The 115,343-nt window shown below is 34.1% G+C and carries 120 protein-coding genes, 3 pseudogenes and 4 other annotated features (1 of these 127 running past the window's edge); of the genes and pseudogenes, 37 read left to right on the top strand and 86 right to left on the bottom strand.

Translation table 11 applies throughout. The annotated features are described in order from the left end of the window. On the top strand, positions 1 to 221 hold the 3' portion of the coding sequence (locus VF726_RS20520) for a hypothetical protein (RefSeq protein ID WP_001062733.1). 100 nt of this gene lie to the left of the window's left edge; 221 of the gene's 321 nt are visible here — the last part of the coding sequence; the start codon falls outside the window, past its left edge; the stop codon is at positions 219 to 221. A 54-nt stretch (positions 222 to 275) separates the two neighbouring features. Here the strand turns inward: VF726_RS20520 and VF726_RS20515 are convergent, their stop codons facing one another. The 5 genes from VF726_RS20515 to VF726_RS20495 form a co-directional block, all read right to left on the bottom strand. Further along, a complete protein-coding gene (locus VF726_RS20515) occupies positions 276 to 1,811 on the bottom strand; it encodes an MDR family MFS transporter (protein WP_440171633.1) in 1,536 nt (511 codons plus the stop codon). A 23-nt stretch (positions 1,812 to 1,834) separates the two neighbouring features. Continuing rightward, positions 1,835 to 2,542 carry a cytoplasmic protein gene (locus VF726_RS20510; protein ID WP_440171631.1) on the bottom strand — a complete coding sequence of 236 codons (708 nt, stop codon included), beginning with the start codon at positions 2,540 to 2,542 and terminating at the stop codon, positions 1,835 to 1,837. An 18-nt stretch (positions 2,543 to 2,560) separates the two neighbouring features. After that, entirely contained in the window at positions 2,561 to 3,271 is a 711-nt protein-coding gene (locus VF726_RS20505; protein WP_440171629.1) for a bactofilin family protein, read from the bottom strand. 13 nt (positions 3,272 to 3,284) lie between these two features. Continuing rightward, a complete protein-coding gene (locus tag VF726_RS20500) occupies positions 3,285 to 3,908 on the bottom strand; it encodes a YhbD family protein (protein ID WP_440171625.1) in 624 nt (207 codons plus the stop codon). Between the two features lie 159 nt (positions 3,909 to 4,067). Next, entirely contained in the window at positions 4,068 to 5,804 is a 1,737-nt protein-coding gene (locus tag VF726_RS20495; RefSeq protein WP_440171623.1) for an ABC transporter substrate-binding protein, read from the bottom strand. A 101-nt stretch (positions 5,805 to 5,905) separates the two neighbouring features. On the opposite strand from VF726_RS20495, the gene VF726_RS20490 reads away from it, so the two are divergent. Beyond that, complete coding sequence (locus tag VF726_RS20490; RefSeq protein ID WP_440171621.1) at positions 5,906 to 7,132, top strand: MDR family MFS transporter; 1,227 nt, start codon at positions 5,906 to 5,908, stop codon at positions 7,130 to 7,132. A 79-nt stretch (positions 7,133 to 7,211) separates the two neighbouring features. On the opposite strand, the gene VF726_RS20485 is transcribed toward VF726_RS20490, so the two are convergent. The 7 genes from VF726_RS20485 to VF726_RS20455 form a co-directional block, all read right to left on the bottom strand. Then, complete coding sequence (locus VF726_RS20485) at positions 7,212 to 7,880, bottom strand: YjgB family protein (RefSeq protein WP_440171619.1); 669 nt, start codon at positions 7,878 to 7,880, stop codon at positions 7,212 to 7,214. 28 nt (positions 7,881 to 7,908) lie between these two features. Next, a complete protein-coding gene (locus tag VF726_RS20480; RefSeq protein WP_440171617.1) occupies positions 7,909 to 8,754 on the bottom strand; it encodes an aminopeptidase in 846 nt (281 codons plus the stop codon). A gap of 221 nt (positions 8,755 to 8,975) precedes the next feature. Further along, complete coding sequence (locus tag VF726_RS20475; RefSeq protein ID WP_440171615.1) at positions 8,976 to 9,371, bottom strand: cytosolic protein; 396 nt, start codon at positions 9,369 to 9,371, stop codon at positions 8,976 to 8,978. A gap of 77 nt (positions 9,372 to 9,448) precedes the next feature. After that, positions 9,449 to 9,691, bottom strand: a complete 243-nt coding sequence (locus VF726_RS20470) for a GlsB/YeaQ/YmgE family stress response membrane protein (protein WP_088096705.1) — start codon at positions 9,689 to 9,691, stop codon at positions 9,449 to 9,451. Positions 9,692 to 9,864: 173 nt separating this feature from the next. Then, the gene (locus tag VF726_RS20465; protein WP_440171613.1) at positions 9,865 to 10,830 is read right to left on the bottom strand and encodes a nucleoside hydrolase; all 966 of its coding nucleotides are present in this window, start codon (positions 10,828 to 10,830) and stop codon (positions 9,865 to 9,867) included. Positions 10,831 to 10,907: 77 nt separating this feature from the next. Then, entirely contained in the window at positions 10,908 to 11,096 is a 189-nt protein-coding gene (locus tag VF726_RS20460; RefSeq protein ID WP_440171611.1) for a DUF3970 family protein, read from the bottom strand. 69 nt (positions 11,097 to 11,165) lie between these two features. Continuing rightward, positions 11,166 to 11,951 (bottom strand): class I SAM-dependent methyltransferase, encoded by a 786-nt coding sequence (locus VF726_RS20455; RefSeq protein WP_440171609.1) that lies wholly within the window; start codon positions 11,949 to 11,951, stop codon positions 11,166 to 11,168. A 478-nt stretch (positions 11,952 to 12,429) separates the two neighbouring features. Here VF726_RS20455 and VF726_RS20450 point away from each other — a divergent pair, with 478 nt between their 5' ends. Next, positions 12,430 to 12,582, top strand: coding sequence for a YqbF domain-containing protein (locus tag VF726_RS20450; RefSeq protein WP_071712142.1), 153 nt, complete (start codon positions 12,430 to 12,432; stop codon positions 12,580 to 12,582). 25 nt (positions 12,583 to 12,607) lie between these two features. Here VF726_RS20450 and VF726_RS20445 read toward each other — a convergent pair whose 3' ends face one another. Next, complete coding sequence (locus VF726_RS20445; RefSeq protein WP_440171607.1) at positions 12,608 to 12,925, bottom strand: hypothetical protein; 318 nt, start codon at positions 12,923 to 12,925, stop codon at positions 12,608 to 12,610. Between the two features lie 319 nt (positions 12,926 to 13,244). Between VF726_RS20445 and VF726_RS20440 the strand changes: the two genes are divergently transcribed. The 6 genes from VF726_RS20440 to coaW all read left to right on the top strand — a co-directional run bounded on the left by VF726_RS20440 (position 13,245) and on the right by coaW (position 18,173). Continuing rightward, positions 13,245 to 14,447, top strand: a complete 1,203-nt coding sequence (locus VF726_RS20440; RefSeq protein WP_440171605.1) for an MFS transporter — start codon at positions 13,245 to 13,247, stop codon at positions 14,445 to 14,447. Between the two features lie 153 nt (positions 14,448 to 14,600). Beyond that, positions 14,601 to 14,900, top strand: a complete 300-nt coding sequence (locus VF726_RS20435) for a hypothetical protein (RefSeq protein ID WP_440171603.1) — start codon at positions 14,601 to 14,603, stop codon at positions 14,898 to 14,900. Positions 14,901 to 15,070: 170 nt separating this feature from the next. Further along, the gene (locus VF726_RS20430; RefSeq protein ID WP_440171601.1) at positions 15,071 to 15,433 is read left to right on the top strand and encodes a hypothetical protein; all 363 of its coding nucleotides are present in this window, start codon (positions 15,071 to 15,073) and stop codon (positions 15,431 to 15,433) included. A gap of 165 nt (positions 15,434 to 15,598) precedes the next feature. Next, positions 15,599 to 16,798, top strand: a complete 1,200-nt coding sequence (locus VF726_RS20425) for an LL-diaminopimelate aminotransferase (protein ID WP_440171599.1) — start codon at positions 15,599 to 15,601, stop codon at positions 16,796 to 16,798. Between the two features lie 54 nt (positions 16,799 to 16,852). Continuing rightward, complete coding sequence (locus VF726_RS20420) at positions 16,853 to 17,251, top strand: 3-hydroxyacyl-ACP dehydratase FabZ family protein (protein WP_440171597.1); 399 nt, start codon at positions 16,853 to 16,855, stop codon at positions 17,249 to 17,251. A 91-nt stretch (positions 17,252 to 17,342) separates the two neighbouring features. Continuing rightward, positions 17,343 to 18,173: a type II pantothenate kinase gene (coaW, locus tag VF726_RS20415; RefSeq protein WP_440171595.1), complete on the top strand. Its 831-nt coding sequence runs from the start codon at positions 17,343 to 17,345 to the stop codon at positions 18,171 to 18,173. 153 nt (positions 18,174 to 18,326) lie between these two features. Here the strand turns inward: coaW and VF726_RS20410 are convergent, their stop codons facing one another. The 6 genes and pseudogenes from VF726_RS20410 to VF726_RS20385 all read right to left on the bottom strand — a co-directional run bounded on the left by VF726_RS20410 (position 18,327) and on the right by VF726_RS20385 (position 22,242). Continuing rightward, on the bottom strand, positions 18,327 to 18,956 hold the full coding sequence (locus VF726_RS20410; protein WP_440171593.1) for a lysostaphin resistance A-like protein: 630 nt from the start codon (positions 18,954 to 18,956) through the stop codon (positions 18,327 to 18,329). Between the two features lie 191 nt (positions 18,957 to 19,147). Then, entirely contained in the window at positions 19,148 to 19,621 is a 474-nt protein-coding gene (locus VF726_RS20405) for a CcdC family protein (RefSeq protein WP_440171591.1), read from the bottom strand. Between the two features lie 45 nt (positions 19,622 to 19,666). Beyond that, on the bottom strand, positions 19,667 to 20,329 hold the full coding sequence (locus tag VF726_RS20400; RefSeq protein ID WP_440171589.1) for a DUF4052 family protein: 663 nt from the start codon (positions 20,327 to 20,329) through the stop codon (positions 19,667 to 19,669). Then, positions 20,326 to 21,198, bottom strand: coding sequence for an ABC transporter ATP-binding protein (locus VF726_RS20395; RefSeq protein ID WP_440171587.1), 873 nt, complete (start codon positions 21,196 to 21,198; stop codon positions 20,326 to 20,328). The genes VF726_RS20400 and VF726_RS20395 overlap by 4 nt, the downstream gene beginning before the upstream one ends. Continuing rightward, positions 21,185 to 21,574 (bottom strand): GntR family transcriptional regulator, encoded by a 390-nt coding sequence (locus tag VF726_RS20390; protein WP_440171585.1) that lies wholly within the window; start codon positions 21,572 to 21,574, stop codon positions 21,185 to 21,187. The genes VF726_RS20395 and VF726_RS20390 overlap by 14 nt, the downstream gene beginning before the upstream one ends. A 170-nt stretch (positions 21,575 to 21,744) precedes the next feature. Continuing rightward, positions 21,745 to 22,242, bottom strand: a pseudogene (locus VF726_RS20385) (DUF4825 domain-containing protein). A 438-nt stretch (positions 22,243 to 22,680) separates the two neighbouring features. Here VF726_RS20385 and VF726_RS20380 point away from each other — a divergent pair. The 7 genes from VF726_RS20380 to VF726_RS20350 are packed head-to-tail and all read left to right on the top strand — an operon-like array spanning position 22,681 to position 23,837. After that, a complete protein-coding gene (locus tag VF726_RS20380; protein WP_098577103.1) occupies positions 22,681 to 22,821 on the top strand; it encodes a YrzI family small protein in 141 nt (46 codons plus the stop codon). A gap of 27 nt (positions 22,822 to 22,848) precedes the next feature. Next, positions 22,849 to 22,992, top strand: a complete 144-nt coding sequence (locus VF726_RS20375) for a YrzI family small protein (RefSeq protein WP_440171583.1) — start codon at positions 22,849 to 22,851, stop codon at positions 22,990 to 22,992. A 28-nt stretch (positions 22,993 to 23,020) separates the two neighbouring features. Next, on the top strand, positions 23,021 to 23,164 hold the full coding sequence (locus VF726_RS20370) for a YrzI family small protein (RefSeq protein WP_000668966.1): 144 nt from the start codon (positions 23,021 to 23,023) through the stop codon (positions 23,162 to 23,164). Positions 23,165 to 23,190: 26 nt separating this feature from the next. After that, positions 23,191 to 23,334, top strand: coding sequence for a YrzI family small protein (locus tag VF726_RS20365; RefSeq protein WP_073515397.1), 144 nt, complete (start codon positions 23,191 to 23,193; stop codon positions 23,332 to 23,334). A 26-nt stretch (positions 23,335 to 23,360) separates the two neighbouring features. Then, positions 23,361 to 23,504, top strand: a complete 144-nt coding sequence (locus VF726_RS20360; RefSeq protein ID WP_440171580.1) for a YrzI family small protein — start codon at positions 23,361 to 23,363, stop codon at positions 23,502 to 23,504. Positions 23,505 to 23,530: 26 nt separating this feature from the next. Further along, positions 23,531 to 23,671, top strand: coding sequence for a YrzI family small protein (locus VF726_RS20355; protein ID WP_440171578.1), 141 nt, complete (start codon positions 23,531 to 23,533; stop codon positions 23,669 to 23,671). Between the two features lie 25 nt (positions 23,672 to 23,696). After that, a complete protein-coding gene (locus VF726_RS20350) occupies positions 23,697 to 23,837 on the top strand; it encodes a YrzI family small protein (protein ID WP_048525997.1) in 141 nt (46 codons plus the stop codon). A gap of 239 nt (positions 23,838 to 24,076) precedes the next feature. Here VF726_RS20350 and VF726_RS20345 read toward each other — a convergent pair whose 3' ends face one another. Next, positions 24,077 to 25,162 carry an AI-2E family transporter gene (locus VF726_RS20345; protein ID WP_000837880.1) on the bottom strand — a complete coding sequence of 362 codons (1,086 nt, stop codon included), beginning with the start codon at positions 25,160 to 25,162 and terminating at the stop codon, positions 24,077 to 24,079. A 148-nt stretch (positions 25,163 to 25,310) separates the two neighbouring features. Here VF726_RS20345 and VF726_RS20340 point away from each other — a divergent pair, with 148 nt between their 5' ends. Continuing rightward, positions 25,311 to 26,132, top strand: a complete 822-nt coding sequence (locus VF726_RS20340) for an HNH endonuclease (protein WP_087956019.1) — start codon at positions 25,311 to 25,313, stop codon at positions 26,130 to 26,132. Positions 26,133 to 26,360: 228 nt separating this feature from the next. Here the strand turns inward: VF726_RS20340 and VF726_RS20335 are convergent, their stop codons facing one another. From VF726_RS20335 to VF726_RS20255, 17 genes are all read right to left on the bottom strand, one after another. Beyond that, positions 26,361 to 26,453 carry a putative holin-like toxin gene (locus VF726_RS20335; RefSeq protein WP_001289320.1) on the bottom strand — a complete coding sequence of 31 codons (93 nt, stop codon included), beginning with the start codon at positions 26,451 to 26,453 and terminating at the stop codon, positions 26,361 to 26,363. A gap of 222 nt (positions 26,454 to 26,675) precedes the next feature. After that, positions 26,676 to 27,788, bottom strand: coding sequence for an FMNH2-dependent alkanesulfonate monooxygenase (gene ssuD, locus VF726_RS20330; RefSeq protein WP_440171573.1), 1,113 nt, complete (start codon positions 27,786 to 27,788; stop codon positions 26,676 to 26,678). Between the two features lie 229 nt (positions 27,789 to 28,017). Next, complete coding sequence (locus tag VF726_RS20325) at positions 28,018 to 28,866, bottom strand: ABC transporter permease (RefSeq protein WP_440171571.1); 849 nt, start codon at positions 28,864 to 28,866, stop codon at positions 28,018 to 28,020. A gap of 16 nt (positions 28,867 to 28,882) precedes the next feature. After that, the gene (locus VF726_RS20320) at positions 28,883 to 29,869 is read right to left on the bottom strand and encodes an aliphatic sulfonate ABC transporter substrate-binding protein (RefSeq protein ID WP_440171569.1); all 987 of its coding nucleotides are present in this window, start codon (positions 29,867 to 29,869) and stop codon (positions 28,883 to 28,885) included. A gap of 18 nt (positions 29,870 to 29,887) precedes the next feature. Beyond that, a complete protein-coding gene (locus tag VF726_RS20315) occupies positions 29,888 to 30,643 on the bottom strand; it encodes an ABC transporter ATP-binding protein (protein WP_440171567.1) in 756 nt (251 codons plus the stop codon). A gap of 227 nt (positions 30,644 to 30,870) precedes the next feature. Continuing rightward, a complete protein-coding gene (locus VF726_RS20310) occupies positions 30,871 to 31,599 on the bottom strand; it encodes a hypothetical protein (protein WP_440171565.1) in 729 nt (242 codons plus the stop codon). Beyond that, positions 31,596 to 32,186: a TetR/AcrR family transcriptional regulator gene (locus VF726_RS20305; protein ID WP_063221543.1), complete on the bottom strand. Its 591-nt coding sequence runs from the start codon at positions 32,184 to 32,186 to the stop codon at positions 31,596 to 31,598. The genes VF726_RS20310 and VF726_RS20305 overlap by 4 nt, the downstream gene beginning before the upstream one ends. A gap of 208 nt (positions 32,187 to 32,394) precedes the next feature. Further along, entirely contained in the window at positions 32,395 to 32,904 is a 510-nt protein-coding gene (locus tag VF726_RS20300; RefSeq protein ID WP_242252896.1) for a DUF402 domain-containing protein, read from the bottom strand. A 103-nt stretch (positions 32,905 to 33,007) separates the two neighbouring features. Continuing rightward, complete coding sequence (locus VF726_RS20295) at positions 33,008 to 33,502, bottom strand: NUDIX hydrolase (RefSeq protein ID WP_440171562.1); 495 nt, start codon at positions 33,500 to 33,502, stop codon at positions 33,008 to 33,010. Beyond that, a complete protein-coding gene (locus VF726_RS20290; protein WP_440171560.1) occupies positions 33,495 to 34,544 on the bottom strand; it encodes a hypothetical protein in 1,050 nt (349 codons plus the stop codon). Before VF726_RS20290 ends, VF726_RS20295 begins: the two co-directional genes overlap by 8 nt. A 12-nt stretch (positions 34,545 to 34,556) precedes the next feature. Then, positions 34,557 to 35,030, bottom strand: coding sequence for a tetratricopeptide repeat protein (locus VF726_RS20285; protein WP_440023806.1), 474 nt, complete (start codon positions 35,028 to 35,030; stop codon positions 34,557 to 34,559). Positions 35,031 to 35,167: 137 nt separating this feature from the next. Next, positions 35,168 to 35,857 (bottom strand): phosphopantothenoylcysteine decarboxylase domain-containing protein, encoded by a 690-nt coding sequence (locus VF726_RS20280; protein WP_440171558.1) that lies wholly within the window; start codon positions 35,855 to 35,857, stop codon positions 35,168 to 35,170. A 12-nt stretch (positions 35,858 to 35,869) separates the two neighbouring features. After that, positions 35,870 to 36,670, bottom strand: coding sequence for a BA2930 family N-acetyltransferase (gene aacC / locus VF726_RS20275; RefSeq protein ID WP_440172061.1), 801 nt, complete (start codon positions 36,668 to 36,670; stop codon positions 35,870 to 35,872). Between the two features lie 214 nt (positions 36,671 to 36,884). Continuing rightward, the gene (locus VF726_RS20270; protein ID WP_440171556.1) at positions 36,885 to 38,132 is read right to left on the bottom strand and encodes a glutathionylspermidine synthase family protein; all 1,248 of its coding nucleotides are present in this window, start codon (positions 38,130 to 38,132) and stop codon (positions 36,885 to 36,887) included. Positions 38,133 to 38,152: 20 nt separating this feature from the next. Then, entirely contained in the window at positions 38,153 to 38,764 is a 612-nt protein-coding gene (locus VF726_RS20265) for a hypothetical protein (protein ID WP_440171554.1), read from the bottom strand. A gap of 73 nt (positions 38,765 to 38,837) precedes the next feature. Further along, positions 38,838 to 39,245 carry a GNAT family N-acetyltransferase gene (locus tag VF726_RS20260; protein ID WP_440171552.1) on the bottom strand — a complete coding sequence of 136 codons (408 nt, stop codon included), beginning with the start codon at positions 39,243 to 39,245 and terminating at the stop codon, positions 38,838 to 38,840. A gap of 55 nt (positions 39,246 to 39,300) precedes the next feature. Beyond that, positions 39,301 to 40,239, bottom strand: a complete 939-nt coding sequence (locus VF726_RS20255; RefSeq protein ID WP_440171550.1) for a DMT family transporter — start codon at positions 40,237 to 40,239, stop codon at positions 39,301 to 39,303. A 274-nt stretch (positions 40,240 to 40,513) separates the two neighbouring features. Here VF726_RS20255 and VF726_RS20250 point away from each other — a divergent pair, with 274 nt between their 5' ends. Next, entirely contained in the window at positions 40,514 to 40,984 is a 471-nt protein-coding gene (locus tag VF726_RS20250; protein ID WP_440172059.1) for a hypothetical protein, read from the top strand. A gap of 59 nt (positions 40,985 to 41,043) precedes the next feature. On the opposite strand, the gene VF726_RS20245 is transcribed toward VF726_RS20250, so the two are convergent. The 9 genes from VF726_RS20245 to VF726_RS20205 all read right to left on the bottom strand — a co-directional run bounded on the left by VF726_RS20245 (position 41,044) and on the right by VF726_RS20205 (position 47,766). Beyond that, entirely contained in the window at positions 41,044 to 41,553 is a 510-nt protein-coding gene (locus tag VF726_RS20245) for a DinB family protein (protein WP_440171548.1), read from the bottom strand. A gap of 15 nt (positions 41,554 to 41,568) precedes the next feature. Then, on the bottom strand, positions 41,569 to 42,069 hold the full coding sequence (locus VF726_RS20240; RefSeq protein ID WP_440171546.1) for an N-acetyltransferase family protein: 501 nt from the start codon (positions 42,067 to 42,069) through the stop codon (positions 41,569 to 41,571). Between the two features lie 34 nt (positions 42,070 to 42,103). Continuing rightward, entirely contained in the window at positions 42,104 to 42,649 is a 546-nt protein-coding gene (locus tag VF726_RS20235; RefSeq protein WP_440171544.1) for a GNAT family N-acetyltransferase, read from the bottom strand. A 15-nt stretch (positions 42,650 to 42,664) separates the two neighbouring features. After that, a complete protein-coding gene (locus tag VF726_RS20230; protein ID WP_440171542.1) occupies positions 42,665 to 43,366 on the bottom strand; it encodes a nucleotidyltransferase domain-containing protein in 702 nt (233 codons plus the stop codon). Positions 43,367 to 43,382: 16 nt separating this feature from the next. Next, positions 43,383 to 44,066: a DNA alkylation repair protein gene (locus VF726_RS20225; protein WP_440171540.1), complete on the bottom strand. Its 684-nt coding sequence runs from the start codon at positions 44,064 to 44,066 to the stop codon at positions 43,383 to 43,385. 239 nt (positions 44,067 to 44,305) lie between these two features. After that, the gene (locus VF726_RS20220) at positions 44,306 to 45,253 is read right to left on the bottom strand and encodes a PLP-dependent cysteine synthase family protein (RefSeq protein WP_440171538.1); all 948 of its coding nucleotides are present in this window, start codon (positions 45,251 to 45,253) and stop codon (positions 44,306 to 44,308) included. A gap of 150 nt (positions 45,254 to 45,403) precedes the next feature. Continuing rightward, on the bottom strand, positions 45,404 to 45,793 hold the full coding sequence (locus VF726_RS20215) for a VOC family protein (protein ID WP_440171536.1): 390 nt from the start codon (positions 45,791 to 45,793) through the stop codon (positions 45,404 to 45,406). A gap of 205 nt (positions 45,794 to 45,998) precedes the next feature. Next, entirely contained in the window at positions 45,999 to 46,820 is an 822-nt protein-coding gene (locus tag VF726_RS20210) for a hypothetical protein (RefSeq protein WP_440171534.1), read from the bottom strand. A gap of 685 nt (positions 46,821 to 47,505) precedes the next feature. After that, positions 47,506 to 47,766 (bottom strand): hypothetical protein, encoded by a 261-nt coding sequence (locus VF726_RS20205; RefSeq protein ID WP_440171532.1) that lies wholly within the window; start codon positions 47,764 to 47,766, stop codon positions 47,506 to 47,508. 216 nt (positions 47,767 to 47,982) lie between these two features. On the opposite strand from VF726_RS20205, the gene VF726_RS20200 reads away from it, so the two are divergent. The 3 genes from VF726_RS20200 (at position 47,983) to VF726_RS20190 (ending at position 50,413) form a co-directional block, all read left to right on the top strand. Next, a complete protein-coding gene (locus tag VF726_RS20200) occupies positions 47,983 to 48,810 on the top strand; it encodes a peptidoglycan-N-acetylglucosamine deacetylase (protein WP_440171530.1) in 828 nt (275 codons plus the stop codon). A 158-nt stretch (positions 48,811 to 48,968) separates the two neighbouring features. Continuing rightward, the gene (locus VF726_RS20195; RefSeq protein WP_440171528.1) at positions 48,969 to 49,631 is read left to right on the top strand and encodes a DUF3841 domain-containing protein; all 663 of its coding nucleotides are present in this window, start codon (positions 48,969 to 48,971) and stop codon (positions 49,629 to 49,631) included. 110 nt (positions 49,632 to 49,741) lie between these two features. Next, positions 49,742 to 50,413: a TerC family protein gene (locus tag VF726_RS20190; protein WP_440171526.1), complete on the top strand. Its 672-nt coding sequence runs from the start codon at positions 49,742 to 49,744 to the stop codon at positions 50,411 to 50,413. Positions 50,414 to 50,471: 58 nt separating this feature from the next. On the opposite strand, the gene VF726_RS20185 is transcribed toward VF726_RS20190, so the two are convergent. Both VF726_RS20185 and VF726_RS20180 read right to left on the bottom strand, forming a co-directional pair. Next, positions 50,472 to 52,445, bottom strand: a complete 1,974-nt coding sequence (locus VF726_RS20185; RefSeq protein WP_440171524.1) for an LTA synthase family protein — start codon at positions 52,443 to 52,445, stop codon at positions 50,472 to 50,474. Positions 52,446 to 52,962: 517 nt separating this feature from the next. After that, entirely contained in the window at positions 52,963 to 54,588 is a 1,626-nt protein-coding gene (locus tag VF726_RS20180; RefSeq protein ID WP_144611710.1) for an ABC-F family ATP-binding cassette domain-containing protein, read from the bottom strand. A gap of 218 nt (positions 54,589 to 54,806) precedes the next feature. On the opposite strand from VF726_RS20180, the gene VF726_RS20175 reads away from it, so the two are divergent. Continuing rightward, the gene (locus VF726_RS20175; RefSeq protein ID WP_440171522.1) at positions 54,807 to 55,262 is read left to right on the top strand and encodes a stress protein; all 456 of its coding nucleotides are present in this window, start codon (positions 54,807 to 54,809) and stop codon (positions 55,260 to 55,262) included. A gap of 29 nt (positions 55,263 to 55,291) precedes the next feature. Here the strand turns inward: VF726_RS20175 and VF726_RS20170 are convergent, their stop codons facing one another. The 9 genes from VF726_RS20170 to VF726_RS20130 form a co-directional block, all read right to left on the bottom strand. After that, positions 55,292 to 58,408 carry an MMPL family transporter gene (locus VF726_RS20170; protein WP_440171520.1) on the bottom strand — a complete coding sequence of 1,039 codons (3,117 nt, stop codon included), beginning with the start codon at positions 58,406 to 58,408 and terminating at the stop codon, positions 55,292 to 55,294. A 254-nt stretch (positions 58,409 to 58,662) separates the two neighbouring features. Further along, positions 58,663 to 59,229: a TetR/AcrR family transcriptional regulator gene (locus tag VF726_RS20165; RefSeq protein ID WP_427230149.1), complete on the bottom strand. Its 567-nt coding sequence runs from the start codon at positions 59,227 to 59,229 to the stop codon at positions 58,663 to 58,665. 228 nt (positions 59,230 to 59,457) lie between these two features. Further along, positions 59,458 to 60,615 (bottom strand): GNAT family N-acetyltransferase, encoded by a 1,158-nt coding sequence (locus VF726_RS20160; protein ID WP_440171517.1) that lies wholly within the window; start codon positions 60,613 to 60,615, stop codon positions 59,458 to 59,460. A 135-nt stretch (positions 60,616 to 60,750) separates the two neighbouring features. Continuing rightward, the gene (gene aroA / locus VF726_RS20155; RefSeq protein ID WP_440171515.1) at positions 60,751 to 62,040 is read right to left on the bottom strand and encodes a 3-phosphoshikimate 1-carboxyvinyltransferase; all 1,290 of its coding nucleotides are present in this window, start codon (positions 62,038 to 62,040) and stop codon (positions 60,751 to 60,753) included. 16 nt (positions 62,041 to 62,056) lie between these two features. Beyond that, positions 62,057 to 63,157, bottom strand: coding sequence for a prephenate dehydrogenase (tyrA, locus tag VF726_RS20150; RefSeq protein ID WP_440171513.1), 1,101 nt, complete (start codon positions 63,155 to 63,157; stop codon positions 62,057 to 62,059). After that, on the bottom strand, positions 63,150 to 64,250 hold the full coding sequence (gene hisC, locus VF726_RS20145; RefSeq protein ID WP_427230154.1) for a histidinol-phosphate transaminase: 1,101 nt from the start codon (positions 64,248 to 64,250) through the stop codon (positions 63,150 to 63,152). Before hisC ends, tyrA begins: the two co-directional genes overlap by 8 nt. A gap of 18 nt (positions 64,251 to 64,268) precedes the next feature. Continuing rightward, on the bottom strand, positions 64,269 to 65,441 hold the full coding sequence (gene aroC / locus VF726_RS20140; protein WP_440171511.1) for a chorismate synthase: 1,173 nt from the start codon (positions 65,439 to 65,441) through the stop codon (positions 64,269 to 64,271). Between the two features lie 53 nt (positions 65,442 to 65,494). Further along, positions 65,495 to 65,714, bottom strand: a binding site (T-box leader). Between the two features lie 9 nt (positions 65,715 to 65,723). Beyond that, entirely contained in the window at positions 65,724 to 66,800 is a 1,077-nt protein-coding gene (locus VF726_RS20135) for a bifunctional 3-deoxy-7-phosphoheptulonate synthase/chorismate mutase (protein ID WP_440171509.1), read from the bottom strand. Between the two features lie 194 nt (positions 66,801 to 66,994). Further along, positions 66,995 to 67,230, bottom strand: a binding site (T-box leader). A gap of 54 nt (positions 67,231 to 67,284) precedes the next feature. Further along, positions 67,285 to 67,521: a binding site (T-box leader), on the bottom strand. Positions 67,522 to 67,628: 107 nt separating this feature from the next. Beyond that, on the bottom strand, positions 67,629 to 71,141 hold the full coding sequence (locus VF726_RS20130; protein ID WP_440171507.1) for a DUF4020 domain-containing protein: 3,513 nt from the start codon (positions 71,139 to 71,141) through the stop codon (positions 67,629 to 67,631). 150 nt (positions 71,142 to 71,291) lie between these two features. On the opposite strand from VF726_RS20130, the gene VF726_RS20125 reads away from it, so the two are divergent. Next, positions 71,292 to 71,729: a YndM family protein gene (locus tag VF726_RS20125; protein WP_097843557.1), complete on the top strand. Its 438-nt coding sequence runs from the start codon at positions 71,292 to 71,294 to the stop codon at positions 71,727 to 71,729. Positions 71,730 to 71,852: 123 nt separating this feature from the next. On the opposite strand, the gene VF726_RS20120 is transcribed toward VF726_RS20125, so the two are convergent. The 3 genes and pseudogenes from VF726_RS20120 to VF726_RS20110 form a co-directional block, all read right to left on the bottom strand. After that, positions 71,853 to 72,383: a cysteine hydrolase family protein gene (locus VF726_RS20120; RefSeq protein ID WP_440172057.1), complete on the bottom strand. Its 531-nt coding sequence runs from the start codon at positions 72,381 to 72,383 to the stop codon at positions 71,853 to 71,855. A gap of 15 nt (positions 72,384 to 72,398) precedes the next feature. Next, positions 72,399 to 72,932 (bottom strand): annotated as a pseudogene (locus VF726_RS20115) (GNAT family N-acetyltransferase); the annotation flags it as partial. A 13-nt stretch (positions 72,933 to 72,945) separates the two neighbouring features. After that, positions 72,946 to 73,251, bottom strand: a complete 306-nt coding sequence (locus VF726_RS20110; RefSeq protein ID WP_063260555.1) for a YfzA family protein — start codon at positions 73,249 to 73,251, stop codon at positions 72,946 to 72,948. 100 nt (positions 73,252 to 73,351) lie between these two features. On the opposite strand from VF726_RS20110, the gene VF726_RS20105 reads away from it, so the two are divergent. After that, positions 73,352 to 73,870 (top strand): kinase, encoded by a 519-nt coding sequence (locus VF726_RS20105; RefSeq protein ID WP_440171505.1) that lies wholly within the window; start codon positions 73,352 to 73,354, stop codon positions 73,868 to 73,870. A 50-nt stretch (positions 73,871 to 73,920) separates the two neighbouring features. Here the strand turns inward: VF726_RS20105 and entB are convergent, their stop codons facing one another. The 3 genes from entB to VF726_RS20090 form a co-directional block, all read right to left on the bottom strand. Further along, positions 73,921 to 75,453, bottom strand: a complete 1,533-nt coding sequence (gene entB, locus VF726_RS20100) for a cell wall-binding protein EntB (protein ID WP_440171503.1) — start codon at positions 75,451 to 75,453, stop codon at positions 73,921 to 73,923. A gap of 243 nt (positions 75,454 to 75,696) precedes the next feature. Continuing rightward, positions 75,697 to 76,458, bottom strand: coding sequence for a glycosyltransferase (locus VF726_RS20095; RefSeq protein ID WP_440171501.1), 762 nt, complete (start codon positions 76,456 to 76,458; stop codon positions 75,697 to 75,699). A gap of 156 nt (positions 76,459 to 76,614) precedes the next feature. Further along, positions 76,615 to 77,106 carry a nitroreductase gene (locus tag VF726_RS20090; RefSeq protein ID WP_440171500.1) on the bottom strand — a complete coding sequence of 164 codons (492 nt, stop codon included), beginning with the start codon at positions 77,104 to 77,106 and terminating at the stop codon, positions 76,615 to 76,617. A 175-nt stretch (positions 77,107 to 77,281) separates the two neighbouring features. On the opposite strand from VF726_RS20090, the pseudogene VF726_RS20085 reads away from it, so the two are divergent. Next, a pseudogene (locus VF726_RS20085) lies at positions 77,282 to 77,773 on the top strand (GNAT family N-acetyltransferase). A 40-nt stretch (positions 77,774 to 77,813) separates the two neighbouring features. Here VF726_RS20085 and VF726_RS20080 read toward each other — a convergent pair. Both VF726_RS20080 and VF726_RS20075 read right to left on the bottom strand, forming a co-directional pair. Beyond that, on the bottom strand, positions 77,814 to 78,812 hold the full coding sequence (locus VF726_RS20080) for a hypothetical protein (protein WP_440171498.1): 999 nt from the start codon (positions 78,810 to 78,812) through the stop codon (positions 77,814 to 77,816). Further along, positions 78,802 to 79,380 carry a sigma-70 family RNA polymerase sigma factor gene (locus tag VF726_RS20075; protein ID WP_440171496.1) on the bottom strand — a complete coding sequence of 193 codons (579 nt, stop codon included), beginning with the start codon at positions 79,378 to 79,380 and terminating at the stop codon, positions 78,802 to 78,804. The genes VF726_RS20080 and VF726_RS20075 overlap by 11 nt, the downstream gene beginning before the upstream one ends. Before the next feature lie 131 nt (positions 79,381 to 79,511). Between VF726_RS20075 and VF726_RS20070 the strand changes: the two genes are divergently transcribed. After that, the gene (locus VF726_RS20070) at positions 79,512 to 79,994 is read left to right on the top strand and encodes a hypothetical protein (protein WP_440171494.1); all 483 of its coding nucleotides are present in this window, start codon (positions 79,512 to 79,514) and stop codon (positions 79,992 to 79,994) included. A gap of 45 nt (positions 79,995 to 80,039) precedes the next feature. Here VF726_RS20070 and VF726_RS20065 read toward each other — a convergent pair whose 3' ends face one another. Then, on the bottom strand, positions 80,040 to 81,086 hold the full coding sequence (locus tag VF726_RS20065; RefSeq protein WP_440171492.1) for a DUF2332 domain-containing protein: 1,047 nt from the start codon (positions 81,084 to 81,086) through the stop codon (positions 80,040 to 80,042). 379 nt (positions 81,087 to 81,465) lie between these two features. Between VF726_RS20065 and VF726_RS20060 the strand changes: the two genes are divergently transcribed. The 5 genes from VF726_RS20060 (at position 81,466) to lsrF (ending at position 87,126) form a co-directional block, all read left to right on the top strand. Continuing rightward, on the top strand, positions 81,466 to 82,968 hold the full coding sequence (locus VF726_RS20060) for a malate:quinone oxidoreductase (RefSeq protein ID WP_061679966.1): 1,503 nt from the start codon (positions 81,466 to 81,468) through the stop codon (positions 82,966 to 82,968). 486 nt (positions 82,969 to 83,454) lie between these two features. Then, a complete protein-coding gene (locus tag VF726_RS20055; protein WP_440171490.1) occupies positions 83,455 to 84,387 on the top strand; it encodes a sugar-binding transcriptional regulator in 933 nt (310 codons plus the stop codon). Continuing rightward, positions 84,387 to 85,949: an autoinducer-2 kinase gene (gene lsrK / locus VF726_RS20050; RefSeq protein WP_440171488.1), complete on the top strand. Its 1,563-nt coding sequence runs from the start codon at positions 84,387 to 84,389 to the stop codon at positions 85,947 to 85,949. The genes VF726_RS20055 and lsrK overlap by 1 nt, the downstream gene beginning before the upstream one ends. A 25-nt stretch (positions 85,950 to 85,974) precedes the next feature. Beyond that, positions 85,975 to 86,337: a cupin domain-containing protein gene (locus tag VF726_RS20045; RefSeq protein WP_000909986.1), complete on the top strand. Its 363-nt coding sequence runs from the start codon at positions 85,975 to 85,977 to the stop codon at positions 86,335 to 86,337. Between the two features lie 6 nt (positions 86,338 to 86,343). Next, positions 86,344 to 87,126 (top strand): 3-hydroxy-5-phosphonooxypentane-2,4-dione thiolase, encoded by a 783-nt coding sequence (lsrF, locus tag VF726_RS20040; RefSeq protein ID WP_440171485.1) that lies wholly within the window; start codon positions 86,344 to 86,346, stop codon positions 87,124 to 87,126. 118 nt (positions 87,127 to 87,244) lie between these two features. On the opposite strand, the gene VF726_RS20035 is transcribed toward lsrF, so the two are convergent. Next, positions 87,245 to 87,748 carry a GNAT family N-acetyltransferase gene (locus tag VF726_RS20035; RefSeq protein WP_440171483.1) on the bottom strand — a complete coding sequence of 168 codons (504 nt, stop codon included), beginning with the start codon at positions 87,746 to 87,748 and terminating at the stop codon, positions 87,245 to 87,247. Positions 87,749 to 87,999: 251 nt separating this feature from the next. Between VF726_RS20035 and VF726_RS20030 the strand changes: the two genes are divergently transcribed. After that, positions 88,000 to 88,602 carry a hypothetical protein gene (locus VF726_RS20030; RefSeq protein WP_440171481.1) on the top strand — a complete coding sequence of 201 codons (603 nt, stop codon included), beginning with the start codon at positions 88,000 to 88,002 and terminating at the stop codon, positions 88,600 to 88,602. A 144-nt stretch (positions 88,603 to 88,746) separates the two neighbouring features. Here VF726_RS20030 and VF726_RS20025 read toward each other — a convergent pair whose 3' ends face one another. From VF726_RS20025 to VF726_RS20005, 5 genes are all read right to left on the bottom strand, one after another. Further along, entirely contained in the window at positions 88,747 to 89,439 is a 693-nt protein-coding gene (locus VF726_RS20025; protein ID WP_440171479.1) for a nucleotidyltransferase domain-containing protein, read from the bottom strand. Between the two features lie 75 nt (positions 89,440 to 89,514). After that, entirely contained in the window at positions 89,515 to 90,102 is a 588-nt protein-coding gene (locus tag VF726_RS20020) for a hypothetical protein (protein WP_440171477.1), read from the bottom strand. A 108-nt stretch (positions 90,103 to 90,210) separates the two neighbouring features. Next, entirely contained in the window at positions 90,211 to 90,537 is a 327-nt protein-coding gene (gene hmoA, locus VF726_RS20015; RefSeq protein WP_000469503.1) for a heme-degrading monooxygenase HmoA, read from the bottom strand. 97 nt (positions 90,538 to 90,634) lie between these two features. Beyond that, positions 90,635 to 91,849 (bottom strand): MFS transporter, encoded by a 1,215-nt coding sequence (locus VF726_RS20010; protein WP_440171474.1) that lies wholly within the window; start codon positions 91,847 to 91,849, stop codon positions 90,635 to 90,637. A 57-nt stretch (positions 91,850 to 91,906) separates the two neighbouring features. Further along, positions 91,907 to 92,950 (bottom strand): ArsR/SmtB family transcription factor, encoded by a 1,044-nt coding sequence (locus VF726_RS20005; RefSeq protein WP_440171472.1) that lies wholly within the window; start codon positions 92,948 to 92,950, stop codon positions 91,907 to 91,909. Between the two features lie 165 nt (positions 92,951 to 93,115). Here VF726_RS20005 and VF726_RS20000 point away from each other — a divergent pair, with 165 nt between their 5' ends. Then, the gene (locus tag VF726_RS20000; RefSeq protein ID WP_440171470.1) at positions 93,116 to 94,309 is read left to right on the top strand and encodes a NupC/NupG family nucleoside CNT transporter; all 1,194 of its coding nucleotides are present in this window, start codon (positions 93,116 to 93,118) and stop codon (positions 94,307 to 94,309) included. Between the two features lie 49 nt (positions 94,310 to 94,358). On the opposite strand, the gene VF726_RS19995 is transcribed toward VF726_RS20000, so the two are convergent. After that, a complete protein-coding gene (locus VF726_RS19995) occupies positions 94,359 to 95,606 on the bottom strand; it encodes a glutamate-5-semialdehyde dehydrogenase (protein ID WP_440171468.1) in 1,248 nt (415 codons plus the stop codon). Between the two features lie 31 nt (positions 95,607 to 95,637). Further along, positions 95,638 to 96,741 carry a glutamate 5-kinase gene (proB, locus tag VF726_RS19990; RefSeq protein WP_440171466.1) on the bottom strand — a complete coding sequence of 368 codons (1,104 nt, stop codon included), beginning with the start codon at positions 96,739 to 96,741 and terminating at the stop codon, positions 95,638 to 95,640. A 145-nt stretch (positions 96,742 to 96,886) separates the two neighbouring features. Next, positions 96,887 to 97,097, bottom strand: a binding site (T-box leader). Between the two features lie 329 nt (positions 97,098 to 97,426). Here proB and proC point away from each other — a divergent pair. After that, positions 97,427 to 98,245, top strand: a complete 819-nt coding sequence (proC, locus tag VF726_RS19985; RefSeq protein WP_440171464.1) for a pyrroline-5-carboxylate reductase — start codon at positions 97,427 to 97,429, stop codon at positions 98,243 to 98,245. 191 nt (positions 98,246 to 98,436) lie between these two features. Here proC and VF726_RS19980 read toward each other — a convergent pair whose 3' ends face one another. Beyond that, positions 98,437 to 100,077 carry a M20/M25/M40 family metallo-hydrolase gene (locus tag VF726_RS19980; protein ID WP_440171462.1) on the bottom strand — a complete coding sequence of 547 codons (1,641 nt, stop codon included), beginning with the start codon at positions 100,075 to 100,077 and terminating at the stop codon, positions 98,437 to 98,439. Positions 100,078 to 100,151: 74 nt separating this feature from the next. Then, positions 100,152 to 100,901, bottom strand: coding sequence for an IclR family transcriptional regulator (locus VF726_RS19975; RefSeq protein WP_440171460.1), 750 nt, complete (start codon positions 100,899 to 100,901; stop codon positions 100,152 to 100,154). Positions 100,902 to 101,166: 265 nt separating this feature from the next. On the opposite strand from VF726_RS19975, the gene VF726_RS19970 reads away from it, so the two are divergent. Then, positions 101,167 to 102,591 (top strand): amino acid permease, encoded by a 1,425-nt coding sequence (locus tag VF726_RS19970; protein ID WP_440171458.1) that lies wholly within the window; start codon positions 101,167 to 101,169, stop codon positions 102,589 to 102,591. A 62-nt stretch (positions 102,592 to 102,653) separates the two neighbouring features. Here VF726_RS19970 and VF726_RS19965 read toward each other — a convergent pair whose 3' ends face one another. From VF726_RS19965 to VF726_RS19950, 4 genes are all read right to left on the bottom strand, one after another. Then, entirely contained in the window at positions 102,654 to 103,841 is a 1,188-nt protein-coding gene (locus VF726_RS19965; protein ID WP_440171456.1) for an RtcB family protein, read from the bottom strand. A gap of 264 nt (positions 103,842 to 104,105) precedes the next feature. Further along, on the bottom strand, positions 104,106 to 105,137 hold the full coding sequence (locus VF726_RS19960; RefSeq protein WP_440171454.1) for a fatty acid desaturase: 1,032 nt from the start codon (positions 105,135 to 105,137) through the stop codon (positions 104,106 to 104,108). Between the two features lie 303 nt (positions 105,138 to 105,440). Then, positions 105,441 to 107,819: an immune inhibitor A domain-containing protein gene (locus VF726_RS19955; protein WP_440171452.1), complete on the bottom strand. Its 2,379-nt coding sequence runs from the start codon at positions 107,817 to 107,819 to the stop codon at positions 105,441 to 105,443. Positions 107,820 to 108,074: 255 nt separating this feature from the next. Continuing rightward, positions 108,075 to 109,736: an alkaline phosphatase gene (locus VF726_RS19950; RefSeq protein ID WP_440171450.1), complete on the bottom strand. Its 1,662-nt coding sequence runs from the start codon at positions 109,734 to 109,736 to the stop codon at positions 108,075 to 108,077. 294 nt (positions 109,737 to 110,030) lie between these two features. On the opposite strand from VF726_RS19950, the gene VF726_RS19945 reads away from it, so the two are divergent. Next, entirely contained in the window at positions 110,031 to 110,513 is a 483-nt protein-coding gene (locus tag VF726_RS19945) for a DUF2975 domain-containing protein (RefSeq protein ID WP_087955896.1), read from the top strand. Between the two features lie 10 nt (positions 110,514 to 110,523). Continuing rightward, the gene (locus VF726_RS19940; RefSeq protein WP_002084833.1) at positions 110,524 to 110,739 is read left to right on the top strand and encodes a helix-turn-helix domain-containing protein; all 216 of its coding nucleotides are present in this window, start codon (positions 110,524 to 110,526) and stop codon (positions 110,737 to 110,739) included. A 40-nt stretch (positions 110,740 to 110,779) separates the two neighbouring features. Here VF726_RS19940 and VF726_RS19935 read toward each other — a convergent pair whose 3' ends face one another. The 6 genes from VF726_RS19935 to VF726_RS19910 form a co-directional block, all read right to left on the bottom strand. Further along, positions 110,780 to 111,091, bottom strand: a complete 312-nt coding sequence (locus VF726_RS19935) for a hypothetical protein (protein WP_440171447.1) — start codon at positions 111,089 to 111,091, stop codon at positions 110,780 to 110,782. A 108-nt stretch (positions 111,092 to 111,199) separates the two neighbouring features. Further along, complete coding sequence (locus tag VF726_RS19930; RefSeq protein WP_440171445.1) at positions 111,200 to 111,586, bottom strand: DUF3887 domain-containing protein; 387 nt, start codon at positions 111,584 to 111,586, stop codon at positions 111,200 to 111,202. A 2-nt stretch (positions 111,587 to 111,588) separates the two neighbouring features. Beyond that, positions 111,589 to 112,266 carry a YhfC family glutamic-type intramembrane protease gene (locus tag VF726_RS19925; RefSeq protein WP_440171443.1) on the bottom strand — a complete coding sequence of 226 codons (678 nt, stop codon included), beginning with the start codon at positions 112,264 to 112,266 and terminating at the stop codon, positions 111,589 to 111,591. An 89-nt stretch (positions 112,267 to 112,355) separates the two neighbouring features. Continuing rightward, the gene (locus VF726_RS19920; RefSeq protein ID WP_440171441.1) at positions 112,356 to 113,672 is read right to left on the bottom strand and encodes a GHKL domain-containing protein; all 1,317 of its coding nucleotides are present in this window, start codon (positions 113,670 to 113,672) and stop codon (positions 112,356 to 112,358) included. Next, the gene (locus VF726_RS19915; protein WP_440171439.1) at positions 113,672 to 114,406 is read right to left on the bottom strand and encodes a LytR/AlgR family response regulator transcription factor; all 735 of its coding nucleotides are present in this window, start codon (positions 114,404 to 114,406) and stop codon (positions 113,672 to 113,674) included. Before VF726_RS19915 ends, VF726_RS19920 begins: the two co-directional genes overlap by 1 nt. Before the next feature lie 378 nt (positions 114,407 to 114,784). Continuing rightward, positions 114,785 to 115,343, bottom strand: a 559-nt coding sequence (locus VF726_RS19910; RefSeq protein ID WP_440171437.1) for a Cna B-type domain-containing protein, incomplete at its 5' end; no start/stop codon positions are given.

The raw sequence follows: 115,343 nt of genomic DNA, 5'->3' as shown, positions 1-115,343 counted from the left end.
AAAATCTATACGCATGTGTATTAGATACTGAGGATATGGCATTGCCTGAATCATACATTGAAGAAGATATCTTAATTGATTCTATTGAAGTTATGGTTAACGCTTCTCAAAGCAAAGTAAGAGACTTAGGTGCTTACGATGTAATCGAAGTTCAAAACAAAGGTAAGAAAACACAAATTTTATTATTAGCAGACGAAGAATACGAAATCATCGAAGGCTAATCTAAATTCGTACATACGAAAAAGCTCCCTTCCAATTGGAAAGGAGCTTTTTCATTATGCTTTTGATATTTCACTCTTTTTATTCGTTTGTTGTTTCTTAATTACCATGCGCTCATTTCCCATAAAGAAAATAAATATGAATGCTAAACCAGCTGGTACCAATGCCCACATAAATGTTTGGACAATAGAGCTAGAAAGAGCGTCAATAATTTTTTCTAATATTTGCGGCGGAATTTGAGATCTTGCCGATTCTGATAGAATAGCTCTTGAATCTCCTAAAGCGTTTGTATTCATTCCCCCACTCATACCTTTAAACGCCTCTTCTAATTGATCTTGGAAACCTGTTCTTTGGATCATTCCGAAGATTGTAATACCTAGTGTCATTCCTAACGAACGAATGAAGTTACTTGTTGAAGTCGCAGATCCTCGCTGTTCCATACCGAAGTTGTGAATAGCTGCCATACTTAATACAGAGAATGAGAATCCAACTCCAAATCCGATAATAATCATATACACTGTTAATAATGCACGACTTGTTTCTGGCGTTAATGTGCTTAATAAGAATAGTCCAATTAGCATAATAACCGCAGAAATTATCATAATGTTTCGGTAGCTAAGCTTCGTCGTTAAAAATCCGCCTAACTGCGCTGTTACAACTGATCCTAACATCATCGGTAAAAGTAATAATCCTGAGTTTGTTGCAGTGCCGCCGTATACACCTTGAATGAATAACGGTATGTACACAGTTGCCGACATAAACGCAGCACCGTAACATAATGCAATAATAGTGCTCATGCCGAATAATCGCTGTTTAAACATTTCAAATGCTATGATTGGCTCTTCTACTTTTCGTTCAATAAAAATAAATGCAATAATTAAAATAGCGAATCCACCAAATAAACTTAAAATAAAACTAGAATCCCAATCATACTTTTGTCCACCAAGCTCTAAAGCAAACATTAAAGAAACTACTGCACCAACTAAAGTAATTGCACCAAACCAGTCAATTTTTTGCTTTCTATGCACTCGTGACTCTTTATAAAAGAATGTAATAAAAATAAGTGCTAAAACGCCAAGCGGTAAGTTAATATAAAATACCCAATGCCAGCTAATGTAATCTGTAATATACGCACCAAGCAATGGACCAAAAATACTTGATAACCCAAATACTGCTCCGAATAACCCACCCATTTTCCCGCGCTTTTCTGGAGGGAAAATATCAAAAACGATAGTAAACGCGATCGGCACTAATGCCCCGCCGCCGATACCTTGAATGGCACGATAAATACCTAACTGTGTAATATTTTCAGCAGTACCACAAAGCGCCGAACCAATCATAAAGACGATTAAACCGAAAATAAAGAATCTCTTTCTACCATACATATCTGATAGTTTACCGAATATCGGCATACCTGCCATTTCTGCGACCATATAGGCAGAAACGACCCATACAAAGTTTTCAAGGCCTCCTAAGTCACCAACGATCGTTCCCATCGCTGTTACGACAATGGTATTATCCATTGATGCCATTAAAATACCTAGCAATAAGCCCGCCACAACAAAGCCGAGCTTATTATTCTTCTCAACCATAACCTTGCTCTCCCTCGTACTACTTATATTTGTTTATGTTCTTTTACGACTGCATTACCTTTTTGTTTAAAACTAGTATGATATTCTACAACACTAATTTCACAACCTGGACCAATGGTAACGTTGTTTCCTCTTACTACTTCAGCGATAGTATGCTCTAAATAAATCTCATCTCCTTCAATGATAGACGTTTTGAGGCTTCCTGCGTGACTTGTAAATGGAATAAATCTCGCTTTTTTACGAACGATAATCTTTTTACCACCGATTTCTCTCACTTTACTTCCTTCATAACGAAGTGAAATTTCAATATTTTCAGCATTAAGTAATCCATCACTTTCAAGGCCACCCGTTAGTGATAATTCCTCTACTTCAATATTTCCTTTCACATTTAAAGCGCCTTTCACATCTACGAAATCACCAGTAAACTTTCCCTTAACTTCTATCATACCCCTTACTTTCGTTTTTTCAATATGTGCATCACTATGCATTTGTGTGTTTCCATATACTTTTACATATTCCGCAGTTACATTTCCTTGTACTTCACTATCACCATACACGACATAGTTTTTCACTTTCATATTACCGCGTACTTCACTCGTGCCGTACGTTTTAAATTCATTACAGCTCATATCATTAGAAATTGTTCCTTCACCGCGTATCTTCACTTTGTTATAATCCCCGCCTGCTGAACTACCAGAACCATTGACAGTAAGACTATGTGAATGTTCCATATTACTTTCTCCCTCCTATTAAACCTGCTTTATTTCTTTTACATTTGCACTTTTATCAACAGTTAGAATACCCGTATATTCAATCAGTTCAATCTCACAGTTCGGTCCTACTGTAACATTATTTCCTCTTACCGTTCTTATGTGAGCATAATCAATATCGATATTATCACCTTCTAACAGTTCAGCTTCTAATTGTAAACCAAATACTGATTTAAACAGTCTACTAAAAGTACCCATCCTATGTTTTACTTTAATCGTTTGACCACCAATTTCTTTCGCTCGACATGTACCGTGAATATTTATATTTATTTCATCCGCGCTTAATAATCCACCAATTGTAAACTGTCCATCAGAAGAAAAAGTATCCACTTCACAGTTGCCATCAATCGTCGCTTGACCATTGATTTTAAATTCTTCACCAGTGACATTCCCACCTATCGTACCTTTTCCTGCAATTTTCAAACTGCTTGCCTTCACATCTTTCGTAATAGTTGCTTTCCCATCAATTCGCATCGTTTCAGCATGAACTGTGCCATCGACTTTACCAGATCCGCTAATTCGTGCACTGCTACTTTTCAAATCACCAGTAACTGCACCGTAACCGTTACATTCAAATTTTTCACATTCAACATTTCCATTCACAGTCCCTTTTCCATTTAATTGCACTTTATGAAACTCGCCGCCATTTGATGAACCGTAACCATTTATAATCAAATTATCTGTACGCATACTTTCTCCTCCACTACAACAGTTTCGTTTTTAATGCTTCGGTATATTTCATAATCGCTTCGCGTAAAACAATTTTGGTGCCTTTTTCAAAAATTAAATCGTCTACGTTTGAAACTAAGAAACAAGTAGAAATCCCTAACTTTCGGACGATAATTAAATCACAAGTTTTATGCTTAATCGCTTCATAATTTTCACATAAAACTTGCAAGACCATTTTTCCTTCTTCTAAACTAATCTCTCCTGATTGTAGTAATTCTTCAAGCATATACACATAAAGAATATCTACAAATTGAAACTCTGTTGTTTTATTCGTTCGTTCTATGAAGAATTGTAAAACTGGCTCTGATGCAATCCCTTTATGTAAGACGTCTTCCTTAGTTAAAAGAATTTCGCTCACACTCGGTGAAAACATATTCGCTAGTTCATCAAGTGATAAATCCTCTTTCATCGTTTGGATTTTATCAATACGCTCTAATATCTTTTCTTTCGGAAAAAATGTCTCCTGACCTGTGAATGTTGATTTTCGTACAAACCAATCTTCCGGTATTAAATTTTTTCTTTTCCACCTATATAACTGTCCGTATGAAATACCAGTTAGTTCTAATAAATCTTTTTTTGAAATTAAATCTGTACTCAACTGTATAACACTCCTTCCTGATAACAATGTAACATAACACTGTTACGTTGTAAATGGACTTTTATTATAAGTAGCGTAACAATGTGTAAAACAACCCTATTTCACACAAAAAAATAGGGTTCTCACGCATCCTATGAAATGCGTAAAAACCCTTATATATCAACATGTAAACCATATTTCATAAAAATCAATCCACCCTTGTGAATTAATCATTATATTTTGTACTTTTTCGTGAGAAGTTACTTGTTGATTGTTGCGGTATAAAGGAATAATATGAATATGACGTAACAAAGTGCCCTCAATATCGCGTAACAATGTAACTCTATTCTCTAATAGTTCTTGTTTAAAATACGGGGACAATGTTTTATGAAAGTCCATGCTGCTTTGCCCATGAATAAAACTGTTTTTTGTAAGAAACATATATAGTAGACTATCTTCCATTCGCTCGCTAATAGTTGCACTATCATGCATCATATCCGCCTTTTGTATCGTACTCATTTCCAATAACTCTTCTATTTCGAGAAAATTAGTTTCTACATGAATCCCGTACTTCGCACACTCTTTCTGTATCCATTGTGCATCTTCAACGTGATCTCGTCCTGTAAATGTATAGAGTTGTAGCACTTCATTATGATACGTACTTCTCTTAATTAAACTTTCTATATCTTCCTCAATTTCTACTATGCTTTCATTCGCTAATATTAGTTTCTTTGCCACTTCTCCACGTTCTCCGCCGAGTTCTTGAACAATTTTATCGCCATGAATAATTTTATGTAGAGCCTTTCGAAATAGCTCATCTTGCATTGGTCCTTCTTTTACAAGATTGAAAGTTACATATGTCACGTTCGATTCAAGCCGAGAAATTTCTTTATTATATTTTTCTTTATCTTTATACTGTGCCTTTATTAACACGTCATATGTATTTACACTTTTCTCTACATTCATTAGTTCAATTCGGTCAAGAAAAGGTCTTTCACGATAATATAAATCGTGTACTTCTAATATAAATAAATGTGCATCCTTCTCTCGTAATATAAATGGGCCTGTACCAATGAAGTTTCCTGCATCATCTTCAATTACGATAGAACACTGTTCTGCGCTAAGCATATGTAAAAACATCCTATTTTCAGTATGTAATCGAATTTTAACAACATATTCATCCACTGCACGGACACTTTCAACATGTTGTAACATCCATGCGTGTGGGTTGTTTTCAGCTTTTATAAATCGATTCAATGAATATATAACATCATGTGCAGTAAGTCGTTTTCCATTATGAAGATATACACCTTTTCTTAAATAAAATGTCCAAACCTTGTCAGCATCATTATATTCCCAGTGAAAAGCAAGCCTTGGTTCTATAGAGTTTGTTTCCTCATTTACATATACGAGTGTATCAAAAATATGTTTAACCATATGACATTCTGATCGCATCGTAGCGTAAACCGGATCTAAAGCGATGTTCAGGTTCATTTGTACTTGCAAACGAAGTACGTCTTTTCTTCCTTCAGCTGTCCGTTCTATTCGATGACCAAATATGGAATCTACCCAAGCTCCATACTCTTTCTTTACTAAAGGAAATTGTGAGCTGTAGCGTTCCACAAATGAGATTCCACTTTTCACATCCCCCTTTTTCGTCAATTCTTTTCCTCTTTCTAAAATTAGTGGAATTGGTTGCTTTTGAAATATTAATTTAGAACGATTCCCTCTCCCGCGACCTGGAAACCAAGTAATCCAATGTAATTCTTCTAATTTTTTTATAATTAATTTACTATTACGCTCCGTACAAAATAATGTTTCTGCTATCATTTGTACTGTTACTTCTGCTTGTTCTCCTTCTTTTCTCCCTTTACCATAGGCGCACCATAGTTCTATATATTGATCTAAAATAAACATCATAATCCCCCTAAAAGGTGAAAAATATCCCCTTTTGTTTCTACCCTTTTTCCATTTCTCCTTTCATCTTATCATTTCAATATAGAAAGGAGGAATTAATGTTGAACAATCTCTTACTACGTTATAACAAACCGATTATTATAAGACTGTGCGGTGAATTATTAACCCGAACAACTGAGTCTATGTTAGCTCTCATAATGATTATTTACGTTAATGAAATGTTAAACGGTAATATGATAATAACAATGCTCATTTTTGGACTACAACCTCTCTCAGACATTGTATTTACACTTATTGCTGGGGGAGTCACTGATAAATATGGGCGAAAGAAAATTATGTTACTTGGCTTATTGCTGCAAGGCGTTGCAATCGGCAGCTTTATCTTTGCTCAATCTGTTTTTATTTTTGCATTGTTATACGTCATAAATGGGGTGGGCCGTTCCTTATATATTCCCGCTCAACGTGCACAAATTGCTGATTTAACAAAACAAAAACAACAAGCAGAAATTTTTGCTCTTTTGCATACGATGGCTGCAATTGGTTCCGTAATTGGTCCAATAATTGGCGCTATCTTTTATCGTACTCACCCTGAATATTTATTTATAATGCAAAGCATTACACTTATGGTATATGCAGTAGTTGTATGGACACAGCTTCCAGAAACTGCTCCAGCACTTACAATGCCAAAGCAAAAACTTGAAGTATCATCTCCAAAACAATTTGTACACAAACATTACACCGTTTTGGGACTTATGATTACTACACTTCCTATTAGCTTTTTCTATGCACAAACTGAAACAAATTATCGTATTTTCGCTAAAGATATATTTCTAGATTTTGTATTCATACTCGCTTTTATTTCAACATGCAAAGCTATTATGGAAATCATTCTGCAAATTTTCCTCGTGAAATGGTCTGAACGATTTTCCATGACGAAAATTATACTTATTTCTTACATCTGCTTTACGATAGCTGCAATTGGCTATGGGTTTTCAGCAACAATCTCGTCACTATTTTTCACATTACTCTTTTTAGTCATTGGAGAAAGTATTGCTTTAAACCATTTACTTCGATTCGTTTCGGAAATCGCTCCTACAGATAAGCGTGGATTGTATTTTTCAATTTACGGGTTACATTGGGATATATCTCGAACGTGTGGTCCTGTAGTTGGTGCAGTTTTATTAAGTCAACTAGATGGTAGTATGCTATTTTATATTTGTGCTTGTTTCTTACTAGCTGGAGGCATTATGCAAGCTCTTTTTGTTCAAAATTTAGAACGTAATAAACTAAAAAAAGACATTTCTGAGCATACTCCTCATTTTTTATAAGCTGCTTTCTTAATCCTTTTAACAGTAAAAAAGAAGGATGTCACAAAAGTCTCCACACTTTCGTGACATCCTTTCTGTATTATCCTGCCATTTTATTTATACTATCCTCTGGTGAAAATACCGAAATATGATTTACCTTACCAGTCGATTTTGGAATAATGAATTTCAGCTCAAACTGATTGTTTACTTTATATATATATAATTTATCTTCCCCATTTACTTTAACTGAAGCTGCTTTTCCTAATGCTTTCTCTATATCTTGTAATGTAATTGATTTTAGTTCAGCATGATAGGAGCGTACATCAAAAACTTGTGATCCTTTATTAAAACCGAAGGATACATTTTTATTTGTAAAGGTAGCGTACATACCGTTACCTGCTTGTTCTGTTTTATCTGCTTTCCCCCAAGCTTTTTCTATTTCTTCAATATCTCCTGTATGCGCTGCAAACGGAACGCTTGGTACTTTTCCTTCTTTCGCTAGTTCAAACAAATCTTTAACATGCTTAATTGATTTTTGATTTATTTCTGTATCCTTCGTACTTGAATCTGTCTTTGGTTTTGTTGATCCTTCATTATTTGATTCTGCTTCAGGCTCTTCCTTTTCTTCAGAAGAATTATTCTGTTCGTTATTACTATTTTCCGATGTTTGGTTTGTTTCCTTTTTTTCGTCTTTTCCTTTACATGCTACTAATGAAAATAGGCATGTAAAAGAGAGTAATAATATAACTATCTTTACATACACTTTCATACATTTCAGCCCCCTATCATAATCTTATTCATCTTGATAACCAATCCCTTACACTACTTTTCAAATCGTGTTTGTTCCAAAAAGTAAATGCTTCACTCTCTCCTAATGCTTGCACAACATATTCTACATAAGCTGTTCCTAAAAAATAACCAAGTCGGTTGTATCCAAAATATTGTCCGCCAGATAACCGGAACCACTCTTTCTCTTTTTCTAACGTCCATCCTTCTATATAATCTTCCAAAAAACGTTTCTTTATATGTTCTTCATTTTCTATATAGCATTGTAACCAACGTTCACCATCATCGTTATATAAGTAATACACTGATTCATTTAAACCTTTCATAAATTGTTTTGATACATATGTTGCAACACCTTCACGATACATATTAACTGCCGCGTCGGTCCACTCGGCTTCACTCCAATCCATTCCATCATTTTGTAACATAACATTATGATATATATGTCCTATTTCGTGAGCGACAATTACACGAAGGTGATTCAAATCTGGAGATAATTTTTCTACCGCAAAAAATACGTCTCCAATGATTTCCCTTTCCACAAATGCATTTGAACCAAACCCTCCAACAAATAAATGAAATTTCACATTTACATCAAAGTTATATTTATAATGGTATTCATTCGTTATCTCTTGAATAATGGTCGGTAATGTTTCTGCAATGATACGAATATCTTCTATTTTTGCAGGATATTGTTTAATAGCATTCGAAAGACGTTCGCTCGTATGTGGACAATGATACTTAAAGTATTCTTCAAATATCTCTGGATGCGAAGTAAAGTATTGGTTGAGGACTGCTAATTCTACATCGTTACTTTCCCATAATTTTAAAAAACTTGGAATTATATTATTTATCATTTTTCCCATCTCCTTATATATCCCTTCTCCCCATTTACATTGCAATCCTTCCTTAAACGTAAGAAAAAGCAACAAAGAAGAATGAGCCTTCTTTGTTGCTTTTTCAGTTTAATCAAACCATTTATCACCATCAGAAATCCATTTACCATTATGCAAATCATAACATTCATCATAATAATGAAAAAAAGCTGTCCAAAAAGGACAGCTTTACATATGTAGTTTTACACTTCGATTGACTTACCATCTTCAACAATATGATAAAGCAAGTGAGCTAAATGATGAATCGGGCCATACTCTTCCTCTTCTTCGTCTGTTTCACCTTGGAACTCAAGATCATTTAAGTATAATGCTAAAAATTGATAGTAAAGTTTTAAATCAAATCCGTAGCACGCAGTTGGCTCTTCATGATCTCCTTCGTATTGTAACATTAAGTATTGATCGTTTCCTTCTGCATCTTCTGCATCAAAGAATACGAAGAATCCAACGTTTGTATCTAAATCAAATAGATGACGAGTGCCTTTTTCTGTTGCTTTATCGAAGTCCTCTTCACTTAATTTATGTACTGTTGTCGCTTTAGCATTATCTTCTTGATGGAAATTTACTGTAAATGTTTTCAATGCTGACACCTCCTGATTGTATAATACTAGCATAACATATAAAAAGGACTGCTTACAAATGTAAACAGTCCATACATTCATTTCCGCATTGCTCGTAATAAAAAGCTTACGATGAAAATTAAAATAATCGCACCGATTAAAGCTGGAATAATTGCAAATCCGCCGATTACAGGGCCAAAACTCCCAAGTAATTTCGTACCAATCCAAGAACCGATAATACCAGCAATAATATTACCAATTACGCCACCAGGTACGTCTTTTCCAGTAATTAAGCTTGCGAACCATCCTAATATACCACCGACGATTAAAGACCAAATCATATAATAACCTCCTTTACATTTCACAGATCAAAATATAATTAAAAACAATTGCTTACCATTAGTTATGTTACATTTTTCATTAGTTATTCATACAGAGTAACTATTAGATTATTTCAAAATAATGAACGAACAATTTTTTCGACTTATGGTTAATGCCTTTCATATTTCACATATTAAGGACAGTCAGACTTTAATATTGACCGCATAAACTCTTCTTTAAAAGCGGGATAGTTAAAACCAACTGCAATTTTTTGAATAGGCCTATTATCAAAAGTTGTCGGCTCAGCAATTTTTCTAAAGTCTGCCACACTTTGTCCTCTTGTTACATCGTTTGTCGTACTAATCCAAACTGCAGATTTTTTATATTCAAAAATATCATCATTAATAAAAGAAATGAACGGAAGTAAATCGTGAATCGGACTTCCAGCAATACCCGGGTATTCTTTTTTATAAAAATTTTCATAATAAAAATCAATCATTGGTTTAATTAGCTTCGCCTGCCCTGTTCCTTCTTTATTAATAATTTCCACCATTTCAGGAGTAATGAGTGCTTCTTGCGTTACATTTAACGGATAAATAGTCGCATTCTTCGCGTACTTCATCACAATATTCGCGGCGATTGGATCCCCATAAAAATTTGCTTCTGATACAGGAGTAACGTTACCAGGAAATAAAAACGCACCGCCCATAATATAATACGAACATACCTTATCCATGACATTTGGATATAATAAAAATAACGTTGCCAATGTTGTTAATCGTCCTGTCGCTACAATAATGATATCTTCTGGACAAGGCTCAATTAATTTAATTAATTCACAAAAATTTTCCCGTTTACAAATCCTCATATCAGGTGGAATAATTGGTCCTAAACCGTGATCCCCATGAATTTCAGGAAAAAACAAAGGTTCTTCAGCAGTCATCGGCCTTGCTGCACCCTCAATGATTTTTACTTCTGTAGCATAGTATCTTTCTAAAAAATAAACATTTTCCGTTACGATTTCTCGCGATACATTTCCATATTCAGCAACAATACCTATAATATCTAATTTACATGTTTTATTTGCATAAATTAAAGCTACCGCATCGTCAATACCAAAGTCTCCAAAAAAGATGATTTTCTTATTAACTATCCTCACCCCTCTTCAACATAATCTACTATTATTATTATGTAAAAAAGACAAGGCTGTGAAACGGTGCAAAATAAAAAAGCCGCCTATTTATTGGCGACTTCAATCTTTTTATAAGATAAATATGCTAATACATTTTTACTTGAATCATATTTCGGATTATTTCCTTTTCTCGGTTCTCTCATATGAGTTTTTTCAAATCCAGGAATGTCCGGCATTTTCTCCATAAATTCAAGCATTTCTTCTTCAGTTCCTTCAATACGTATGCGAATCATTATTACTTTTCCTCAATTCTCATTTTCTCTGTACTAAGTATAACGTACTTTGAAAAGACTGCAAGAATTTTATCTTTTTAATGTCGCGCTTTTTTTACATACAAACAGTGCCATTTCAGTATAAAATGAATCTATTTTATTATTTTCAAATTGAATATGAAAGAATTCTTGCATTTCAACTGGTGTTTTCATCATACATTCTGTTAACTTCATACGTTTCTGCAACGGTACATTCATCATATCGCACCACCAGTCAAATTCAAATTTCTTGTCAAAAGTTAGACATGACTGCATTTGCAAACCGTTCTTTTCTAACAAGGCAATCCATTCTGTTTTTTTCAACGCACGTTCATGACTCGGGTCCCGCTTTTTTTCTATAAAATTATAAAATGTATCGTATTCATTATTTTCCGGTGAAACATTATCTATTAAAATAAACAATCCATTATCTTCTAACGTACGATTTACTTCATAAATAAACTGAGCTGGATTCGTAAAATGATGTGCTGCAATTCGGCATGTTATCGTATCAAAAGAACGATCAGCAAACGGTAAACTTTCTGCGTTTCCAGCAATAAAAGATACATTTTCATGTCCATTGCTTATAATGAAATTTTTCGCATTCTCTAACATTTTTTCTGTTAAGTCTAAAGCAACTACTTCTTGAAACAATGGGGCTAATACATTCGCAACATGCCCACCGCCTGTAGCAATATCAAGAAGACGATTATTATGACGAGACTCTACCTGTTGAACTACATATTGTAAATCAAGTCCTTTAGCATGAATTTTACTTTTCACATATTTTTCCGCATTATTACCAAACTGCTGTTTCACAAGCTCCTCTTTACTCAATTTATCATCTTCTTTCTATTGTTATTTTCACGATTCAGATAACTAATTAATTCTATTTCATATTTTCAATTCCTCTTTTAGATAGATTATATGTTGCTTTGAAAAAATAAAAAAACCGTAAGAATATATCTCACAGTTTTTTTAGCTTTCTATATAGTTTCTTTTTCCTTTTCTTCATTTCCTGAAGATAGGCTACCAATAGCATCCGCCGTTACTTCAACTACAAATTCACAAATACCTGCGACCACTTCTCCAATCACTTCATCCATCTTTTTACCCCCCTTACTTTATGTAACTTATTTGTAGTATAGTAGCAATTGATTAATTGAAACTATCGGAAAAGGTGACACAAACCTTACAATTTTGTAAGCTCTTTCATTTTTTCACTTATCTCATTTGAAACTACAAGTATTTTTAACAGATAGATCGGCCATCATAATATGAGGTAAGTCATCATCCCGTAGAGGAGGCATTTAAAATATATTACGTAAAATTAATTAAAGGTCAATCCTTTTATGCTTTTAATCGTCGTTTTTTAGTATCTCAAGAAGAAGAAGTCTCGGAAAAAACGTATAATTACTTACGCCGAAATGAATTCTTCGAAGTACGTAAAGAAGAATTTTCTGCCTAATTTACACTTAAAAGTCAAACACCGCTCACATGAGAGGCGTTTGACCTTTTTTATTTCCTATATCGATGTTAATCGATTCTTTTATAAATTGATACATTTCTAATTCTAACTCTGTCACCTTTTTTCTATATATACCCGATTCATTCACACTTATCCATAACCAACCTTTAAACAAGTCTTTTTTTAATTGACCTGTTATATAAACCCCTGTTTTCATAACTTGTTCTTCATGTAATAAAACATACTCTCTTTCATTCTCTAATAAACATAAAGTTTCCCCAACTATTTCATCTTTACGAAGGAGAAACTTGTAAACTTCCTCTTTAAACTTTACGCTAATCAAATATGTGCTACATGGGTTTACTTCATATAGATGCGTTTCTATACTATTCACCTCCTATCAATAAATAAATTTTAACATCCGGATATTTAAATATAAATAGTTTTATATAAGAATTTACAACTGGATTACACATTCATATTTTTACACTCTTTTGATATACAAACTTACTAACATTTACACAAATCAAAAAGATTGAAATCCACTCATGAAACACGTAATATAGACTCTGACTCTAAAAAAGTTCGTTACTAATAATACATAAAATAAGGAGGTTTTATATACGAGTTTTTCATTTTAAAAGACGGAGAGGTTTTATATTATGTGGCGCAATAAAAATGTTTGGATTGTTTTAATTGGGGAGTTTATTGCTGGTCTAGGGTTATGGCTTGGTATTCTTGGTAACCTTGAATTTATGCAAAAATATGTCCCTTCTGATTTCATGAAATCCGTCATATTATTTATCGGATTATTAGCAGGGGTTCTAGTCGGTCCTATGGCTGGACGCGTCATTGATCAGTATGAAAAGAAAAAAATTCTTCTTTACGCTGGGTTCGGTCGAGTTATTAGTGTGATTTTTATGTTTTTCGCTATCCAATTTGAAAGCATCGCCTTTATGATTGCATTTATGGTTGCTCTTCAAATTTCAGCAGCATTTTATTTCCCTGCATTACAATCTGTAATTCCACTTATCGTACGTGAGCATGAGTTATTACAGATGAACGGTGTACATATGAATGTAGGTACAATCGCTCGTATTGCAGGTACTTCACTAGGTGGAATTCTTTTAGTTGTAATGAGTTTACAGTATATGTATGCCTTCTCAATGGCAGCGTACGCTTTATTATTCCTCTCAACTTTCTTCCTACAATTCGAGGATAAGAAATCAATAACACCAAGTAAACAAGCTGCAAAAGATAATAGCTTTATGGAAGTATTTCGTATATTAAAAGGAATTCCTATTGCTTTTACAGCACTTATATTAAGTATTATCCCTCTATTATTTATAGCTGGATTTAATTTAATGGTAATCAACATTAGTGAAATGCAACATGATCCAACGATTAAAGGATTTATATATACCATTGAAGGTGTCGCATTTATGTTAGGGGCCTTCGTTATTAAACGTTTATCTGACCATTTCAAACCTGAAAAATTATTATATTTCTTCGCAGCTTGTACCGCTTTCGCACACCTTTCATTGTTCTTTAGCGATATAAAATGGATGTCTCTTACATCATTTGGTTTGTTTGGTTTTAGTGTCGGTTGCTTCTTCCCTATTATGTCGACAATTTTCCAAACGAAAGTGGAAAAAAGCTATCATGGTCGTCTCTTCTCATTCCGTAATATGTTTGAGAGAGTTATGTTCCAAATTGTCTTACTCGGCACAGGCTTCTTCTTAGATACGATTGGATTGCAATATATGGTTCTCATTTTCGGTGTGATTTCATTATTAATTATTTTCATTTCATTATCTAAACAGAAACAATATGAAAAACACCCTTCACAATCTGCGAATTTATAACATAAATAAAGACGCATGGATCATATTTGATTAATCCATGCGTCTTTGTTATATAAAGCCTTATTTATTACGCTTATTATAATTATTTGAAGGAGTACTCTCTTTCGCTTTCGAATACAGTATACTAACATGATATATACAGGAGGTGCGAAATTGTCTGATGGTATGCAGTTATTTAGTATCTTTATTTTTGTATTAGCTCTGTTTAGCATCATAAACTTTTTAGCAATTTCCTTATCTGGACATAACCTTAAAAGAAGAATTATTGCAGGTTTCATTTTTTTACTACTAACTCCTATTGTTTTTTTTGCTACCGTAGCATTCGCTTCTATATTCGATAAAGCTGGATTCGGCGCCGGCACGTTAGCCTTTATTGTTGCAATTGTATATATATTAAATGGAATAGTAATCCTACTTTCCTCTTTATTTTTCCTCAAAAGAGACATAACATAGACTATAGTACTCGGCATGAATCTGACTTTCCATTAGATTCATGCTTTTTCAATTCCCTCTAAATTTTTATATGAAATTAAATAATTCTTTATAAAAATTTAAACTTTATTTATTACAATATTCCTATCGTATTTGCACGTTTATTGAAAATGAAAAGAAAGGAGTACAAAATGAAAAAGGTTTTATTAATTCTTCCAATATTCATCGTTCTACTGAGTGGATGCAGCAATAATGATATATACGGTTCTTGGGAAGTCATTGACAACAAAAATGGTCTTTGTCCTACATCTTATAAATTTGAAACAGTTGTAAAAGAAGAAAAGAAAGAAAAAATTGTTCAAAACTTAGTAGAAATGCAAACAACGAAGCAAAAAGAAGATTTATACAAAGGTTCCTTTGTCAAAAATTCTAATGTATATCACATTGATTATGGTAACTCGTTTACATCGGATCAAACTTTACAAGTTGTCGATGGCAAATTAAATGTATACTTTTATGCAGTTGAAAAATTATGTACATATAAAAAGAAATAATTACACTTCATTTAAAACGCAGAAAATATTTTCTGCGTTATTTTTATCCTTCCTCTAAATTTGTCAATCGTTTTAATTTTCATAAAAAAATGATAAAATGTAACCATGTGTTTTCAGAATAATTAAAAACGCAGATAGAAAACACTGTTTTTAGGAGGGGTTTTGATGACTTACACGTTAGCAACTAGAATGAAAGCATTCCAATCTTCTATATTTAGTGAATTAGGGGCCTATAAAAAAGAAAAAATTGCAGCAGGTCACAAAATGATTGATTTAAGTATCGGGAATCCAGATATGCCACCTGCTGACTTCGTAAGAGAAGAAATGGTACATACAGCAAGTGAAAAAGAAAGCTACGGATACACATTAAGTGGTATTCAAGAATTTCACGAAGCTGTAACTGAATATTACAACAACACTCATAATGTTATATTAAATGCCGATAAAGAAGTTTTATTATTAATGGGGTCACAGGACGGACTCGTTCATTTACCTATGGTTTATGCGAATCCGGGAGATATTATATTAGTTCCTGATCCAGGATATACAGCTTATGAAACAGGAATTCAAATGGCTGGAGCAACATCTTACTACATGCCTTTAAAGAAAGATAATGATTTCTTACCTAACTTAGAGCTAATTCCTGAAGAAATTGCGGATCAAGCGAAGATGATGATTTTAAACTTCCCAGGGAATCCCGTCCCAGCAATGGCTCATGAAGATTTCTTTAAAGAGGTAATCGCATTCGCGAAAAAGCATAATATTATTGTTGTCCATGATTTTGCTTATGCTGAATTTTATTTTGATGGTAATAAACCAATTAGCTTCCTCTCTGTACCTGGCGCTAAAGAAGTTGGCGTAGAAATCAACTCTTTGTCAAAAAGTTATAGTTTAGCAGGTAGCCGTATTGGATATATGATTGGAAACGAAGAAATTGTTCGTGCACTTACTCAGTTTAAATCAAATACAGATTACGGAGTGTTCTTACCCATTCAAAAAGCAGCATCCGCTGCACTAAGAAATGGCTCTTCGTTTTGCGAGAAAAATCGCGGTATTTATCAAGAACGTAGAGATACTCTAGTCGATGGATTCCGCACATTTGGCTGGAATGTCGATAAGCCAGCTGGTAGTATGTTCGTCTGGGCCGAAATTCCGAAAGGCTGGACTTCTATAAATTTCGCTTATGCATTAATGGATCGTGCGAATGTCGTTGTTACACCAGGTCATGCATTTGGACCTCATGGAGAAGGCTTTGTACGTATTGCACTTGTTCAAGATAAAGAAGTGTTACAACAAGTTGTTGAGAACATTAGAAATAGCGGTATTTTTTCTCTTGAAAAAGTAAATGAATTAGTTAAAAATTAATGATAACTCCCCTGCTTAACTGTAGCAGGGGTATTATTTATTGGAGGTACTTATATGCATATTAAAGACACTCTTCCCCATCGTTATCCATTTTTAATGATTGATAAAGTAACAAATGTAAATCATGGTGAATCAGTTACGGGATATAAACTCATTTCAAATAACGAGTGGTTTATAAATGCTAATCAAAAACATATGCCTCATATGTTAATTGTAGAAGCACTTGCTCAGCTTAGTGCATTTGTACATACAAGTGATTCTAATGGACTAGGCTTCCTTTCCTCGTTAGATGGGGTTACGTTCCATGAAAAAGCATATCCCGGTGATAAACTTAATTTGCATTATGAGTTAACTCGCAATCGCCGAGGTTTTATTCTCGGTAAAGGTACTGCAACTGTTAACAATCAGCCGATTGTAACGATAGAAAAACTATTAATATATAAAGCAGAATAGAGACGATGTAATTCACCGGGATATCTATCTCCTACAAATTCGTTTCACCAACATGACAGCGTAAATAAATTACTTGGTTAGGAGCAGGGAAATGGAAAGTACGATCGGTATCGATGCTGGAGGAACATTAACGAAAATTGCTTATTTGAACGAACAAAAGCAAATAGCTTTTGAAAAATTTTATTCCAATGAACAAGATAAAATAATAGATTGGCTTAAGAAAAATGCTGTTATAAAACAAATATGTATTTCAGGTGGTAAAGCAAAACAATTACAGCAACTACTTTCAGACTCATATAACATAGTAGAACTAAACGAATTTGAAGCTACTCTTGTAGGTGTCCGATACATATTAAAAGAAGAAAAATATGATATAAACAACTTTATTTTAACAAATATCGGTACAGGTACTTCCATTCATTACGTTTATAATGACCAATATATTCGCGCTGGCGGAACCGGTGTTGGCGGTGGTACTATTATGGGGCTTTCAAAATTATTAACAAATATAGATCATTTTGAAGATGTGATTCCTTTAACAAAATTAGGTTCTAAAAAAGCACTAGATATCACGGTTGGAGATATTTATGGTGGTATTCTCTCTCCTATTGATAATAGCTTAACTGCAAGTAATTTTGGTAAAGCCGCTATTTCAGAATCAAATTATAATAACTCAGATATACTTGCTACTGTACAAGGACTCGTCGGTGAAGTCGTTACTGCATTAAGCCTTCAATTCGCCGAAACCAAAAACATTGACCATATTATTTATATTGGTTCGACTCTATGTAATAACATACACCTTCAAAATATTATTAGTAGCTACACAAAATATCAAAATAAAACTCCACTCTTTTTACAAGATGGTGGTAATAGCGGTGCGATTGGTGCTTTACTCCATGTTACGAATAAAAAAAGCTGACACTTGTCAGCTTTTTGAAATACGAATTTTATACGCTAAAACAGTCTCTAAATGTGAAATCTTATCTTTGCTACTGTAAAAAAACTTGTTCACTAACTAGAGATGCTTATTGAAATAAATTTCATTTATAAATACACTAACTTAATTATCAATTTACTGCAGCTTTTTTGAGTAATATACTGAAAGCAAGTTAAATTCTATATGTAATAATATTGGAAAAACAATTGATAGTGAGGAATCCGTAATCATACCATATATGATTCCCCCTAAAAATGCGAACAGCATAAATTTTATACTAGTCTGATTAAATCTATAATATTGTAAGTGAGATACAGCAAATAGAAAGGAAGATATTAGAATTGGTAGAGTAACTGGTATGTAAGCTATTTCAAAAAAAGGGTGTGTCGAAAATGAGTTGTTAAGTATTGGTATAATCATCCCTCTAAAAATTACTTCTTCAAAAATTGGATACATAATTACAAAGTTTAAAATATTCTTTTTCCCGCTTGGATTATATCCTGAGTATCGTGAAATGAAAATATTCGTTATCACGGCAATCAAGATTAATACAACCATTGATTCATAGTGAATTGGTAAACGGAATACATAATTGTCTTCGTAAAAATAACTAATTATCGTCAGTAGTGTTCCCCATATATAAATAATCTCATTTTTAATCTTGCGATACAACTTTTTTCTAATAACAACTCTTACTGTAATATCAACAATTTTATATGAAAAAGCTAATAAAACAGCAAATACTAACGAAATAAAGTAGCTCATATCGATTTATCCCCCATCTAACCAAGAGCTTTTTTCATTTCATGCATTTGTCCCCGTCAACACCACCTTCTTATTTCCTATATTATAAAATTTTACCATATAGTGGTGGTTTATAGTTAAAAATATTAGTTGAATACGATATAATGATTACAAAACAAAGACCTCTCTATTGAGAAGCCTTTGTTTTTACACTATATGATTATTTTCTCCCGCCAAACTTTCCTAAACTTTATATAACAAGCAATCCTCCAAGGAATAATATACGAGACAGCAACAACATAAAATAATAAACCTATTGTTTGCTGATCTAAGTCAACAATATATTGTCTTGAACCATATCTCAAAACGACAAGTGCAATAAAAGTAATTAAAAAAGCTGCACTTTTTTTCGTATAAATATTCCCATCATCTCTTCGTTCATAATTTGTTAAAACTATAAGTGGTACGGCGAGAAGAATCCCAATCAATACCGCTATAACTACTTGTAATATAGCTGGATGTACGGGACCAAAAAACCATAAAATACACGGTGTTAAAAATAATAATGGCCACAAAATACGTATCCCAGTTCCCTTTATAGGTTTATACATAGATCGATAACGACGCCAGAATATTAGTAGTGCAATGCATAAGAAAACTGTAATGAGTGAAGATGTGTCTCCCATTTTCTATCCTTCTCTCTATAGTAATCTAATACTATTTTAAATCGTTTATTCGAATGATACTTTTCGAATAAATATACTACTAGTTATGATATAAAGCACAGTTAATCCAATTGAAATAACATTAAAATATGGAATATCTACTGAGGATACATCACTCGTAAATAATAAACTGGTTACTCCCGCCTCTCCATAAAGCACACTATTTGTTGATAAGAACAGCGTTCCACCAATCATAAGACCAATCCACTTAAACCGTTGCTTAAAAACTACTACCACTTGAAAGAAACATGCTGTTGTAACATAAAATAAAAATTGCAAAATAAATTGTTGTATCGATTGCTCCCCAAAATTAACATTTACTACGTTATATTTTAAATCTTGCAGAAGCATAACTTGAAGAAATGAAAATAATGCAGATTGAAGTACAATGTAACAAATTGCTCCGATAAAATATTGTATTCTCGTAACACCGAATGAAATAGCTAAACGAAATAGCTCATCTTGTATGATGAAAACACTCCCTACTATAAATAACATAATTGCTATTGAAGGGTTATTTATAATTTCAGGTAAATAACCAATGTTTGCTCCATATAAATGAGCAGCATTTAAAGCCCCTTTTATTAATAAAGCTACCATCCAGAATATTAAAATTGCTTTATAATGAAAATTTATATGTAACTTCAACTGCTTCATTAACATTGTCATTTCACTTCACCACCATTTATGTGAATAAATAGTTTTTGTAATGTAATTCTATCAATTACTAAACCTTCTTTTTCAAGAGAGGAATAATCTTCATTAGAAAGCTCTTCGCATATAACAGTAATGCCTTTATTTCCATAGACTTCTCGATTTACTACTTTCTTATTAATTGTAAACTTATCTACTTTATCTTTTTTTCCTGAAATAATATGAGCTTGTTGTAATAAATTTTCCACTGATGATTGAACAACTAGTTTTCCTTCTTTGATAATGATTACATCTTCAATCACATGGGTTACTTCTTCTACTAAATGTGTTGATAATATAATTGTTCGTGGATATTCACCGTAATCCTCTAGTAGTAAACTATAAAATAATTCTCGATGTGCTGCGTCTAAACCAGTAGTCGGTTCATCAAAAATTGTAATTGGTGCCCTACTTGCTAACCCTTGAATAATTCCAACGACTGTTTGCATGCCGTGTGATAGTTTATGGTATTTTACTGTCATATTAAGTTGGAATTTATCGGCAAGTTCTTCTGCGTACTTTCCATCCCAGTTTTTATAAAACATGCTGCACATCTTAAAGATTTCTTTTACTTTATAACTTAAATGTGCTTCTTCTTTCACTCTCACAAAACAAATATTTTGCATCGCTTTACTATTTTCAAAAACATGTTCACCAAATATTGATACGCTACCACTACTTGAAGTAATTTGACCAGCAAGCAAATTTAATAGTGTCGTTTTTCCTGCACCGTTTCTACCGAGCAAGCCATATATTTTATGTTCTTCCAATGAAATCGTTACTTCATTTACTGCTACTTTATTTTTATATTTTTTCGTTACATCTTTCGTTTCAAGAACAATCATGCCTATTTCCCTCCTTCGTAATTTTTTGAATCATATCCATCAATTCATCTTTTGATATTTCTAATACTTTTGCTTCTTCCCACACTTTCGGTAAATATTCGGTCATAAAAGTATTTTGTCTTTTTTTAAGTACGACTTCTTTCGCTCCCTTTGCAACAAACATCCCGATCCCTCTCTTTTTATATAGAATCCCTTCATCCACTAATACGTTTACCCCTTTACCTGCAGTAGCTGGATTTATTTGTAACATCTTCGCAAATTGATTTGTTGATGGCACTTGTTCTTCTTCAAGTAATATGTCTTTTAAAATATCAGATTCAATCGTTTCTGCAATTTGTAAGTATATTAATTTATTTTGTTCCAGAGTAGGCTTCACAATTTCACCACCTTAGGTTCATAGGTTCATTACTTATGTAACTAACCATATCACATAACAATATTTATTTCCATAAATTTCTTTTACAAAAAAAGAGAATCATTCGTTTAAGAATGACTCTCTTTCTAAAATTTTGAAGTTACAACTCTTGTTCTCAAATTTTTTTCATTTTATTTCAACTGTTGCACTGGGTATTTAGCAAATAAAGCTTTCCGAAACTCTTTATCATTCATAAGCATTGTAATTTTTTTATTATTATCGTTAAGGAACTTTACTACTTTCTTTTTATCCCATATATCATCTTCTTTTGGAAAATCATCAAATTTTTCATACATGATTGATAGTATTTCTTCTCTTTTTATCGTATCCTTACCATCAAACCAATACGTCTCAACCATATCTTCTGTAAGGGCTCCAGTCCCTCGTGCACCATAGTTCACCTTTATACTTTCATTCTCTAAACTTATACTTTGAAATGTTTCACTACCGGGTAAATAATTAACAATTGCAACCACATCTGAGTTATTACCAACGTATGTCCCCGCATATTTCTTAAAAGCACCAGGTTCAACATCGGATATTTATTTTATCCTTTCCCCGCTAGAACAAGCAGTAATAAATAAAAAAATTGTTAGCATAACAACCACTTTACGATGCATATATTTCATTTAGCATCCCCATTTTTATCGATATTTCGTTCATTACAATACATCTTCTCAAAACCCTTTAAATATACGCATTTTAATCAAAATTAAAAATTTTCGATTTTTATGTTTACAATTATCCATTAATTGTATATACTTACTAACGTAAGAAAAATATTCTAAAAGGAGGTCGAAGGAAATGATGAAATTACAATTACATGCTTTAACTTTAGCATTAACTGCACCTTTGTTTTTCGGACAATTAAATATGAATTCGACCACCCTAATGGAGAATTGAAAATCGTACATTAATTCGATTAATTCATAAATTCGCCACAGGAGGTCGTATACTTTCCTGTGGCTTTTTCACGCCCTGCCATAGGAGAACTATATCTTCCTGTGGCTTTTTTGTGCGATTTTTTAGCCTCTTACATCATTTTTTTAAGAAAGGAGCAACATTCGATGACTATTAGCGTATTGTTTTTAAGTATTACGATTCAAAGAAATACAATTTCCAAAGATGAAATGTTTCATAATGAGCAAATTGAAAAAGCTATGAATGATGTTAAGGAGCGCCAAGCGCTTTATTGTGATCACCTGTAATTCCTTTTCGAAAGGAGGAATTCATTTATGACTTTTCATATTTTCTTTTTTACGACTGTACTTCAGAAAAGCACTTTATCTGAAGATGAAATCATTCGTAAACAACAATTTAAACAACTAACTGATAAAATGACTGACATTAAAAGTTCATACTACACACAAATGTATTAAAAATATATTTTTAAGGAGCAATACCTTCATGAAATTTAAAGCATTCTTTTTAACAATCACTATTCAAAAACGTAAGCTTTCACAGAAAGAAATTTTACGTGAACAACATATTCAAACTATTATGGACGAAGTGAAAGAGCGTCAAGCTTCTTATTACAGCCGTCTTTTCTAAATAACTTTTAAAGGGGCAATACACTTATGAAATTTAAAGCATTCTTTTTAACAATCACTATTCAAAAACGTAAGCTTTCACAGAAGGAAATTTCACGTGAGCAACACATTCAATCTATTATGGACGAAGTAAAAGAGCATCAAGCCTCTTATTACAGCCGTCTATTTTAAATAACTTTTAAAGGAGAAATACCTTCATGAAATTTAAAGCATTCTTTTTAACCATTACCATTCAAAAACGTAAGCTTTCTCAAAATGAGATTTTGCGTGAGCAACACATTCAATCTATTATGGACGAAATGAAAGAGCATCAAGCTTCTTATTACAGCCGTCTTTTCTAAATAACTTTTAAAGGGGTAATACACTTATGAAATTTAAAGTATTGTTTTTAACCATTACGATTCAAAAAACTAAGTTCTCCGACAGTGAGCTATTACATGATCATCAAATTAATAAAGCTATGGAAGATGTAAAAGAACGTCAAAGTCACTACTGTAGCCATCTATAATTCCTTTCGAAAGGAGGAATATATCATGAAGTTTCACCTTTTCTTTTTAACAATTACAATCCAGAAAAAAAACTATACTGATGCTGAATTAAAACAAGAACAACAATATAAACAGGTTATAGACGAAATTCGAGATCGTAGAAGCAAATACTACTCTCACCTATAATTCTTTAAAAATATAAAACTTGAAAGGAGTCGATTATGATGTTGATAGCACGCTCTAGGGAAATGATTTGGATAGTTCAGAGGGATTCCACATAGTTTTATCTTTGCTATATCAAACAAGTTTGCCGTTATATTTGATGTGTAATAAATATATAATAAAATTGCATCAATAAACTTTTTAATATTGATTTCAAAAAAAGATACACCACTTGAAAAATGGTGTATCTTTCTCAACATATACTATTTTCGATTACTTCGTTTCGTCTTAAACAGTCTCACTAAGTTCGATACAACTGTTTTCGTTACTGCATAAACTGGCACTGCCAAAATCATTCCGATAATTCCCGCAAAATTACCTACCCCTAAAATTAAAATAATAATTGTTAACGGGTGGATATTTAATTTTGAACTCATAATACGCGGTGAAATGATGTTACTTTCAAACTGTTGTACAATTGTTACGATAATAATTACGTACAACGCTTGCATCGGAGATACGAACAGACCTACAATAACAGCTGGTGCTGCACCGATAAATGGACCTAAGTTAGGAATGATATTTGTAAATGCCGCTATAATTCCTAAAACGAAAGCGTACGGTAAATCGATAATTAAATAACCGATAAAAGTAAACGCACCTACAAATATACAAACGAGCGCTTGCCCTTGAATATATGCAGATAATGTTTCATTCGTTTCCTTAATGATACGAAGTCCTTCTTCACGGTAAGACTCAGGTAATAAACTAACTGCTTTCCCTGGGAATGCATGTCCATCTTTAAACATATAAAATAAAATGAACGGTACTGTGAAGATCACTAATGCCACGTTCGTGATAATACCAAATAAAGCCGTTGCACTCGACGTAATCGTGTTTGGTATATCCTTTAAGTATTCAATCGCATTTTTTTCAATTGTTTCAATGGAAACATAGTTTTGTGTAGATAACCATTCAAACAATCTATGATGGGATAAATCTTGTATGTATAGTTTTCCCTCTTTAATATAACCTGGCATATTTTTTACTAAATCCATTAGCTGTTGTGAAATTGTTGGAACAACTACCCCAACTCCAACCGCAGTTAATGTTATGATAAAAAGATATAACAGTAAAATCGCTAAATTTCTAGGTACTTTTTTATTCTCCAAAAAGACTAACAATGGGTTAAATATGAAGTATAAAAATAACGCGATTAAGATTGGGAAAAACAAAGTTGATATGAAGATACCAATCGGTTGAAATAAAAACGATATTTTTGTGCAAATAAATATGATCGCTACAACCATTAGCACTTCTAATGTCCAAAAGTGCACTTTCGATTTCAAAAAACTTCCTCCTTTAAACTAGCACTTCTCTTTATTGTACCAAAATACACTACGATTTCACATAATATTTTCCTTTACAATATTCCAAAATGCCAATAAATACACTACAATGAGATTACATACAAATTTGCAGGTAAAGGTGATAAAAATGACACAATGCATCATTTGCAGAAAAGATACGAAAGAACTTAGTGAACAATATGTCATCCCAGAAATATTATGTGGATATTATTTCACAAACTCAATTTGTGATACTTGTCATGAACAAATGACAACAAATATTGATCGTCCCTTAATTCGGCATAAATTAAGCCAATATAAGATTGAGCAAATGAAAAAACAAATTGACTCCCCCCTCTATACGAATGAGCATGGCGAGGAACTTGCGGCTGCTGAGACAGATGTTGTTGAAGTAAGTGATGAAATACTTTATTCCAACGCATTAATTATGAAACTATGTAAAAAGCACGATATTTCACTACATAACGAAATTTGGAAAGAAGAACGTGTAACGAAAGTAGCTAGCTCTATTCAACGTGAATTACTTTTAGATAACCGTAAATACAAAATGAGTGTATTAAAAATGGCATATACTTTCGCTGTACAATCTGTTGATGGCTATTTTGAAGATCCAGATGCGATTGATATCTCTAACATTCTATCAAACGCCGATTTCATGGAATTAAAAGAAAAGAGCATCGTGCGCGATTTAAGCAAAAGTTCTTTATGGAATACATTAAATACAAATAGTGAGAACCATTACTTTATTTTATTAAGTGATAAAGATGGCCTGTTCTGTTTCATTCGTCTATTTGATATCTTTGATGTTGTCGTTCATTTATCAGAAAAGAGATATGAACTTCCATCACCAATTGTCGGCGTAAATAATGTAAGTAAGCAGGAATTTTATGTCCAAACTTTAAAACAGTATATGGATGGGCTATTTAAAGAAAAAACCCCTTCTATTTAATCGGAATCAGAACATACGGTCTCCTTTCTTGATGAAAAGACACTGTGTTATAATAAGTATGAAAAGAACAATACAATCACATAAACTAATTATTAATTGTATATAAATAAAAAAGACTAGTGTGCGGCTACACACTAGTCCACGTAACTTAGCAGATTGGATTGTTCATTTATCCTATTTGTTTCTTACAAACAAAACAACCCACATTCTATTGGCATAGGTGGGTTGTTATTTTTTGAGCTTGTCTATTAAAACGACGACGAACGTTAACAATGCAACGAGAAACAGTCCACCCTGCAGTAGCAACGCTATTTCACTCACGTATTATCACCCCCCTCCTATACGGAGAAGTGATAATTGAACAACCAACCATACCTTAAGTTACTATTTAATTTTACCATATTTTCTAATAGTTTACGATGAAAACCCGCAAGTGAAATACTTGCGGGTTTTCTATCCCGTATTAACAGGCAGTAAACAAAATGGAGCAAAACATAGGTGGAATTGTCTGTTAATACCCGATTAGTTGAACTTTATTTCTCACTATTTTTTTAATGCATATGCATCAGCTATCATTTCACCAACAATTTTATTCCCTTGTTTCTTTTCTTCTTTTAATAAAGGAAATAACAGTTCTGCCACTTCATATGCTTCTTCTAAATGAGGATATCCTGATAAAACAAACGTATCAATTCCTAATGCTTCATATTCTTTTATTCTTTCTGCTACCGTATGCGGATCACCTACAAGGGCAGTACCTGCACCACCTCTTACAAGCCCAATGCCAGCCCATAAGTTAGGACTTATTTCTAACGACTCTCTCGAACCTTTACTTAAATGTGTCATCCGTTTTTGACCGACTGAATCATATCTCGCAAATGTTTTTTGAGCAAGCTCTATTGTTTCATTATCTACATATTGAATTAACTTTTCAGCCTCTTCCCATGCTTCTTCCTCTGTTTCTCGTACAATTACATGTAACCTAATACCAAATCGTACGTTACGCCCCTTTTCTTCTGCAAGTTTTCTTACTTCTTCTATTTTCTCTTTCACTTGCTCTGGTGGTTCGCCCCACGTTAAATATACATCACTATGTTCAGCTGCAACTTCTTTACCTGCAGCTGACGATCCGCCAAAATAAATTGGTGGATACGGTGTTTGAACTGGTGGGAACACGACTTTACTATCTGTAACTTTAATATGTTTTCCTTCTAAAGAAATACTTTCTCCTTGCAGCGTAGCTTTCCAAACTTTTAAAAATTCATCCGCTGCTTCATATCTTTCATCATGTTCCAGATACAATCCATCACCTTGCAATTCGACCGGATCTCCTCCAGCTACTACATTAATAAGTAGTCTTCCATCTGAGATTCTATCAAATGTCGATGCCATCCTCGCTGCAACTGTCGGTGACATTAGTCCTGGTCTAACTGCTACTAAAAATTTTAATTTCTCTGTTTCAGCAGCAAGTGCCGACGCTAATACCCATGGATCTTCACAACCTTGCCCCGTTGGAAGTAACACACCCGTAAATCCTAAATAATCGGCTGCCTGTGCAACTTGTTTATAATAACCATATTCAGCTGCTCTTCCTCTTTTTGTCGTTCCTAAATATCGACCATCTCCATAAGCTGGAATAAACCATAACAATTCCATACTATTACACACCCCTTAATTATTTTGTGAAAAATCCACTAAAACACTTTATATAAATTACCCCTAATAATTTACCCTGCTATTTGCGGGCAGTAAGATCCCCACCTCAAAATTCAGCGAAAGCAAAGAATTTAGGTGGGAGTTCAACTGCCTATACAGGCCTGATTGGTTCAACTAATTATCAGTGGGGATGAAGAAAACCCCACTGATTAAAGTTTCACTTTATATGTTAATCCCCTGTCTCTCCTTTAAAATTATCTCTCCATCTTAAAAACTTCACTTCTAGTAAACGTACGAGTGAATCAGAAAACTTCCCAACGAACGCAAAAATAATAATACCGACAAATACAATATCTGTATTTGAAAATTGCCTTGCATCCATAATCATATAGCCAATACCTTCTGTAGATCCCATAAGTTCTGCTACTACTAAACTCACCCATGCAACACCTAAGGATAACCTTGCTCCTAGTAAAAGGTTAGGCAATGCAGCTGGTAAAATTAGTTTTGTAATTAATTTTCTTTTTCTAAACTCAAACACTCTCGCAACATCAAATAACTTTGAATCCACACCTCTAATACCTAAAAATGCGTTTACGTATAAAGGAAAAAATGCACCATCTGCAATTAATAACACTTTCGATGTTTCTCCAAAACCGAACCATAATACGAAAAGTGGTGCCACAGCTAAATGAGGTACAGTTCTTAACATTTGCACAGATGGATCTAAATATTGTTCACTTCTCGTTGAAAATCCAACAATCGTTCCTAAAATAATTCCTAAACTTCCGCCGATAAAGAAACCAGCCGCAGCCCTGAATACACTAATACTTAGATGGCCGAATAACTCTCCTGTTTTAATAAGCTCTTGGAAAGCTAGAAAAATATCTACTGGTGTTGGTAAAACTGTTTTAGAAACAAGACCCAATACGCCAGCCAACTGCCAAATTATTAATATAATAACTGGTATAGTAATCGCCCTTACTAAAACTTTTACATTTAACTTTCGCACCTTCTTGACGCTGGTTTTCTCAATCGTTATACTCGCTGGTTTAATAACAGCTTTCGTATTTTCCACTTTACAAAACCTCTTTTCACTTCGCTTTCAATGCTTTTTCTACGAAAGAATTATCTACAACTTTTTCCGTCTTAATTTCTTTCTTTATAGAACCAAGCTTATATTGAAAATCCGCTGTCTTTTGCTGTTCTGCTATTATTTCTTTCGTTACTGGAACTAAAATTGGTTTGTCATGATTAAACACTTCTTTTACAATTTCAGCATCTATTTTCTTTGCAGAAGTATATATTTTTATTGCTTCATCTAAGTTTGACTCTTGCCATACACGAGCTTTTTCATAAACCTTGAGAAACTTCTCAACTAATTCTGGATGTTCTTTTGCAAATTTTGTTCTTGCAATTAAAAACTCTGGTGAAGAAACATTTAATCGTTCACCATCTGCAATAACCTTAGCTCCTTTATTTAACGTATGTAGTGAAATGAACGGATCCCAAATGGCCCATGCATCTACTGATCCTGATTCAAATGCGGGCTGCGCTTCATCTGGTTGCAGTTGAATGACATTTACATCTTTCGCATTGATACCTTCTTTTTCTAATGCTCGATACAATAAATTAAATGCGCTACTTCCTTTTGCTACGGCAATTTTTTTACCTTTTAAATCTTTTACGCTCGTAATCTTGCTATCTTTTTCCACAAGAATTCCTGTTCCTTTCCTCGCATAACTTGTATTAGCAATTTCGGTAAATTCAATACCAGCCGCTTGCGCTGAAATAACCGGGGAGTTTCCAACTTCGCCAAAGTCTAATCGATTTGATGCGATCGCTTCAAAATAGGGAGGTCCGCTTTGAAACTCTGTCCATTTCACTTTAACTCCTTCTTTTTTAAATTCCTCTTCAAACCATCCTTTTTTCTGTGCTAATAATAGTGGGCTTAACCCTTGCTGTATACCAATTTGAATTGTTACATCTTCTTTCTTACTACTTGCTGTGTTTTTTTCACACCCTAATAAAAATATAGATATAGCTAATGCAAAAGAAAGAACTTTACCTTTTTTATACATATATAATCCACCCTTTTCCTATATACTCGTTTGAATCAGTCCCCCGTGTTCAAACTGCTGTAATACTTTCGTGCGAATTTCTTGGAATAATTCCGAAGTTTTACTACGTGGATAAGGTAAATTATTTTCAATCACTTTATGTATTTTTCCAGGCTTTGCACTCATGATAATAATTCGGTTTGAAAGATATATCGCTTCGTCTATATCATGAGTAACAAATATCATTGTCGTTTTCTTCTGCTCCCAAATATTTAAAAGTACTTCTTGCAAATGACTTCGAGTAAAAGCATCCAGCGCTCCAAAAGGTTCATCAAGTAATAATACATTCGGATCTCTTAATAACGCTCTCGCTATCGCAACACGTTGTGACATCCCGCCTGAAATTTCTTTCGGATACGATTTTTCAAAGCCATCTAACCGAACGATTTCAACCCATTCTCTCACCTTATCTTTCACATACTTATCTTTTAACGACAAATCTGCAGCAATATTTTCTTCAACTGTTAACCATGGAAACAAGCGATGCTCTTGAAATATAAATCCTTGCTTCTTACTCGGTTTTGTTATACGCTCTCCGTCAATAATGATTTCTCCTTCAAAATCGCTGTCTAAACCTGCAATAATTTTTAATAGTGTACTTTTTCCGCAACCACTTGGACCAATTACTGTAACAAAATCCCCTTTCTCTAATTGAAAATTAATATTCTCTAATACTTGAACAGTACGAGTTTGTTTCGAAAAATATTTTGATACTCCATCAATTGATACAGTCACTTTTCCCCCTCCTTGAAATGATTCATCTAAATGAACAGATTCAGTATTTATGCAATAAAAAAACCAAAGGCATTTTATCAATAGATAAAATGCCTTTGGTTTCTCCAATCAGCAATACGTAATGGAATTAAGTACATATTATACAAACTTTTCCGATAAGTCAACTCGGTTTTGTTAAAACATACGTATGATTTGTTTAAACATCTTGACTGTTGTTTATTTGAAAATTATTTTTTATGGTCCTTAATCCACTGTAACCAATAAGAAAACTCACATGCCAAATGCATTTGATGCGATTTAATAAGACTATTAGGACAAAGTGCTGGGAACTCTACAACTAGACTTACTTCTATACCAGTGTCTGTATCTTTGAATTGATGTCGAACTCCACCAATAGTAGTACCGTCTTTCATACGTGCAACACCTGTTGATTGGTATTGATAAGACTTGTCTCTAGGTGTCTTCAATCCCGTTTCGTCACCAAAAACAATAAAAAATCGAACTGGAAACGGAGAATTACCAGTAGTTTCGATAACCTCTAATTCATTTTGCCCAAAGGGTCTTAATACATAGTGATCAGGACAAGCTGATAAATTCACTTGATGATTTTCACTTGATTGTTCAAGCATAAAACTATCAATTCCATTTATCGCTTCTTCTGCTGTAATCCCATCTAAATAGATACTTGTTTTTGAAAATTTTCGTCTATCGCCAGATAAAACAGTACAAATACGCATACCCATTTCACTTAATTTAAGTTTATATTTTAACTTATCATACATTTCATTGGATGAATAATTTAACTTTAGTTCCGTTAGTTTTTTTATCATAACGTCTGTATCATTTAATTCCAGTTCTTTATGTCCTAATGTATTTAAAACTTTTTTAATACGTTCTCTTTTCCACTTTGTAAGTTGTTCATTCGAAATATTGTTTCCATCAATTATAATCTTCATATACATTCTCCTTCTCTTTGATCGTATCGTAGTGTATTTAATACTAAATTAACCATTTCTTGCTTCGTATCTAAATTCAAATTCGCGTCTGAATGGGCAATACTACTAAGACCGTATAAAATAAATCCTGAAGCTAATAATGAGTTAACAGTATTAAAAACCCCTGTTTTTACCCCTTCTTCAATCACTTGTCGAATTAATGGCTGCATTCGCGTAAATAATTTCTGTTCCAGTTGAAAATGTTGTTCCGTCTGAAACGAACTCACATTTTTATAAGGTGCTAATTTTTCGATAAATGTCCAAAATATATTTAGAGAATCTTTCATCTTTTGCATGACAGATCGTTCATTAGAAATAAGTATTTCTTCAATTAACTTCATATTTTTCACAATAAAATCATTTAATACTTCATCAACAAAATTCTCTTTAGACTTGAAGTAATAATAAAATAAGCCCGTTGCTACACCAGCATGATTCACAACATCTTTTATGCCAAATCCTTTCATACCATTTTTCATATATAGTTCAAATCCAATATCCATTAACTCTTGCCTTCTTATATCTGGTTCTTTTGATATTCTTTTCATACGTCATCTCCTAGTATGTTTTCTCTGCGACTGAATCTGATTCAATCATAAACGACTGAACTATATTCAGTCAATATTCGTTTCCACAAAAAAGAGTAATCCCAAGAAATATACATCTAACCTTAGACTTATCAAAAAAGTTAGATCATATAACTTAAGACTACTCAATTTCATTAAACACATATTTTCTTTTCAAATCAATTTCACTTTAGTTTAACCTCACCATTTCTGTCTCTACAATCATTTGAGGAAGCGTCTTTTGAATTATTTCCTCTAATACATAAAGAGCTTCATTCACATAGCCACCCTCAAAACCCTCTAAAGGCTCAGGTAACTCATCTTCATCTAAAATAAAATATTCTCCGCTTGGAAGTACCAAAATATCAATAATTAAGTCTTCAAATGAAACTAGTTCGTCTGTTATTTGCGTATTTTTTACAACATTAAAATAAGAGCCTAAATACATTCCATTTTGATCTCTCCATATGTATAAATTGTACGGACGATCTTCCCAGTAGTATGCAATGGTGTAACTTCCTTTTGGGATTGTTAAACTCGTACTATGTGTAGTCATTGTAAATGAATACTGAACCTCATGAAATAACACGATACTTTGCAACTGCTTTTCAAGTAATAAGCAAGTGTGATCTACTACGGTCGAGTCATACCTGATTTTTCTTTCTACAATTTTACTTTTAAGTGTTAGTAATTTATTCATTCTTTGTTTCCCCTTATGCTATTTCTAATCTTAATTATATCCATTTATATAGTCATAAAGAAGTGTTTGGTCTCCAAATACACAATAAAAACTCCTTCTTATTTTAGAAGGAGTTTTTCACTGACCATGTTTCATATTTTTTCACTTCTAATGGAAGCTCATTTGTTTTCAGCCACTCTACTGCACTACATACAAGCGGAGATGAATTGTCTTCTGTAATGCTTTCGATAGGAATCCATCTAGCTCCTAATGAATCTTGTTCTTCAAATTGTTCCGGTACTACGAATTCACATTCGCAGTTTTCAACATCGTAGAAAACTGCGATATGATGTACATATGTGTACTCCTTGAACTTTGATGGAATTTGAAAATCAATTGTACCTATTTGTTTTACTACTGTTACCTTTAGACCAGTCTCTTCTTTAATCTCTCTATGAAGTCCAGCTAATAATGATTCCCCATCTTCTAGACTACCACCAGGTAGATCATACCGATTTCTATATGGACCTTTCATTTTATCGATTATTAATATGTGATTGTTTTCGATACAAATGCCGTACACACCAAACGTACGATGAAAATTAGTAACATTATTCATGTTTCAAATTCTCCATCACCGCATCATAAAACTTCCGTTCCTCATCAACATTTAAGTGAACACGACTTACTGTTTTAGAAAATCCATATAACAATTGCGCCTTCACTGACTCTTTTAGTGTTATTTCAAATGTTGGAGGTTCCTTTATAAATTCCATCACGGTTGCATCAAGAACCTCTTTCTCTTTCTTTAAAAGTTCTCCTTTATAAAACGTAATTTTATCAATTTGTTTAAATGGTATAATAATTTTCTTTCCTAATCCAATTTGAATGATAATCTTTTCTTCCGCAACAATAATTGGATTTTTTCGCATTGCTTGTATTTCAGCTAAAAAATAAAACATTGCATACACGTTTAAAATAAGTAAAATCCATGCTATTACTGGATTCCATTGATGAAGCAAATAATGAAAACCGATACTTTCTATTAAGGTTGCATGGATGATCATGATATATACACCTATTGCACCAGTCTTTTTATGGTATGAGTATACACCTTCACCTTCTGGCACTTTTTCACGCCACGATAAAAATGCATAATAAATTAACTTACACTCTGTTACAATGATATCTATTAATTTATTTCTTTTCATAGTGTCGTCAAACGCAGCATCAATTGCATAAGAAAATGAAGAATACTCCCTTTTATATTCTTTATATTTTTTTATTATGTTAGGAAGCTTTCTAACAATTTTATATAGAAGGAATAACTCTAAACATACAAAAGCAATTTCTCCTGCAACTATAATATAAGAAACGTATGAAAAAGCTTGTAAATAGTCGCTTGGAATAATAAATCTTGCAAATATATAACCAGCTATTACGACAGGGAATATATACGTTAACGAGTATCTTTTTCGAATAATAAAGAAATACGTAATGACCGGAATTACAAACATACAATCTAACAAAGAACCAAGCACTACTTCTTTCGGAGCAGCTGGTACAATTGGAAGAGCATACAATAAATAGTTTGATAACAAGATGAAAGATATTAGTCCAAACCAAATACCTTTTCGCCTTCGTGATAATGCGAAATTCATACATTCACCCTCTTATTTAAAAACCTCGTTTAAATGGTCTTTATAAAATGAAATGGCACGTTCAAATTCTTTTACTTCCTCTGCTTTTACGACTGTTTCAAGTAATAATTTCATTGCAGTTTCATGTTCGTTTACGTTATATTTTGCTAAAGAGAGAAACACCTTCATCACGTCATTATCCGGAAACTGCTGCAAACCCGTTTCTAAAACTGTAATTGCTTTGTCATATTCACCTATACAACGATATGTACTGCCAAGACCGATATATGCATCGCAAAGTGACTCACCATCAAGTCCATTTACAATTGCCTGTTCATAATACGGCACTGCCTCTGTTTCAAGTCCCATTACATCATGTATCCAGGCGCATTGAAATAGCACTTCTGCATCCCTCGTAAAGTTTGTTAGCCCAATAAGTATCTCTCTGGATTGCGCATATTTCTTTTCGTTTCTTAGTTTAATAGCTTGCTTTAATAAATGTTCCATAGAATCCACTCCTCACCAATTATGCTATGTATCCATCTTGAATGGTTAACGTTCGTGTAAAAGTTAAATTCCCATAAATTAAAGTTTCACTTACCTATATATATTATGCGGATTCATTCTTATCCAAATACTAAAAATTATAAAACAGTAATGTGATTACAAAGTACTTCTAACCTTTTGACAATTTCTTTCGCTGTTTCATCTTTCCCATTACATAACTTCCCTTTACCGTCTTGTCCAATTACGTAGTGCACCGCTCCGCGTGAATATAAAGAATGTGGTGAATTCGCAATCATTACACTCGCCTTCGCTTCCTGCATTCTATTTTTCGCTCTTTCGAACAGTTCTTCTTCATTTACATCACTTTCAAGCTTAAAGCCAACAAGTACCGTTTCTGGATCCCACTGTTTTATTTGCTTTAATACTTTCGGTGCCTTTTGAAAATGTATAATTGGCGCTATATCACTTGAGATTTTTCCATTCATATCAAGAACATTGCCCTCTTGATCACAAATTTTGTCTACAATCCAATCTGATCCAGCCGCTGCCATTATGACCGCATCAACCTTTTCATGCGTAATTATACTCTTCATTTTATCTTGTAAATCAACAATTCCTTCAAATGGGTGTAATTCCAATTGATTATTTATATCGTTCGGTTTCTCAGCGAAATAACCGTGTAAATAAATAACATGTGCCCCTTTACTGATAAGCTGTTCGGCGATTATTCTTCCGATTGTTCCTTTTGCCATATTCGTATGACCACGTACTTGATCCCATTTTTCTAAACAACCACCACTTGTAATTAATACCTTTTTCCCCTTCATTGTAACCATCCCTTACTTATTTTTCTTACGAAACCATTCTGTTCCAAAGTCAACTATATCACGCTGTTTCATAAGACGACACTTTGCGTTTCCTATTTTCCCATTTGTTACAGTTCCCTTTTGTTCAAACGCTACACCAATTTCTATAAACTTATCAGAATCGTAATCCATATCAATAAACTCTTTCCATACTCTTTCACCATTTTCTATTATAGGCGCCCCTACTTTTATTAACTCACATGCACCAGAACGTACTTCAGATAAATGTACAGACGTATTAGAGTCATATCCAACACCAATTAATAATATGTATCCGTCTAAATCGTATATTTTTCTTAATGGAGACTCTTCTCCTAAACTCATTGATAGTGATTGATTCATCGTTATTTCTTCTGCACGTTTTCCCCATGCCGCAAAACTTCCTAATGGATGGTTGCTACGTACTACATTCGGATATGTACGAAAACATTCAACTACCTTCCCCATTGCTCTTGTTGGAGTTATATGTGGCTCAAATGCTGGTACGTTATCCCGAATAATTTGCCACCACTCTTCAGGTACAGGTGGTCTTGACCAATGTTTCGGATCAGATAAATCCGAAGATTGCGTTGGCATAATAATGGTTCCCTCTTCTGTAATGACTTTCATTAATGCCTCTACTACCGCAACTGCTCCGCCTGATACCCAGCCTATAGAACTTAGCGAAGAATGTACAATCACTGTCATTCCTTTTTCTAACCCTAATTTTCTTAAATCATTTGTAATTGTTTTAATTGTATTTGGCAATGGCGTACTTGCCACTATGTCATTCATTTTCACGATTGTTCCCCCATTTTGTATTAAACTACTACATACATATATTATCATATTTTTCTTAATTTTTAACTTAATCATTTTTATCAACACATTAAAATAGTAATATATTGATTTTATATAACGAAAAGAACAATATAGGCGTTACATCAAAACAATAAAAACACTCTGTAAACGAAAGAACCCATCAAAAATGATGAGCTCTTTGTATCCTTTATCCTTCTATTGTAACACCTGTAAACATCGATAAGTTTCCCGTTATTTTTTCACCTACTCGTAAAAATAACCCTGCGGCTCTCCCGCTAATACAGTGTGAACCAATTAATAGTTTACCGGTATACGGACCATCCCATGTATCAATTGTATAGTCAGGCATTTCTATGTATTGCTGATATATTTTCCGCTGTTCAAAATAATACGCTGTTTTATCTTCTGCTAAAAGCTCATCATTTTCGTATATAGATACTCCTCCGCCTTCACGGCCATATAAAGGTTTAGAAACATATGATTCATTTCTTTCTATAAACGGTTTATTTGTAAAATATGTTGGTAAGAAGTATTTCTCTATAATTCCTCGCTCTTCTTCCTCAAAGAAGACTCCATCTTCGTAAAGTTGCCAAATTAACGCGAGTACACTTTTATTTTGCATAAGAAAAGCTACAGGCGGATTTATGATTTTCACTCTTCCTTGCGCTATATGATCTAAAAACTGAAGTCCAATTCTTTTCCCATTTTTATCGGTATCTGAAACTAAATATTCGATTGGATATAGTCTATATAAATAATAGATTCGTTCACCATTTGGCGTATATATACCATCATCTGCAACGACGATATCTTGTATACCTATATAGTCGGTTAATTGATCTAAGCAATAGCTTCTTAAAAATTGAACTGTTTGATGATCTTCATCGTGCCAATCATAACTAGTAAAATATATCTTCTCTTCAGGACGTATATTATAGTCATGTTTAATTTGTTCCCATGCCTGAACAATATGCTCTTCTATATGATTGGGGTGATTTACATCATGATAACGACATAACACTTCATTTGCGACAGACGGCTCTAAATAACCTGTTGGTGTATCACAATTTACTTCTATTAACTTTATATCTTCACCATTTACGATAAAGTCAAACCTTGTAAAATATGAAAACAAACCAATATGTTTCATTCTCACAATTTCCCACGTTTCAGCTGGAAATCCTAGTTTTTGAAAATCTTCTGTCGTATTGACAATATATTGATACGTTCTATATAACACATACATAATTTCCTCTGTTGCTTTTGAAATAGCAGTATAAGTTTTTACTGGCATACGATACATACCCGTTGCCATATATTGATTCCATTCTTCCTTCTCTAAAAGACTCGGCCATGTAAATCCATTCCGACCAGCCTCTTCTGCAAGTGAAAACCATACTTTCATATACTCTTTCTGCTCTTGTTCTGTATACATGATCCTATTATCCTTTCGTGTTATGATCCCGCCGGCGCTTTTGCATTCCCAATTCCACTGGAACCAGAATTCACTTTCGGAGTTTGAGTCGTAGATGATTTCGGCGTATTTGTATCTGGCGTCACTTTATTTGATGTACTCGGCTGTTGTTTATTTAAATCTACTTTATTGGAAGAATTATTGTTGTTACTGTTAGTTCCGCCGTAGTACCCTCCACCACCGCTGCCACCAGTTCTACTTTGGTCTTTTTCACGATATGGAATAATATTATTTGCATATGGTTTCTTCATTATATTTGGTTTTACTGTATAATTCATATTTGTAGTTCTGCTTGCTAGTAAATATCCTGCTACGAATGGAAGTATTGGTAAATGTGAATTTTCATTATACGATGAAAATGACGGATTCATTTCCTTACATAACTCATCATTTTCTACATTTTCATTAGTAGGAGTTTTATCGTCACAATTTAATGTTTCTTGTTCATTACCTTGTTTTCCACCATCTGTTTTAACAGCAGTACTTTCTTTCTGGGCCGTTTCTTCTTCATAATCGCCACAGCCCGTTAATAAAAAAGATGACACCCCTATTGAAGTAGCAATTTTTATAAATTTACTTTTATCCATTCTCATGTGTTATACACCTAATTTCTTTTATCTATATTTTTCCAGTTACTTATATTATATAATGTAATTATTATCTTTTTCAAACTATACTCAACATGTATATTTGCATATTTTCAACTCCCGGATATTTTCCCCCTAAACTTTTAACCTGAAAACCGATTTTTTTATAAAATCCTACTGCCTCATCGTCTGTCTCTGCCTCAAGATAAGTCAATTGGTGCGTTCTTAATACTTCCTTTATCATTTGCAACGCAATTCCTTTATAACGATATTGTGGAACGACTGCTATATGACATATTCTTGCTTTATTTACTCCGATTATTTCAATACCTATACAAGCTTTTTCTTCAAATTTATAAAAAGTCCCTTTATTCCTTCCATAAAATAAAACTGCTTTCTTTAAGCTAGTTTCACTTGGACCAATTGCATACTGTAGCACATTTAATATTGGATCTTTCTCAATTTGTTCCACGCGTTTCAAATTCATTTCTACATCCCTTTCCATAAAAAAGACTAGCTCTTTATAAAAAGAGCTAATCTCATTACGCCGTTATTTTTTCTTCTTTCTTCACAACGACCGCTACATAACTATGTAGTATCATTCCAACAATAACAAGACTCATACCAACCCAAGATAAAGATGACGGAATTGGCGCAGATAGTAAGATGAGCTCTCCTACTAACGCAAATAAAACTTCACCGGATTGTGTTGCTTCTACTGTTGCTAGTTTTTGTGGATCATCTTTTACAAGATCTGTTGCAAAGAAGAATAATACTGTCGCGATTAAACCAGAACTCACTGCTACAATAAAACATTGGAAAACTTGGCTACTTGACGGTAGCCCGCTTGTTGATACTTCATAACCAGATAGTAAAAACCAAAATGGTAAACTTGCTAATGTCATACCAAGAACTCGCTGAAATACATCTAGTTCCCCTTTACAAACTTGCATCATTTTTCGGTTTCCAAGTGGATAAGCAAACGCTGCAATAATTACAGGAACTACACATAAAACGGTTTCACGAATTCCTAATGAAGAAGCATGTTCTACTTGCATGAGTACAACACCGCATAAAATAATACCTGACATAATTAATTCCTTCATTGGAAGTTTTTTATGTAATGGATCAACTGCAAAAAATGGTGTTAACAAAATTCCTGCAACGATTGTAATTTGCCATGTTGATGCAACGAGCCAACCAGGTCCAAAAGCTCCGGCAAAACTAAGTGGTGCATAGAAGAGGCCAAATCCAACGATACTCCACACTATCCATTCTTTCGGATTATTTTTCATATATTGAAAGAGTTGCTTTAAGTTACCTCTATACATGACAATAAGTAAGAGCATCGGAACCATAAAGTAGTACCGTAATGATGCACTCCAAATCCAGCTTCCACCTTCTAAGTCCATCGCCCGGTTTAAAACGAAGGTAAAGGCAAAGAAAAATGATGCCAATATCCCTACTGCAATAGCTTTCATTATAAAACCCCTTATAATAGTTTTTTTATTAAATAACGCTCAATCTATTCGAATGCAAAGTTTTTTAACAGCATATTAATTTATAAAAATAATAGTGTTTTTATTTATTATACAATATATTAAAATAAAATCAGGAGAAATTGCTACATCATTCGTTTCATGGATTCCACTAATCGAGATGTGTATGCATTTCATATCTGCTATATGCATATTGATCAGTGCATATCGTACAGATGAAGAGTTTTGGCTTTAGAAATAAATTAGTTATTTGGATGTGATCATATTGAAAACATATAAAATTTCCATGGTATTCACCTTATTGATGTTAGCTGCAGGGCTTTCTTTTCTATTTATTTGTATTTTAGCTTTAATAGATGAATTTTTCTCCCTTGGAATTCTAATTTTAATCATCCCAGGCATTTTTATATATTATGGTTTTTATCTTTTGAAAAAAAGAAGAGAAAATACCGGTTTTTATTGGGATGATGAAGGTATTATAATTGATTTAGATGGGAATAAAGTTTATTGGTATGAGATAGAAGATATTGTATATAGCGGTTTCCCAGACACAAAAGCGACTGTAATTTCCACTCACTATACGCATCACGAAAATATAAGAATACGCCATAAAAAATGGCAGCCTACAATTGCGCATATAATTTACTGGTATTTAATGGCGCAACCAAAAGACTTCCATAAAAATTTGATGTTAACTTGGGAAGAAAAGAAAAAAAAGCCAATTTAAAATGAACTCCCCCTAATCTATTAATTACGGGGAGTTTTTCACATTTACATTATATGTAGTTAATATTCTTTGTACAATTTTCTCAACCGACTAATATGAGCTTGATGGTACCGATTATGATCTGCTATATGCCATATCCCCCATCTTATAGTCGCATTTTCTCCCTTTTCATAAAAAATTTCTCGTGTTAAATCATATTCTGTTAGTTTCATGCATTCCTCATAAAACATATGATGCACCGCTTCATAATCTTGCATTAATTGTTGCAACGTCTGTTTTCTTAAACTTGGCAGTTCTCCTACTTCATTTAACATAAGTCCGTATTTATTTTCAAGTGCGAGTGGAACTGCTTCTCCCTTTAAGCGATACACCCAATGTAGATCAACAACTGCTAAATGTTGAAGTAGTTGTCCGATACTATTTTCATTATTTTCTGATCCTTTAAAAGACAATTCTTTCTCATCAATACATTCTACTAACTTTTGCAATCGTTTATATGTATCCGTAACCGTCGCATACAAAATTGCCACTTGCGGGTTCATATTTTTTTCTAAATGGAGATCTTTCATACTAAACTCCCTTTCTTACAAAAACAACACCATATATTCATCGTCACTATATACACCGTTCATTTTTAATGCTCTTTTTTCAATTCCATACGTTTGAAAGCCTATTGATTCATACAACTTTTTTGTTGGCTCGTTTGTGGACACAACACCTAATGTCAATTGTTCCAAGTTTAGTTCTCTTGCTCTTTCAATTGCTTTACATATTAACTCACGCGCAAGGCCACTTCTTCGATTACTCGCATCTACATACATCGCAACGATATGACCTTTATGTTTATACGCCTCTTTCTCTTCTGTTAGTAAAGTGACAACACCAACTAATTGATAATCCTCATTAAAAGCTCCGAATGTACAGCTAGTAGTAGCTGTTAAATTACTTTCCACTCGCTTAATAGGATTCTCCTGGCGAATCGCCTCTTCATAAGTTGTTACAAATGCCTCCGGATTTACTTGTAATGCTTCTAAACGTAAATCCCAATATTGTTTTGCATCTTCTTTCGTAAGTAATCGGATCATAGTTCTCCAGCCCCTTCAAGTTAACATAACATTTTTATAAACTACTATTTAAAGATTCGTATTCTTCTCTTAATATACTATAGCGATAACGATGAATGAACTTTCCTTGACGTAATCGATCATTTCTCATTAGTCCTTCACAAACAAAACCAGCATTTTCATAACTCTTTCTAGCTTGAAAATTATCTTCATCTACACGTAGCCAAACTTTTTCTAATTCAAATTCAAAGAATGCTAGATGTAACATACTATATAGGGCCGCTATTCCATATCCTTTGCCCCAGTACTCTTTATTACCAATCGCGATTCCCAATTCTGCATTTCTATTTGTTTTATCAAAGTTTTTAAGATCTACCCATCCAATATGTATGCCGTTCTCTGCAATGATAGCTCTTTGTTCATAACCATTTTTTCGATTTATACATGCTTCAATCCATTTTTTCGTATCTTCACGAGTGAACGGTGGATATCGATCTGGTACAACTAAATGTTTCGTTACTTTTCTGTCTAGTGACCATTGATATCGATTTTCTACATCATTTAGTGTCAGTTCTCTTAATTGAACGAATGGTACATTCACTTTGCTATCCCCTTTTTATTTTCCTATAGAAAACCCTTCGAACATTCTCCCTCCATACTGTTCTAGCGTTTTTTCTACAAAAGTAATTAAGTTTCTTTTCTCTCCCGTTGTATAAAAATGATCAAACGCCGCTACAAATTGATCTGCATATTGTTCATCATATTTTCTAAGTACTCTTATAAACCATTTTGAACTTCCAAGCCATTTACCATTTACCCTTAATACATATTCATGTAATAAATCAGCTAATAAATTCGCGATAAATAATTCTTCTTCTCTTTTTGATGCACCAATAAAATCATCCAAAGTATCTGTAATAAAATACCGCTTCTGCTTCATTGTTTCTTCAGTCCATTTAGCTGGTCCTTTATTTAGTAAATTATTTGCTTCTCTTTTTAATTTCTCAACAATTTCGATTTCACCTTTTAATACAATTCCCTCTGAAACTAATTGTGGTAACGAAGGTCTTCCGCGATCACAATCCATTTTAAAAAAGGTTTTATACGTTTCAAAATTATGTACAAACACTTCGGCTGGCCATCCATTACTATAGAAAGATTCTCTATAGCAAGATGACAAACTACGATCTATTATTACAATGTCCAGATCAGATGTTTTTGTCGCTTCCCCTCGTACAACGCTTCCTCCCAGGAAAGCTACATCACAATTCGGAAATCGTGATGTAATGATGCTTTGTGCCGTTTCCTTTGGTTCCATAGCCGTTCCCCTTTTCTTATTTCACTTTCTTTTTTTCAGCTCTTTCTCTCGCTTTTTTTATATACGGCTCTGCGTCTGGTGTTTTGCAAGATGTTGCCCCGTGATCAACCTGCACTTTTCCAATTTCACGTGCCATTTCAATCGCTTTTCTCTCTAATTCTTCATTACGAATTCCTATCGCAATTAAAGCACTATTCATCGCTTCTTTTTTTCTATTTTTTTCATTATGTATATTTACTTTAATCTCTTCTAGATAAGGAGAGAAGAAATCATCCTGTAACGTTTTATTTTTAATCGCTATATTTGCTAATAAAGACCAGCCTGCTCGTCCAATCCATTCATCATCAGACTTTGTCCACTCTTCCATTCTTTCTATCGCAATTGGCGACGTACAAATAGCATTCATCAAAACGTCCATTAAACAATAATAATCCACTTCCTGTACCCATTTATTTAGCTGTTCTGTCGTAACTTTCTTCGGATCTAAAATCATCGTTGCTAAAGTCATTGCATCCATATTTTTTGTTTCCCATAATAAAGTTGCTAAATCATGATCTTTTTTAATCTTCTTTTTTAACACTTTTAAATTGGCAAAACTAACCCCAAATAGTGGCTCTTTCGCTCCGTGATTTTTATACGTTTTACGATTTTGTTCTGTTCCATATTCCTCTAGTTGCTGCATTACTTCTTCAAGTAACATATGCCCACCTCTTTTTCTTTTATGTTGACTTCATATATGTATGTACGATATATTCTACATTACTTTTTGGTTTTCCTATATTTATTTTTTAAATACGGTATGTGAAATTTTCTAGTTACTACAGATAACTAGGATAAACACGAAAAACCTGTACATTTTACATATACAGGTTTCATTTCATCAATTTTTCATAGTGTAAGAAATAGAATATGATAGAACTTTTATTGGTTTGATTTTCTCTATGTTTGTTGTAAATTCTTTACATCTGACCACTCTTCTATAGACCCAGCATCCGGAAAAACTGTAATTACATTAAAATTCGCACCTTTTTCTTTTCCAATTTGTTTAGCAGCTAATAAATTCGCCGCTGTAGACGTTCCTATTTTCATACCAGTTTCATTATAAAAACGTGCCATTTCATACAAGGTTTCTTCATATGAATATGTCCATTGTTTTTCTATCAAATTGTCTTCCTGTTCTATGAAATGTTGTTTCCTTCCTAGGCCGAACCCACCTGATCCAGCATATTTCTTTAAATCATTTGGTGGTTGTCCGGAACCATAAGGCAATTCAGCAGGCATTACTAAATGTAGCTCAACTTTTTTTGTATAATTCTTTACTGCTTTATAGACCCCCATTAGAGTTCCACCAGTACCAGCAGATGCTACCCATGCGTGTATGGGTTTTCCATTCATTTGTGTAATAATTTCTCGTCCTGTTCCTTCTATATGACTTAATAGATTTGCATTATTATAATGTTGGAATAAAAAGTATAACTCTGGTTGTTGTTTGCTAATCTCAATTGTCTTTTCAATTACTGCGTAAAAACCCATACATTTATCAACTAAAATCACGTTAGCTCCATAATGTTTAAGTTCATTTAGTAGTGATTTACCAGTTCCAGAACTTAAAACTAACGTGCATTGAAGTCCTAAATAATAACAAATATAGCCAATTGATCTCGCTAAGCTTCCACCGCTATACTCTAAAATAGGTTGTTTTTTGTCCGCTTCTCGTAAATATTTATTAATCATTCCAAGCGCGGCTCTATCCTTAATCGATCCTGTTGGGTTGTGCCATTCACATTTAGCATAAATAGAAAGATCCTTCGTTTCTTCACATTCTAATTTAATGAGAGGTGTATTCCCAACATTTTTAGCAAACTCATTAAAATGCTTTAATGTCATACTTGTATACCTCCTGCATAAATCATATTTATTTTTAGCCAAAATACTTTCGACATTTTAATAACTCTCTTAAAAAACTCCCTACAAATGCTGTAGGGAGTTTTGACTCAATCATTTTGTTACACTCCAATACATACGAAAAGAGCTTCTTTATTCAAATGCATTCATAAACACAATTCTCCAACTATCTGGATCCTCTATTGTGGTCCCTTTCTCTATCCAATACGGATTTTCTGGTTCCACCTCATGATAGCCCATATCACTTAATCGATTCACTATTTTTTCAATTTCATCTTTATTAGGCATATAAAAAACTAGTAAATTATCTTTTGTCGGTGCAGGACATGGACTTCCATTAACGTGCGTTGTAAACTCCAAATGATACTCGGCATCCGGTAATCCAAACATAACCCCATCATATCCTTCATGATTGTGAAATTCTCCTATACGCTTTAACCCTAACCCCGTCTCATAAAAACTTATAACTTCTTCAAATTTATCTGTTGGTCTTGCAATTCTAAATTGAACCCAATTCTTCATGCAAATCTCCTCCTTTTCATTTTCCAAAGCTTTATAGTAATCATTATAGGTTACATATATTTCCTTCCACATCCCTCATTAGTGTGAGAACTGCCTAAGTTAAAAGGCCTATTAGTTTATAAATAGTAGGACTTTAGTATTAAATTTATATAAAAATAGTTATATAAATAATGAGATGAAATAAATAGTTCTTCCTTATATTTTATTACGTATGAAAAAGGTCTCCTTGTAGGGCCTTTATATACCGATGAGCAGATCTTTGCACAGTCTTATTCGCATCTTCCACCACACCATGGAAAGCATTATATAGTCGACTAAACTGGATATCTTTTACTTTCTCTGCCATATCTCTAACTTTATTCGCTGGTAATGGGATGAGGTTTGGATAACTATACATAAAACTTACCCATTTTTGATCGGAAACGACTTGTATAATATCACCTGATAACAAAATTCCTTTCCCTTCGTTACCGTCTTTCCAATGCATAACAGTCCCGCCCTTAAAATGGCCTCCTAAGCGATGCAATGTAAGTTCTTCCGATAATATCAAATGTTCCCCAGACCAAAATTTAATTTGTTTACTCGAGTGAACCACCCACTCTTTATCATCTTCATGAATATAGATAGGTACATTGAATATTTCCGCCCACTTTACTTGTGTAGAGTAATAATGTGGATGAGAAAGTGCTATTGCTTGAATACTGCCTAAATCATATATACTCTGAATCGTTTTATCATCCAAATAACTAATGCAATCCCACATAACATTTAGAGTTTTACTTTGTATTAAAAATGCTGTTTGTCCAATTGCAAATTTAGGTTTTGTAGTAATGCTATACAAACCACTTTCTTCTTTTATTATTTCATTTTTGTATAAATTGCTATTTTGCATTGTTTCTAATGTTGTCCATGACTGTCCAATTGGATTCACATATTGCCTTTCATCATTGCAAATATTACAACGGGAAGGTGCTTCTTTATTTTCGGGATACTGTACTCCACATGTAGTGCAAATATAATTAACCATATTCCCACTCCCTTTTTAAACTTAATTGTTCTTATACCAATATTTTAATAGCAAACAAAAATATTCGAATCAATAATTGGAATGAAAATGAAGTAATACGAAAGTATGATTAGCCCCTTCCTTTTAACACTTTAGTCTAATTTCTTTAATTTTTTATTTACTGCTTCCAAGAAAATAGAGTTTTAAATATATTAAAACTTTCTAATATACTTAACCCTTTAATCGTTAAAAGAAAGAGCAAATCCTCATAAAATAAATGAAGCAATTGAAAGATTTTGTTACAACTTTATCACTATAATACTTACTAATACACATCAGGGGGATAGTAGATTAAAATTAAGGAGAGAGTATAATAAAAATTGTAATTATACTGTACGAAGTATGTAATACAGAAAGCAGTAGCAACATAAAGTTTGTTGATAAAACTATCGGGTGAATTTAATTTGATGATTGAAGAGTTTGTAATGAGAAATGAATATTGATTTCAGGATTCATTTTAGAGAAAGTAAACATCACAAACTACATGAATTAAAAAGTAGCCTTAAGACAAAAGTTATATCCATGAAAGATTTAAATGCATATGTAATTTTATACAACCACTTTTTATAAAGTAAGAAAAGTGGTTGTATATTTTAGAAAATATTCTTTGTTACAAAATCACGCTACATATTTCATTAAACTACACCTACTCATTTTCTTTTTTCTTCTTTTGTTCCTCAGATGGCTCTTCTGTTGGATCTGGTTCTTGTTCATCCTTTTTGTTTAACTCATTATTTTTTTCATTAGCAGGATCTTGTTTTTCATTTTTTTCCTCCTGTCTTTGTTCAGAAGGTTCCTCCGTTGGATCTGGCTCCTTTTCGTCTTTTGGAGCTGGATTACACCCAATTAATAATCCTACTGTACATATGCTTGTCATACATATTGAAAGCATTTTTTTATAATTCAATTAAAGCACCTCCTAAAATTAATATCTCTTGTATTGTTTCCAATTCATAATTCAATTTATCCAATTTTTTATGACGTTTCTTTAAAAAGACCATTCCTTTAAAATCTTGCATACTTTTGGACAAACTTTTTTGCGCTTGTAAAAAGTTTTTTTGCAATTACCTACTTATAATTGCTAATATAGTAGAGTAGAACTTTTATAGAGAGAAGGAAAATTATGCACAATGGAATTCGAATGACAACTTTAGTGAAAAGGGCTATGTTGATTTGCGCGGGGGTATTATTTACATACGAAGCGACTTTAGGATCAACACATACTGCTCTCGCAAGTACAGAAGATGAAGCAAAATCTGTTCAACTTGTAAGTGAAATTCAATCGTCTCTTGCACCGAAAGAAGCTCCAAAACAATATAACGGGCAAGTTAGAAAAGTCGCTTACTTAACATTTGATGATGGTCCTGGAAAATACACAGCTGAGCTTTTAGATATGTTAAAGAAAGAAAATGCAAAAGCAACATTTTTCCTAATTGGTTCAAACGTAAAAGCATTCCCGGATCTTGTAAAGCGTGAAGATGCTGAAGGCCACTATGTTGGGATGCACAGTATGACTCATAACTACAAGAAGCTTTACACAGAAGGTCATTACGTAGATGAAATGAAAGAAGATCAAGGCTTAATTGCTGGTGTTCTAGGTAAATCGCCAGTATTAACTCGTCCATCTTACGGTTCAATGCCAGGATTAAACGAAGCGCTTCGTAACAAAGTTGTTGAGAATGGGCTAAAAGTTTGGGATTGGACAATTGATTCATTAGACTGGAGATATAACAAAATGCATGTTGACGCTGCATCAGCTAAAATTGTAGAAAACGTTATCAATGGTGCAAACAAGCCAACAGAAGTTATCCTTATGCACGACATTCATCCACAATCCGTAAAAGCAGTACCTGGTATTATTAAAGGGCTGAAAGAAAAAGGATATGAATTAGAAGCCTATAGCGAGAATGAACACTTCCCATTAAACTTCTGGCACGATAATCGTATGTAATGAAAAAGACTTGATTTCCTTTATCCGGGAATCAAGTCTTTTTATCGTTTCGGGAATTACTCCGCGTATATTCGACTCAAACTCCCCCTTCTCTAATATCAATACAAATTAAAGATCACATGCTATACTATAATCTAGTTTAAATAAGTAGGTGCCATATGATCGTATATACAGTACAAACTGAAGAAGCTTGGAAGCAATTTAAGAAACTTAGTTATTTAGAAGGTAATAAAGAATTCATCGATTCAGACGATATATATTCATATGACTGGATGGTACGCGTTGCTAAAACAAGATTGCCTCATTACGAAGGGAACTATCCTATTTGGGTCTGGGAAGCAACTAATTATCCAAATCGAAATCATACAGCTTGGGGTAGAAAAACTTCAAAAATGGTAATTTTAACACTAGACGTACCAAAAGAATGGGTACTATGGAGCTATTTTGACTATTGGTGCTGTGCTATGACTGATGGCTCAACATATTTACATACAAAAAATAAGTGTACTTTAGATGAATGGTATACATATATGGATAAAAAATACGGGATAATATTTGATTTCGACTATTTATTATCTCATCCTGATTGGTGTCTAGATAAAGAGGATTCGTTAGAAAAACAAGGTGTTATCGGCAAAATCCCCCTTTCCTTCGTAAAAAAAGTAAGGCGTTTTCGTGCTAAGGAAGATGCATCTATTCATACAATCAGAAGTGATAACTGGCATAGTAGAAAAGAAAATCGTATTAAAAAGATGAATCGAAAATTAAGAAAAAGAAACGAAAAGCAAAAAAGAGTGCAAAAGCGACTTATACGAAATTAAAACAGATTTATCAAAATTCAGTAAGAAATTATGGATTGAATATACAAATTCAATCCTATTTTTTATATTATCAACACTTTAGCACATATTACTCTTAAGGGGGGATATATATGGATTTTCTTTCAGCTGAATATTTGTCAGCCTTGCTTGCTATTATTGTAATTGATTTAGTGTTAGCGGGTGATAATGCCATTGTAATTGGATTAGCAGCAAGACGATTACCGAAAGATCAACAAAAGAAAGTTATTATATGGGGAACTATCGGGGCAATCGCGATTAGAGCCCTCGCTACTTTAGTTGTCGTTTGGTTGTTAAAAATACCCGGGCTACTTCTAATTGGTGGTGTACTCCTTATATGGATCGCTTACAAATTGATTGCTGAGGGCAAAGATCATGATATTAAAGCAGAAGAAGGATTTTGGTCTGCTATTAAAACCATTATTATAGCTGATGCATTAATGGGGATTGATAATGTTCTCGCTGTTGCGGGAGCCGCGCATGGCAATTTCTCTTTAGTCATCATCGGACTATTAGTTTCTATTCCAGTAGTAGTTTGGGGTAGTACATTAATTTTAAAATGGGTTGATCGTTTTCCTATCATCATTACGATTGGAGCAGCTGTTTTAGCTTATACTGCTGCGAAAATGATTGTAGATGAGAAATGGTTCGCTGCATTTTTCGAAAGTAACCCTTTCATTAAATGGGCGTTTATCATTGTTATCATTGCTGGTGTAGTATTCTTTGGAAAAATGAAACAAAAAACTAAGGATAACTCTGTATAATGACTACGTTATTTGTACAAACAAAAGCGCTACTCATCTGAGTAGCGCTTTTTACTATTTATTTCGTTTCTCCGTCTGCAGTCGTCTTTACCTTCGTTTTATTTTTATCACGATTGTTATAGTTGTACTTGGAACGATCGACCGGTGTAAATCCTTCCGGCGTATAGAATCGTAATAAGTCACCGTTTACGACTTGGTCAGAGTATTTTAATGATTTTTGAACCATTTGTTCATTTTGTTTTATTTCATCTGTAAATTCTACAGGTTTTCCAGTTGTTGTATCATAATATTTGCCGTTTAATGCAGTAACTGTTGGGCTTACGAAGTTGCCGTTACGGAACGCAACAACTTGTTTATGATCTGGTGATAATAAATCTGAACCAAATTGAACATAATTTTTTGTATCTGTTCCTAGTAAGTGTAAAAGAGTTGGAAGAACATCAATTTCACCACCGTATTGATGTTGTACGCCACCTTTCACACCTGGTACACGAACGATTAAAGGTACACGCTGTAACTGTGCATTTTCAAACGAGTTAATCTCTTTACCCATTACTTTTGACATTGCTGCGTTATGATTATCTGAAATACCGTAATGGTCTCCGTACATAACGATAATGGAATTATCGTATAAACCAGATTGTTTCAAGTAATCGATGAAACCTTTTACAGATTCGTCTAAATAACGTGCTGTTTGGAAATACGTATCTACAGATGAGTCACCTGTGTTCGCTGGTTCAATTGTCGCTTCCTCTTTATCAATTGGATACGGGAAGTGATTTGATAACGTAATAAACTTCGTATAGAACGGTTGTTTCAATGTTTCTAATAACGGAATGGATTCATTAAAGAATGGTTTATCTTTTAATCCATAGTTTACTACATCTTTTTCGTTCATATCATAGTATGAAGCATCAAAGAATTTATTAAAACCAAATGATTTATAAATATCGTCACGGTTCCAAAATGTTTTATAGTTACCATGGAATACAGCTGATGTGTATCCTTGTTGTCCTAAAATTGCTGGTGCTGATTGATACGTGTTATGAGATTTCGTTGTAAAAACAGATCCTTGCGGCAAGCCGAACATTGAATTCTCTAACATAAACTCCGCATCAGACGTTTTTCCTTGTCCTGTTTGATGGAAGAAGTTATCAAAGTATAGCGTATTCGCATCTTTTGTGAATGAGTTTAAGAACGGCGTAACTTCTTCACCGTTTAATTTATAATCAATTAAGAAGTTTTGGAATGACTCTAAATGAATATAAATTACGTTCATTCCCTTACCTTTACCGAAATACTCAGGGTTTGGACTTGCGTAAGTTGATGTTAAATAATTTCTTACTTCTGTCATATTATCTCCATCAGCTAACGCTCTTTCCGTTGATGCTTTCGCACTTTGAATACCATCATAAATCGTATAGTTATATGCCCCTAAATATTTCACAATATAATTACGATCAAACGTTCTTGTTAATAATTCAGGACGGTCAGATTCTGCAAGTCCTAAGTTAACACTGAATAATAAAATACCTGCTACAAATACTAGTGAAACTTTATGCTTCGCAACACGAATTGGTTTTGGATTTGCAAATTTCGTTGCTACTAACACAATTAAAATAATTGTATCTAAGAAGTATAGCGGATCGTAAAGATGTAGCAACGCAACAATACTACCACCTAAATCTCCAAAGTTATTCGTTTGTGTCAACGTCGGGAACGTAATAAAGTCACTGAAAAAGCGATAGTATACGACGTTTGCATATAAAAGAATCGACAATAATAAGTTGATAACAATTAACCAAATATAAGATCGTTTCCCTTTTGCAAATAATGCAAGTCCTAAAAATAGCACTGCTGAACTAAGCGGGTTGAAAAACAACAAGAATTTTTGGATTGTGTTTGAAATACCTAAATTAAATTCCGTTACATAAGCTGCATATGTTTTGAGCCAGAATAAAATAACGGCAAACAGAAAGAATCCAAAATGATTGCTTAGCACACTTTTGCTCTTTAATAAGAATTGTTTCATTTCTCCACCTCTTTTGATCATCCAAGGCTTATTTTTTATAAGTCTGTCTCTCTATTCAATTTTTTATCTTCAAATAGATTTTATTTATTTAACTATATGAAGAATACTAGTAATTATAATTTGAAGCTAGTATTTATTCAACTATTTCTTTCTAGGCATTTTGACCTTGGTTTCTATTTAACAAAATAAATTTGTAATATTTCCTGTTTTCTCCCAAAATTCATCCACTAATTATGACATCACATACTATATACTTTTATTCACCGCTTCGCAAATAAATATGTCTCCAGTTCTGGAACATTAATGTAATATAATAAATTCACAATTGATCACATTTATTTTTTCAATGTATATTATATTTCTTCAGTTATTTATGCTTCAGCTATTCTTCTATGTGCAACATCCAAATCTCTTTCCTTCAATAAAATTATTTTCGAATAATTATTCATAATCCATAAAAATAAAATTTATAAAAAAACCTCGCTCTCAAAACGAGAGCAAGGGTTTTCATCATTTATTATTGACCTTTGTACATTGCATCTACTTGTTTTTGAAGTTCTTCATTTTCTAAGAACTCATCGTAAGTAGCCTCTTTATCGATTACACCGTTTGGCGTTACTTCGATAATACGGTTTGCAATTGTTTGTACGAACTGATGGTCATGAGATGTGAATAACATTGTACCTTTAAATGCGATTAAACCGTTGTTTAATGCAGTGATAGACTCAAGGTCTAAGTGGTTCGTTGGATCGTCAAGTGTGATTACGTTCGCACCACTTAACATCATTTTAGATAGCATACAACGAACTTTTTCGCCTCCAGATAATACAGAAACGTTCTTCTTAACTTCTTCACCTGAGAATAACATACGGCCTAAGAAACCACGTAAGAAGCTTTCTGACTCATCTTGTGGAGAGAATTGACGTAACCAATCAACTAAGTTAGAGTCACTGTTCTCAAAGTACTTAGAGTTATCTCTTGGGAAGTACGATTGAGATGTTGTAACACCCCATTTGAATGAACCGCTATCTGGCTCCATTTCACCCATAAGAATTTTAAATAATGTTGTCATTGCAATATCGTTACGACCGATAAATGCAACTTTATCACCTTTATTTAAAGTGAAGTACACATTATCTAACACTTTTTCACCATCAATTGTTTTAGAAAGACCTTCAACCGTTAATAAGTCATTTCCTACTTCACGCTCAGGTGTGAAGCCAACGAATGGGTAACGACGTGATGATGGTCTAATATCATCTAATGTAATTTTATCTAATAATTTTTTACGAGAAGTTGCTTGTTTCGCTTTAGATGCGTTTGAGCTAAAGCGTGCAATGAAGTTTTGTAACTCTTTTACTTTCTCTTCTTTTTTCTTATTAGCATCTTGTGTTAATTTTAAAGCTAATTGGCTTGACTCATACCAGAAGTCATAGTTACCAACATAAAGTTGAATTTTACCGAAATCAAGATCAGCCATGTGTGTACAAACTTTATTTAAGAAGTGACGGTCATGGGATACAACGATTACTGTATTTTCAAAGTTCATTAAGAAGTTTTCTAACCATTGGATCGCTTTTAAGTCCAAGTGGTTGGTAGGCTCATCTAGTAATAGAATGTCTGGTTTACCGAATAAAGCTTGAGCAAGTAATACTTTTACTTTCTCTGCCCCAGTTAATTCTGACAATTTCTTATCATGAAGATCTTCACCAATACCTAAACCTTTAAGAAGGATTGCAGCTTCTGATTCTGCTTCCCAACCGTTAAGCTCAGCGAATTCACCTTCAAGTTCAGCAGCACGCATACCATCTTCATCACTAAAGTCTTCTTTCATGTAAATGGCATTTTTCTCTTGCATTACTTTGTAAAGCTGCGTGTGACCCATAATTACTGTTTCTAATACTGCGAACTCTTCATATTCGAAGTGGTTCTGTTTTAATACTGCTAGACGCTCACCTGGCGTAATATGTATGTCACCTGTTGATGGTTCAATTTCTCCAGATAAAATCTTTAGAAATGTCGATTTACCAGCACCGTTTGCTCCGATTAAACCGTAGCAGTTACCTGGCGTGAATTTTATGTTAACATCTTCAAACAATTTGCGATCCGCGAAACGCAAACTAACGTTACTTACTGTAATCATTTGTGTCCTCCTACTAATACCGCTTATTTCAGCGTTTTCTCACCGATTGTCTTAAAAAATCGCATATTACGACTCAATTATTGTAGACTATAGCTATTATATAGTAGAAGATGGATGAATAGCAACGGTTGATTGCTATTCCTTTCTTTCCAAACTCGAATAAAATCTTTGTTTTTAATAATATTAAAGTTACATACACAATTTAAGGATGATTTATTTTGAAGAAAATATTAATAATTGGAACATTATGTTTATCTCTTGCTTCCTTAACTGCATGTAGTAATAACAATGAAAAAACACCTACTGAATCAAAACCAGAGAAAAAAGAAACAAAAATAACTGTCGATTCAATTATCACTGAATTTAAAAATGCTGGTCTCCAAGCAGAAAATCCAACCGATCTTCCACAAAAAGAATTCGGCAATCTTCGAAAAGAAGGAAAACGTATTATCTTACCTGCTGTTGCTGAAGATAAAGGTGGTCGTTTATTCGAAATTACAAAGAAAGAAGACCTAGAAAAAGTTAAAAAATATTACGATGAATTAGGAAATTCTGCTCCTATGTTATTCTCCCATACTCACGAAAAAGGCAATTTTCTTTTACAAATGAATGGCGACATGAAGGATGAAGAATTTACAAAATATAAAGATGTGATGGACAAATTTATTAAATAAGAAAAATCCCCTTTTAAAAGGGGATTCTTTTATTTTCTTTTACTAAATTTCTTTGTATAGTCCTTCATTTTACTCGTTAACCCTATTAAAGCAGGTATCAATATTGGCATTACAATGATAGCTAACAGTAACAGTGCAACACCAACAACAGATGCTACTTGTATAAGCGTCAATACACCTGAAGGGATTAATGCAGCAAATGTACCACCTAAAATAAGCGCGGCCGATAATACAACTCCCCCTATGTGACGAGAGGCATTTACAATTTTCGTTGCTGGGTCTCCCTCTAGCTCATTATATCGCATCATTACGAAAATGCTATAATCCACACCTAAAGCGACAATCATAATAAAACTAAAGAATGGTACATTCCAGCTTAATGACTCTACATTTAGTAAGTATGCACTAATTTGTTCACTTATACCAAGTGATGCAAAATAAGCTATTAGTAAAGATCCAATAATGAAGAGTGTATTTAAAAATGACCGTGTAATAACGAGTAATACAATCGCAATTCCAATTAACATAATCGTAGCTGTACGTAAAAAGTCTTGACCTGTTACTTCTTTTAAATCAACGTTTCTAGCCGTTGTACCTCCGATTGCTTTTTTCGCTAAATTTAATTCTGTACCATTTAACGTACCGTCTATCGTTTTATTAATTTCTTCAATAATTGGCATCGCTTCTTTTGAATACGGATTTACGTCTAAAATGATTGTCATTTTAGCAGTCTTTCTATCATGTGACATATACGTATTCAACGCTTTTTGGAGATCCTCTCCCTCTAAAACTTCTTTTGGAATATAAAATTTCTCAGAACTTTTTGATTCATTCAGTTCTCCTAAATATTTCTGAGCATCCCCTAGACCGTTACTTACCTTTTCTAGGCCTTCTGTACTTTTAGATAGTCCTGATTGTAATTGCCCCATCTGGTCTTGCAAATCTTTTAGTCCAGTTAATAACTGCCCTTGCCCATCGTTTATTCTCGTTAAACCAGATTGTAACTCAGCTGATTTATTCGCAATTTGTTTTGAACCTGTAGCACCTTCATTCAAGCCATTTTTCAGCTCACCAGTGCCTTTTTGTAACTTAGTAACACCATTGTTCATTTCTTTTAAACCGTTATCTACTTTCAATAATGACTGATTCGCTTCTTTAAATGAACCCATAGCTGCTTTATGCTGCGTTGCTAATTGATTTAATTCATTTGAAAGCACACCTAATTGCTTTTGAGCCTCTTTAGCAATTCCTATCGTTTGTAGTATGTTCGGATCATTTGCTAATTCTGGTTTCGTTTGAATGAAATTGGTCATTAACATTTCAATTTGTTCATAACCTTTTTTCGCACCATCAATTGCTTGAGAAATACTTCCAAAGTATTGATCATACGAACTTAAACCTTTTTCTAACTGCGCATAACCAGCATGAAGTTGTGACGTTGCATTAGATAATACACTTATATTTTCATTTACTGAAGTTAACCCACTCTCAATTTGCTGCGCACCTTGTGCTCCATCATTTATACCATTTGAAAGTTGATTTAAAGCTGTTCCTAATGCTGTTACTCCATTTTTCGCTTCGTTTGTTCCATCTATAAGCTTTTGAACGTTTGCAAGACTATTTGAGTCTTTACTACCCATTTTATCTTTCGCAGTAGTTAATCCATCATTAATTTCCTTTATACCACCATTGGCATCTCCTAAACCTGTATTTAGTTCTCCAGCTTGTTTATTAATATATAGTTCTTTTATCTTTTCACCAGTTGGACGCGTCGGGGAATATACTTCTGAAACACCTTTCACTTTCAAAATCTTATCAGTTAGTTCATCTAAAGTTTGAAGAGAACTCGCCTCGTCTAACTTGTTATCCGATTGAATGACTAACGTACTTGGTGAAGAAAAACCAGGTGGGAAATGATCTTCTATTACGTTAATTCCCATTTTCGACTCATATTTATTATCTACTTCAAATAAATCATTGTAATTTAGTGTGTTAGAATATTTCATTACGAAAGGAATCGATATCACAAATACGATGATTAAAGCGACAAATGGTCTTACTACTGAGTTTTTAGCAAGAAATCCCCATAAACGACTATCCTCATGGCCTTTAAATGTTTTAACTGGATAAAACATTCCTTTTCCTAAAAGCACCATAAAAAATGGATTTAACGTAGTTAATACGAGTAATAATACTGTGACACCAATTGCTACTGCTGAAGTAGATTGATACAATTTAAAACTAGCTAAAGCAAGGGATGCAAAACCAATTAGTACTGCTATTCCGCTATATAAAACGGTTTTCCCTGCTGATTTAAACGTCTCTTTTGTAGCTAAAAATGCATTTTCTTGTTTACTTAATTCTTCCTTAAATCTTGTATATAATAAAATGTTATAGTCTGTTCCAACTCCAAACAGTACAACAACTACAAACACTTGTGTAAAGTTGGAAAACGGAAAATTAAATTGATCTACAAGGTGGGCAATAATCCCCATTGAAACTAAATAGGATACACCAACTGTAAGAAGAGAAACGATTGGAACAATTGGTGAACGAAATACAATGATTAATACAACTAAAATGAAAATGATAGAAATAACTTCTGTCTTTTTCACTCCCTCTTGAGAGGATGTAAGGAAATCACCCGCTATTAAATCACTTCCTGTTAAATACGTTTTTACCTCTTTCGTTTGCACTTTTTTATGAAGATTATTTGTTACTTTTGATATTTCACCATGTTTTTTATCTATCGATATTTGCGTTAAAATAGTCGTATTATCTTTAGAAACTAATTGTTTCTCCAAGTCTTTATTATCTAAATGTGAAACAACTTCTTTAATTCCTAATTGTTCTTTTTCATTTTGCAAAGCGTTGATTGTTTTTGTTATTTCTTCTTTTTGCTCAGTCGTTAAAGCTGTTTTACTACCACTATTAAAAACAGCTATAATGTCATACTTTTCTACCCCATCTTTATCCATTTCTTTTATCATTTTGTCAGCAATACTACTTTGTTCTGTATTAGGAATCGTAATGTGCCCTTTTTCTTTCACTAATTTATCCATATTAGGCATCGTTACGATCATTGTAATGGTAATAACTATCCATAATAGTAAAGATAAACTTCTCCAACTTTTTAATTTGCTCATTTGAATCATCTCCCGCTATTAAAATTTCACGTTCATTACGGAATGAATATTCATTCCTATTTTTTCAAAAATATCTTTTTTCGGAATGAACGTTCATTCCTATCTTTCTATTACATTGCTTTTAAATTCTATTAAACTACGAATTCCGGAATGAACATTCATTCCTTAAATTGTACAGGTTTATCATCGCCTGTTATTCTTTTAATACTTTTCTCGGAATGAATGTTCATTCCTGTCCTTAAAAAGCTATAGAATCAAATGATTCTAATAGCATTCCAACAACTCTCTTCCAGTTCTTTTACCAATTCTTCTGTATACTCTAATTGCCCTGTTTCCATAACTTTAATTAATTTTTCAATTGGTTGGTATACAATGATAATTAAAGCAATTGGTGGTAATGGACGAAGTAAACCTTTTTCGATTCCATCTTCAATCAAGTTCATGAAGAAGCCCATAAAGTCCTCGAATATTTCATTACTATGTTCATCTAGAAAATAACTATCACAGTGAGAATTTGTAAAAAGGAAAGCATCCGCATTTTGTCTTGCAAATTCAAATAAACGGTTATACGTATGGCTAAACTGTTCACGAATATTTGCATCGACCGGAAAATCGGTTTTAATTAATTCCGATAGTTGTAAAACACTTTTCGTAAATAAAGAATTAACAAGTGCCTCTTTATTTTCAAAATAACGGTAAATAGTACCTGCACCTACTTTTGCTTTTTCAGCAATCATCGGAATTGTTGTACCATCATAACCCCGCTCTGCAAAAAGTTGTATTGCAGCATCAAAAATGTCTTCTTGTTTGTTTTTAGCCATTTTTTCACCTCGATTTTCAGGAATGAAAATTCATTCCGTTTTTAATTATAAATTAGATGGATTAAAAGTCAAGTGTGTGACAAGTATAGTTGCGGGTTTTATCCCTTGTTTGTGAATGAAATTACATTAGCGATTTTCTTGATATATCGAATTACCGATAAAAATTGATACTGTTAGAAGAAGCTATCCCAAAATTTCATTGGGATAGCCCGACTTCATATATGCAAATTAAAAGAAATCATAAATAAATGCTTCACGCACAGGTACTACATTCTCAAATGCTTGTATTTCCTCTTCACTTCCACTAATTAATTCTATTTCATTAAGTTCTAGTGGGCGTTTGTAACCAAACATTATTGTAGATAGTGCATTTATATCTAGCTTGATTCCTTTATCCATTGCTTCTTCTATAATTGTTATTTCATGATTTGCAAGTCTCACTGTAACATTATTCCACGGAGCAAATGAATCTGTAATATGTAAGATCACTTCTTGTTGTACATTGTTCCAATTCAATTCATATTGTTTTAAGAACTGCTCCACATCTACAATTCTGCCCATAAAATAAGGCTTTATTTCTGCCTTCACGCGCGGCTCTTGCAGTGTGTATAATAACGGTTCGTTTTCACTTACTGTCATTTCAAGTTCTTTTATCATAGAATCATGCTGACAAATAAAGTTCCATAGGCCGTTTCTCGCTTCATTATGTAATGGAACAAATTCTTCTACTGTCATTTTATAGTTTTCTATTTTATATAACATGTAGCCAGCTGCCGTTTTATTTTCATCGTAATATATTGCTGATGTTAAGTCATCATAAACAGCCTGTAACCACCATTTTTCATCGCGGACTAGCATCCCTGAAAAACGCTCTGCAAATATTTCATAAATTTTCTCTACTTCTTCTGGATGATTTTCCTTATTAAAACGTTTCACAGTACCATTCACTTGTTTTTTCATAATTAAATCGCTCTTAGTCATATGACACACTAATCGATTTGCACAAAGTTCCCAGCCGTATTTACGGTAAAATGAAACGGCAAATGGATGTAGCATCGAAACAGTATATCCGTCATTTTTCATCGTTTGAAGTGAATGTTGAAGCAATTCTTTTACATACCCGCTTCTTCTGTACTCTGGATACGTCGCTACCCCCGCAACGCCTCCCATTTTAAATCGTTTTTTACCTATGTAAATATGAAACGGAATAAGATGTAGTTTTGCTGCTAAGTCTTTCCCTTCCATAATGCCGTATATTTCATGACTTTCCTTCATCTTTGTAAGTTGTTGCTGTAATCGTTCCTCATCTACTTTATATTGAAAAGCGTATTCTGATAAACGTAATGCTTCTCTGAACTTATCTTCTTTTAATCGTATAACGTTCATATATTTCTCCTCCATTCCTTATTTGAATTGTATCATAATTCTAAACATTACAGTTCGGTGAATGAAATTATACTGACTTAACGACACGAATCCAATTAAAAAAGCAGATACATGTCGTATCTGCTTCTCATTACTTTATTTAGCTAATTTTTGAAGTTCTTCGAAGAATGTAGGATATGATACGCCTACTGCTTCTGCATCTTCAATTGTTGTTTTTCCTTCTGCGATACATCCAGCGATCGCAAGCATCATTCCGATGCGGTGGTCACCGTAACTATTTACTGTATTGCCTTTTAGAGGTGATTTTCCGTAAATAATCATCCCGTCATCAGTTGCTTCTATGCGGGCTCCTAGCTTTGTTAATTCTGCAACGACTGTATCAATACGGTTCGTTTCTTTAACTTTTAATTCGTGCGCATCTTTAATTACTGTAATTCCTTCCGCTTGCGTTGCAGCTAAGGCGATAACAGGAATCTCATCGATTAATCTTGGGATAATATCTCCGCCAATTTCGATTCCTTTTAATGAAGATGTTTCAATCGTAATGTTTGCAGCTGGTTCTGATGCTCCTTCATTAATTGGCTCTATAGTAAACGTAGCCCCCATTTTCTCTAAAACATCAATAATACCTGTACGAGTAGGATTCATCCCTACATTTTGTAATACTAGTTTACTATTTGGAATGATTGCGCCTGCTACTAAGAAAAATGCAGCTGACGATACATCACCTGGCACTTGAACGTCTGTTGCTGTTAACTTTTGTCCACCTGCAAGTTTTACTGTTTTTCCATCGCGCGTTACTTTAACGCCAAATGCTTCAAGCATTCTTTCCGTATGGTCGCGGGAAATATGTGGTTCTGTAACAGCTGTTACACCTTCTGCACGAAGACCTGCAAGTAAAATAGCTGACTTTACTTGTGCACTTGCAACAGGAGAAATATATTCAATTGCTTTTAAATCTCCGCCACGTATTGTTAACGGTGTAAATGTTCCTTCTTCTCGGCCGTCTATGTTTGCGCCCATTTGTTTTAATGGGTTTGTTACACGCTTCATCGGTCTTTTTGCGATAGATTCATCACCTTGTACGCAGGAGAAAAATGGTGTGTTAGCTAATATACCTGACATTAATCGAATTGTTGTACCAGAATTACCAACATCTAATACCGCTTTCGGTTCTTGTAAACCTTCTAATCCTTTACCAACTACAGTAACTTCATCACCATTTTGCGTAATGTCTACTCCCATTTCTTTAAAACAAGAAATTGTACTTAAACAGTCTGCACCAGGCAAGAAACCTTTAATTGTCGTTTTTCCTTCTGCAATTGCGCCGAACATAACTGCGCGATGTGAAATGGACTTATCACCTGGAATTGTAATGTTGCCATTTAATCCGTTATTAACAGGTTGTATCGTTCTTTCCTTCACGTTTTCACCTTCTCATTTAAATTGTTTCATACGTTTGGTATTTTTCTTCTCCAAGCGCTAGCTTTGCGTTCATACGATCTTCTTCTCTTTGGAAGCTAATACGTAATACCCCAAGCAATCCTTCACGAGCTTCTAATATTTGCAAGTTCGTAATACTAATTTCCTCACGCGCCAAAATACTCGTAATGTGAGCCAATGCCCCTACTTTATCTAAAACATCGACGTATAAGTCGTGATAGGCAGGAATTGCCCCTCTCTTTCGTACTGGTAAAGAGTCACGGTATTCTTTCGCGTCTGCAAAATAGTTTTGAATCTCGCCTGCATCTCCGGTAGAAACTGTATGATATAAACCTTCCATTTCAGAGATCCACTCTTTTAATAATACCATTAAATGCTCACGATTTTGCTTAACAATATCACTCCACATTTTCGGACTACTAGATGCAATACGTGTAATGTCTTTAAACCCTCCAGCAGCTAGTTGATGAATGAGCGGATTATCACCTGCATGCTTCTCAACTTGCTTTACTAATCCTGCTGCAATCAGATGCGGGAAATGACTCACAATCCCTGTTACATAATCATGTTCTTCTGTATTTAAAACGAGAAAATGTGATCCTGTTCCTTTTAACCACCCTTTTAATTCTTTCACTTGTTCATTTTGTACATGTTTCATCGGTGTTAAAATGTAAAATGCATTTTCAAATAAATGTGCTTTTGCACTTTCAACACCTGTTTTATGAGAACCTGCCATTGGATGTCCGCCAATAAAAGAAACTTCCTTTGAAAACAAAACTTCCGCTTCGTTCATAATTGTTCCTTTTGTGCTACCAACATCAGTCACAATAACATCTTCTCGTAAACGAAATGACGCTAATTTGTGTAACAGCTTCTTCGTTTCTTCAACTGGAGAAGCAAAAACAATTAAATGCGCCTCTTCACATGCACGCTGTAAATCTACTGCTACTTCATCTACTACATGTAATTCTTTTGCACGCTCTACTTGTTCTGGAAAAATATCATAACCTGTTATCGTTACATCGTGCTCTTTCTTAATTGCTAATGCAAGAGAGCCTCCTATTAAACCTGTTCCAATTAATACTACTTTTTTACGCATTTGCCTCATCTCGAGACTTTCTTTTTTTATTTTCAAAGTGTTGTTGTAACACTGAAATCACTCCTTCATTTTGCTCCCTCGTTCCGACTGTGATGCGGACACCATTCGGGAACGGACGAATAATAAACCCTGCGTGTGCACAAGCTTCATAAATCTCTCCAGCATCCTCAACTGGCAAGAAGATGAAATTAGTTTGTGACTGGTAAAATGGAATTTCATTTTCCTTACAGAAACTTTCGTATTGTTTTAATCCCTCAGCATTCACACGTACAATTTCTTCGATAAATGCTTCATCGTTAAAAGCAATCGTCGCTGCTTTTTGCGCTAATGAAGATACGTTAAATGGCAAACGTACGACATTTAATTTCTCAATTAGCTCTTCCTGTCCAATCGCATATCCAACGCGGAAAGAAGCTAATCCGTACGCTTTAGAAAATGTTCTAAGTACAAGAATGTTTTTATGTTTTTCTAAAAGCGGTAATGTCTCTGGGAAATCTTTTGCTGTTACGTATTCATAGTACGCTTCATCAATGACAATTAACGTATTTTCACTAATCCCTTCAATGAATTGAGTCAATTTTCGGTCATTCACATATGTGCCTGTTGGGTTATTGGGATTACAAATCCATACGATTTTCGTATTATTATTTACCGCTGACGAAATTTCGTCTAAATCGTATACACCGTTATTTAATGGAACTTCTTTCACTTCACAACCTTCAATAATTGCATGATGACGGTATTGCGGGAATGTTGCACCAGCCGTTACGATGTTATCACCTGCTTTTAGTACTGCACGGCTTATTATTTGAATGACTTCATCTAAACCACTACCGCAAAGTACTTGTTCCATTTGTACATGTAACTTATTTGCAATTGTTTGACGGAGTGTTGTAGCACCTCCGTCAGGATATAAAGCATGATCCAACCACGATTTTTGCAACTCATCTAAAACACGTGGTGAGCAGCCGAATGGATTTTCATTCGATGCTAATTTCACAAATGAATGATCTCCGTACACTTCTTTCATTTGTTCAGGTGATTTACCTGGTTTATATGGTTGTAATGATGATAGTTGATCTTTTACTTGCATGTTAAAACCACCTTTTTATTAAAATTCTTTTGCGTATTTATTATGTTGCGTAATGTTTTGCTGAATTAACTCCATACGATCTTTTCCGAATTGTTCGACTAGCGCATGTGCAAGCTCCCATGCTACAACAGATTCAGCTACTACTCCTGCTGCTGGTACTGCACAGCTATCAGATCTTTCAATACTTGCTTGGAATGCTTCTTTCGTATCAATATCAACGCTTGCTAACGGTTTGTATAATGTAGGTATTGGCTTCATAACACCTCTTACGACAATTGGCATGCCTGTTGTCATACCACCTTCTAAACCACCGGCATTATTCGTTTTTCTCGTGTATCCTTGTTCTTCATCCCATAATATTTCATCGTGCACTTTACTTCCTGGCTGTCTTGCCGCTTCAAAACCAACGCCAATTTCAGCACCCTTAAATGCATTAATACTCATAATCGCACCAGCAAGTTTTGCATCTAATTTACGATCGTAATGAACGTAACTACCAACGCCAATCGGCATTCCTTCTGCAATGACTTCCACAATACCGCCAATTGAATCTCCGCTACTTTTCGCATTATCAATCGCATCCACCATCTCTTGTTCCACTTCTTTATCTAAACATCGAACTGGTGAGTTTTCAGTAATTGTTTGAATTTCTTCAATAGATAAGTTTGAAATATGTTTTGCTTTTACTCCACCAATTTCAAGCACGTGCCCTGCAATTTCTACGCCTAATTCTTTTAAAATTTGTTTCGCTACTGCACCAGCAGCTACACGAACTGTCGTTTCTCTTGCAGATGAGCGCTCTAGTACGTTTCTTATATCACGATGTCCGTATTTTATTGCTCCGTTTAAATCTGCATGTCCCGGACGTGGTTTTGTAATTGTACGCTTCATTTCTTTACTTTCTTTTTCCGAAATTGGCTCTGCACCCATTACTTTCGTCCAATGTTTGAAATCGTCATTTTTTACGATTAATGTTATCGGTGAGCCAAGTGTCATCCCATGACGAACACCACTTACAATTTCAACTGTATCAGTTTCAATTTGCATACGTCTTCCGCGTCCGTGCCCTTTTTGTCTTCTCAATAATTCTTTATTAATATGTTCCGCTGCCAGTGTTAAACCTGCTGGTACACCTTCTAAAATAACTGTTAACTGCGGCCCATGTGATTCTCCAGCTGTAATGTATCTCATTTCCCTTGCCCCTTTACTATTTTTTTGTACAAAAAAGTCCCTACTGAGCGCTCAGTAGGGACGATGTTTATCGCGGTACCACCCTAGTTGTAGACAACTATCGTCTACCTCTCTTCTTCTTTAACGATCGCTTGACCGTCTTTCCCTCCTAAAGTTGGCGAGAAAGATGCTCCAAGGCTGTAATTCATGCTTATCTTTGTACTGATTCACACCGACCATCAGCTCTCTTTTACAGGGAGATAAGCACTACTGTTTCCTCTTCAGCGCATATATGATATGGAATTAAGATAATTTATTTTTGAATCCTTTTAACTCTTCCATGAATTTATGGAATTCTGGAATATCCATTTGTTGTGCAGAATCTGATAATGCAACCGCTGGGTCTGGATGTACTTCAGCCATTACCGCATCCGCACCAATTGCAAGTGCTGCTTTCGCTGTTGGTAATAATAAATCTCTACGTCCAGTTGAATGCGTTACGTCAACGATAACTGGTAAATGTGTTTCTTTCTTTAAAATCGGCACTGCTGAAATATCTAATGTGTTACGTGTCGCTCTTTCGTATGTGCGGATACCGCGCTCACATAGAATAATTTGGTCGTTACCTTGTGCAATGATGTATTCAGCTGCGTTAATGAACTCATCAATCGTTGCTGCTAATCCACGTTTTAATAATACTGGTTTGTTAACTTTACCTACAGCTCGTAATAAATCGAAGTTTTGCATGTTACGTGCGCCAACTTGAATGACATCAACGTAGTCTAGCGCCATTTCAACATCGTTCGGATTTAAGATTTCACTAATGATCGCTAAGTCGAACTCATCTGCTACTTGGCGTAAAATTTGTAACCCTTCTACTCCTAAACCTTGGAAATCGTATGGAGATGTTCTCGGTTTGAAAGCACCACCGCGCATTAATTTTAAGCCTTGGTCTTTCATCGCTTGCCCTACTTGGCGAACTTGTTCTAAGCTTTCTACCGCACAAGGTCCCATGATGAATGTTTGTGTTCCGTTACCAATCAATTCACCTTTTACATTAACGATTGTGTTTTCTTGTTTCTTTTTACGTGATACTAATAACGCTTTACGGTTATCATCTTCTTGTAATTCTAAGCTAGCTTTGAAGATTGTTTTGAAAATGTGTTGAACTGTTGACGTTTCGAATGGTCCTTCGTTATGCTCTGCGATCATGTCAAGTACTTCACGCTCACGTACTGGATCAAAACGTTTCGTACCTTGTACTTGCTTTTGCTCCCCAATTTTTTGAACGATTTCACCACGTTTGTTTAAAAGGTGTAATAGTTGTAAGTTAATTTCATCTACCTGTTTACGTAATTGATCTAATTCATGATTTGCCATTTGGAAATCCTCCTCTAATGTTTTAAAAGTATAGTAATAAAATGAAAAATTCTCTATTTTCTGAACTGATAAATTATACAAATTTTAAGTGGAATCGATACCTCTTCTTATTTTAAACGAATATTTACTATAAGGACACTAACTACTAGATAAAAACCCACTTTTTTGTACAAAAAATCCCTACTGATCCAATCAGTAGGGACGATATTTATCGCGGTACCACCCTAGTTGTAGACTTCTTTCGTCTACCTCTCTTCATTGTTAACGATCATCTGACCGTCTTTCCCTTCATAAAGACAATACTATCTTCACTACGAAAAAGATGCTCTAGGACTGTAATTCGCTCTTGTTTTTGTACTGGTTCGCACCAACCACCAGCTCTCTGTTACAGGGAAACAACAACTACTGCTTTTCCTTTCAACGCATGAATATTTAATTTTCAAGTTGGACCACTAAAATACAAAAAGTCCCTACTGAATAAATCAGTAGGGACGATATTTATCGCGGTACCACCCTAGTTGTAGACTAACTTTCTGTCTACCTCTCTTCACTGTTAACGATCAATTGACCGCTTTTTCTTCATAAAGACAATACTATCTTTACTACGAAAAAGATGCTCCAAGACTGTAATTCATGATTATCCCTGTACTGGTTCACACCAACCACCAGCTCTCTGTTACAGTAAGACTAACCACTACTGTGATCTCTTCATTGCACTTTGTTTATTCAAATGTTTTTGAAATTGAATAAGTATGATTCGTATTATAGAACGCTTTTCAAAACACTGTCAACAACTTTTTATATATTTTTTAAAATTCCACTTTCGCCCTACATTTCTTCTTGTAAATTTTCCATAACAATTCCGATGCGAATTATCTCATTATCTATTGCATTTAATACATATTTTTCTACTCCATACCGGATTAATACTTCTTTTATTCGAATGATTTCCGTTTCAAGTAAATCGGCTTCCTGAAGCGTTTGCAATAAAGTAAAAAATACATTTGCATACAAATCTTTGTATATTTTTATACGCTCTGTCTTTTCAAGCATTTCATTAAATAACTGTTTTAACTCCGTTTGATTCCCTTTTCCACCAACGTCCGAAAATGTTTTACATATTATCGATAAACCTCTCTCTACTATTTCATCCATAAATAAAATAATACGTAAAAGCATTACATACTCTCTAGCTGTGATTTCACCCATTTTCGGTCGTTCTCGTAAAAATATACTGAACCAAGCTACCCAAAATTTTTGTTGTTCTTTTACACTTAACGTTTTGACGTAATAGCATAAAAACTGCATAAATTTAATTTTGTTTTCTTCATTTTCTTGTATAAGCAACGGGTATAACCAATCTGTTTTTTGCTCCCAATACAGTACACATTTAATAAATACAAAACTAAGCCATTTCAAAAAAGCTTCCCTCGTATGCGGATGTAATACTTCCAAATGTTCTACCGCATACTTAATAAATCGCTTCATCTCTGTAAATAAAGGTAAATTGATTTGCGTGTAACATAAACCTGCCCATGCATATTTCGTAATCTCATTTTCCTTCTTTAAATCTAAGTACGGTAACAAATATTTTCGGCACCATTGTTTCTCAATATGATAAAGAAATGTTATATCTGCTACTAAACGAGCTAACATGTAATTTGTTCGCTCTGAACTAATTCTTACTTGTTCTTCAAATAAAAATAAATATTCATACACGTTACGATCGTATAAATGATCATATGATAACAGTTTTAATAATACAGCTGTCATTTTCCCAACTGGATGCTGAATCGATTCATTGTAAAAATCTTGTTTTCCAAGTTTAAAATCTGTATCACTTTTCATTACATGAGGGAATACCGAAAAAGCAAACCGTTTTACGTTGCGTATGCTGTTTTCGTCTAATTCTTCTAATCGGTTACTAATTTCATATAGAAAACTGCTAATTAACCAATGAAAAGCAGTATTTCTAACAAATTTCTGTAATAACGGAATAACTTTTTGGATTTGTTCATTTGTCAGTCCTCGGTTATTTCGCCACTCTCTAATACAAACAAACCATACTTCATTACTTATTTCGTGCATGCTAACTAATTGGTAAGCAAATGAAATACTCCATTCTGTATTCAATTTACATGCTTTCGATAACATCTCTAAAAAATGACGTTGTTCAAAAACACCGTCTTGAGAAAATTGGAGAACTTGTTTCATAATTTCCTCATCTTTTAGCTGCAATAATCCATCGGCAGTTACATTACAAGTAATACTTTGTTCTGTGGTTTCTTTCTTTTGTACGCTGTATCGATCAGAATGAAAGTGAGGATGCTTTTGCTTCATTACCTCATAACCTTTTGCTGTAGAGGGACTATTCGAATCACAAGTGAATAATAAATCTAACACGAAACAGACATCAAATGCTCTCTCCTCTGCAAGGTCCTTCAGTACTATTTGAATGACTTCTTCTTTTGTTTTCTCTAAAGAGAGTACGAAATGATTTTTTATAAGTTGAAAAACTTCGGGTTTATACGTGACATTTAAAAGAAGTCCTTCCTGTAACAACCATTTCATTTTGTCATCGGCGCTAACGAATATATTTTTATTCATCGCATCAATTGCAATTCGGTTCTGAAGTATGCTGTTTGCTTCTATCATTTCTGTAATATAATAATTTGCTTTTTTCTCATTGTTTTCACATAAATAAGCTAAACACTCTTTTACAATTTGAATTAAAAACGCAAGATCATTTTGCTGAAACTCTTTTTCTACATTTTCCTTATCTCTTTTTTTCAATGCCGTTTGCCTTAGTGATAACATTCGCATCTTCTCTATACCCATCATCATAATTGGTACGGCGTAATAGGCAATATGCGGTTTCATCTTCTCATTCCAAATTTGCTCCACATACGAAAATGTCGATACTGGTAAGCGACTCAATTCCTCAAGTTCAATTGATTCTTGCGTATCATTTCCCCATTTCCTCTCCCGCTTCAATTTAAGTTTTCCGTCCAAAATAAACGTTAGTAACAATAAAGCAATCTCTTTATGCTCAGGAAAAGAACATTTTTGCAGTAAATAAGAAATTTTTTCAATTGATTTACTATCTTTTTCAGCTGTTTCTAGTAAAAGAAGTGTCCATCTTGCAAACAACAACGGATCCATATCAATTTTCGTCTCGTTTAAGTAACTACAAATTGTTCTCCATAATAACGGAGATAGTTTAGAATGATTTTTAAAAATTAATTGAAATAATTCTTTTTGATGACTAAAAAGAAATTGTTCTACTAACCATTCTGCAAGTAGTTCATCTACCTCATTATAGGTTGATGTAACAAAAAATAAATTTTGTAATTTCCCTTCTGCTTCAAGCCATTCCACCCATTCATAATCATGAGCAAATTCGACAAAGTAGCGGACTGTTTCAATTTTTTTTATTGATTGCTTTATGTATGATAATTGTTCCTGCTCTACTGAAGGTGGAACTGTTACTATGTCACGAATGCGCATTCGTTTTGTAATATAATTATCCCCCATTAATTCTGCCCATCGCTTCACTGCTTTAACGAGAGATTGATGATTATTACCTTTATTCGGATATACAATCGGCCGTATCCCTAAATGCTCCCAGTGGTACGTATTTTCCCCTTGTGCAACAAAGGCATAACGCCTTGTACTTGGTGGTAAACCAGTCGCTAAATATTTCATTACTGGGTCATTATGGCTATATCCAACGAATAATACGGTGTAATTAGAGAATAAATCAACTAAAAATCTTCTTGCCCACCCTTCCGTCAAGTAAGCCCTTCCAAAATCACCATCTGTTAAAATTAACGCTTCTTTCTCTTGTTCTATATTGCCATGTATGTAAGCAAGTCCTTTAAACGCTCTACCTGTAGGTAACGCAGGTGCATAATATACGTTTAACTCTCTATTCATTTCTTTCATCGCAGTTGTAAAATGTCGATCAAAATTTGTCGTTACAATGCGGACTTCTGTATCTAAAGGAAACAACCTCGGAATCGCATAATGAAGCGGATTCGGCTTTGACTTTTCAGTATGAACTAAATCTCTTGCAACTTGATGTACGTCTTTTGTTTTCGCAATTTTACCAAGATAATAATCATGAGGTTCTGTTATTTCACGCTTTTCGACATATAACGTTTTTGCAATTTCATCAACTAGATCATCAAAATTCGGTAAGTTAGATTTCCCTTTCATAGAAACTCCCGCTCCAACAAATAGTACTAACTTTCCTTGTTCCAGATGATCAATTAACTCATCTGGAATTTCTACTTCTGAAGTAATCCACACGAAGGATTCCCCCTTACCTAAAAATGTCATATACTCTCATTTTACTATAACATTTTTTCTTTGTTTTTTTAATATTTAGACAAAAATGGAACATGAAAAAGTTTTATATAAATATATTTGTTACAATGTATGAACTCCTAAATTTATTGTAAAACTATGTATAAATCGGAGGTGTAAATATTGAATGGTTTTACTGTAGTTCTTATTAAGTTTATATCGTGCATTATCGCATTTAGTATTGGACTTGCTTTATTTTTCCCTGCAACATTCGTCCAAATTATTTCATTTAGTCTCTTTGTTACAATCGTATCCTATATGTTCGTCGATAAAATCATATTAAACCGAATAGGCAATACTGGTGCCATTATGTCGGATTTCTTACTAACGTATTTAAGCGTATGGATTTTTGGTAATATTTTATTAGACAATTACATGCAAATTGCATGGGGTAGCTTCCTTTCCGCTACAGTCTTTACATTATCTGAAGTAATCGTTCATCGTTTTTCTAACTCGCACACAAGGCACCACAATGATAACATTCATATTAATCGCCGCTTTGCGTATGGTACAGAATTTGCTGAAGAACAGAATATATTGGATAAAGATAAGAAGAAGTAACATTTCGATGCAGGAGCACCCTTTTTAATTATTTGGTGCTCCTTTTTCATGTATTCATTATGGTACGTGAAATTATATGAACGATGTTTTCAAGATATCGTTCATATAATAAAAAACTACCTCTTATTTAGAGGCAGTCACTTTCAAATCTTTTAACGCAACAACATTAGCAAACGCTCCAAACACCACGTTATGATGCTTTACAATGTCTTCCGCACGTAACACTTCTGTATGAAACGTACTATGTGCATCACTCACTAACGTTACTTTATACCCTTCACTAAACGCTCTTCGCGTTGTCGTATCCACACAGTACTCCGTTTGCATACCTGAAATAATAACGTGTTCAATTCCTTTTTCTTGTAATACTTCGTTTAATTTTGTCTTATGGAATGAATCTGGCGTCGTCTTTTCAACAATACTGTCCCTTTCTTGCGGAGCAATCGCCTCATGTACTTTCCAGCCCTCTGTACCTTTTTCTAACGGATGATCTTTCGGCCCGTTATGTTGTACATAAATAACCGGAATATCATTAGAACGACATCGCCCAATAAGTTCTTGCAATATTTCTAAAAACTTCTCCCCGTTATGTACTGGCAATCCTGCTGTATACATACCTGCTTGCACATCAATTACGATTAAAGCTTTTTTCATTTCATGCAGCTCCTTTTGTTTGTATTCCACCATCCAACAATCTTCTAATTTCCCCTCATGTAGCTCATGTTCTTTTAAAATCTTCACCTTTTTAAATCCGCATTTTTCATAACATTTTAACGCGCGTTCATTATTTACTTTCGGGTCCATTGCAATTACTTCTGCTCCCGTGTTCTCCATAATATATGTAATTGCTGCCTGAACGAGTTTCGTTCCAATTCCTTTTCCCCAATAATTCGGTTCTCCGATAAATTGATCCATTCCCCATACATATTGTGATTCTTCATAGCCATATAATGTTTTCCACTCAGAATCAACTGGATACATTTGAATATAACCAATTGGCACATCATCATACTCTATTAAGCATCTTTTTTCATGACTATTTGGATTATGTATAAAATGATTCAGTACCATTTCTACAGATTGCGGATTATCTCTTCCTTCGTAATACTGCAATACTTCTGGGTCTGTTAACCATTTTGAAATGACCTGTGCATCCTCTTCTTTTACGTACCGTACCGATACATGATCTTTTTGAAATAGCATATAATACCTCTTTTTAATTATTTATATTTTTCCTTGTTGTGAAATCTTTCATTGCACCAATTAATGCGTATGGTAACAATGTAATCGCAAAAAATGCTGTAAACACATTAAAATGAGGAATTTCATATGGAGTGAACCATTCCGTGAAAAATTCAGAATGTAAAATTCTATTTAAAAACTCTCCACTTGGCTTAAAATTTGGTGCCCATCCTGTAATCTCACAAATAATAAATAGTAATTGAACAATTATAAATGCCCCTAGATAGCGAAACCATGTCCGTTTCCAAATCGGCTGCGCCTTATTTAATTCATGTTCCATCTAACTCCCACCTTTTTATTTCAATCCTATTAATTATACACTTTCCGCACTTTATTTGTTAAAATTTTCTATATACTCATTCACGCTGGGGGAATACATTATGTCTAATCCTATACTTAAATCAACTTTAATCATTCTTAGAGGCAACTCCGCAAGTGGTAAAACAACAATCGCAAAGCAATTACAAGAACATTTCGGACAAGGTACACTTTTAGTATCAAAGGATGTTGTACGTAGAGATATGCTTAGAGTACACGATACGATGGGGAATTTATCACATGATTTACTATTTGAAATTACAAAGTACGGAAAAGGAAAATGTAAATTTGTTATTTTAGAAGGCATTTTAAACAGTCGTAGATACGGTGAAATGTTGAAAGAATTAATACATTTTTTTGAAGGAAACGCCTATACATATTACTTTGATTTATTATTAAAAGAAACGATTCGACGACATAATACAAGGGACAAACGACATGAATTTGGTGAGGATTCCCTACAAAAATGGTATAATCCGCACGATACAATTGAAGTTTCTAGAGAAACTATTTTTACAGATAACTTCACGCAAAAAGATATATTTGATACGATTCTTAATGATGTTGCGATACAAAAATAAAAGCCAGCCTCAATAAAGAGAACTGACTTCTTTCTAGATAACTATATTTATTAAAGAATTTTAACTTTAACAGTTTGTCTTCCCCAATTCATAGCTTTACTTTTTGTGCCCATCAAAACATCAATGCGATTTCCTTTAATAGCACTTCCAGTATCACCAGCGATAGCTTCGCCATAACCCTCTACCCATACTTTAGATCCTAATGGGATTACTTTCGGATCCACTGCGATAATTCTCATATTCGGATTAGACGTTAAATCATGCCCCATCGCAGTTAAAACGCGTCCACCATATGTACCATTTTCACTTGGATCAGCAGTATATGCTGTCGCAACTACCGTTAATTCACGTTTAGCGGACTGAATGTTATTTTTAGACTCTTCTTTTGCTTTTGCTTCTTCTTTAGCTTTTGCTATTTCTCTTGCTTTCTCTTCTTCCTTAGCTTTGGCTATTTCTCTTGCTTTCTCTTCTTCCTTAGCTTTGGCTATTTCTCTTGCTTTCTCTTCTTCTTTAGCTTTTGCTATTTCTCTTGCTTTCTCTTCTTCCTTAGCTTTGGCTATTTCTCTTGCTTTCTCTTCTTCTTTAGCTTTTGCTATCTCTCTTGCTTTCTCTTCTTCTTTAGCCTTTGCTATCTCTCTTGCTTTCTCTTCTTCTTTAGCTTTTGATTCTTCTTGAGCTTTCACGTCTTCTTTAGGCTTTACTACTTCTTGTACTTTCGTTTCTTCTTTAGGCTTTACTACTTCTTGTACTTTCGTTTCTTCTTTAGGCTTTACTACTTCTTGTACTTTCGTTTCTTCCTTAGGTTTTACTACTTCTTGTACTTTCACTTCTTCCTTTGGCTTTACTACTTCTTGTACTTTCACTTCTTCCTTTGGCTTTACTACTTCTTGTACTTTCGCTTCTTCCTTAGGGTTTACTACTTCTTGTACTTTCACTTCTTCCTTTGGCTTTACTACTTCTTGTACTTTCGCTTCTTCCTTTGGCTTTACTACTTCTTGTACTTTCACTTCTTCCTTAGGCTTTGCTACTTCTTGTACTTTCGCTTCTTCTTTTGCTATCTTTTGTGCTTTAACTTCATCCTTAGCTTTAACCGTTTTTTGTACTTTTGCTACTTTCTTCGTTTTCTCTTCAGCTTTTTTTTCAACTGGGGCTGTACTTGATAGGAAAGAAACATTTGCATAAGCTGTTTTTCCTTTATACTCAAATTGTAGCCAACCGTCTTTTACTTGATGTGTTGTTTCAATTACATCATCTTTTTTCAGTCTGCCAAGTATTTCTGATTCAGTATTTGCATCAGAGCGGACATTTAACAAATTCGCGGTTACATAATACATATCTTTTGTAAACTCCGCACTTACAAATACTTCTTTACCATTTAAATCAATTTTGGACCATCCTTCTTCCGTATGTATAACTTTTAACTTTTCTCCTTCTTTTACTTTTTTTACAACTTTTGATTCCGTAGTTGGCTTTTCACGTACGTTGAGTACATCTGCTGTTACGATAGTTTCTGCAGTAGCAACTGTGGTAAAAGCCCCCATCCCAAAAACTGTTGCTGTTGCTGCGCCAATTATTTTTTTCATATTATCCTCCATGACATTTTTTTGACTTCTATTATATCAAATACTTCCATAAAATAAGGTATTTTCACAGAATATCAAAACTTTTGTAACAATATATTAATACTACTTAATATATTGTTGTTCGAAATATCCTTTTTCTTCAAGAATATCAAATTTATACATTTGCGTTCTTTAAATAAAAAATCACCTCATCATATATAAAATGAGGTGAACGAAAGGCTATTTGTTTAAGAATTTCTACAGTTATCTTTCTTGATTATCATAATATGTTTTATCTGCATATTTTTTATCATTTCCTTTTAAATACGCTAAAATTATTTTTGGATTTTTAACTAAAGTCCAATCTCCATATGTATCAAATCTTCTGCACGAGGTTATCATTCCATTTTTTATTGTACCGAATTTCTTATTTTTTTGTTTTCCCCATTCTTTTAACCGTTTTGCAAAATCTGCATCTTCTGCCATAAGCATATTTTCATTAAATCCATTAATCGCCATAAAATCTTTTCTATAGCACCAAAAAATCCCGACAGATATAGCCCCATACTTAAAAAATAATGGAATTATAATTAACAATGCGGAAACAAATATTCCTAAAGATAGTCTTTCAAACTTTCCCGTTACCCCACCGCCAATATATTTACCTGAAACTAAATTTTTGTCTACGTTAGACAAAAAAGACTCTGTCATTTGCGTATCAGCATCTATAGTAATGATTATTTCTCCGTTAGCTATTTCGGCTCCTGCATTTCTGATTTTAGATAAATTTTTATCGTCATTTTTTAATGTAATACAGTTATACTCCTTTGCGATTTCCTCTGTTTTATCTGTACAACGATTTAAAACCACTATGACTTCAGTTTGATCTTTATATGCTTCCGCTACCTTTGAAATTGAATCTAAACATTTTCCAATGTACTTTTCTTCATTATGCGCAGGGATTATAATAGAAAACTTTATATCTTTCTTTAAATCGTTTCCTAAAGAGTCATTTGTTTCTTTCATAACACACCCCTTTTTATAAAATGAAATTTCACTCTATATAACATATATTAATATTTATGAGGGTGTATTATAAAAACTAAAAATACGCTATTACTAATTTGATTAAAGTCACCTAGAATTCTTCTACCCAAACAAAATGAAATAATAGTTTTTATGCTATATAGTTGTCGCAAGTCCAGCTAAAAACAAACTTACGATTGCTAAAAATTTTGTGCCGACTATAGCCCCTCTTAAATGAAACTTATAATCATTATATCCCTTCATCCCTTCTGTACTAGGAATAACAACAAATCTTGGGGTAATCCAGCAAAAGATTAGCCAATCCAGTATAAATAAATCTACTACATTAAAAATCATTAAAATACCAAAAGTATGTAAATAGGCATCAATATATAATAATTTTTCATGTTTATGTAATATATATGTAGAAACGAAAGGAGTACCAAAAAGAATTGCATTATATGCAATGTTAAAGTAAATCGTTTGCTTTTTTTCTTGAATCGATTTTGGAAAAACTACCTTTTGAATATCTTTCGGATAATCAGTTAACGAGAGACGAGGATTATAATATAAAGATCCTAAAATCATTACGGATAATACAATAGACATAATGACACCAACGTACATCATTTGCTCAAATGGATTCATATGCTACATTCACCCTTTTCTGTAATCGCTCCATAGTACACGTACTTAATTACTTATTGTATGTACAGCATCAATCAAAAATTAATAATTCAATTTATCAATGATCAATGATTTTATAATTGAAATTATAATTTATGTATCATTTATTTTTTCTGAAGAACAATTGAAACTTAGTTTGGAGGAATATTATACAAAAGCTAAATTTGAAGAAATTGATTTTAATTTATATTTCCAACTCGTATCAAATAAAGAAGTAATAGCGCAAATTACTGAACGCGCTATTCCATTAGATGAAACGAAAAATGACTTTACAAGGCTGTTAAAGCGTAATGAAAAACATCAAATATTCGGCTCTTATAAAATATATGATTCTATTACAAATGAGTATATTAGCCTTGGACATGTTACATTAAACGAGGATAATGTTAAAGAAACTGAAATTGGTTGTATGATTTTGCCAAAGCACTGAGGAAAAAGGTATAATAGCAAGATTGCAAAGGAACTCCTAAATGTAGCGAAGTAGACAGATATTAACGTACTAAAAGCAATTATCAATCCGAACAATATCCCCTCACGCAAAATTTTAATAAACGTCGGTTTCACCACTGAAAAAGTTTGCAAGATTGATGAATTGCCTGTGGAGATTTTAAGTACAAAAAAGAAATGATACTTTTGAACTAAAGTATCATTTCTTTACATATTACGCCCTATTCAACCATCGAAAGTATTACTTTCTCAAGTTCTTTTTTAGAAAGCATACTACCATTTATATAGATTTGATATGCATTTTCCCCTTCTTTTGCAGGTACCACTATTTTTATAGCCCGTACATTCGATTCTTTATACTCACCGAATGTAACGTCATAGCCATTTAATTTATATTTTTTTATATCTCCAGTAAAATTATGTCCTCTTTCAGATGGTTTATCAAATGGTCTATCAAGAAAATAATCTTTATATTCACCTTCAACAATTTCTAATTGATGAATTGTAAAACCTAATTCTTCCTCTGAAGTATGTGGCTGTTTTTTTACATTTTGATTTTCATATCTCATCGTAATAAGCGGCATAGGTTTTCCTAGTGTTGCTTCAGCTTTTACCTCTTCAAATACTAATTGATGTCCAACCGGAATATATGTTGGATGCTTGATTGGAAAACCAGTTATTTGTTCAGCTTGTTCAAATGTATAGGTAAAATGTTGATTTATTCTTTCTTCATATGTATTTAATTGTTCCATTACTTCTCTATCTCTTTTTTCTTCATCAGCATTTAGACGATTTGTAGCTGTATATTGTCTCACACCATTCTCTACGACACTTACTTTCTTATAAAAATGGTACGTTTCCTGTAATAAAGCTACATACTTTTCAAAGTCCTCTTCTGTAAATATACTTTTAGCAATTTCTATACGTTCCATTACGCCATTATAACCATCCTCAGTCATTCCCATATCTTGTCTTGCTTTTTCTGGTGTCCCTACAATTTTATCCATTATTGTTGTGCCTGCAAAAGTACCAGTCGGTATTAAAATAGCCGCAGCTATAAAGCCAAGTAATAACTTTTTCTTCATAGAAATCTTCTCTTTATTTTTCATCTTTTGGTATTTATAAAAAGAGGCTTGTACTTTATCTTCCAGATTAGGAGAAGGCTCTATATTCGCTGCCTTTCTTTTCAATTCATTCGTTACATACTTTTCAAAATCCATTTACTTCTCCCTCTCTTATGTCTGGCATATGCTCCATTTCGGCTCTTAATCGTTTTAGAGCAATATGTAATCGGGATTTTACTGTACCAATAGGAATTTGAAGAAGTGCAGCAATTTCCTCCATACTATATTCATGGAAGTAACGCATAATTATTACTTCACGATGCTTATAAGTTAATTTTTGTACAATCTCCACTAATTCACTACGTGTTTCCTTATGTAAAATATCTTCATGCATAATGTAAGGGCGATCTTGTTCATACATTTTTTTCTTTTCAAAAATTCGAAACCTTCGCCACGATTTACGACGCCAATCCTGTACTTGCTTCACGACTAGTCCATGTAACCAAAAACGAAAGGAACGATTCATATCATAGTTTTTTACGGACTTCCACATTTGTATGTACACTTCATTCACTATATCGTCTACATCTTCGTTTTGACTTCCTACTAAAAATACTACTGTTTTATAAATATCTTTACATGTGTGCTCATAAATAAATCGAAAGGCTTCTCGCTCCCCAGATTCCATTTTATATAGCCATTCTTTTAATTGTACTTCATCCAAAATTACGTTCCCCTCTCATAATCTTTCACACTATATTCGCCCGTTTCTCACAAAAGGTTCATTTTACATGGAAATTTATTTATTACAATAAAAATATAAGGTATATTTTTAAGGAAAAGAGGATTTCATAAATGAATATAGAGAGTAAAACATACGCTGAAAACGTGTTAAAAAATCTCTTCATAGGAGCGCAAGTTGATGGATTGCAATTTGGGATTTCTTCAGGCGCTATAAAGATTCACTTTACAAATTTTCATGATCCAGTTCATTATGAGGGGCAATTATATATCAATATCGAAACAAAATGGTGTTTATTTAATAAAACTCCCCATAAATATCCATCTAATGAAAATGAATTTGACGATTATACTGAGGAAGAAGCATATAAGAGAATATTTGAAATGAGAAGACAAAAAGTTATAGATATACAACTCGGCATAGAAAGCCCTCATTTAATCATTACGTTAGGGAATGGGCAAATTATTTTCGTAAATGGAGTTCATGATGATTATGAATGTTGGCAAGCTGGTGTTCAATGTGAGCATTGGCTTGTTGTTGCTTCACCTGGGAATGAAATCGCCACTTGGACTCCCGATGAGTGTAATGAAAAATAGCTAATGGGACTATACCATTAGCTATTTTTTCATTTTGAAGAAACACTAGCAAAGCATCTCCTTCCCAAGCTTCCAACTAAACCATCTTCCATGCCCTTCTGTTTCCCCAACCGTTTCACGATATTCGTTTCCGTTAATATAATAATCAATATGAAGGTCCCGGTCCCACATGTTGTTATACAAGTGGCATACATCACGTTTTGCACCGATTTCTTGTATTTGTTTTTCTAACTTACGTTTCACTTGTTCAGGTATTTGATTTGCGACGTGTGTATGGAAAATACAGATTGCAGCATCTTCCCTTATTTGTTTAATAATAGATGGTAATAGCTCCACACCGTCTCCTTCTATTAATTGGACAGATTCATTTTTCACTAAAGATGCGGCTTGATCAAACATTTCAAGTCTTTCTTTATGTTCTGGCCAAATGAGTGCACGTAGCCATAAATAATCTTCATCACTATGTAAATCATTTACATGCAAGTCTAGTCCAATTCTTTCTATGACAGATGGGCTCTCTTTTAGAAAATGAGGCACATTCTCCCCTCTTATTTCAGAAGTTACATGTACGTTCGAATTTATATTTCCGTATGTGTCATCTGTTCCATATGAATAGCTATATTGGTCCCAGAATAGTTGTAATCCAGAACTTGTCCCAATTTCAATTAGAGCTAACGGCTTTTTCACTTTATTAAATATGTAGCAAAAACTTGGGTATAAGTACGCACATCGCCTTACTTCATTCGTTTGAACAAGTTTCGTTTGTAATAAAGTAATGATTTCTTCTCGGTACGTTTTACAGAAATCTTTAAAATGGCCAAAAGCTTGATCTAAATTCGTATTAGCATGTTCAACTAAGCTACTATAATACGTTTTTAAATGATGTTCTTTCCCTGCTAGTAATAAATAATGTACGGCGCCTAATAGTAAGTTTGGGACTGGTTGGCCTACTTGAGCGTAGGAAGATAGTGTAAGTACTTCCTCATCTTCAGCAATTTGTATTGATAAGCATTCATATAAGTCACTTGACCCTTTACATTCCTTTATTGAAAAATTTCGAAATAAGTTTGCGATTTGTTCTTGTGTGCGCATTGGTATCCCTCCTTCTTATTTTTCAGAATAATCATACTATAACAAAGGTGAAAATTCCATAAAAAGGTATCCACTCTACCTAACTTCGTAAATGTAAGCTTTTTCGAGATAATTTCAAACTGTAATTTTTTTCTATTTACCAACTTAAAAGAGCTTGTTAAATAAGATTTTTAGCGAATAAAACGTTAAATAGTTTAAAATTATCAGATAACACTAGATATTTTAGTCTATTAATTATTATAATAGAGTATGAGATGGTTATATAATTGAGACAAAAAAGGTAAATACCTAGGTGGGGCCTAGGCGGTGTTTTCATTTTACGGCTTAGATATAAAAACACCTACTCTTTTTTGCCAATATAGGGGATGGAGAGATTATCATGAGCAACATGCAGCAAAAAACAGACGTTATCTTAATTGGTGCAGGAATTATGAGTGCAACATTAGGCTCATTACTAAAAGAATTAGCACCTGAATGGGAAATTAAAGTTTTTGAAAAACTCGCAAGTGCCGGGGAAGAAAGCTCTAATGAATGGAATAATGCAGGTACAGGGCATTCTGCGCTATGCGAACTGAACTATACTTCCGAAAAATCTGACGGATCTATAGATATTGGTAAGGCTGTAAAAGTGAATGAGCAATTCCAGCTTTCAAGACAATTTTGGGCATATCTTGTAAAAAGTAAATTAATTCGTAATCCACAAGATTTTATTATGCCCCTACCTCATATGAGTCTAGTACAAGGTGAAAAAAATGTTGAGTTTCTAAAAAACCGTTTTGAAGCGCTTTCAAAAAATCCACTGTTTCAAGGTATGGAATTTTCCGATGCTCCTGAAACATTAAAAAAATGGCTTCCACTCATTATGGAAGGACGTACACCTAACGAACCAATGGCTGCAACGAAGATTGACTCTGGAACAGATGTTAACTTCGGTGCATTAACTCGTATGTTGTTTGATTACTTACAAACGAAAAATGTCGAGCTAAACTACAAACATAGTGTCGAAAATATTAAACGCACAAAGAATGGTTTGTGGGAAGTAAAAGTACACGATATGAATAGTGGTAAAATTGAGCATCATACAGCAAAATTCGTCTTTATCGGCGGCGGTGGCGGTAGTCTACCTCTACTACAAAAGACTGGTATCCCTGAATCAAAACATATTGGTGGATTCCCTGTAAGTGGACTATTTATGGTATGTAAAAACCAAAAAGTTGTCGAGCAACATCATGCGAAAGTATATGGTAAAGCTAAAGTTGGCGCTCCGCCAATGTCTGTACCTCACCTTGATACGAGATATATAGACAATAAAAAAGCTTTACTATTTGGCCCGTTCGCAGGGTTCTCTCCTAAGTTCTTAAAAACTGGCTCAAACCTTGACTTAATTGGTTCTGTAAAACCAAATAACGTCTTAACGATGTTAGCAGCCGGTGTAAAAGAAATGGGATTAACAAAATACTTAATTCAGCAAGTTATGTTATCACATGAAAAACGTATGGAAGAATTACGCGAATTCATTCCGAACGCGAAAAGTGAAGATTGGGATATTGTAGTTGCTGGGCAACGCGTGCAAGTAATTAAAGATACTGATGCTGGCGGTAAAGGTACACTTCAATTCGGTACAGAAGTTGTAAGTGCAGCTGATGGATCAATCGCAGCATTATTAGGTGCTTCACCAGGTGCTTCTACTGCCGTTCACGTCATGCTTGAAGTATTAGAAAAATGTTTCCCAAGCCGTATGGTAGAATGGGAAGGAAAAATAAAAGAAATGATCCCTTCTTACGGCATTTCACTAACTGAAAATCCAAGACTGTTCCAAGACCTTCACACTTCGACTGGTCGTACACTTGGATTAAATGAAAAAGAAACGGTTCATAACTAAAGAAAAAAACGTCCGATATATTCGGACGTTTTTTTGTTATCTGGCGAAGAATGATTGTGAATGAAATTATATCGACGATAATTCAAATACATCGACCTTTTCTTATATTATATTGACGATTTTTTCAATATATCAATGATTCGACAATAAATATCGATTTACCGATAGAAAACGATAAGTAAATATTAATTCTCAACTAAAAGTTATCCTCATCAATAGAACTCTCCTCGACATACATGTTTCCAATTCTCCTAACTTCTAAGCTCTCCCCTCCCAATAAAGACTTTGTACTCTCTTTTCACTCGCATTAACGTTCAGTATGACCCACATTTCAATATACAATCTTGGCCAAGGAAGTTAGATGGGAGTCAGGCTAATAATCAACAGTAATGAATCCCCCCCAACTATTCAATTTTCAACTGGAATAAACAAAATATGTAGCACATATGTTTAAGCAGTGGTCAATTGTTGAAAGGGATGAAGAGTATGACACAGCTGAACTTTGAAGAAAATTTATTAACGAAAGTAGCTTGGTACTATTACAAAGACCAATTAACACAACAAGAGATTGCTTCACTTCTTCACATTTCAAGAAATAAAGTTGTTCGGTTATTAGAGAAGGCGCGCAGTGAAGGTATCGTTACATTTCACGTAAAAGGGACTGGTTTACACTGTTTAAGTATTGAGCGTGACCTAATGAAAAAATTCCACTTAAAAGATGCTTTCATAATCCCTACTCCAATAGACAATTATCACACTTCTCTCGGAAAAGCTGCTGCACAGTATTTAGAAACTCAACTCCAACAAGGCGATTTACTCGGCATTGGGTGGGGTGAAACGATTAGCAAAATGCTAGAAAACATTCATTTTGAAACTTCTATTAATCTTTCAATCGTAACGCTAACAGGCGGAGTAAATCACTATCTCCCAAGAAAACAAAATTATTTTCACTACATGCAAGGCGATCTTCACATTATCCCTACACCATTTCTAGCATCTACAACCGTAATGGCACAAAGTATTCTATCAGAACCGAGTGTAAAAGATATGCTTCATGTCGCTTCACTTGCTCATACGGCAGTTGTTGGTATTGGCGGGCTATCTCAAGATGCAACGATTGTAAAAGAAGAAAAATTAACGCTACGTGAGATGACATATATTCGTAGTCAAAACGGGGCGGGCGATATTTTAGGGCAGTTTTACAATACGGATGGTGATTTATTAAACCTCCCACATCATAATCGACTAATTGGTACGCCACTCTCGATTCTGCGCAAAATGAAGCATGTCGTTGGTGTTGCTGGAGGTACAGAAAAGATAGATGCAATTTATGGTGCTTTAAAGGGGAGATTTATTCATACATTAATTACCGATGAGGAAACAGCCCTCGCCTTATTACGAAAGGATGGTGATTGTTAATGTCTCATTTATTAGCTTTTGATGCTGGTACAGGAAGCATTCGAGCTGTTCTTTTTGATTTATTAGGTAATCAAGTTGCGGTTAGTCAAAAAGAATGGGTTCATAACACGGATCCTCGTTACCCAGGTTCTATGAATTTTGATGTAATAGAAAACTGGAATCTAGTACAACAGTGTACGAAAGAAGTTTTACAAAGAAGTAATGTTTCTCCCTCTTCTATTCTAGCTATTAGCGCTACTAGTATGCGAGAAGGTTTTGTTTTATATGATAAAGGCGGGCAAGAAATATGGGCTTGCGCAAATGTTGATGGGCGCGCATCTGCTGAAGTTAGTGAACTAAAAGAAATTCGGTCACATCTTGAAGAAGATTTATATACAAGATCTGGTCAAACTTTCTCATTAGGTGCTTTACCTCGCCTTCTTTGGATTAAAAAACATGAACCAGACGTCTACAATAATATTTACTCTTTTACGATGTTAAACGATTGGATTTTATATAAATTAAGTGGCGTACTGCAAATCGATGCCTCAAACGGATGTACGTCCGGTATTTTTGACTTACAAAATAGAATGTGGGATAACGATATTGCTCAAGAATGTGGTCTAACTTTGCCATTTACACCAACAGTAAATGAAGCTAGTACAGTAATTGGTACCGTTACAAAAGAGTGTGCGGCATTAACTGGATTACGTGAAGGAATTCCTGTCGTCGCTGGGGGCGGAGATGCCCAAATGGCATCACTTGGAACGGGAGTAGTTAGACCTAATCAAACATTAATATGCGGCGGTAGTTTTTGGCAGCAAGAAGTGAATGTTACTGAGCCAATAACGGATCCACATGCTTCCATTCGGGTAAATTGTCACGTCGTACCTAACCTATGGCAATATGAAACGATTGCCTTTTTCCCAGGCCTTGTTATGCGCTGGTTTCGAGACGCTTTTTGCCATGAGGAAAAGAAACTTGCTGACAAACTCGGTGTAGATGCTTATGCATTATTAGAAGAACAAGCAAAAGACGTACCTGTCGGTTCACATGGCATTATCCCTACCTTTTCAAACGTAATGAACTACATTTCTTGGCGTCATGCTGCACCGTCTTTTTTAAATTTAAGTTTAGATGCTGACAAATGCGGAAAAAAAGAACTATTCCGTGCTATTGAAGAAAATGCTGCCTTCGTTACACTTGGTAACTTAAAATTAATAGAAAATCTCACAGGAACATTTCCTTCTGAAGTCATTTTTGCTGGCGGGGCCGCTAAAGGAAAACTATGGCCACAAATTTTATCAGACGTTCTCGGTATTCCTGTAAAAGTACCTGTAGTGAAAGAAGCAGCTGCTTTAGGAACTGCGATTGCTGCTGGAGTTGGCGCTGGCATATATTCATCTATGGAAGAAACTGCTGAACAATTTGTACAGTGGGAAAACACATTCGAACCCGTTACTGAAAATCATGAACTATATAAAGAATTCTATGAAACATGGAAAACTGTGTATGACAGTCAACTCGCTTTAGCTGATAAAGGGCTCACCTCACATATGTGGATTGCGCCTGGTGCTCTGTAACACATTACATAAAGGAGTGAAAAGTATGTTAAAAGCGAATGAAAATGACTTCTCCTATCGCTTCGGTGATAATGGGCCAAAATATTTAATACAAGGTCCGAATATTGATCTTGGCCTTGTTGTCATTCAGCCTGGGCAGGAGTTTCAAAATCACTACCATACAACGTGCGAGGAAGTCTTTTATGCATTAGAAGGTGAAATTGATTTCTATGTGAATAACGAAAGAGTTCCGATTAAACAAGGCGATGTATTGCAAGTTCGCCCTCATGAGTCTCACTATTTAATTAACCATTCTGACAAACCTTTTAAAGCAGTTTTTATAAAGTCACCACATTTACCAAATAAAGATACGGTACAAACGGAAAATCCAACATTAACGAAGGAGTGATTTCAAATGACTTGGGGATTTAAAAATCGATTAAATACAATTTTACCTGATGGCAGAGCGGTTATGTTAGCGATAGATCACGGCTACTTTTTAGGGCCAATTCACGGACTAGAACAGCCACTTGAAACGGTTAAAAACTTACTTCCTTACACAGACTCCCTCTTTTTAACGCGCGGTGTACTTAGCTCCTGTATTCCTGAAAACTGCAGCACACCGATGGTTATGCGTGTTTCAGGCGGAGCTACTGTCGTCGGTAAAGATCTGGCGAATGAGACAATTGTTACACCTGTAAAAGAAGCAGTGAAACAAAACGCAATTGGCGTCGGCGTTTCTGTTTTCGTCGGATCAGACTATGAAACACAAACAGTTTCAAATCTCGCAAATGTAGTTTCAGAAGCTCACGATTACGGCCTACCAGTACTCGGTATTACCGCAGTCGCAAAGGAATTACAAAAACGTGAAGCCCGCTTTCTAGCACTCGCTTCCCGCGTATGCGTTGAAATGGGAGCTGACATTATTAAAACGTATTACTGCGAAGGATTCGAAAAAATCACAAGCACTTGTCCTGCTCCAGTTGTAATTGCTGGTGGACCAAAACTAGATTCAATTGAAGACGCATTAAACATTACGTACAATGCACTGCAAGAAGGTGCAATCGGCGTAGATATGGGCCGAAACATATGGCAATCTGAAAATCCTGCTGCCATGATTCAAGCAATACATGGTATCGTGAAAAACAGATTGAATGTGAAAGAGGCGCTCCAATTATATGAAGATGTAAAAAATTAAGCTTAAATATTAACAAAATCAATACTTACTATAAGGTAAAGCCTCTATGTTAGATTTCTTAGTAATCTAACATAGAGGCTTTCTTTTTCACTTTTTTGTTCTGAATTTGGTCAGATTTCTATAAATCGCGCACATTCCAAACAATCTCACCACTTTCACCAAACGTACTGTGATGTCGCTTAAATCCTATCTTTTCTAAAACCCGGAAAGACGCCGTATTCCAAGCGCCTACAGTAGACCAAAGTCTTTGGCGACCTGTAGCAATCGCAGCCTCAAGCACTGCTGATGCTGCCTCTGTCGCATAACCATTGCGATGAGCACGTTGGAACAGCTCATATGCAATCTCTGGCTCTTCAAGCGTGGAACGACCTATGATTAAGCCACAGTATCCGATGAAATCCCCTTCTTCTCGCCTACGTATAGTAAGAAGAGAAATACCATTTTCAGTTGCTTTCTTGCGCATTTCGATAAGAGAGCTACGAACAGATTCAATGGTTGGCATGTCCACACCACGTTCACCAATTAATTTTCTCAGCCAGACTGCATCAGATTCCTCCCACATATTCAGATCGAGTCGTTCCGTTTTTAACTGGAACGCCATTTCTTTAAAAACAGCTGTCATAGCGATAACCTCCTATTTATATCACTGTACTACTTATAGTAGTTTCGTACTTTACCATATGGGATACCTGCTTGATTCATACATTATTATTATTTTATGCATAAGCAATTCCTCCGCTAAATAGACCTTGTTATCAAACTTCATTTTAAGTCTATAACATTTGATTTATAAATGATTTTAGATTTACACTTAATATTTAAAAATGTATTGCCCTTTCTTTTTTGTTAAAATAAAGAAAATGAGGAATGATTATGCAACGTATGACTTTTGAACGCCCTACTGATTATTACGATGAAAAATTATATACTATCGATGAAAAAATTTGTACACTATTAAAAGAACGAAAAGAACTTTCATGTGGTGATCCAGGTTTTCCACATGATGAAGCCATTTATAAATGGGCAGAGCAATACGGATTTTATCCAGACTATTTAAATTCACTATTCTCTTCCATGATGGACGAAGATGAATTTAAACCTCGCGTCGAACCAACTACATTCAAAAAACATTTACCTGTTTTTAAAACATATGAACATAAAGGTATCATGTATACCGTAACTTTTATTCGGCAATATGCAAATGCCAGTGTAGTTTATTTATATAGCGATTGGGATTCTACAAATGATGCTTTTAATGAAAATAAGCCTCATAGTTTCTTCCAATTATCAATAGATGATACATATGACTGCTGGCCAGAAGGTGGTGGCGGCACTGATGGACATTTGAGTCATCATTTCGTTGTATCTCCTGCCCTTCCTGATAATTCGTCTGGAATAAGGTTACGATTTAAAGAACTCAATATGCCGTTTAGAAAAGATCAAGCTGTACTTGAGTTTGAAATTCAATTGGATTAAAAAGAGCGTAATCTAGCTAGAAATTAGACTAGATTACGCTCTTTTAGTTGCTAGTTATGCAGTATTTGAAATTTATACCAACGATTTTTCAATATATCGACTATTCGAAACAAGATATCGATTTACCAACAAAATTAGACACTATCATTTATGTAACACCCACTCCATTAACACGATTGCCGATTCAATACGTTCTTTCGTATCCCCTAAAAATAGTTTATAAAGTAATGCCTCAAAATGGATGGGTTTATTAGGCAATGCTTGAATATACCTTAAAACAGATCCCGCTGGCGGTGTAGGTTTGTTATTAATAACCCATATCCCTTCTATCAATGTCCAAGTTGACGTATGAACTATGTACGAAGCCTTTAACTCATCATTTGCTTTCAAAGCAGACTGAATTTTAATGAGCGAACTATGCAACCAATGAGAAATGCCTTTTACTTTGTCACTAGAAACACGATAGTTTTCAAATTCATATGTAGCTATTTCCTTTAACCTTTTCAAATCGCCGCTTTTATCAAATAAAATTTCCCCCTCTAAAAATGAGTATAGTTCCATCGGATTGTTTTGAAAGTTTACTAGTATTTGATTAACATCTGCATACTTATATTCAACTAAAGTTTCTTCTCTTATTTCAGAATGAAATTTCTTCTTTTGTCCGTCTTCTAAAAGAATATAGAAGTCTAAATCAGATTCAGGATATGCATCACCTCTTGCGACAGATCCGATAAGCATACATCCATTTACCTTATCTAAAGATAAGAATTCAGCTACTATTGTTTGCACTAATTTTTTATGTTGTTCATGTTTAATTGATGTTTGTATTTCTAACATTTGTAACCTCCAAACATTTTTTATGGAGTTATTCCTTACCTAAATATATTGTACTTCTCTTACAATCTTCTATACTTATTCAGCAATTGTCAGTTCATATACAATTGCGTCATTACTGCTTTTTGTTTTATCTTGAATCGTTACAATATCTCCAGCTTTTATTTTTGAAGCATTCACTACTTTTACCATCTCTGGTAGAACACCCCCACCATCGTTCTCTTTATTTAGTGGAAGCCACTTTACTGATTTATTAGTTGCTTCTAAAATTTTATATTTAATTGTACCATCATACTTTATTTCACCAACAAGATCTTTTACTAATGTAGGCGTATATTTACCCTCTTCTTTTTCTAAAGAAATATGATCACCTATATCTGGGATACCGTTTCTTACAGGTGCTTCCCATTTTGTTGGATTTAAATCATTTAAACTTATTTTCACACTATCTTCTTTATTTGAGTTAGCATCTTTTAGAAATATATCATTATACTTCTTATCAATAATGATATACTCCTTCCGCTCTACTATTTTTGTACTACTTTCACGTTTTACTTCCTCATTGTTAGATACTTCTTCTTTCACATTATTATTACTACACGCTGATAATAATGTCGTCGCTAAAGCTGCCATTAGTAACATTTTTTTCACTTCATTTACCTCCATTTATAACGAAACAATTAAATATATATTACATCCATATTTTACTATAAATCAAAAAAAAGAGGATATTTGTTTATTAATAAACAAATATCCTCTAACTTTAACTATATATTACGACTGTTGATAAGCCGCTTTCGATGATTTCACATAATAAACTGCGTGATCCACATTAATGATATGATCTGGTTTTGGTTTACCACGGCTCGCTCTATGTCCAGCTAAATGTTCTTCACTTGTTTCCCAGTTCTTCCAAGCTTCTTCAGATTCCCAGCGAATCATAACGACTACTTCTTCGTCGCCGCGTCTTACTTTTTTCACAAGAACACTTAAATCAATAAAACCTTCAAACTTTTCAATAATACCTTCTCCAGTAAAACGTTCTACAACTATATTTGATGTACCTTCTTTTACTGTAAATGTTTTCGTTTCGATAAACATATAATCCCACTCCCTCTTTGTAATACGAATACTAGTATTCTTCTATTATAGTTGATTATGATAATTATTTTCAATTAAAAAGTTATAATTATTTGAATTATGCTGTTTTCTCTTTAACCACTTCATCTAAAAATTTGAAATACGGAAGGAATAATCCTATTAAAGAAGTAACACATATAATCGTACCGATAATAAAGTATAGTGCTCTTATTCCCCACATTTCACTTAGTATGCCTCCTAGTAACACACCTAACGGCATAGAAGATCGTATGAAAAATAAACGCACTGAAAATACTTGTCCTATCATATGATTTGGTACTGTTTGTTGGCATATTGTTGTGTTATGTATATTGAAAAAGGCAATGCAACTGCCTGCAACTACTTCAATGAACACCGCAATTACGATACTATGATTGAACCCTAGAAAAATGTATGTTAGTCCTCCTATAAACAATCCCCCAAGCATAAGTATACGCCGGCTTTTATATGTTATTTTTCCGACTAGTATAGATCCAATTACATAGCCAAACGGGAAACCAGCCATAAAATAACCAAACTCCGCATACCCTGCTGACAGCTCATCTTTTATATAAGGTAGATTTGTAACTAACGTTACCCCCACTCCAAATTGTACGAAAGTAAGAAAGGCACCGAGCCAAACGATAATTGGTTTTGTGAAAAAATATGTAAAACCGTGAAGAAACTGTTTTAGCCACGTTTTCCGAATGGGTTGCGTTGTTCTCTTTTCTTTTATATTAAGTAATAATGCACCACTGACAAAAAGACAAATACATACGAAAGATAATGTAAGTTCTGTTCCAATCAAATGAATGGCTACTCCGCCTAATACAGGCGCAAGAAACATCATAAGACGAGTCAATCCATCAATATATGCATTTGCGTCTTGAAGTTGTTCTTTGCTTACAATACTTGGTGTAATTGCTTGACTTGCGGGTGTATACAGCGGCGTAATTAGCCCGATTATAATTTGTACGACATACACATGCCAAACTTCTATACTACTAGTAAATAACATGACTAACGGTAGTAAGAAAACGGAAGCTCGCACCCATTGCGAAAATATCATAATCCACTTCCGACTCCATTTATCTATAAATGGACCACTTATAAGTTGCAGTATGAGCGATGGGATAAAGTATAGTAACCACATACTACTTAACGCTGTTTTTGACCCTGTTAATTCATAAACAAGAATTGAATTACATAACGTTCCGAAAGCCCCGCCTAATTCTGAAATTGCACTGCCAATCCACATGAAAAAGAATGAACGGTTTTTCAATACATTTTTCAATTTTATACACCAACTTTTCTATGAAATTCCTCCCTTTATGTGCATTCTTGTTGCATATCATCTATTTAAAAACGCATCTAATTCTTTCGCTAAAGACTGTACTGCTTTCTTTCTCAATACATATTTCCCGTCATGTATATCAACTAACTTCGCTGCACGTAACAATTTCAAATGATGGTGTACAGTCGATTTACCGAGTTGCAGTCTTTCTGTAATTTCCTGCAATGTTCGTTCTTTTTCGAACAACATTTTTACAATGCGTAATCTCGCTTCATCTCCAAGAGCTTTATGTTTTTGAACTAAAAAATAATTCGGTTCATACAGATCTTCAGGATGGATGCTTTCGTTTGCAACTGGGTAATGAAATACTTTCGTATCTTCAATATCGGCCTCAATATTCCACGGTCTGTACGTCATTTGTGGGATAAGAAGCACGTGATGAACACTTGGTTCTGGCACATAATTAACGCCACCTGTAGCCCACTCGACAAACTCTTCTGGTTTCATCTTTTTATTCATTTCATTCTTTGCTTCATAATCTCGTTTTAATATAGAAAGTATTTCTTCTTCCTCTTTCTTAATAACACTCTCATACCATCCTGTCATAACAGCAATTAAATGTGATTTCAGCACTTGTACATGAACATTACATATAAAACGAATATACGTAGAGAAAAACTGATGATCATGTGTCAGTTCCATTAGTTCATGTATTGCAGTTACATCTCCACTTACTGCTAAATGTCTTTTCTCTTCATACTTATCACCTAAAAACGGTAAACATATATACTTCAAGTCTTCTTCTGAAAGGGAATCGATTTTAGCATGAAACTGTGATAAGTTCTGAAAATCCTCTTTATACAACAACTGAAGTAACGCTTTCCACGTATTATGTTCTTCTACAAACTGTAAGTGCTCTCTCATTTCTTCTGTTAATGATTCCTTAATTTCTTCCCATTCATTTTGACTCTTTTCAAGAGTATCGATTAACCTTTTATGAGTAATTGCCGCAATGCCTAGTGCGCATTCGAAAAGTATCGAATATTTCACTTGAACATGATAAGTTTCCCTCTTTCTACTCGTTATGTGATAGACTTCCATTTTTATCCCCCTTTTTATTTGCTGTATATCAAATTCTATATTCATCGAATTTTACCTTCTGCATTTTCAGAATCAATAAAATTTAATTTGAAATACATTCATTCTAAATTAAAAAGAATAGGAGCTTTTTTATATACAAATAATAACTTTCAAGGAGTTGTTGACATGTATTTCATATTAAATATGTTAGGAATTTTCGTTGTCATATTAATCGTTTTCCTATGTTCGCCTAATAAAAAACAAATAAAATGGAGACCAATCGTTATTCTAATCATATTGGAGCTCTTTATTACGTGGTTTATGTTAGGCACGAAGCTCGGCAGTATTATCATTAATAAAATTGCGTCGTTTTTCAGTTGGCTACTAGCGTGCGCGAATGAAGGTATTCGATTTGCATTCCCTTCAGCTATGGACAGTCCACACATTGATTTCTTCTTTAGCGCATTACTTCCTATCATTTTCGTAATTACTTTTTTCGATATTCTTTCTTATTTCGGAATTTTAACTTGGATTATTGATAAAGTAGGTGCAGTTATTTCAAAGATTTCTCGTTTACCAAAGTTAGAAAGTTTCTTTTCGATTCAAATGATGTTTTTAGGAAATACGGAAGCACTTGCAGTCGTTCGTGATCAATTATCTGTTTTAAAAGAAAATCGTTTGCTGACTTTTGGAATTATGAGTATGAGTAGCGTTAGCGGATCCATTCTTGGCGCTTATTTATCAATGGTTCCAGCTACATATATTTTCAGTGCTATTCCTTTAAACTGTATTAACGCATTAATTTTAGCCAATGTTTTAAACCCTGTAGAAGTCTCGAAAGAAGAAGATGTTGTGTATTCACCTTCCAAACATGAAAAAAAGGATTTCTTTTCTACTATTTCAAACAGTATGTTAGTCGGAATGAATATGGTTATCGTTATTTTAGCTATGGTAATTGGATATGTAGCTTTAACGGCATGTTTAAACGGGATTTTAGGATTTTTTGTAACAGGTTTAACAATTCAAAAAATCTTTTCGATTATCTTTAGCCCTTTCGCTTTTTTACTCGGTTTATCTGGCAGTGACGCTATGTATGTAGCTGAATTAATGGGGATCAAAATAACAACGAATGAATTTGTTGCAATGATGGATTTAAAATCGAATTTAAAGTCGTTACAGCCACATACGATTGCGGTTGCAACTACATTTCTAGCTTCTTTTGCTAACTTTAGTACAGTAGGTATGATTTACGGAACTTACAATTCATTATTTGGCGGTGAAAAATCATCAGTCATCGGGAAAAATGTTTGGAAGCTTCTTGTGAGCGGAATGGCTGTTTCCCTATTAAGCGCTATGCTCGTTGGACTATTTGTATGGTAAAAAATTTTTAAAATAAAAGACACCCAAGCCAATTGAGTGTCTTTTATTATTATTTTCGAATTTGTCCATTTCCACGAATCACATATTTTGTAGAAGTTAATGCAGGAAGTCCCATTGGTCCCCTTACGTGTAACTTTTGCGTACTGATGCCAATTTCTGCACCGAATCCAAATTCAGATCCGTCCGTAAAACGAGTTGACGCATTATGATACAATGCAGCCGCATCTACAGCTGTGAAGAATTTGCTGACGTTTTCCTCGTTTTCTGAAATAATCGCTTCGGAATGCATAGAACCATACTTATTTATGTGATGAATCGCTTCTTCTATAGAAGAAACTACTTTCACCGCCAGCGTGAGTGATAAAAATTCTGTACCCCAGTCTTCTTCTGAAGCAAGTACAATTGAAGAATCAATTGCCAATGCTTTCTGATCACCACGTAGCTCCACATCTTTTTCCTTCAAAGTAGAAAACAGTTCGCTACCAAATTGCTGCGCCCACTTCTCATGAAGTATAATCGTTTCAATGGCATTACATACAGATGGCCGCTGCGTTTTTGCATTTATAATAATATCAATTGCCATTTGTTTATCTGCTGTTGCATCAATGAATATATGACAATTTCCTGCACCCGTTTCAAGCACTGGAACAGACGCTTCTCTCACTACAGTATCAATTAATTGTTTGCCACCTCTTGGGATAAGAACGTCTAGGTAATCATTCATTGTAAACAACTGCTTTGCGCTATCTCGCGTTGTATCTTCTATAAGCTGTACACTTTCTGGAGGCAAGCTTGTTTCTTTAAGCGCTCGGTGAATAACGGAAACGATGGCTTTGTTAGAATGAATAGCAGAAGAACTACCACGTAATATAACTGCGTTTCCTGTTTTCAAACAAATTGTAGCAGCATCTACTGTTACATTTGGCCTTGCCTCATAAATCATCCCAACAACACCAAGTGGTACACGCATCTCCTGAATAGATAGTCCATTTGGTCGCTCCCATTCACTTACACATTCTTGGGCAGGATCACGTAATTCGATTAACTGCTTAATCCCCTCTGTCATATCAACAATACGCTGTTTAGTTAGCATAAGTCGATCAAGGAGTGAATCAGAAAATCCTTTTACCTTACCCTCTTCGATATCACGTTTGTTTTCCTCTAAAATATAAGCTGTTTCTACTATTAGCCTTTCAGCAATTGCAGCAATTGCTTCGTTTTTTTGACTTGTAGATTTAAGTACAAGATCCATTGCAACTTCTTTCGCCCTTTTCCCCTTTGCCAACACTTCATTCATTTTTATTTCCTCCTTTTTAACTTCACTATTCTTAAAGTGAAACCCAATAATCTCTATGAATGACTTCATAATTATGTCTTTCGCCTCTTGCTTGAATATCTTGGCTTTGCATACCTTTTACTTCTCTTAGTTCCTCTGCGCTATATGTGCATTGTCCCTTTCCTATTACGCGCCCTTGTTGCGTTACAACCTCTACAACTTCACCCACTTGGAAAAATCCTGACACATTCGTAACACCAGCAGGAAGAAGACTTTTTCCTTGCCGAATGATAGCAGTAGCCGCTCCCGCGTCTACTTCTATTTGTCCGCTAACAAGCGAATGCAAGGCGATCCATTGCTTGTTCATCTTCATTTCTTTTTGAGGAGCATTTCCGACATACGTCCCATCACCTTTGCCCTTCAAAACATCTGCAAACTTCTCTTGTCCACGTCCTGTTCCGATAAATACACTCGCGCCAAGAGAAAGTGCCGTTTTTGCCGCATCAATTTTTGATTTCATACCGCCAGTCCCAAGTTTTGATCCAGCGTCTCCAGCAAGTGAAGCGATTTCTTCCGTAACTTCTGGAAGGAAATGATATTTCTTCGCATCTGCGTGCTTCTGAGGATTTTTATCATATAAGCCGTTCACATCCGTAAAAATCATAAGCATATCCGCCGACACAAGTCCGCTTACTAAAGCTGACAGCATATCATTATCACCGAACGTTAGCTCCTCTAAAGAGATGGAATCATTTTCATTAATGATTGGAAGAGCAGAACGGTTTAATAACTCTCCTAACGTAGCGTAAGCGTTACTATATTGTTCTTTTCTAGAAAAGTCACTTCTCGTCAGCAATAGTTGCGCCGTAACGATTCCGTATTTACGGAATTCCTTCGTGTACGCCTGCATTAACAAACTTTGTCCGACAGCTGCTGCAGCCTGTTTCCCTTTAATTGTTACAGGTCTACTAGGATAGCCTAGTGCAGAAAAACCTGCTGCGACAGCTCCAGATGTAATTAACAAAACTTCATGCCCTTCTGCTTTCAATCGAGCCAATGCGGCAACGTGATCTGAAAGTTGTTCTTTAGAAATGCCTCCGTGACTATCTGCCAAGGAACTGCTCCCAATCTTTACAACAATTCGTTGTTTTTTCACTTTTATATCCCCCAAGTCTAAAATCAAAGTTTTTTATAAATTACGCTGTTATTCAGACAGATTGCAGCGACTTCTATTCTCACCAATGCTGCACCTAGCCTATTAAAGAGCAAAATAAAAATGACCGCTTCGCCCTTAATAAAATAAAAAGGACGAAACGGTCATTGTTCCGCGGTACCACCTTAATTGATATACATAGATATCCACTTGGCGCCTATAACGCAGGCGAACGCCTAAACTTTCATTTAAGACTCAGGGATAGGTTCGATACATTCTATACGAGGAATCTTTCAGCCGGTGAATTCCACTCTCTTTCGCAAGAAGACATATGTACTATTTCCCTTCAACGATTTTCGGTTTAATTTTTTATATTATGCGATATAGTTTGATTTGGTGTCAAGAGGTATTTTAAAAAATAAATAGAGCGACGAGTTACTTGTATGAAATTATTACCCTACTGAATGAAAATACAAATCAATATAAGCTTAACTCTTATTTCATAAACAGGAAACCTTAATTTATATTGTATTTATTTGCATAATGTCTAATATATTTTTTTGTGTTGCAAAAAGGAATATATTCTCTTAGAATGTTTCTTTATATTGCATGGAGATGTTATTGTTATTTTAAGATAACAATTTCAAAATAATATAATTTATGATAAAAGGAGCAAGATTGAGTTATTATGGATAAACAAATTGGATTCATCGGATGCGGAAATATGGGAATGGCTATCATTGGCGGGATGCTAAACAAAAAGGTAGTGTCTGCAAATCATGTTATTTGTTCGGATTTAAACACTACGAATTTAAAACACGCTAGCGAAAAATATGGGCTAACTACTACTACCGACAACAAGGAAGTAGCTAAAAATGCTGATATTTTAATTTTATCAATTAAACCAGACCTATACGCATCAATCATTAACGAAATAAAAGAAGTCATCAAAAACGATGCTATAGTCGTAACAATCGCTGCCGGGAAAAGCATTAAAAGTACTGAAGAAGCTTTTGATAAAAAATTAAAGGTTGTAAGAGTAATGCCTAATACCCCTGCTCTCGTTGGAGAAGGAATGTCTGCATTATGCCCTAATGAAATGGTGACAGAAAAAGATTTAGAAGATGTGTTAAACATTTTCAATAGCTTTGGTCAAGCAGAGATCGTAAGTGAAAAATTAATGGATGTTGTTACATCAGTAAGTGGTTCTTCACCAGCATACGTATATATGATTATAGAGGCGATGGCAGATGCAGCTGTACTTGATGGTATGCCTAGAAATCAAGCATATAAATTTGCAGCTCAAGCTGTGTTAGGCTCTGCAAAAATGGTACTAGAAACCGGAATACATCCAGGTGAATTGAAAGATATGGTTTGTTCTCCTGGCGGAACAACGATAGAGGCTGTAGCAACATTAGAAGAAAAAGGCTTACGTACAGCCATCATTTCAGCTATGCAGCGCTGTACACAAAAGTCTATTGAACTGTCTGGTCAAACAAAAAAATAAAATGATAAAAGAGATCTCGTTTACTATGAAGTTAATTAGAAAATGGCGGATTACATACTTTCTCACTTTCACTAAATGATAAACGGACAAACTCAAGTATATATGAGTTTGTCCGTTCTTTTGATTATACTGAGATAATTTTATTTCTATCTTCTTTTGAAATTTTTGTTTTATCCCTTCCTTATCCCCTACTATGATTGTGGAATTTTATTAGAAACTAATAATTTTTCAATGCAAATCGGTAACATGTCTAATAACGTTTCAAATGCGTAATTTACATCTAGACGCTCTGTCCATTGATGTGCATCTTTTCCTACTGGTCCCATATTTAATACTGGAACGTCAAACTCTTCTAGTTCCTTTAGTGGAATCGAATAGCCTTTATCCCATAATGGCATATTGTCTACAAGAGAACTCATTGAGTCTAGTGGATTCTGTAAGCCCACATAGCTCAAATCTGAAATGCCTCCAAAATAATTTTGGTTTTCAAATGTAATGTTATGATTGTAGTGTGCATACTTTTCCATTTCTGCAACTACTTCTTTAATTAACGGATTGTTGCGTGAACTAACAGCTGGATAATATGGTGGAGCAAAGAAAAGTACAATCATCGGCGCCTTTTCTTTACATAAGATGGCTAATTTATCGACTAAATCAATCGTTACCGCACGATCATCCTTATCTTCTCTATTTTTTATTATACTAGATTGAATATCATCTATTTTCTCTTGCCCATGTTGTTCAATTGCATAAGCGATAAGCTCTTCATACGTTAATACATTTACTTTCATATTAGGGGGTATAAACGGATTATATTTAGAAAAACGATATGCTTGCTTTTCATATTTCTCTTCTATTTCCTCTGCTACTTTCGTTACTTTTTGACGTAACAATGAAACGACATCTGTCATTGATTTTTCTAATAAAAACAAATTAAATAATGTGACTGCACGATGCGGAATTTGTACAGAATAATCCTCCTTTAAGTCCCTTTGAAGTAAGTTAGTTGGCGGAGGACTCGCTTCCCCTTCTACAATATCACAAAGTTCTGTATTCAACTCTAATTCTGCTGTTATTAATGAGGCCATATAACTCCCATTTAAGCCCGCAAAAGGTTCTCCTACATGTGTTTCTTTACCATAGCAAAGAAATCCAGGTAACACTTTACCAATAGAACCAGTGTAAATATACTTATTTTGGTCACCAGGATGTCTTGAAAACATAGGCTCTGAATTTAGGACTGTTTTATAATTTAAATCGTGTTCTCTTGCTAACTCTAGTAATCTCGGAACAGCAGCCCTCATCCCCACCGAGTTTACTTCTTCATCTGGAACAGCTAATAAAAGTACATTTCCATCAAATCTTCCTTCACAGGCTTGCTCAATCATTGCCATTTGTAACGTGAGGCCGCATTTCATGTCCATTGTTCCTCTTCCAAATAGCCAATCTCCTTGTTCTATATCTTCACGTACATGGTCTGGTAGTTCATCTTTATGAGAATAAAACATAGACGTTAACTTTTTAGGATTGAATGCATCTTCTTTCCATACTCCGTAATCTTGTACATCTACAACATCAAAGTGACTAACTAGAATTACGGTGTTCTTTGTACTATCACTTTTCTTTACGAGGGCTGTAACAAAATACCGTCCATCCCCCGTCGGATTTTTTTGTAAATGATGCGGATTTTCTTTGAAGTACTGTAAATCAGATAATTGTTCTACAACAAAGTCTGGCAATATTACTTCAGCTTCTGAACCTGTAATACTAGGAATTTCAACAAGTTTACTTAATAATTGCACCAATTGCTCTTTTGATTGCCACTTTGACATATAACCCCCCCGTTTTTCCGCATTATGAAAATCAATTCCAATATATGAATAAAAAATGACGACAGCTATCAAAATTATAGTTTTGATGTACTGCCGATTTTTATTGAAATCTCATGAGCTGCTTGTTTTACATTACGAATAAGAAAAGATAATCGATCATCATTGATGCGATGACTAATTAATCCAATACTTAATGCTCCTACTACTTTATGATTAAAACCTATAATAGGTGCAGCTACTGAAGCTGTCCCTTCTGTTTTTTCACCATAACTCACCGCATATCCTTCATTTCTTATTTGCTCTATTTGATCTAAAAGAATTTGCTTTTGTTCTGGTAAAGAAGAAAGTAGCTGTTCTACAATGTACTCCATTTCATTCTGTTTCATATTGGCAAGCATTGTTTTGTTTGCAGCGCCAATAGAGAGAGGAATTTGTTCCCCTAAGTTATCGATAACTCGAATTTTTAAAGGACTATCAATTCTTTCAATGATAATAGAATGCGTTCCGTTTGGAATGTTCAAATAAACACTTTCTTCCACTTCATAGGCTAACCGCTTCATCACTTCTCTTGCAACTGATCTGTAGTCTACTTTCTCCAATTGACGTAATCCTATTTCCATCCACATTGGCCCAATTTTGTACTGTTTCGTTTCTGAAATTTGCGTAACTAACCCATGCTCGATTAGAGAATTAAGTAATCTATGTACTGTACTAACCGGAAGATGTGTTCTGTCCGCAATATCAGAAATAGCCCAATACTCTTTTTCATTCGTAGAATTTAACAACTTTATTATACTTATCGCTCGATCAATGGACTGTACCATAACTCACCTCAACTTGACTTGTAATATGTTAGTACGCTCAATTACCTATCAATTTAACAAAAATTCAAAATGAAATCAATCTATTTATTTAATTTTCTAAAAATAAAAACATATCGTTGTTAAAATCTTGTAAGCGCGAACAAAAAATATTGACTTTTCTTTTTAATTATCTGAAAATTATAACAAGATTTCACATCACGGAATACATTCCACAATACGGAAAAACATCAAATTTATTCTATCAACTACGAAAGTGAGGAAAACAATGTCGCAAGTAAACAATACAAACAATGAATTAAAACGTACGATGAAAAGTAGACATTTATTCATGATTGCACTCGGTGGTGTGATTGGAACAGGGTTATTTAACGGATCTGGCTTTATTATAAGTCAAGCTGGACCTGGTGGATCCGTACTTGCCTTTATGGCTGGTGGATTATTAATGTATTTCGTTATGCTTTGTCTTGGTGAACTTGCTGTAGCTATGCCTGTTTCAGGTTCTTTTCAAGAATATGCAACTAAGTTCATCAATCCTGCAACTGGTTTTACAATCGGATGGTTGTATTGGTTAAGCTGGGCGAATACGACCGGTCTTGAATTTACAACAGCCGGCATTACAATGCAGCGCTGGTTTCCTGGTATTCCCGTCTGGGTATGGTGTCTAGTATTTGGCGTTACAATCTTCACTATTAACGCATTATCTGCTCGTAGTTATGCAGAAACAGAATTTTGGTTTTCAAGTATAAAAGTATCTGCCATTATAGCTTTTATTATCCTTGGCGGCGCCGCTATGTTCGGTTTTATTGATTTAAAAGGCGATGAACCAGCCCCATTATTATCAAATTTCGTAAATCATGGCGGTTTATTTCCAAATGGACTTGCAGCTATTCTATTAACAATGGTTACAGTTAATTATTCCTTCCAAGGTACAGAACTTGTCGGAATCGCAGCAGGTGAAAGTGAAGATCCAGCAAAAACTTTACCACGTTCTATTAGAAATATTATATGGCGTACGATGTTTTTCTTCGTCTTAGCAATCTTTGTTCTCGTTGCTTTAATTCCTTGGGAAGAAGCAGGATTAACTAAAAGCCCATTCGTTGCTGTTTTTGATAATATCGGTATTCCATATGCAGCTGATATTATGAACTTTGTTATTCTTACAGCTGTTCTTTCTGTTGCAAACTCTGGACTGTACGCTGCAACTCGCATGCTTTGGTCATTATCAAAAAATGAAATGGCTCCTGCCTTTTTAAAGAAATTATCATCACGAGGAATACCTCTAAACGCTTTAATTTTGACAATTTCTATTTCTGCTTTTTCTCTTTTAACGAGCGTCGTAGCTGCTGAAACAGTTTACTTATGGTTAATTTCCATTTCTGGCGTCATTACAATCATCGTTTGGATGTCAATTTGTGTCTCTCAATTCTTTTTCCGTAAACATTATTTAGCAGACGGTGGAAGATTAGAAGACTTAAAATTTAAAACTCCACTTTATCCACTTGTACCTATTCTTGGTTTTGGATTGTATGGCATTATATTAATCAGTCTTATCTTTATTCCTGAACAACGACTTGGAATCTATTGCACTGTACCATTTATCATCTTTTGCTACACATACTATCACTTTAAAGTTAAGAAAAGAATTGCTACTAACACTCAAAGTGAAACTAAAATGAGCGAGACTATGTAATACTATACTTATATATAAAAAACCGCACATAACTTTCACTTCATGTGCGGTCTTTTATCAATTTAATTCGCTTTAAAATTATATAATGGCTTAATAATGTGCTTTATATTTATTGTTTCTTTCGTATTTTCTATAATTTCATCCATTGGCTTATATACCATTGGTGCCTCATCAATTGTGCTCTCTACTACCGATGTAGTCCAAACCTCTGTCATCGTATTTTGGAAGTCCTCTAGACTCAATAATTCTTTTGCCTTCTTACGACTCATGATACGCCCTGCCCCATGCGGACCAGAAAAGTTCCAGTCTGGATTACCTTTACCAAATGCAATAATTGAACCATCTCTCATGTTAATTGGAATAATGACTCGTTCATCTTTCTGAGCTGAAATAGCACCTTTTCGTAGAATCATATTTTCCATGTCAATATAGTTATGTATTGTAGTAAATTGATCCGTAATTTTCCAGTCCATTTTCGTAACAATTTCATCAATCATTGCTTTACGATTTAACGCAGCGTACTTTTGAGCAATATTCATATCATTCATATAATCTTTGAATCCTTGCCCTTCTAAATAAGCTAGTTCTTTACGAATCTTAGGCTTCTGAATTCCTCGTAAAGTTTCTTGTATTTCTTTTGCTCTACCCTCTTCAGTTAATCTCTTAATAATCTCATCTTTCATTGATGTAACATCAGTGAGTTGTTCATATGCGAAGTTTTGGTAATACTCTGCAATTTGCTTACCTAAATTACGAGAACCGCTATGAATGACAATATATACATTTCCTTCTTCATCTTCATTTAATTCAACAAAATGATTTCCTCCCCCAAGAGTACCTATACTTTTTTGAGCGCGTTGTAATGTAAATGGAGCTCTCACACCATCAAAATCAATCATTTTTGAGAATCGATGTTCTTTATCTCGAATACGAAAACCACTTGGAACAAATTTACGAATTGTTTCGTCTAAACAATCGAAATTAATTTCTTCTTTTTTCTTATCAATTACAACAACTTCCATTCCACACCCAATATCTACCCCTACAAGATTAGGAACAATTTTATCTTGTATTGTCATTGTTGTTCCAATCGTACAACCTGCTCCCGCATGTGTATCTGGCATAATACGAATTTGACTATCCTTTACGAATTCTTGATTACAAAGATCAAGAATCTGCCCAGTTGCAGTTTCATCAACATTATTCGTAAATACTTTCGCTTCATTGTATTTTCCTCGTAAATTCAACACCTTTCATTTCCCCCTCCTTTTGAAAGAATTATTTTATTACGTTGTATCTGTGCTTATAATTACTATCATCTACCTTCTGCTTTCCATTATATATGTATGATATCCTTCACAATAATAAAAAATTATGATGATTTATCTTATTTACATAATATAATTACCGCATCCTTAAATTTATACGTACACATCGTCCCCGATATCAGTTATATATAACAAAAACTCCCCTTACATCGAAAATGATTAAGGGGAGTTTTATAGCCGATGAGATTATAGTTCAGATTTCACCCGAACAGAAACATTATTTTTAATTATATTTTTGACTTCTTTAAAGCTAACAAAATTGTTACTTTTCTCATCCCAAAGACGGAAACGGAGTGATCGTAAGCTTGTAGCAAGAGTAATCGTTGGCACATTTTTTAACGGAAGCGTATTATTGTGTGCCTCTTCTAATTTATAGTTAGGTACTCTTGGACTTAAATGGTGAACATGATGGAATCCAATATTACCAGTTAAGAATTGCAAGATTTTTGGAAGTTTATAAAATGAACTTCCTTCCACTGCCGCTTTCACATATTCCCAATCTTTATCCTCTTCAAAATAAGAATCCTCGAATGTATGTTGTACGTAAAATAGCCAAATCCCTACTGAACCTGCTATTAAGAATATCGTACCATGTACTAACAGAAACGATTGCCAACCAATTGCCCAGCAAAGTATAGCTACTACAGCAACGATTATTATATTCGTCAAATACGTATTCATACGTTCTTTCTGTCTAGCTCCTTTTCGGTTAAATCTATTTTTAAGTAAGAAAACATAAATCGGGCCTAATCCAAACATAACGAATGGATTACGATATAAACGATATGCTAAACGAAGTCTAAATGGCGCAGCAACATATTCATCCACTGTAAGCGTCCAAATATCTCCTGTACCTCGCTTATCCAAATTACCACTTGTAGCGTGATGAATAGCATGCTCATGTCCCCATTGATCAAATGGGAATAACGTTAACACACCCATACATGTCCCTACTATTCTATTGGCAGGTCGACTTTTAAAGAATGAATAATGGGTACAATCATGAAAAATTATGAAAATTCGCGTCATAAAACCAGCAGCTAACAGAGATGGAACTAATGCTAACAGATAAGAAACAGACAAACTTTTATAAGCAAGGTACCACAAAATAATAAATGGCACGACTGTGTTAATAAGTTGCCACACACTTTTTTTAATCGTTGATTTTTCATATGGAGCAACTTGTTTTTTTAAATTTTTAGTATTTTCTAATGTCATTGTTCTAATTCCTTTCCTTTTTGTTGCTAATTCACATTATAGCATACTATTAGTATCAGGTGTTAAAAGTAGATGTAATAAATATTATATATTATATAAATTTCTTTTTTCTTACTCATTACTTACAAATTACTTACGGCCAAAAAGGCTTCTATGATTGGACTGATGGATCATTTCATTTATAAAAGAGACATCTATTTTTTCCAATAAATATATAAAAAAGCAAAGAACTTTTTCACAAGAAGAAAAAAGCTGCCACAAGTCAGGTTTCACCGACTTATGACAGCTCCTTTTCATTTTATTTTAGCGATGGATCCAAACTGCACCTGCAGACTTGTCTTCCGCTTGACCTACCACTTCAAACTTCAATCCTAGTTTCGGTAACTTACGTCCGGCATCTGGAATAACGCTATTGATGTACTGCTTAGAGTCATCAAATTTTGCAACGCCTGGTAATCCTTTATAGTCAAAGATACCGCGCGTTGGCGAATCTACTCTCCATGCTGGCGTTTGATCAAATGAAAATGCCGCATCAGCAATTTGATAACGCGTACTGCTCTTCACAGTTGGTTGTCCGTTTAATGTTCCTACGATTGCCTCTGGATGAGAATCTACTACCCCAAGGAATCCTTCACCTGGATGAACGCCTACCCAGTTATCTGTAAAGCTTTGATCCGCATACCATACAACCATTCCTGTATTAAATACTGGACCACGTGCATGTTGTAACGCTGTGTCAGATCCAGCATAATTGCGCCACTCAATATAATAGTTATGTTTTTTCTGTTCAAATCCGTTTGACACAGTAAATCCTTTTAACGTCATTGCTGGCTGGCCTTCTGCATCATCAGAGAATACAACTTTTCCATCTACAGTTAAAGCTGCATTGTCTAACGCAAACCCTTTATAAGCTACTGCAATATCTGTTACATACTCAAATTGCAGTTTTACTTTCTTTCCTTTGAATTGACTTAAATCATATGATTTATCAACCCACTTACCATCCGTTGTATCTATTCCGGCTTTAACATCTTTTTCGCCCATTCTATCAATTCGCGTCTTCGTTCCATCTTCTGCAATTGCATTTACATCAAGGAAATCATACTTCGCTTCCAGTTCATAAAATGCCTTATAATCAAACTTAGCATCCGTTGCATTCGTTAAGTCAAATACTGGTGTTTCAAGTGTTGTATGAATGTCATTTCCTTTCGTACTGTAATAAAACTTCTTACCAAATGCTGATTCAATATTTTTAATATCTTTGTCTGGCAAGTTAACACGAACGATTCCTGGACGTTTTGATTTTGTAACACTTTGATCTAAATATGTTGCAGCACCAATTCCTGTACGAAGTTTGTCATAATCTACTTCTAGTATATTCGCCCAGTTCCCCTTCATATTCTTTTGGAAAAACTCTTTATTTTGCGGTGAGAAACTTGTTGGCTCAGTTCCTGCAATTTTTCCAGCCCAGCTACCACCACTCATAAGAGACCATGATTCAACAGGTTCACCTTGTCCAGAATACTTTGTATCATATTCATCTGGTAAGCCTAAATCATGACCATACTCATGCGCAAACACACCCACTGCTCCGTCTTCAGGCTCAATTGTATAATCATATGCAGCCATCTTTCCGCCCCAGTTTGATACAGTAGATTTTGTACCATCAATCGCATATGGCTTCGATCCTAGTTTTGAACGATGTGACCAAATCGCGTCATCTTTCAATTTACCACCGCCAGCTTCTTGCCCTACGCCTGCATGTACAACCATTAAGTGGTCAATAATTCCATCTGGTTCATTTTTATTTCCATCACCATCTTGATCGTATTGATCAAATTGGTCATAGTCTGCTAAATTAATCCCTTTTGCTACTGCAGCTTTTAATGCTTCTTTCACAAAATCACGTGGCCCTAAAGGACCCTTGTTATCATGACCAGTTCCCGCATCTGCACCATAATCTGATGCTTTCCCTGGAACAGTAAGCCATTCCGTCACAGTTCCATCAACTGTGTAGCTTCCGCCAGATTGTTCTTCATAATACTGTTTAAATGTATTAATTTTCGAACCATCAAATAACGTAAATGGCTCATCACCAAATAACATTTTTTGATAATGTTCACGATTAAAGTCCTTAGAATACATATAACCCGGTTCTTGATCAATATTATTATGCTTAAAATCGCTAAATTCTACGAGTAAAACAAGTACTTTATCTTTTCGGACAGATCCATTGTACTCAGCTTGCTTCGCTGGTGTCGTTGGTACTTTTCCATTTAATTTTCCAGGGTTCACTCCTGCACCTTGTCCAGCTACTGGTCCTACTTCTGGTTGCTGCGCCTGTTCATTCTCCTTCATTTTTGCATCTTTTACTTTTTTCATAAAATCTGAAGCTTCTTGCGTAAGGTTATCTCCTGTCATGATTTCTTTTCCAGGGTTTTCCCCTTTCTTTTTCTCAACATAATTTTCGACAGCCTTTGATGTCTCAGCTTGTGATGCAGATTGATCAATTACTCCCCGTTGCTTCAGTGCTTCTGCCAAACGCTCCTCAGGTATTAAATGCTCATCAATTGGTAGAGATGGTGGCGTATCAGCATACGCTGCATGACTTCCAAAAGCAAACGTACTACTTAGCACTGCCGCTGTTGTTAATACAGTTAAAGGCTTTAATTTCTTTTTCAATGTATTTCCTCCCCAGTGTCTGCAAATTATCGTTTTTTGCCGATAGCAACATAATATTCGTTATAATACGAATATTCAATATTTTTAAAGTGCTAAAATGTTGAGAAATATTTTTTAAAAGGTGAAAAACATAAAGTAGGTACCTTTACAGAAAGTCCATTCTAGAAATTATGATTCTCTTTCTTTTTTTCGAGTGAAATCTCACCTACACAAAAAAAGCCAATCCCTAAGTACTAGCTAAGGAATTGGCTTTTTCTAACGATAATGCTTTATGAATAAATGACTTGCTTCTTCTGGTATATAGAACTTACCATCACTTTCTACAACAACACTTCCTAATTCATAATCTTTATTGTTAATACGGATTATATTTTTGTTAACAAATAATTGAGCTTTTACATTATTACTTTTTACTATAAGCACAGGATTTTCTACATCAGTTTTGTCTATCGTTACAGTTGCACCGTTTTGTTTAAAAATTGATTCACTCTCTACAAATAATTTATTTGTTACTTCTTCTAAGTTAAAGCCCATAGCTTTCGCCATCGTCTTCGCAACGTCTGTGTTTTGGATTAAACCGGATGGCTTTTGAGGTCCGTATGAATATAAAAATACATCCTCACCAGTATGACCGCCTGTTGTGAAGCCTATGTTCGCACGGTTAGCCAATATTGTAGTAAAAATTGGACCTACATCTATTTTCTTTTTAGCCACTTTTACTCTTTCTTTTTCATCATAAGTTAAACTGTCCAAACCGTATAATTTAGCTACATCTTCTACATTTGAGAAATCAGATTTCAGTTTATTTGTAATCCCTTCAAGTGTCATTTTCGATTTTTTTAATGGATTAATGTATGTAGAGACCGGCGTAGTATTATAACCTTTTGTCGTATTCGTATTCCCGATAGAAATACCACTGTTACCATGATCAGTTAAAGCTATTAACATCGTATTACCATCTTTTTTTGCAAATTTTAATGCTTTTGCTACCGCTTCATCAAATGCCAATACATCACTAATTATCCCAATTGGATCATTCACATGAGCTGCCCAGTCTGGTTTACTTCCTTCCACAAATAAAAAGAAACCATCTTTATCTTTTGATAGTGTTTGAATTGCTTTTTCTGTCATTTGAGAAAGTGTCGGTTGCTCCGGATTTGTTGCTTCACGATCCATATCAAATGCTAAAGCATTATGTGAAAAAGAGCCCCAAATTTTCTTAGATTTAGAGTTCAATAATTCATTTTTCGTTTCAACAAAGTCGTATCCTTTGCTTTGAATCACCTTTACTAAATCTTCACCATCTTTTCTTTTTATAGGTAGCAGCGCCGCTTTTCCCCCGCCTAATACGACATCTATATTTTGATACACTTGTTGCTCCGCAATTACGTCAAAACGCTTGCGGTTTACATGATGAGCAGAGAACCCAGCCGGAGTAGCATGCTGAATTTCAGCTGTAGCAATAATTCCAGTTGCGCGACCAGTACGTTTGGCACCTTCTAAAACATTGGCAACTGGCCGTAACTTGTCCTCTTTTTTTATTGGTTTTAAGCCGGGCGAACTTACAATAGAAGGTAATACACCTACATATCCTGAATTCGATTTATTCCCCGTCGCTAGTGCTGTAGCTGCTGGGGCTGAGTCTGTTATAGCTGATTCTGCTGAATATGTACGAACTCCTCCTGTTACCATTTCATCTAATGCCAGTGGTTTCCCTTTATACAAGCGAGCCAACGTCGTTGCTGAAGAACTCGTTCCGTCCATAACCATTATGATTACATTTTTCGGTTGCTGTTCTACTTTTTTCACTTTAGCTTCCACCGTATGATAATTCATGATGCTTTCCGTACATAACATACTTAGTGTGATTGTTCCTACTAACAGTAACTTCTTCATCAGTAAACCCAAATTCGACATTGTTGTTCCTCCATATATTTTACATTCATTTATATATGTTTTATTAGTCCCCAATTTTCATGAAGCTAACAATCATTACCTTCACTTTCTTTTAGTAAAACAACGGATATTACATTTCATACCTTTTTATGTTTCAAAAACTAGAGACCACACCTTTTTATAAAAACGTCTTGTCATTCTCTTCACTAAAATTAATTTTTCAATAAAAATTCGATTAAAATAAATAATAATTTATTGTTAAACGATAAATTTTATGATAAATTAAAAAGATAATTTAAAAATGAGGTGCTTTATATGAAACAAGGATCAACACTCTTTTTAAAGACAGCTATTATCCTTATGGGGATTCCTGTTTTTGCTTTGTGTATATTTTTAATTCCTAATATCGGGAATTATGCAGCGGAATTGTACCCGGATATTGCATATATAAAATATCTTATTTTAATTAATCTATATGCAACGGTGATACCTTTTTACTTTGCTCTATATCAAGCCTTTAAACTTGTAAGCTACATTGACAAAGGTAACGCTTTCTCGAAATTATCTGTTAGAGCTTTAAAAAAGATAAAACAATGTGCCGTTACAATTAGTGTATTGTATGTATTAGGTATGCCACTCTTCTATCTTGTAGCGGAGAGAGATGATGCACCAGGTATTATTATAATTGGCATGATTCTTATCTTTGCTTCAATGGTTATCGCCGTCTTTGCTGCCGTTCTCCAAAGACTTTTAAAAGATGCGATAGATATAAAATCAGAAAATGATTTAACGGTCTGAGGTGAATAACATGGCAATAATAATTAATATTGATGTAATGTTAGCGAAACGAAAAATGAGTGTAACTGAACTTTCAGAGAAGGTTGGAATTACAATGGCTAACCTTTCTATTTTAAAAAATGGAAAAGCAAAAGCAATTAGAATTACAACTTTAGATGCTATTTGTAAAGCGTTAGAATGCCAACCAGGGGATATCTTAGAATATCAACCAGAAGATAGCGAATAAAAAGAGTCCTTCTCGTATGAAGGACTCTTTTTATTCGCTATTATGGTGCAAAACTAACTCTACCAGTCAAAACTAAAATAATCGCGATAATCCAAAATATAAAAAATGATGAGGACAGTATTAATGAAAGAATAGCGATTCCCTTTTTCTCGTTTTTTTTCGTCATCGCAATGACAGAAAGTATAATACCTGCAACTGTGAGGGCAACTGTAATATAATCTCCCACTATATTACCTGCATTCGCTATCCTTGTCGGTGTAATAAAAACGAACAAAAAACATAAAATGCCGATGAGTAAAGATATATAACTTATTATACTGTACTTCTTTTTAGGAACTATTTCAGTTTTCATACTAACCCACCCCTCCTTTTTAGCTATGTGTTTATATTAGCATGAATAACCATAATTTGGTTAAAACAATAAAAACAGATGCAGCGGAGACTTCCACTGTATCTGTTTTTATTTAATAAATAAACCTGCTATTTCTTCTTTGTCATTATAAGTTATAATATATGTCCGTTGTTCCTTACTATATTTCGCTACAAGTATAACAGTATATAAACCATCTTTTTCTTCAATCGATTTTTTCTCAATTTTTTCGAACGTACCGGCTTTCTCAATTACAGGTGTAAGCTCTTTCATTTTTCCTTCTGGTAATCCCACTTTCATTTTACTATCAAATTTGTCATGCACGTCTTTATACTTCGCCTCATTTAAAAATGATACAATTTCTTCCGCCTTCGGAATAAATTTTTTCTCTGTACTTTCATCTACTTTATTACCGGTACATGCTGCAAGTGCGAACGCCGTGATAGCACTTACAATAATTAGTAATATTCTTCTCATTTTCATACACCCTTTCTTTTTAAAATGAAACTATAACTAAAAACGAGTAAAGCACACATTGCTAATGAAACTTCTGACATAATGATCCCGCTTTTCCCTTGTACATATAGCGATATAATGCCCGCTAATGCATTTGCAGTCCCATGGATGAGAATTGCATATATAACATAACGAAATTTCTTTTGGACAACAGCTTGCAATACAATGAAGGAAAGTCCAACATGCAATACCATCGCAAAGATGCGCTCAATACCGCCGAAATAATAACTGTCACCATTTTGAATGACTGTTTGTGACAATAATAGGGATATTACTGGAATACCAACTATCAACACTGCCTCAATACCACCATGCCCTGCTCCAAATAAAAAAACAGACTGCCAATCTCGTTGCTTCATAAAATAACGCATAGCAATAAAACGGGCTACCTCTTCAAAAATACCAGCTGATAAACTAAGCAAAATTATAAATAGGACAGGCTGCATAACAGAAAACATTTGAAAATCTGTGTTTGTTCCATTTACATAATTCAGTATTGGTATGCGAATCAATATTTGTGATACAACAAAAGCCAATACACCTAACATATATGGAATATAGCGTTTCTTCCAAACAGCATATAAAAGTGCTACAAGTGGTAAACCAAAGCTAATCATTGTTGTAAAAATAAGACCATTCATCTCGCTTCACCTCTTACTTGAAGTGTATAAAAACAAGTGAAGAAAGTATGTAGTTATTTCCTATTCGGTTTCCTTTTCATCATAGATGGTCATTTCATCTCTTTTAATATGAATGTTTGCGTGAAATACGGACTTACATAAGTTGTTTCTAACGTCGCATTATTTGTTTTATTCATAATCCGCTTTAATGAGAATAGCCCGTACCCTCTAGCTCCTTTTTTACTTGTATGGTTTTTCTCATAAATTTTTTGTAAATCAATCTCTTCACTCTTAGAACTATTACGCACAATAAAATATTGTCTTGAATCCATTTCAAAGAATGCGATTTGCAATATCTTTTCCTCACTATGCACCGCTTCTTCAATTGCATTATCTACTAAAACTGAAATGATGCGAATAAATGAAATAATCGGCATCGAAACACTTTCAATGTTTTCAGGTATATCAAGCATTACTTTTATTTGTTGCTGCTGGGCAATGCCAACTTTCGCCCTTAATACACTTCTCACTTCAGGAATATGTATGCGAGATAATTTCGCAATATCAAGTTCATGATCATTAATTGTTTTTAATGTAGGAGCTATAACGTCATAATACACTTGCTCAATTTCCTTCACATTTTCTGTACGTATGCCCTCTTCTAACGATAGTAATACATTCATATAATCATGACGGAAACTAGCAAGCTCGTCATGCATGTCCTCTAATTTCTCCACATAATCCAATAACTCTTTATCTAAACTTTTTTCATGCTCTTCTCGTAACTTTTCTTTCGATAAATGTGAGCTTATTAGTACAATGATTAGTAATAATAAAAATACAATAATCGCTGAAATATAACTTACTTCACTGTATTGTTGATTTAATTGTGCTAAAAATGCAGTAGATGGCTGTGTTAAAATTAGTTCAATAATAAATCCGGCAATTAATAATATATAAGTTACATAGTATAGCGGACTACCTACTATATATTGAGCAATTTTTTGGATTCTTTTACGAGCTAATAGAATACCGATAACAGTAAGTGTCGATACGATAAGATGAATCATGCTACCTGTCCATAAATATAAATTGAATGGCGTTAACATAAAGATTTTCATTCCTAAATCGAAAAGCAACATTTTCACTAACGTTATAATCACCATACTCACTAGTGCAAAATATACATTATGCTTAAATTTCAATTCATTTTGCATTAGTCCTAAACTTATTAGAAACAACACAATGGTACTATTCAATTCTGGGTATCTCGTTACCGTTACGACAATAGCAAGTAAAATAATAAATGCCGAACTTAAAGCTATTAACATTCTATATGACAACCTATTGTACCGGATTAATTGAATGTATAAAAACGTATGACTCATACTAGTAAGCAGTATTGCAAATAAATCATAAATATACATTACATCTCACCCTTTAACATATTACGTATTTTGCTCACTAAACGCCGTGATACTGGAATTCGTTTCCCACTTTTTAAAACTATCATTTTTTGCTTCGCATCATAAGAAGACATTTGCTTCGTATTCACGATATATGATTGGTGACAACGAAATAAACGTTCATCTATTATTTCTATCTCCTTTAATGTTCCATAAAAATAAACGATTCGATCTAACGTCACTAACGCTAAACGGTGCGGTTCATCAGTCATTACATATTCAACTTCATGAAAAGGTACCCGCACAGTCGCATTACTATTTTCAACGATAAAATCATCTGATGGAATGATGTGCTTATTACGCGCTTCATATTGGAGTAAACATTGTTCAAAAACGTTACGCCTCTCCTCGTATGGCAACCCTTTATCAATAAAAGTTAAAGCTGATACCATGTATTGATATGAAATAGGCGCAAATTCAGAATGCGTCGTTACAAACACAATAATCCCTTGCGTATCATACTTTCGTATTTCTTGCGCCACTTGTAAACCTTTTCGCTCTTCCCTTTTAATCTCTATATCTAAAAAATAGATTGGGACATACTTCGCCCTAGGAATGTTAGTAATGATGTTTTCACTTTTACTAGTCACCTCTATAAAATCAAAAGGCAACATATATTTCTCACAAATCTCTTCAACTAGCCGCTTCATTTGCTGCGCTTGTATGACATCATCTTCTAAAATGAAAATACTCATGTAATCACTCGCTTTATTGAAATCTATTATTAGAATAACATGACTACTTACAAATACTTAATAATATTTCCTTATTTTTCATATTAAATAATAACTAATATCGTTTTCTATACATATATTAAAAACAATTAAACTACCATTATTGAATAAAGATTTAGAGGGATGTATTAATAAATAAATTTTATTAATTAAAACATATTCTATAAGTACCCTAAAATAATTCGATTAATTGAATAAAAAGTTCGACCTTCATATCCGTATCATCAATTTCATCAGAATTAATTCATATATAATTGTTTGCACTAAATAAAAAACAACCCGGGTTATGACTTTTTAATTTGTCAATAACCCGGGTTCTGGCAACATGTGATATATTAATTAATTATTTAATTTTTTTCGAGTAAATATGAATCCTCCTAATCCTAAAAGTAGAATACCTACAGCAATTGAAAGAAATTCTTTCCAGATTGTTCTCCCGGTTTTAGGAAGTAATGATGTCTTTTGATCACTTTCTTTTATAGCCAGTCCCTCTACATCATCCTTTTGAGTTGTATTTTCTTTAGGAACTACTACCGATTCACCTTTGATTTTTGTATTCGTAATGTCATAACCGTTCACTTCCGATTGATACCCAGCTACTGGCTGTTCCTTCACTTCATACTTGTAGACTTTTCCTTCTCCGTCGTATGCCGCTAAATCTGCGAATACGTATTTCCAACTTGTTACTTCGCTTACTTCTTTTGTTTTGATGACCTGACCATTTTGAAGTAAGTCTACTTTGATTGTTTTTGGACGATCTGGTGCATTATTATCGTTCCATGTTTTTGTTCCTTCTACTTTTGTTTCGCCTACTTTTGTATTCGTAATATCATAACCGTTCACTTCTGTTTGATATCCATCTACCGGCTGTTCTTTCACTTCATACTTGTATGCTTTT

The sequence above is a fragment of the Bacillus sp. Brlt_9 genome, assembly GCF_051948935.1.
Lineage (GTDB): Bacteria > Bacillota > Bacilli > Bacillales > Bacillaceae_G > Bacillus_A.
This window is presented reverse-complemented; position numbering and strand designations above follow the sequence as displayed.

Excerpts from the sequence above, each read along its gene's own strand:
- VF726_RS20515 (WP_440171633.1), bottom strand. The coding sequence starts at position 1,811 with ATGGTTGAGAAGAATAATAAGCTCGGCTTTGTTGTGGCGGGCTTATTG.
- VF726_RS20510 (WP_440171631.1), bottom strand. The coding sequence starts at position 2,542 with ATGGAACATTCACATAGTCTTACTGTCAATGGTTCTGGTAGTTCAGCA.
- VF726_RS20505 (WP_440171629.1), bottom strand. The coding sequence starts at position 3,271 with ATGCGTACAGATAATTTGATTATAAATGGTTACGGTTCATCAAATGGC.
- VF726_RS20495 (WP_440171623.1), bottom strand. The coding sequence starts at position 5,804 with ATGTTTATTTTAGATCAATATATAGAACTATGGTGCGCCTATGGTAAA.
- VF726_RS20485 (WP_440171619.1), bottom strand. The coding sequence starts at position 7,880 with ATGAAAGTGTATGTAAAGATAGTTATATTATTACTCTCTTTTACATGC.
- VF726_RS20480 (WP_440171617.1), bottom strand. The coding sequence starts at position 8,754 with ATGATAAATAATATAATTCCAAGTTTTTTAAAATTATGGGAAAGTAAC.
- VF726_RS20470 (WP_088096705.1), bottom strand. The coding sequence starts at position 9,691 with ATGATTTGGTCTTTAATCGTCGGTGGTATATTAGGATGGTTCGCAAGC.
- VF726_RS20460 (WP_440171611.1), bottom strand. The coding sequence starts at position 11,096 with ATGATTCGCATACGTATTGAAGGAACTGAAGAAGAAATGCTTGAATTT.
- VF726_RS20440 (WP_440171605.1), top strand. The coding sequence starts at position 13,245 with ATGTGGCGCAATAAAAATGTTTGGATTGTTTTAATTGGGGAGTTTATT.
- VF726_RS20430 (WP_440171601.1), top strand. The coding sequence starts at position 15,071 with ATGAAAAAGGTTTTATTAATTCTTCCAATATTCATCGTTCTACTGAGT.
- VF726_RS20425 (WP_440171599.1), top strand. The coding sequence starts at position 15,599 with ATGACTTACACGTTAGCAACTAGAATGAAAGCATTCCAATCTTCTATA.
- VF726_RS20420 (WP_440171597.1), top strand. The coding sequence starts at position 16,853 with ATGCATATTAAAGACACTCTTCCCCATCGTTATCCATTTTTAATGATT.
- coaW (WP_440171595.1), top strand. The coding sequence starts at position 17,343 with ATGGAAAGTACGATCGGTATCGATGCTGGAGGAACATTAACGAAAATT.
- VF726_RS20410 (WP_440171593.1), bottom strand. The coding sequence starts at position 18,956 with ATGAGCTACTTTATTTCGTTAGTATTTGCTGTTTTATTAGCTTTTTCA.
- VF726_RS20405 (WP_440171591.1), bottom strand. The coding sequence starts at position 19,621 with ATGGGAGACACATCTTCACTCATTACAGTTTTCTTATGCATTGCACTA.
- VF726_RS20400 (WP_440171589.1), bottom strand. The coding sequence starts at position 20,329 with ATGACAATGTTAATGAAGCAGTTGAAGTTACATATAAATTTTCATTAT.
- VF726_RS20395 (WP_440171587.1), bottom strand. The coding sequence starts at position 21,198 with ATGATTGTTCTTGAAACGAAAGATGTAACGAAAAAATATAAAAATAAA.
- VF726_RS20380 (WP_098577103.1), top strand. The coding sequence starts at position 22,681 with ATGACTATTAGCGTATTGTTTTTAAGTATTACGATTCAAAGAAATACA.
- VF726_RS20375 (WP_440171583.1), top strand. The coding sequence starts at position 22,849 with ATGACTTTTCATATTTTCTTTTTTACGACTGTACTTCAGAAAAGCACT.
- VF726_RS20370 (WP_000668966.1), top strand. The coding sequence starts at position 23,021 with ATGAAATTTAAAGCATTCTTTTTAACAATCACTATTCAAAAACGTAAG.
- VF726_RS20365 (WP_073515397.1), top strand. The coding sequence starts at position 23,191 with ATGAAATTTAAAGCATTCTTTTTAACAATCACTATTCAAAAACGTAAG.
- VF726_RS20360 (WP_440171580.1), top strand. The coding sequence starts at position 23,361 with ATGAAATTTAAAGCATTCTTTTTAACCATTACCATTCAAAAACGTAAG.
- VF726_RS20355 (WP_440171578.1), top strand. The coding sequence starts at position 23,531 with ATGAAATTTAAAGTATTGTTTTTAACCATTACGATTCAAAAAACTAAG.
- VF726_RS20350 (WP_048525997.1), top strand. The coding sequence starts at position 23,697 with ATGAAGTTTCACCTTTTCTTTTTAACAATTACAATCCAGAAAAAAAAC.
- VF726_RS20340 (WP_087956019.1), top strand. The coding sequence starts at position 25,311 with ATGACACAATGCATCATTTGCAGAAAAGATACGAAAGAACTTAGTGAA.
- ssuD (WP_440171573.1), bottom strand. The coding sequence starts at position 27,788 with ATGGAATTGTTATGGTTTATTCCAGCTTATGGAGATGGTCGATATTTA.
- VF726_RS20320 (WP_440171569.1), bottom strand. The coding sequence starts at position 29,869 with ATGTATAAAAAAGGTAAAGTTCTTTCTTTTGCATTAGCTATATCTATA.
- VF726_RS20310 (WP_440171565.1), bottom strand. The coding sequence starts at position 31,599 with ATGAAGATTATAATTGATGGAAACAATATTTCGAATGAACAACTTACA.
- VF726_RS20305 (WP_063221543.1), bottom strand. The coding sequence starts at position 32,186 with ATGAAAAGAATATCAAAAGAACCAGATATAAGAAGGCAAGAGTTAATG.
- VF726_RS20300 (WP_242252896.1), bottom strand. The coding sequence starts at position 32,904 with ATGAATAAATTACTAACACTTAAAAGTAAAATTGTAGAAAGAAAAATC.
- VF726_RS20295 (WP_440171562.1), bottom strand. The coding sequence starts at position 33,502 with ATGAATAATGTTACTAATTTTCATCGTACGTTTGGTGTGTACGGCATT.
- VF726_RS20290 (WP_440171560.1), bottom strand. The coding sequence starts at position 34,544 with ATGAATTTCGCATTATCACGAAGGCGAAAAGGTATTTGGTTTGGACTA.
- VF726_RS20285 (WP_440023806.1), bottom strand. The coding sequence starts at position 35,030 with ATGGAACATTTATTAAAGCAAGCTATTAAACTAAGAAACGAAAAGAAA.
- VF726_RS20280 (WP_440171558.1), bottom strand. The coding sequence starts at position 35,857 with ATGAAGGGGAAAAAGGTATTAATTACAAGTGGTGGTTGTTTAGAAAAA.
- aacC (WP_440172061.1), bottom strand. The coding sequence starts at position 36,670 with ATGAATGACATAGTGGCAAGTACGCCATTGCCAAATACAATTAAAACA.
- VF726_RS20270 (WP_440171556.1), bottom strand. The coding sequence starts at position 38,132 with ATGTATACAGAACAAGAGCAGAAAGAGTATATGAAAGTATGGTTTTCA.
- VF726_RS20265 (WP_440171554.1), bottom strand. The coding sequence starts at position 38,764 with ATGAGAATGGATAAAAGTAAATTTATAAAAATTGCTACTTCAATAGGG.
- VF726_RS20260 (WP_440171552.1), bottom strand. The coding sequence starts at position 39,245 with ATGAATTTGAAACGCGTGGAACAAATTGAGAAAGATCCAATATTAAAT.
- VF726_RS20255 (WP_440171550.1), bottom strand. The coding sequence starts at position 40,239 with ATGAAAGCTATTGCAGTAGGGATATTGGCATCATTTTTCTTTGCCTTT.
- VF726_RS20245 (WP_440171548.1), bottom strand. The coding sequence starts at position 41,553 with ATGAAAGATCTCCATTTAGAAAAAAATATGAACCCGCAAGTGGCAATT.
- VF726_RS20240 (WP_440171546.1), bottom strand. The coding sequence starts at position 42,069 with ATGATCCGATTACTTACGAAAGAAGATGCAAAACAATATTGGGATTTA.
- VF726_RS20230 (WP_440171542.1), bottom strand. The coding sequence starts at position 43,366 with ATGGAACCAAAGGAAACGGCACAAAGCATCATTACATCACGATTTCCG.
- VF726_RS20225 (WP_440171540.1), bottom strand. The coding sequence starts at position 44,066 with ATGTTACTTGAAGAAGTAATGCAGCAACTAGAGGAATATGGAACAGAA.
- VF726_RS20220 (WP_440171538.1), bottom strand. The coding sequence starts at position 45,253 with ATGACATTAAAGCATTTTAATGAGTTTGCTAAAAATGTTGGGAATACA.
- VF726_RS20215 (WP_440171536.1), bottom strand. The coding sequence starts at position 45,793 with ATGAAGAATTGGGTTCAATTTAGAATTGCAAGACCAACAGATAAATTT.
- VF726_RS20210 (WP_440171534.1), bottom strand. The coding sequence starts at position 46,820 with ATGGTTAATTATATTTGCACTACATGTGGAGTACAGTATCCCGAAAAT.
- VF726_RS20200 (WP_440171530.1), top strand. The coding sequence starts at position 47,983 with ATGCACAATGGAATTCGAATGACAACTTTAGTGAAAAGGGCTATGTTG.
- VF726_RS20195 (WP_440171528.1), top strand. The coding sequence starts at position 48,969 with ATGATCGTATATACAGTACAAACTGAAGAAGCTTGGAAGCAATTTAAG.
- VF726_RS20190 (WP_440171526.1), top strand. The coding sequence starts at position 49,742 with ATGGATTTTCTTTCAGCTGAATATTTGTCAGCCTTGCTTGCTATTATT.
- VF726_RS20185 (WP_440171524.1), bottom strand. The coding sequence starts at position 52,445 with ATGAAACAATTCTTATTAAAGAGCAAAAGTGTGCTAAGCAATCATTTT.
- VF726_RS20180 (WP_144611710.1), bottom strand. The coding sequence starts at position 54,588 with ATGATTACAGTAAGTAACGTTAGTTTGCGTTTCGCGGATCGCAAATTG.
- VF726_RS20170 (WP_440171520.1), bottom strand. The coding sequence starts at position 58,408 with ATGAGCAAATTAAAAAGTTGGAGAAGTTTATCTTTACTATTATGGATA.
- VF726_RS20165 (WP_427230149.1), bottom strand. The coding sequence starts at position 59,229 with ATGGCTAAAAACAAACAAGAAGACATTTTTGATGCTGCAATACAACTT.
- VF726_RS20160 (WP_440171517.1), bottom strand. The coding sequence starts at position 60,615 with ATGAACGTTATACGATTAAAAGAAGATAAGTTCAGAGAAGCATTACGT.
- tyrA (WP_440171513.1), bottom strand. The coding sequence starts at position 63,157 with ATGCGTAAAAAAGTAGTATTAATTGGAACAGGTTTAATAGGAGGCTCT.
- hisC (WP_427230154.1), bottom strand. The coding sequence starts at position 64,250 with ATGCAAGTAAAAGATCAACTATCATCATTACAACCATATAAACCAGGT.
- aroC (WP_440171511.1), bottom strand. The coding sequence starts at position 65,441 with ATGAGATACATTACAGCTGGAGAATCACATGGGCCGCAGTTAACAGTT.
- VF726_RS20135 (WP_440171509.1), bottom strand. The coding sequence starts at position 66,800 with ATGGCAAATCATGAATTAGATCAATTACGTAAACAGGTAGATGAAATT.
- VF726_RS20130 (WP_440171507.1), bottom strand. The coding sequence starts at position 71,141 with ATGACATTTTTAGGTAAGGGGGAATCCTTCGTGTGGATTACTTCAGAA.
- VF726_RS20120 (WP_440172057.1), bottom strand. The coding sequence starts at position 72,383 with ATGAAAAAAGCTTTAATCGTAATTGATGTGCAAGCAGGTATGTATACA.
- VF726_RS20110 (WP_063260555.1), bottom strand. The coding sequence starts at position 73,251 with ATGGAACATGAATTAAATAAGGCGCAGCCGATTTGGAAACGGACATGG.
- VF726_RS20105 (WP_440171505.1), top strand. The coding sequence starts at position 73,352 with ATGTCTAATCCTATACTTAAATCAACTTTAATCATTCTTAGAGGCAAC.
- entB (WP_440171503.1), bottom strand. The coding sequence starts at position 75,453 with ATGAAAAAAATAATTGGCGCAGCAACAGCAACAGTTTTTGGGATGGGG.
- VF726_RS20095 (WP_440171501.1), bottom strand. The coding sequence starts at position 76,458 with ATGAAAGAAACAAATGACTCTTTAGGAAACGATTTAAAGAAAGATATA.
- VF726_RS20090 (WP_440171500.1), bottom strand. The coding sequence starts at position 77,106 with ATGAATCCATTTGAGCAAATGATGTACGTTGGTGTCATTATGTCTATT.
- VF726_RS20080 (WP_440171498.1), bottom strand. The coding sequence starts at position 78,812 with ATGGATTTTGAAAAGTATGTAACGAATGAATTGAAAAGAAAGGCAGCG.
- VF726_RS20070 (WP_440171494.1), top strand. The coding sequence starts at position 79,512 with ATGAATATAGAGAGTAAAACATACGCTGAAAACGTGTTAAAAAATCTC.
- VF726_RS20065 (WP_440171492.1), bottom strand. The coding sequence starts at position 81,086 with ATGCGCACACAAGAACAAATCGCAAACTTATTTCGAAATTTTTCAATA.
- VF726_RS20060 (WP_061679966.1), top strand. The coding sequence starts at position 81,466 with ATGAGCAACATGCAGCAAAAAACAGACGTTATCTTAATTGGTGCAGGA.
- VF726_RS20055 (WP_440171490.1), top strand. The coding sequence starts at position 83,455 with ATGACACAGCTGAACTTTGAAGAAAATTTATTAACGAAAGTAGCTTGG.
- lsrK (WP_440171488.1), top strand. The coding sequence starts at position 84,387 with ATGTCTCATTTATTAGCTTTTGATGCTGGTACAGGAAGCATTCGAGCT.
- VF726_RS20045 (WP_000909986.1), top strand. The coding sequence starts at position 85,975 with ATGTTAAAAGCGAATGAAAATGACTTCTCCTATCGCTTCGGTGATAAT.
- lsrF (WP_440171485.1), top strand. The coding sequence starts at position 86,344 with ATGACTTGGGGATTTAAAAATCGATTAAATACAATTTTACCTGATGGC.
- VF726_RS20035 (WP_440171483.1), bottom strand. The coding sequence starts at position 87,748 with ATGACAGCTGTTTTTAAAGAAATGGCGTTCCAGTTAAAAACGGAACGA.
- VF726_RS20030 (WP_440171481.1), top strand. The coding sequence starts at position 88,000 with ATGCAACGTATGACTTTTGAACGCCCTACTGATTATTACGATGAAAAA.
- VF726_RS20025 (WP_440171479.1), bottom strand. The coding sequence starts at position 89,439 with ATGTTAGAAATACAAACATCAATTAAACATGAACAACATAAAAAATTA.
- VF726_RS20020 (WP_440171477.1), bottom strand. The coding sequence starts at position 90,102 with ATGGAGGTAAATGAAGTGAAAAAAATGTTACTAATGGCAGCTTTAGCG.
- hmoA (WP_000469503.1), bottom strand. The coding sequence starts at position 90,537 with ATGTTTATCGAAACGAAAACATTTACAGTAAAAGAAGGTACATCAAAT.
- VF726_RS20005 (WP_440171472.1), bottom strand. The coding sequence starts at position 92,950 with ATGGAAGTCTATCACATAACGAGTAGAAAGAGGGAAACTTATCATGTT.
- VF726_RS20000 (WP_440171470.1), top strand. The coding sequence starts at position 93,116 with ATGTATTTCATATTAAATATGTTAGGAATTTTCGTTGTCATATTAATC.
- VF726_RS19995 (WP_440171468.1), bottom strand. The coding sequence starts at position 95,606 with ATGAATGAAGTGTTGGCAAAGGGGAAAAGGGCGAAAGAAGTTGCAATG.
- proC (WP_440171464.1), top strand. The coding sequence starts at position 97,427 with ATGGATAAACAAATTGGATTCATCGGATGCGGAAATATGGGAATGGCT.
- VF726_RS19980 (WP_440171462.1), bottom strand. The coding sequence starts at position 100,077 with ATGTCAAAGTGGCAATCAAAAGAGCAATTGGTGCAATTATTAAGTAAA.
- VF726_RS19975 (WP_440171460.1), bottom strand. The coding sequence starts at position 100,901 with ATGGTACAGTCCATTGATCGAGCGATAAGTATAATAAAGTTGTTAAAT.
- VF726_RS19970 (WP_440171458.1), top strand. The coding sequence starts at position 101,167 with ATGTCGCAAGTAAACAATACAAACAATGAATTAAAACGTACGATGAAA.
- VF726_RS19960 (WP_440171454.1), bottom strand. The coding sequence starts at position 105,137 with ATGACATTAGAAAATACTAAAAATTTAAAAAAACAAGTTGCTCCATAT.
- VF726_RS19950 (WP_440171450.1), bottom strand. The coding sequence starts at position 109,736 with ATGTCGAATTTGGGTTTACTGATGAAGAAGTTACTGTTAGTAGGAACA.
- VF726_RS19945 (WP_087955896.1), top strand. The coding sequence starts at position 110,031 with ATGAAACAAGGATCAACACTCTTTTTAAAGACAGCTATTATCCTTATG.
- VF726_RS19940 (WP_002084833.1), top strand. The coding sequence starts at position 110,524 with ATGGCAATAATAATTAATATTGATGTAATGTTAGCGAAACGAAAAATG.
- VF726_RS19935 (WP_440171447.1), bottom strand. The coding sequence starts at position 111,091 with ATGAAAACTGAAATAGTTCCTAAAAAGAAGTACAGTATAATAAGTTAT.
- VF726_RS19930 (WP_440171445.1), bottom strand. The coding sequence starts at position 111,586 with ATGAGAAGAATATTACTAATTATTGTAAGTGCTATCACGGCGTTCGCA.
- VF726_RS19925 (WP_440171443.1), bottom strand. The coding sequence starts at position 112,266 with ATGAATGGTCTTATTTTTACAACAATGATTAGCTTTGGTTTACCACTT.
- VF726_RS19920 (WP_440171441.1), bottom strand. The coding sequence starts at position 113,672 with ATGTATATTTATGATTTATTTGCAATACTGCTTACTAGTATGAGTCAT.
- VF726_RS19915 (WP_440171439.1), bottom strand. The coding sequence starts at position 114,406 with ATGAGTATTTTCATTTTAGAAGATGATGTCATACAAGCGCAGCAAATG.